We start from the raw sequence: 110,941 nt of genomic DNA, 5'->3' as shown, positions 1-110,941 counted from the left end.
CGCGGCTGCGGGCATCCCCTTTGACGGGTCCGTGCCTGCGGGCCATGCGCTGCGCATTCTGACCGGTGCTGCGTTGCCCGAAGGTGTTGATACCGTTGTTCTGGAAGAGGACGTGACCGTTCAGGACGGCTTTATCGCCTTTCACGGGCCCATAAAAAAGGGCGCAAACACCCGCCGCGCTGGCGAGGATGTTGCGCAGGGTGACACCGCCTTGCCCGCCGGGCGCAGGGTGACACCGGCGGATATGGCGCTGCTGTCCGCCGTCGGTATCGCCGAGGTTCCCGTTCGCAAACCCCTGCGCGTCGCGGTTCTGTCCACCGGTGATGAACTGGTCGAGCCGGGCGATGCTGTGGGTGCGGGTCAGATTTTCGATGCGAACCGCCCGATGTTGCTGTCCTTGTTGGAGCGGATGGGGTTTGAGCCCATCGATATGGGTCGCGTGGCAGACGACCGCGATGTGTTGCGCGCGCGGCTGGATGAGGCGGCAGAACAGGCGGATGCCATCCTGACCAGTGGCGGCGCATCGGCGGGGGATGAGGATCACGTCTCGGCCCTGTTGCGCGAAGCGGGCGCGATGCAGGAATGGCGGATTGCGCTGAAACCCGGACGCCCCCTGGCGCTGGGCATGTGGTCGGACACGCCGGTCTTTGGCTTGCCCGGCAACCCCGTGGCCGCGATGGTCTGCACGTTGATCTTCGCCCGCCCGGCTTTGTGCCTGATGTCGGGCGAGGGCTGGATCGATCCGCAAGGCTTCGACGTGCCCGCTGCGTTTGAGAAGCGCAAGAAACCCGGTCGTCGCGAATACCTGCGCGCGCGCCTGCGCGATGGCAGGGCCGAGGTCTTTCACTCGGAAGGGTCGGGCCGGATCAGCGGGCTCAGCTGGGCCGAGGGGCTGGTCGAAATCGAAGACGGCGCACGGCACATCCAGCCAGGCGATCCGGTTCGGTTCATTCCCTACGGCAGTTTCGGACTATGACCGTAACCGTCTCGCAAGGATTTACCGAGGCGGAACGATCCCAGGCCGCAGCCCTGTTCTGGCAGGCATTTGCAGCCAAACTGCACAAGGTCATGGGCCCCGACGACAAGGGGCTGGCCTTTTTCGAACGCGCGCTTGCTCCGGACTTTGCATTGGTCGCGCGGGATTCGTCTGGCCGGTTGCTGGGGCTTGCGGGGTTCAAGACGGCTGAGGGCGGGTTGGCGGGCGGCAGCCTGTCGGACCTCGCGCGCGTTTATGGCTGGTTCGGCGCGCTGTGGCGCGGCATGGTGCTGAGCGTGCTGGAGCGGGACCTGAAACCCGGCGTGTTTCAGATGGACGGCATCTTTGTTGCCGCCGAGGCGCGCGGGCAGGGCGTCGGGACGATGCTGTTGTCCGCGATCAAGGACGAGGCGCGTAGCCGGGGCATGGCCGAGGTGCAGTTGGACGTGATCGACACGAACCCGCGCGCGCAGGCCTTGTATGAACGCGAAGGTTTCAAGCCGGTAGGTTATGAGAAAACCGGCCCGTTCCGCCATCTGTTCGGGTTCAGCAGCGCCACCAAGATGAGCTGGGCGGTCACGCCTGCCTAGGGTCCTGACTCTAGTCGAAAGTCCCCGCAACGCGGCCCACCAGCATGAAGGCCCGTGCCGTTCTGGTGTCGCCAAGCGCGGTCAGTTCCGCATCGCTGGCATCAGGTTCAAACTCGACAATCATGTTGTCGAAGCGCCGCAGGAAGTGATGGGCGGCATCCCGAAAGATCGGGTCCTGTTTCATCCGCGCAGCGGTCAGCGCCAGCGAGGACCGGTCCCGGATCCCGCCCAGGGCCGCAACGGACCGCCCGCGCGCGCCTTGGGCAAATTGCCGCCAGATTTCGGGCCGCGCCATGTCGGGGCGCAGGTCGTCCATATAGATGCCCTCCTGGCTGAGCAGGGTCAGCACATCCTGCGAGGCTTGCACCAGTTGTGCGGTCTTGCGGTCTTTCAACGCCATTCGCAGGGCGTTGAACCCTTCGGTGTCTTTCTCGGTCTCGGGGAAATTCAGGGCGCGGATAAAGGTGTCGGTTGTCAGTGGCGGCGCGATATCTTCGGCGGTGGTGCCAAGCGCCAAAGATGTCTGATCGCCCGGAGCCAGCGTAGGCTGGCCGCCCGATGCAGGCTCTCGCCGTTTGGTCGAAAAGGTGGCCAGAGCATCCTCGGCTTTCTTCGTGGCAGCGGCGATTTCGTCCAGTTTCTTGGCAACCGCAGGCTCAACGGAACTGGCCGCCCGCTGCTGTTGCAGGACATAGGCTTGCCGGATCGCGTCAATCGCCGTCTGCAACCGCGCGCTTTCCTCGCGCATCACACGGCTGGCCCGCATCGCTGTGGCCGCAACCCAGATCATCGCCACCGGCATGAACACCGCAAGGAAGGTCACGATGAACCCGCTGCCTTGTGTCTGGTCGGGCAGCACCAGAAACAAAACTGATACCACCAGCCAGATGACGCTGAGCACACCTGCGGCGATTTCGATCGAGGTCACGCCTGTCCGCTCGGGGCGATCATAGATGCCCAGAGAGGTCGGCCGTTCGGTTTCCTGGTCAGGTTGGGTCCCCGACATATCAGACGCTCCGGTCAGGCGTATTCGATGCTCAGAACTTCGTAAGACCGCACACCACCGGGGGTGCGAACCTCGACACTATCGCCTTCGTCCTTGCCGATCAGGGCGCGGGCCATGGGCGATTTGATATTCAGCAGGCCGTTTTCGATATTGGCCTCATACTCTCCGACGATCTGCCAGGTCTTTTCTTCGTCGGTATCTTCATCGACCAGCGTGACTTTGGCGCCGAACTTGATCGCACCGGACAATTTGGCAGGGTCGATCACGTCGGCCAGCGACAGGATGCCTTCCAGTTCCTTGATGCGGCCTTCGATAAAGCCCTGCTTTTCGCGGGCCGAGTGGTATTCGGCGTTTTCCTTCAAATCACCCAGTTCCCGCGCCGAAGCGATGGCTTCGATGATCGCCGGACGCTCGACGGATTTGAGGTTTTTCAGCTCTGCTGCCAGCGCGGCATTGCCCGCAGGCGTCATTGGAATCTTTTCCATAGTCTTGTGGTCCACGCATAAATTGAGCCGCCCCGCCGCAGGGAAAGCGTCGGGGCGAATGATGGGTCGTTCAGTACCTGACCCAAATGGGGCGTGAATTGCAAGAGGCCAAGGGGCAGTCAGCGTTCGATTCGCGACTTAGCGCCGTTCAGGCGGGGACGGTTCGCGCCTGTGACGGTGATCCGGGGGCTTGTTGCGCCGCCAGCGGCGCGAAGGGGTGCAAAGACACAGCATATCAATCATATTGCACCACTTCGAACTCGATGCCGTTGTCATCGTCGAAATAGAACCGTCTGCCCGGTTCGTAATCGGCGTGGTTATGCGGTGTGAACCCGGCTTCGCGCACCTTGGCTTCGGTGGCGTCGATGTCTTCGACCAGAACGCCCACGTGATTGAGCCCGCCGACGATGTCATAGCTGCTTTCGCCCGCGGGTTTCGGGTTTCCGGGGGCATAAAGCGCCAGATAGGTGTGCTGGCTGCCGACATGCACCGTATAGCCGCCCGCAATGGCGGGGCCTTCCCAGCGGGTCTTCCAGCCAAAGACCTTTTGCATCCACGCAGCCGAAGCCTGCGGGTCGCGGACGGTGAAGTTGGTGTGTTCAAGCGTCGCCATCATGGTTTCTCCTTTGCGAATTTGTTGCTTGTCACGACTCAGCGTAATTTCTAAACCTAACTTTAGGTCAAGATATTTTTTGCGAGGGTTCTATGGCGGTTTCCGAAGGGCTGGCAATTGGCGCATTGGCCCGGCGCACGGGGCTGGCGGTGTCGGCCATCCGGTATTACGAGGCGCAGGGCCTGATCGCGCCCTGGCGAAATGCAGGCGGGCAGCGGCGCTATCAGCGGGCCGACATAAGACGGCTGAGCTTTGTGATGATTGCGCAGCAGTTCGGCCTGACCCTGCCGGAAATTCGCGAGGTTCTGTCCGGCCTGCCGGGCAACCGCACGCCCACGCCGCAGGACTGGAAGGACATCAGCATCACCCTGCGCGCCCGGCTGGATCAGCGAATCGATACTCTGATGCGGTTGCGCGACAATCTGGATGGGTGCATCGGCTGCGGCTGCCTCAGCCTGCCGAAATGCGCGCTTTACAATCCTGATGACCGGGCCAAGTCCCATGGTAGCGGTCCCAGATACCTGATGGGGGACGCTCCGGATACATAACTGCCGCATTGCAGCAATGTTACGCCGTGTTTTGATTGACCAAGGTCTTTCGGACCGGGTAATCACCCGTGAAACAAAATTGCGCAGACCACGCAGTGAAAGCGCCAATTCGGAAAGTTAGCTAAGGAGCCCGCGATGGCCGAGATTGAACGCGAAGCGATGGAATACGACGTAGTGATCGTGGGCGCTGGCCCTGCGGGTCTGTCTGCGGCCATCCGTCTGAAACAGCTTGATGCCGACCTGAACGTTGTTGTTCTGGAAAAGGGCTCGGAAGTGGGTGCGCATATCCTGTCGGGTGCGGTTCTTGACCCATGCGGGCTGGACGCGCTGATCCCGGACTGGAAGGAAAAAGGCGCGCCGCTGAACGTCCCGGTGCATGAAGATAACTTCTACATGCTGGGCGAAGCCGGTCAGATCCGCATCCCCAACTTCCCGATGCCGCCGCTGATGAACAACCACGGCAACTACATCGTATCGATGGGCAATGTCTGCCGCTGGATGGCTGAGCAGGCCGAGGAACTGGGCGTGGAAATCTTCCCCGGCATGGCCTGTTCCGAGCTGGTCTATGGCGACAATGGCGAAGTCAAAGGCGTGGTCGCCGGTGTCTTTGGTCTGGAAGCCGACGGCTCTTATGGCCCGAACACCGAGCCGGGCATGGAACTGCACGGCAAATATGTCTTCCTGTCGGAAGGTGTGCGCGGTTCGCTGTCCAAGGAAGTCATCGCCAAATACGACCTGCAGGCCGGTAAGGAAGTGCAAAAATACGGCGTCGGCATGAAAGAGATCTGGGAGATCGACCCGGCCAAGCACAAGGAAGGCAGCGTCACCCACACCATGGGCTGGCCTTTGGGCAGCAACGCAGGTGGCGGATCGTTCATCTATCATCTTGAAAACAATCAGGTCTATGTCGGTTTCGTGGTTCACCTGAACTACAAGAACCCGCACCTGTACCCGTATATGGAATTCCAGCGCTTCAAGCATCACCCGATGGTGGCCGAGCTGCTGAAAGGCGGCAAGCGCGTCGCTTACGGTGCCCGTGCGATCACCGAAGGTGGTTATCAGTCGATGCCCAAACTGGTCGCGCCGGGCGTGGCGCTGCTGGGCTGTTCGGCGGGCATGGTCAACGTGCCGCGCATCAAGGGCAACCACAACGCCATGCTGTCCGGCAAAGCCGCTGCCGAGGCTGCGTTCGACGCCATCAAGGCCGACCGTTCGGGGGATGAGCTGACCGCATATGAGACCGACGTGCGCGATGGTGCTATTGGCAGCGACCTGAAAAAGGTGCGCAACGTCAAGCCGATGTGGTCGAAATGGGGTCTGACCGCCTCGCTAATGCTGGGTGGTCTGGATATGTGGACCAACACGCTGGGCTTTTCGCTGTTCGGCACGCTGGGCCACGGCAAGAACGACGCGGACTCGACCGAGGATGCCAGCAAGCACAAGCCCATCGACTATCCCAAACCCGATGGCACGCTGTCCTTTGACCGCCTGACCAACGTGTCCTTTGCGGCCACCAACCACGAGGAAGCCCAGCCTTGCCACCTGCGCCTGGCCGACCCTGAGATTCCGGTCAAGGTCAACCTGCCCAAGTTCGACGAACCGGCGCAGCGCTACTGCCCCGCGGGCGTGTACGAGATGGTCGAGGATGAAAACGGTCCGCGATTCGTCATCAACTTCCAGAACTGCGTCCATTGCAAAACCTGCGACATCAAGGATCCCAGCCAGAACATCACCTGGACCACGCCGCAGGGTGGGGATGGCCCGAACTATCCCAACATGTAAGCAAAAACACGGGCACTGGCAGGGTCGTGAAGGCTCTGCCATTGCCTCTTGCTGGCCAAGGCCCTAGCTTATCGCCCAGTCAATGACAGCAAGGCAGGCTTTTGGTGATTTCCATTGTTCGTCGCACGGTATTGGCCGTGTTGCTCTCTTCTTCCGTTGCGGTTCCAGTGTCTGCGGATACAGGCGCAGGCTCTTATCTGGCCGGGCGTCAGGCGATCTATGAAAGCGATTATGCGGCGGCCGAGAAATACTATGCTCAGGCACTGAAATTCGACCCCCAGAACGCGCTGCTTCTGGAAAGCGTTGTCGTCGCACGGCTTGCGCTGGGTGAGATCGAGCGCGCCCTGCCCGTTGCGCAGTCAATTGAAGAGGCGAACCTGCCCAGTCAGGCTGCGCGGATGGTGGTCGCCGCCAACCTGATCGCCGATGATAACCTGGCCGAACTGTTGGCCCGCGATCCTGAAACTCAGGGTGTTGGGCCATTGGTCGATGGTTTGATGATGTCCTGGGCCTATCTGGGTCAGGGTGAGATGACCAAAGCGATGGAGCAGTTCGATACAGTCTCGACCCAAAACGGATTGCGCGAGTTTGCGTTTTACCACAAAGCCATGGCGCTGGCCTCAATCGGGGATTTCGAAGGCGCCGAGGCGATATTTGCGGAAAATGACGGGGCTATTGCGCAGTTTTCCCGTCGTGCTGCGATGGCGCGGGTCGAGGTCTTGTCACAACTGGACCGCAACGCCGACGCATTGGCGTTTCTGGATGACGTCTTTGCGGCGGGCAGCGATCCGTCCATCGAGGACTACATCAGCCGTCTCACAGCCGGTGAAACCTTGCCCTTCACCCATGTGCGATCGGCGCGTGATGGGATGGCCGAGGTGTTTTTCTCGGTCGGCGCGGCACTGAACGCCGAGGCCTCGCCCGATTACGTTTTGCTTTATGCGCGCTTGGCCAGCTTCCTGCGCCCGGATCATGTGGATGCTATTCTGCTGAGCGCCGAGTTGCTGGACGAGCTGAACCAATACGATCTGGCGGTGGATGCTTATCGTCAGGTGCCCGCAGAAAGCAATGACCATCACGCCGCTGAACTGGGTCGGGCCGAGGTTCTGGGCCGGTCGGGTAAAACGGATGCCGCCATCGAAGTGCTGCAGAATCTGGCCGCGCAAAAGCCAGACCTGCCGGGCGTTCATGTCGCGCTGGCGGATATTCAGCGCCGGGAAGAGAATTACGCGGCGGCGGTGGCCTCTTACGACACAGCCATTGACCTGACCGAGACGGAATCCAGCGGCAACTGGTTTCTGCATTACGCTCGCGGGATCTCGCACGAGCGTCTCAAGCGATGGGATCAGGCCGAGGCCGATTTCCGGCGCGCGTTGGAATTGAACCCCGATCAGCCGCAAGTGTTGAACTATCTCGGCTACTCGCTGGTCGAACGGCGCGAAAAGCTGGACGAGGCGCTGGACATGATCGAACGCGCCGTGGCTGCGCGCCCGGACAGCGGCTATATCGTCGACAGTCTGGGTTGGGTCCTGTTCCGTCTTGGCCGCTATGACGAAGCGGTCGAGCATATGGAGCGTGCCGTTGAACTGATGCCGGTCGATCCGGTGGTCAATGACCATCTGGGCGATGTCTACTGGGCCGTTGGCCGCGCCCGCGAGGCCGAGTTTCAGTGGAAACGGGCGCTGTCGTTCATCGACGCCGAAGATACCGACAGCGAGGCCGATCCCGAACGCATCCGCCGCAAGCTTGAGGTTGGGCTGGATGTGGTTCTGGCCGAGGAAGGCGCTGATCCATTGAAGGTCGCCAATGGCAACTGAGGCCTTCGCGCCCGCCAAAATCAATCTGACCCTGCATGTCACCGGCCAGCGCGCGGATGGCTATCATCTGCTCGATTCCCTTGTGGCTTTCGCGGATGTGGGGGATCAGTTGGAATTTGCGCCGGGGCCTGACCTGTCGATCTCGGTTGCCGGAGAGCACGCAACAGGCGTTCCCATCGACAATCGCAACCTGATCTGGAAAGCGGCCGAGGCTGTGGGGTGGACGGGCCATGTTTCGTTGAACAAGGTCCTGCCGCATGGCGGCGGGATCGGCGGTGGCTCATCTGACGCCGCGGCCATGCTGCGCCATGCGGCGGGTCAGGGCATCGAAATCCCTGCAGAGCTGCCGGTTGCGCTTGGTGCAGATATTCCGGTTTGCATGGTTGCCAAAGCGTCGCGGCTGCGTGGTATTGGCGAGCAGGTTGCGCCGATGGCCCTGCCTGTGTTGCCGGCACTGCTGGTGAATCCCGGCGTTGAAGTCCCTACGGGGTCTGTTTTCAAGGCCATGGAAACCCGCGTCAATCCGGGGATGCCGGATGATATTCCCGCGTTTGGCGACATTGGGGCGTGCGCCGATTGGTTGTCCGCCCAGCGAAACGATCTGCAAGGTCCCGCTGTGGCCATTGCCCCGCAAATCGGGCGGGTGCTGGAGGAACTGGCCGCTACTCGGGATGTTTTGCTGAACCGAATGTCCGGCTCCGGCTCGACCTGTTTTGCGCTCTATCCGTCGATGAAGGCGGCCCATTTCGCGGCCTATGAGATCGGCGCGGCCCATCCCGATTGGTGGTGCCGCGCGACCCGGCTTAGTTGAGCCGCGACACCACGTAATCGGCCAGATCACGCAGCAGGGTCCGAACCTCGTGATCCGGCAGCGATTCCAGCGAAGCCTTGGCCTTGTTGGCCCATCCCAACGCGTCCTGCCGGGTGGCCTCCAGCGTCTGGTACTTGTCCATCAGGCCAAGCGCGTGGTCCAGATCGCCGTCTTGCTGTCGACCCTTTTCAATGGTGCGCTCCCAGAAAGCGCGCTCATCCGCCGTGGCTTGCGCGACTGCCTTGATTACCGGCAGGGTCAGCTTCCGCTCGCGGAAATCGTCGCCGATATTCTTGCCGGTTGTTTTGCTGTCGCCCTGATAATCCAGCAGATCGTCGGCAATCTGGAAGGCGATGCCCAGCGCATCGCCATAGTCGAACAAGGCCTGCACCTGCGGGTCCGAGGCCCCGGCGATGACGCCACCTACCTCGGTCGCGGCTGAAAACAGCGCCGCTGTCTTGCCGCGCACGACCTGCAGGTAAACACCCTCATCGGTGCCCAGATCGGTGGCGGCGGTCATTTGCAGTACTTCACCTTCGGCAATCGTGGCCGAAGCGTTGGCCAGAATGTCCAGAACGCGCAGCGATCCGGTTTCGACCATCAACTGAAAGCTGCGAGAGAACAGATAATCGCCCACCAAAACGCTGGACTTATTATCCCAAAGCAGGTTGGCCGTGGGCCGCCCGCGTCGCTGGGCGCTTTCGTCGACCACATCGTCATGCAACAGGGTCGCGGTGTGAATGAACTCGACCGTCGCGGCCAAACGCACATGATGCTCGCCCGTGTACCCAAACAACCGCGCTGCCGCCAATGTCAGCATCGGGCGCAGACGTTTGCCGCCCGCTTCGACCAGATGCGCGGTGACCTCGGGGATGCGGGGCGCGTGCTCTGATGCCATCCGCGTCTGGATCAGCGTATTCACCGCCTCCATCTCAGCGCTCAGAATTTCGGCGAGCCGCTCATGCGGTTTCGAGATTGTGCTGATGTCCATCACACTCCTGATACAAGGCTCGACTTCTGTCCTGCCTTGCCCTTACATCCATCCCCATGAAAGAACTATTGCGCAGCACCGATCCGACAATCCTGGCCTTTGCATCCGCTCTTCTTGAAGGCGAGGATATAGACTGCTTTCAGATGGACGTAAATATGAGCATCCTCGAAGGCGGCATTGGAATCTTCCCCCGCCGCCTGATGGTGCGGGCCGATGACCTGACCCGCGCCGAACGGGTGATGCGCGACAATGAGATCCCGCTGGGGCGATGACAGGTTTCGCCGACCATGAACTAAGCCGGAACGATTTTCTGGGCGGTCGGGTGCGCCTTTGGCAGCCGACAAAAGGCTATCGCGCCGGTGTAGACCCTGTTTTGCTGGCCGCTTCGGTGCCTGCAACCAGTGGCCAATCGGTGTTGGAGCTTGGATGCGGGGCAGGGGCTGCGATCCTGTGTCTGGCCGCGCGGGTGCCTGGTTTGCAGATGTGCGGGGTCGAACTGCAACCGGCCTATGCGGATTTGGCCCGCCGTAATGCCGCCGATAACAATATCGTGCTGGATGTGATGACATCCGATCTGTCCGCACTTCCGGTGGATTTGAAACAACGCCATTTCGACCATGTGATCGCGAATCCACCCTATTACCGCGCCGGTGCCCATAGCCCGGCCACAGATACCGGGCGCAGCGTGGCCTTGGGCGAGGAAACGCCCCTGGCTGATTGGATCGACGTGGCAGCCAGACGGCTGGCTCCGCGTGGCTATCTGCACATGGTCCAAAAGGCCGACCGCCTGCCGGACATGCTGATGGCCTGTCAGGATCAGCTTGGGTCGGTCGAGGTGCTGCCGCTTGCGGCACGCGCGGGCCGCGAGGCTGAGTTGGTGATTTTGCGCGCCCGCAAAGGCGGCCGGGCCGCGTTTCGCCTGCATGCGCCGTTGATCTTGCATATGGGCGCGCGGCACGAAAAGGACGGGGAAAGCTACACCCCGGATGTTTCCGCGGCCCTTCGGGACGGGGCTGCGTTGGGTCCGTTTCACAGCCTTAGGCAATGACCAGCCGAGTTTGTCGGATTTATTACAGAATCTGTGCGTCTGCAGCGTGACAGGGTGGAAACGATGTGCTCAACTTCTTACGTGACATATACACTCGCAACCAAGGAGGATCGCCATGAGCGTGAGCGCACATCTGACGGAACTGAAGAAGAAGCACGAATCTCTCGGTCTCGAAGTGGAACAAGCCCAACGCTCGCCAGGCATCGATGATCTCCATATCGCCCAGCTCAAGAAGCAAAAACTAAAGCTCAAGGAAGAGATCGAGCGCCTGTCAACTTAACCTTTCAGGCTGGCGCGTGCCGCAATCAACGCACCGCCGGTGATCAGTAAAGCCGCGATCGCCAATGTCCATGTCGGCATGGCGATCCCGGCAAGTACCAAAACCATGGTGGACAACAAGGGCGCCGCGTATGAGCTGGTTCCCAGCATTTGTATGTCACCCTGTTTGACCCCGATATCCCACACGTAAAACGCCAGCCCCACCGGCCCCAGACCAAGGGCCAGGGTTGATGCCCAGCCAAGCGTCGTACCCGGCCAGACGGTTGTTTCCAGCGCAAAGTGCAGCGCCCATGACGCGATCGCCGTCAGCACGCAGAAGACCGCAACCGAGCTTGTCGGCGTTTCACCCAGTCTGCGGGACAGAACCGAATAACCCGACCAAGTCAGCGCGCAGAGGAAGGCCAGCGCGTATCCGGGCAGGTGGTCGACCTGAAAACCCGCGCTGCCGCCACCGGTGATGATCAGCGCGGCCCCGGCAAAGCCCAGACAGGCCCCGATCAGATGGCCGGCGCGCAAATGCTCGCCGGGAAGCAGCCCCGAGAACAGAACGATCAGCAAGGGCCAGAGATAGGCGATCAGCCCCGCCTCGGCCGCAGGGGCCATGCGCAGGGCCGAGAAATACAGCGCGTGATAGCCGAACAGGCCCACTGTGCCGAAAGCGTAGATCTTCCAACTGATGCTGCGCAATTTGGAAAAGCCGCCTGACCGCCATATCCATATCAACCCCAGGGACCCGCCGATGCTGAAGCATATGGCGTTCAGCAACAAAGGCGGCGTTGGGGCCGAGCCAACCGTGAACAGCGCCAGAAGGGCCCAAAGCAGGACGGCGATAAATCCGATGGCAGTGGCGCGATTTCTGGTCATTTCGGGGATACGTCTTCTACAGGAATGATCGTGAATTCATCCGAGATATGGGCGGTCTTTTCAATCTCGGCCGCGAACCAATCGCGGAATGCAGCGATCTGTGGCCGGTTTTCCGCACCGGGCAGGCACAGAAACCGGAACCGCCCCTTGGTTTCAATGGCGGTTTTGAACGGCGCGACCAGCCGGCCTTCGGTCATGTCCTTGATGATCATCGCGCGCCGACCCAAGGCAACACCGACCCCCGCCACCGCCGCATCAATCGCGTGATCCGCGTTCGAGAAATGCGCGCCATGGGTCGGCGTGAAATCAACACCAACCGCCCGAAACCAGGTGGGCCAGTCGGCGGGCGGCTTGAGAAACGCGATTGAATCGTCATGGATCAGCGGCGCATCGCGCAGGCTTTCAGGCGTCGTGAATTGCTCGGCCAGCTCCGGCGTCATGACCGGGGTCAGCCATTCCTTGCGCACGGGCAGGCAATACAAGCCGTCATCCTGGCCATAGCCAAAGCGGATTGCGACATCCACATCGTCCCGCTCAAGATCCATATTGCGCAAGGTGGCCGAGAATCTCAGGTCGATCTCCGGATGGGCGCGGGCAAAGTCATAAAGGCGTGGGGCCAGCCATTTCGCCGTCAGGGCAGGCCCAGCCGTGACCGTAAGCGTGGTGTTGTCCTGCAATCTGCGCGTCGCGGCCCATGCGGATTTGAGCGCGGCAAAGCCTTCGGCCGCGCCGGGGGCCAGCGCTTTGCCAGCTTCGGTCAGTTCCACCGCGCGGTTCAGACGTTTGAACAGGGGGTGGCCCAGATGCTCCTCCAGCGATTTGATCTGGAAGGACAGCGCGGCGGGGGTCACGTTCAACTCATCCGCTGCCTTGGCAAAAGACATATGGCGCGCGGCGGCGTCAAAGGCCCGCAAGGCGGTAAGAGGGGGAAGCCTGTCGCTCATGTCGCTTAAGAATTTCTTGTCCGAACCGTCGAAAACTCTCGTTTGTACGTTTTGAAATCAAACGCCATGTTGAAGGCAAGTCAAGTTCAGCTTTAGCCAAGGGGATATGCCATGATCGAGATGACGACAAACCCGTCTGTTCAGGATGCGATCCGTCGCGCGCATGAAGAACGCAGCAAGATGGTCCATCAGGCCTGGGGTTGGCTATTCGGTTCCCGCTGACCGCAGCGCGCGCGGGCTTACGGGATTAAGAAGGGCCGGCCCAAAAGGACCGGCCCGATTTTGTTGCACTGCTTCGGGTTTAGACGAAGAACTGCGCGCCGTTGGCCGAGATGGTCGAGCCGTTGATGAACTGCGACTCGTCCGAGGCCAGGAAGGCCACGCAACGGGCAATCTCTTCCGGCTCGCCCAGACGGCCAGCAGGGATCTGGCTGATGATCGATTCACGCACTTTTTCCGGCACCGCCATCACCATTTCGGTTGCGATATAACCGGGGCAGATCGCGTTGGCGGTGATGCCCGCGCGTGCACCTTCCTGCGCCAGCGATTTCACAATGCCCAGATCACCCGCTTTGGTCGCGGCATAGTTCACCTGCGCGAACTGGCCCTTCTGACCGTTGATCGAGCTGATGACGATCACGCGGCCAAACTTGCGCTCGCGCATGCCGGGCCAGACGGGGTGAACGGTGTTGAACACGCCGGTCAGGTTGGTGTCGATGACCTGGTGCCACTGCTCGGGCGTCATCTTGTGGAACGGTGCGTCCTTGGTGATACCTGCGTTGGCCACAACGATGTCGATCGGGCCAACCTCGGCCTCGACCTTTTCGATGCCTGCTTTGGACTCGTCATAGTCGGCGACGTTCCATTTATAGGTGGCGATGCCGGTTTCTTCGGTGAACTTTGCGGCGGCTTCATCGTTTCCTGCATAGGTGGCCGCAACATTGTACCCTTCGGCCTTGAGCGCCTTGGAAATTGCTGCGCCAATGCCGCGAGAGCCACCGGTTACGAGTGCTGTACGTGCCATTTAGGAATCCTCCAAATTTAGTCGTCTTGGTAATTCTGTTACTCTGAGGGAGATTGGTGCGCAATATCGTTTCGTGATCGTTTTCGACTTTCTGTTTGGCGATATTGTCGCATCTAACGGATATGCTTCGATTGTAACAAAAAAGGGCGCTGGTAGAGCGCCCTTTTCTATTTGGGTGTCAACGCACTTAGTCGCGCTCCACGCACAGGGCGACGCCCATGCCGCCGCCGATGCACAGGGTCGCCAGACCCTTTTTTGCGTCGCGGCGTTTCATTTCGAACAGCAGCGTGTTCAGGACACGGCAGCCGGATGCGCCGATCGGGTGGCCGATGGCAATCGCGCCGCCGTTGACGTTCACGATGGACGGGTCCCAGCCCATGTCCTTGTTCACGGCGCAGGCCTGTGCGGCGAACGCTTCGTTCGCCTCGACCAGATCCAGGTCGTCAACCGACCAGCCCGCTTTTTCCAGCGCTTTGCGCGAGGCGTAGATCGGGCCGACGCCCATGATCGACGGGTCCAGACCAGCGGTCGCGTAGGACGCGATACGGGCCAGAGGCTCGATACCGCGCTTTTCGGCGTTTTCAGCCGACATCAGCAGGGTTGCTGCCGCACCATCGTTCAGACCAGATGCGTTTGCCGCCGTGACCGAGCCGTCCTTGGTGAAGGCCGGGCGCAGCTTTGCCATGGCTTCCATGGTTGCGCCGTGGCGGATGTACTCGTCCTTGTCCATCACAATATCGCCCTTGCGGGTCTTGATAGTGAAGGGCACGATTTCATCCGCGAACTTGCCCGCTTTCTGAGCCGCTTCGGCCTTGTTCTGCGAGGCAACGGCGAATTCGTCCTGCTGATCGCGGCTGATCTGCCATTTCTCGGCGACGTTTTCGGCGGTCTGGCCCATGTGGTAGCCGTTGAAGGCGTCCCACAGACCGTCGCGGATCATCGTGTCGATATATTTCATGTCACCCATCTTGTGACCGGCGCGCAGGGCGGCGGCGTGGGGCGACAGGGTCATGTTTTCCTGACCACCGGCAGCAACGATGTCGGCATCGCCCAGCTGAATGTGCTGAGCCCCCAGCGCAACCGCGCGCAGGCCCGAGCCACAGACCTGGTTAATGCCCCAAGCCGCGCTTTCCTGCGGCAGGCCGGCATTGATATGCGCCTGACGGGCGGGGTTCTGGCCCTGAGCGGCGGTCAGCACCTGACCCATGATGGTTTCGCTTACTTCGCCCTTCTGTACTCCGGCGCGTTCTACGACTGCTTCCAGGACGGCAGCGCCCAGATCATGTGCAGGGGTGTTCGCAAACGAACCGCTAAAGCTGCCGACGCCTGTGCGTGCGGCGGATGCGATTACTACGTTGGTCATATAATCAGTCCTTTACCGTCATGGTCCAAAGGGAAATCTGACGGCGCAGGTGGCAGAGAGGCTCTCTGACAGTACAAGAGCGCCCCAAGTTCCCCGCTCCAGCACCTTTTGCAATACCGCAATGCTGCAATTGCAGCAACGGACAGCTTGTCTCAGCGTTGGACAGGATTTGTTGTCGCAAGCGGGTTTTTGCCTAAGAGCCTGTTTTGGATTTCTTTTCCTGCTTCCACGGGGGCGAAACCGCGGGCGCGCCAAACAGAAAACCCTGCAGGCAATCGACGCCGCTGGCGGTCAGGAACGCGGCATCCGCCTGGTTTTCGACCGATTCGGCGGTCACCAGGATCTCGAATTCCCGCGCGACAGCGATCAAAGCGCGGACCAGCGCCTGATTGTCAGGCTGCTCGCTGATCCCCCGAATGAACTGCCCGTCGATCTTGGCCGCGTCGAACAGAAACTCGCGAAAATGGCGAAAGCTGAAATCGCTGGCACCGAAATCGTCCAGCGCAAAGGCGATGCCGCGTTCCTGCAGGCGGTCCATCAGGTCGATCACAAGCTCGGGCACCTGCATGGCGGATTGTTCGGAAATCTCAAGGATCAGCCGTTCCCCCAAACCCGCGTCGCGTTTCAGAAAGCGGTCCAGCACCCGGGTCCAGCGCGAGAACCCGATCGACCGGGCCGACATGTTGATGGACAACCGGATCGAGGGGTTTCGGGCAAGCGTACGCAGCCCCAGTTCCAGTGCGATGCAATCCAGTTCTCGGCCTAAAGGCGTGTTTTCCAATTGCGGCATGAACTCGCGCGCCGGGATCACCCGCCCGGTTTCGTCCAGAACCCGGATGAAGCCTTCGTAGAATGCGACAGCATATGGCGGGTCGGCCTGCACAACCGGCTGGAACGCCAGCTTGCATTGTTTGTGCTTCACCGCTTCGGTCGCCATTTTCACAACGGATCTGTCCCGCGCCGAGATGGCCGAGTTCAACGGGCTTTCCGATCCTTCGGGTATATCCGCACGTTTCTTGTCCCGCATGAGCGCCGGTTCCCTGAGTGATTCCGAACAAAGGTCCGGCCCAGTGTCAGGTCAAACAGGTGAATCTGCGGTTAAGGTCGGGAAAGTTTCAGCGGGCAGATTGCCACGCGCGTGTCAGGGAGGCTGCGGCTCCGATCACGGCACCGGTGACACCCATGATCATCATGACAAAGCCCAGTGCGATCAGGCCAGTCAGCGCCGTCGCCAAAGCGGCGAACATGGCCAAAGTCAGACCCATCAGACCAACCACGGTCGAAACAGTTGTTAAACGGGTCATTTCGGGTCTCCGGCCACTCGTTACATTGCACCTGTCCCCTCATATGGCGTCGAAGGCTGGAATTTCAAGTTGAGACCCATGTTGCACTACGTGCGTCAGACCTGTTCCGCCTGACGATTGGGCACGTTCTTGTCCAGATGCTCGAATCCGGGCGTTCCGCGATCTTCGGGGTGGCGCGCCAGGTGCTTTTCTTTGATCTGCGTTGAGCTGTCCCGGCTGCCATCATGGCTGTAGCCGGGCGGGGCGAAGCAATAGCCGAGCCTCTGACGCAGGGTCAGGCCGGGCTGTGTGGCGTCGCGCCAGATGCCAACCCATTCGTGGAAGGCCACACGCAGCGGGTTGAAGGTGCCGATATTGTGGACCAGCCCGTAATCGACCCGCTCATCCTCTTGTTCCGGTACAAAGGTGCCGAACATCTTGTCCCAGATGATAAAAACACCTGCATAGTTGCAATCCAGATAGCGCGCGTTGCGGCCATGATGCACGCGGTGATGGCTGGGCGTGTTCATGATCGCCTCGAACCAGCGGGGCATTTTGCCGATGGCCTCGGTATGGATCCAGAACTGATAGATCAGGTTCAGCCCGCCAACGAACAGCACCATGGCGGGGTGAAAGCCCAGCAGGATCAGGGGCGCCCGGACGACCATCATGAAGGTGAACGTATAGGTCCATGTCTGCCGCAGCGCGGTTGTCAGGTTGTAGTGCTGCGAACTGTGGTGGTTCACATGGCTGGCCCAGACCCAGCGGATGCGGTGCCCGAAACGATGCACCCAATAGTACCGAAGGTCGTCCAGCACGAAACACAGGATGATAACTGGGATCGAGGTCCCAAGGTTCAGCGGTGTGACCTGCCACAACCACATGAAGAACCCATAGGCGATAAACCCCAGCAAGAAGCCCGAGGCGATATTGCCCGCCCCCATGATCAATGAGGTCACGGCATCGCGCGTCTCATACCGGCCGCCACGCCCTTTGACCGTGATCCACAGAAACTCGGCCAGGATGGCGGCGATAAAAAACGGGACAGCCCATTGGACGGCGTCGGGAAAGCTGATGTGATCGGTCATGAAAGGTCCATCAGGTTTTGCCAGTGCTGGCGTTCGATTTCGTCAAGGTGGATGACCACCCTGGGCGTGGTGAAGTCGTGAAACTGGAACTCGAACCCGACCGGCTGTTCGATCCAGTCGAAATCCAGCAGGTGCCGCGCCACCGTATCCGCGCCAAAGGACCACAGCAGACCCGGCCCTGTCTCTGTCCGAACCAGAGCGGCATGGGCGTCGTGCGAGACGGTGACATCGATCACCACATCGTCGGGAAAGTGGCGCTGCCAATCCGCCAGTGCGGTTTCCCGTGTCAGAACACGCCGCTGGGACCGCCCGCTCAGGTGCAACAGAAGCGTTATTGTGGCAATCCCCCCGACCACAAGTACAAGCAATATCTCAAGTGGCATAGTTCTCTCCCCGCTGGCAGAGTGCAAAGCGGGAAGATCGCTGTCAAAGGTGGCGTTGCGTCAGCCGTGTTCCAGACGGTCCAGGATTTCATGCTGCACCACGCGCTGCACAAAGGGCACCAGGCCTTCGGGGCCCGAGCTTCGGTCTTTCAGATGGATGCAGATATCGGGGCGGCGGGATGCAATGATGCCCACCAATTCACCGCGTATCATATCATCCAGCCCGGCCCCCATGATGGCACAGGCGATCCGGGGTTCAGCATCCAGTTGCCGCCGCACCTCATCGGGGTCATGTGCACCCAGCCATTGGATCGGAAGGTGATCCAGTTGCCGCGCAACATCTCCGATCACATTCGGTAAGCGTCCGATCAGCAGTACAACGGGTTTCATCGTTGCCTCCATTCCCAACACACAAACTGCCCCGCCCAAAACAGCGGGGCGAGGACAGTGTATCACGAGATCGAATTTGATGGGGGCCGACAGCGGTTGGAAGCCGTTTCCTTAGCCTGCTGCGCCGACCAGAGTCGATATGATCGCCTTGGCGCTGACGGAATTCCATTCGGCATCGCCGATCAGACGGGCAATTTCATTGCCGTCGGGGTCGATGATCACGGTGATTGGCAGGCCGATCACACCCATCTCGCGCGCAACGGCCTGTGAAGGGTCCTGATGGCGGGGCAGGTTGTCGATGCCGTTTTCTTCGAAGAACTTCTTGATCCCGGCAGGCGAATTGCGCCCGGTGGCCAGCGTCAGCACTTCGAACTTGTCGCCTCCGAACTCTGCCTGCAACTCGGCGATCTGGGGCATTTCCTTGCGGCACGGCGCGCACCATGTGGCCCAGAAGTTCAGCAGAACGTATTTGCCTTTGTAATCCTCCAGCGAGGCTGTGCCGCCGTCATCCTCAAGCTCGAAGTCCACCGGCGTCACCGGCTTGGGCTGTGAATGCAGGATCAGACGCTTCAGGCTGTCCTCGCGCAAGGGGGCGAGCGTCTCGGCATCGGCGGCTAAAGCGGCGTTTGCACCCAGCGCAAGGGCCATATAAAGGGGGATCAGACGAATAAGGCGCATATCAACTCCGGGTTTTCCAACATGACCGATCAATCCTCGAACCAGATGTGGGGCGGCCGCTTTGCCGCCGGACCAGACGCGATCATGGAGGCGATCAATGCCTCGATCGGGTTCGATCAGCGGATGGCAGCCCAGGACATCGCAGGCTCGCGCGCCCATGCCGCCATGCTGGCTGCCACAGGCGTTATTACTGATAGTGATGCGCAGGCCATTCGGGAAGGGCTGCTCACCGTTTTGTCAGAAATCCAGAACGGTGAGTTTCAGTTCTCGACCGCGTTGGAAGACATCCACATGAATGTGGAGGCGCGGCTGAAAGAGGTGATCGGAGAGCCTGCGGGCCGTCTGCATACCGGTCGTTCGCGGAATGACCAAGTTGCGACCGATTTTAAGCTATGGGTCCGCGATCAGCTGGACGCGGCGGAATCGGGTCTGCTGGCTCTGATCCGTGCGCTTCTGACGCAGGCCGAGGCTGGGGCCGATTGGGTCATGCCCGGTTTCACCCACCTGCAAACGGCGCAGCCGGTGACATGGGGCCATCACATGATGGCCTATGTCGAGATGTTCGGCCGCGACCTGTCCCGTGTCCGCGACGCCCGTGCCCGGATGAATGAATCCCCCTTGGGCGCTGCTGCATTGGCTGGAACATCCTTCCCCATCGACCGGGAAATGACAGCCAAAGCGCTGGGCTTTGATCGCCCCGCCGCGAACTCGCTGGATGCGGTCAGCGACCGCGATTTCGCGCTCGAGTTCCTGTCCACCGCGTCGATCTGCGCCGTGCACCTGTCGCGCTTTGCCGAGGAACTGGTGATCTGGTCTTCGGCCCAGTTCCGGTTTGTGACGCTGTCCGACCGGTTCTCGACCGGTTCGTCGATCATGCCGCAGAAGAAAAACCCCGATGCCGCCGAGTTGATCCGCGCCAAGGTGGGCCGGATCTATGGCGCAAACACCGCTTTGATGATGGTGATGAAAGGCCTGCCGCTGGCCTATTCCAAGGACATGCAGGAAGACAAGGAACAGGTCTTTGACGCCGCCGACAACTGGATGCTGGCGCTGGCGGCGATGGAAGGCATGGTCAAGGACATGACCGCCAACCGCGACAGCCTCGCCGCCGCTGCCGGGTCAGGGTTCTCGACCGCGACCGATCTGGCCGACTGGCTGGTGCGGGTGCTGGGCCTGCCCTTCCGCGACGCGCACCATGTCACCGGATCGCTGGTTGCGATGGCTGAACAGAAAGCCTGCGACCTGCCGGACCTGACGCTGGAGGATATGCAATCGGTCCATGCAGACATCACCGATGACGTCTATTCTGTCCTTACCGTGGAAAACTCGGTAAACTCGCGCCAGTCCTACGGCGGTACCGCCCCCGATCAGGTTCGTGCGCAGATCGAACGATGGAAGGCATTGATGTGATGTATATCTTCAGGGTCATTCTTCTGATTATGGCCGGGTTTGCCCTGGTCGCTTGCGGAGCGGATGGAGAGCCGGTGCAGCCCACCGCCAGCCTCGGGATCGGCGTCGGATCCAGCGGCACTCATGTCGGCGGCGGCGTTGGCTTCCGCCGCGGCGGCCTAGGTGTCTATCTGGGCGTCTGAGCCCTGCGCCATTGCAATGTTGCAAACAAGGCCCATGTCTGTCGGGCCGCATCATCTTGGGAAAACTGAATTTATGCGAACTCTTGGCCTGATCCTGACGCTTGCTGTTCTGGCGGCGTGCGAACCCACATCTGCACCGCGTCAGGAACCCAAGCCAGAACCCAGCGGATCCGGCGTTTCCGTGTCCGGCTATGCGCGGGTCGGTGTTTCGACCGGGTCCTGAGCGACCGATAGGCGCGTTGAGTGCCGGAATCCATTGATCCGTATCCCCCTTTTGGTCTAAGCGCGGCGTCATGGATCACTTTCTCTACCGCGACGGCGCGCTCTACGCCGAGGATGTCCCGATTTCCGAAATCGCAGCTGCGGTCGGAACCCCGTTCTATGTCTATTCGACGGCAACCCTGTTGCGGCATTTCAAGCTGTTCGACGACGCACTTGAGGGCACCGATCACCTTGTCTGCTACGCGATGAAAGCGGCCAGCAATCAGGCGATCCTGAAAACGCTGGCGCAGGCGGGCGCGGGGATGGATGTGGTTTCGGGAGGGGAATACCTGCGGGCCAAGGCTGCAGGCGTTCCGGGCGACAAGATCGTGTTTTCGGGCGTCGGCAAAACAGCGGATGAGATTCGCACGGCGCTGACCGGCGGCATCCGCCAGTTCAACGTTGAATCCGAACCTGAGATGGAGGTGATCAACGCCGTCGCTCTGGAACTGGGCGTGATCGCGCCGATCACCGTGCGCGTGAACCCGGATGTGGACGCCAAGACCCATGCGAAAATCGCGACCGGTAAGTCCGAGAACAAATTCGGCATCCCGATCTCACGCGCGTCCGAGGTTTATGCGCTGGCCGCCAGCCTTCCGGGGCTGGACGTGATTGGTATCGATGTCCATATCGGCTCGCAATTGACCGAACTGGAGCCGTTCGAGCTGGCCTATACCAAAGTCGCCGAGCTGACCGAACAACTGCGCGCCGAGGGGCACAATATCCGCAGGCTCGATCTGGGGGGCGGTTTGGGCATTCCCTATGCGCGGTCGAATGAAGCGCCGCCGCTGCCGATGGAATACGGCGCTTTGATCAAGAAAACGCTGGGCCATCTGGGCTGCGAGATCGAAATTGAACCGGGCCGCCTGATCGCGGGCAATGCGGGGCTGATGGTCAGCAAAGTGATCTATGTGAAATCGGGCGAAGGCCGCGATTTCCTGATCCTCGATGGTGCGATGAACGACCTGATCCGCCCGGCAATGTACGAGGCGCATCACGACATTATCGCGGTGCAGGAACCTGCCGCCGGGGTCGAACAGCAACCCTATGACATCGTTGGCCCGGTCTGCGAAAGTGGCGATACCTTTGCCAAGCAACGCACCATGCCGCCGCTTGCGCCCGGTGATCTGGTCGCCTTCCGAAGCGCCGGGGCCTATGGCGCGGTGATGGCCAGCGAATACAACACCCGCCCCCTGATCCCCGAGGTTCTGGTGCACGGGGATCAATTTGCAGTTATTCGTGAACGCCCAAGCTTTGACGAAATCATAAACCGCGATACCATACCTGAGTGGCTTTGACGCGATAAGCGTGCAGGCCCGATCAGGAGGCCCGCATTGCGCGACAGATTGAAACTGCCGATTCCAAGACTTTCGCTTTGGCTGACCCATGCGGGGCTGCTGGCCGAGCAGGTTATGCGCGCTTTTTGGCCGTTTTTCTCGATCCTGATGGGCATTTTGGCCGCATTGATGCTGGGCCTGCAGGATCAGGTCCGGGTCGAGCTTGTCTGGGGTATCGGCGCGCTTGGCCTGATTGCGCTGGGTGTGGCTGCGGTTCTTGGGGTCCGGCGATTCCATCTGCCATCGCGGATCGAGGCGCTGGCGCGTCTGGATGAAACCCTTCCGGGGCGGCCCATACAGGCCTTGATGGATGATCAGGCAATTGGGGCCACGGATGCGGATTCGGTTGCGCTGTGGCACGCGCACAAGGCGCGTATGGCGCAGCGAGCCTCGACAGCCAAGGCAGTCAAACCCGATCTGCGACTTGCGTCGCGCGATCCGTATGCTTTGCGCTACGCCGCGCTGCTGGCGCTGGTGGTGGCTGTGTTGTTCGGGTCCTTCTGGCGCATCGGTTCGGTCGCGGAGATGACGCCCGGCACGGCTGTCGCCGGGCAGGGACCCACCTGGGAAGGCTGGGTCGAGCCGCCGCGCTATACCGGCCTGCCGACCCTGTATCTGGCCGACCAGTCCGGGCCGACCCTGTCTGTGCCGCAGGGCAGCAACATTACGCTGCGCTTTTACGGTGAGGTTGGGGCGCATAGCCTGACCGAAACAAGCTCTGTTCTGGGTACAGAAGCCGCCACCGCGCCGGAACAGGAATTCGTGGTCGACCGCTCGGGCCAGTTGCGGATCGACGGACCCGCAGGCCGGGATTGGACGCTGGATGTGGTCGCGGATGCCGCACCCCGGATCAGCGTCGCAGGCGTGGCCGAGGCTGAAGCCGGTGGGCAGATGAAATTGCCCTTCCAGTCCAGCGATGATTACGGTGTCGTCTCGGGCTCAGCCCTGATCGAACTGGATCTGGCCGCCGTTGATCGCCGCTATGGCCTGACCACAGAGCCTGAGCCGCGCGAGGTGATTCAGATCGAGTTGCCCATGCCGATCACCGGCGACCGGGCCGATTTCACCGAAGATCTGATCGAAGATTTCTCGCAGCACCCGTGGGCGCATCTGCCGGTGCGCATCACGTTGATGGCGCGGGATGCCGCAGATCAGCAGTCCGAATCCGAACCGTATCTGACCGCCTTGCCAGCGCGTCGGTTCTTTGACCCGCTGGCAGCGGCGGTGATCGAACAGCGGCGTGATTTGCTGTGGTCGCGCGACAATGGCGCGCGGGTTGCGCAGGTATTGCGCGCGGTGTCCCATCGCCCCGAAGATCTGTTCCGCTCGGACACGGCCTATCTGCGGCTTCGCGTTCTGTTGCGGCGGTTGGAGACGTTCACGGAATATGGCCTGAAGCAGCCTCAGCAAGAGGAGATTGCGCAAGCGCTTTGGGACCTTGCGGTTCTGATCGAGGACGGCACGCTTGCGGATGCTTTGGAACGGATGCGCCGCGCGCAGGAACGTTTGACCGAGGCAATGCAAAACGGTGCCAGCGACGAGGAAATTGCCGAGCTGATGCAGGAATTGCGCGAGGCAACTCAGGACTATTTGCAACAGCTTCAGCGTCTGGCACAGCAGAATGGCGAAGACGGCGAGCGGCAGCAGGGCCAGAACGGCGAATCCATGCAGATGACGCAGGACGACCTGCAGGCCATGATGGACCGCATTCAGGAACTGATGGAACAGGGCCGCATGGCCGAGGCGCAGCAGGCGTTGGAAGAATTCCAGCAGATGATGGAGAATATGCGCGTCACCCAAGGGCAAGGTCAGGGCGGCCAGTCCGAAGGGCAACAGGCCATGGAAGGCCTGGCCGAGACGTTGCGCGAACAACAGGGCCTTAGCGATCAGGCCTTCCGCGACCTGCAGGAACAATTCAACCCCGGTGCCCAGTCTGGTGAGAGCCAGGGCAATGAAGGGCGTAGTGGCGGCATGGGCCGCGGACAAAGCCACGAGGGCCAGGGCGGTCAGGGGCAGGATTCGGATCAGGCCGGGGAAGGCCAGTCCGGACAGGGCAACCTTGCCGACCGTCAGCAGGCCCTGCGGGATGAGTTGCGGCGGCAGGAGCAGGGCCTGCCCGGTGCAGGAACGCCGGAAGGCGAGGCCGCGCGTGATGCGTTGGGCCGGGCGGGGCGCGCTATGGATGAGGCCGAACAGGCCCTGCGCGGCGATGATCTGGCCGAGGCAATAGACCGCCAGTCCGAGGCGATGGAAGCCCTGCGCGAGGGCATGCGATCGCTGGGTGAGGCCTTGGCCCAGAACCAGCAGAACCAGCCCGGTCAGGGCGCGCAGGAGGGTGAGGCGCAGGCCAACAACCGCGATCCGCTGGGCCGCAATCCGGGTGCTGCCGGGTCAATCTCGACCGAGGAAAACCTGTTGCAGGGCGAGGATGTGTATCGTCGCGCGCGTGAGTTGCTGGACGAAATCCGCCGCCGGACCGGCGAAAGCGACCGGCCCACAATTGAACTGGAATATCTGAAACGGCTGCTTGAACGGTTCTGACGACGTCAGGTCTAGGGCGCGCCGGATCCGGCTTGGCTCTCAAGCCAGACACGCGCCTGATCCACCAGTGAGACATAGGAATTCAGCACCGGATCCGCCTGCGGCACAGCTTCGCTGATCTGCTGGGCGTTGCCGTAGATCAGGTACAGAATCACGCCAATGATCAGCATCAGCGCAAACCCACGCACAAAGCCGCCGGATTTGCGCGCTGGCTGTTCGGCCTCGGGTTCTTCGCTGAGCATGCTGGAATTGATCGCCTCTACATCCGGCAGAGCGTCCTTCTGACCGGCATCCTCGGACGTTTCCGAGGCGGTAGGGCGCCGTGGTTCGACCTTGGGCGTCGGCGCGACATCCAGCGCCAGATCCGGTTGCGTTTCCAGGCTGCTGCCCTCTTGCGCCCGCAAGTCAGCCTCGCGCGCCGCCTCTTCCTGCAGAATATTGGCCACGGCAGGGTCCACGTTGCCGGTAGGTTTGGCATCTGCCGGTTCCGGCTCAGGCTCAGGCTCGGGTTCTGGCGCGATCTCGGCCACAACCGGCGCAGCCTCCTCAGGTTGCGGGTCTTCGGCGGCCTCAGGCTCGACCGCTTCGGGTTCCGGCGTGTCGGCTTCGGCCGGGGCGGGCTCTGGTGTTTCCGCTACAGGATGTTTGGCCTGAAACCATGTGTGATCGCAGGCCGAACATTGGACATCGCGGCCTTCCTCGGGGATGACCTCGTCCGGGACCTCATATTGGGCACTGCAATTCGGACATGTAAGACGCATGCTGCCTCCCCGGCCGTGCAATCCGGCCGATAATAGTTTTTTCAGGCATGATATTCCGTTAAGACCCAACAGCAAAGCGCGTTTTCGGTTTCACGGTCCAAGTGTCACCAATTGGACTCGGTACAGGCATTGAAACCACACCCGCACTGGGGCAAGAAGAGCGGCATAATAAATGGGGGCACGTGTGATCGAGCTGGAAAATGTCAGCTACACCTATGGTGACGGCGAATTGCTGAGCGATGTCTCGGTGCAATTGCAGCCGGGTTCGTTTCACTTTCTGACGGGGCCTTCGGGCGCGGGCAAGACCACGTTTCTGAAACTATGCTACGGCGCATTGTTGCCCACATCCGGGCGGTTGAGCGCCTTTGATCAGGACATAGCCACGCTGGATCGCGATCAGATGGCCCTGTTGCGCCGCCGGATCGGCGTGGTTCATCAGAATTGCGAGTTTCTGGACCATATGACCTTGGCCGAAAACGTCGCGCTGCCGTTGATGGTTTCAGGCCGGGTTGAAGCGGATGAGCAGGACAATCTAACCGAGTTGCTGGGCTGGGTCGGTCTGGGGTCCCGTCTTGAAGCGCATCCGCCAGAGCTGTCGGGCGGCGAACGGCAGCGCGCCGCGCTGGCCCGTGCGGTGATCCTGTCGCCTGACGTGGTGCTGGCCGATGAACCCACAGGCAACGTGGATTGGGAGATGTCGCAGCGCCTGCTGCGCCTGCTGGTCGAACTGAACCGGATGGGCAAAACCGTCCTGATCGCCACCCATGATCTAAGCCTGATCCGTGCCGCGAAAAGTCAGGTTCAGGCGCGTGTTCTGCGCATCTCGCAGCGTCGTCTGCACTTGGCGGGGGCGGATCTATGAGCCGGGGCGATATCCGAAACCTGCTGCGACGAGATTCTCGGGCCGACCGCGTGGTGCCCCCAACCGGGTATACCGCGCATTTGACCCTATTCGTTTCGGGCGCGATGGCGTTTCTGACCGTTTTTGCTTTGGCCCTGTCGCTGGCCTCGGGCCGGATTGCCGACCGATGGGCAACGGAACTGGCCGGGGCCGCCACCCTGCGCATCAACGCGCCGGCCGAGCAGCTGGCCGCCCAGGCCCAGGCCGCGCTGACCGTGCTGAGCCAAACGCCCGGCGTCGCTTCGGCCCGCGCCCTGACGACCGAGGAACAGGCGGCCCTGCTGTCGCCCTGGTTCGGGCCAGATCTGCCACTGGACACGCTGCCCATCCCGCAACTGATCGAGATTGTCGAAGGCGAACCGGGCCTTGACGCCGCCGGTCTGCGCCTGCGCCTTGGGGCCGAGGTACCGGGCGCGGTTCTGGATGACCACACCAGATGGCGCGAACCTTTGGTCGATGCCGCCATGTCCCTTAGGCGATTGGGCTGGATTTCGATCCTGCTGATCGGTGGGGCGACGGCGGCCATGATCACTCTGGCCGCGAATGCCTCACTGGCGGCGAATGCCAAGATCATCGAGGTGTTGCGTCAGGTTGGGGCCCGCGACCGGTTTATCGCAGGAGCCTTCGTGCGCCGCTTTACCTACCGCGCGCTGTTTGGCGCAGCCGTGGGCACGCTGTTGGGGATGACCGGCGTTTTGTTGTTGCCCGAAGCCTCGGATGCCGGGGGCTTCCTGTCTGGCGTCGGGTTTCAGGGCAGTGACTGGATTTTGCCCGTGGCCATTCCCATTCTGGGCGCGGCCGTCGCCTTTTTTGCCACCTGGGCCGCCGCGCGCCGCAAGTTGAAGGAGCTTTCGTGATGTCCATGGCCATTCAGTGGGTCCGCTCGGTGATCTTCATGTTTGTGATCTACCTTTGGATGCTGATCCTTGGCATTCTGTACCTGCCTTACGCGATCTTCACCAAACGCGGCGCGTTGCGGGCCTGCAAAGCCTATGCCAGCAGTACCATTTGGCTTGCGCGCTGGATGGTTGGCATTCGCTCTGAGGTGCGCGGCGCAGTGCCCACGGGCGAGGTTGTCATCGGGGCCAAGCACCAGTCGTTTCTTGATATTCTCTTGATCTTCAACGCGATCCCGCATGGCAAGTTCATCATGAAGCGAGAGCTTTTGTGGACCCCGGTCATTGGCCTATATGCGCGCCGATTGGGATGTATCCCGGTCAACCGGGGCAAGAAGGGTGCGGCGGTGGCCAAGATGGTCAAGGATGTCGCCAAGGAATTCACCGAACCCGGCCAGTTGGTCATCTACCCTCAGGGCACCCGCGTCGCACCGGGGGCCAAAAAGCCCTATAAGGTGGGCACGGCGGTTCTGTACGAAGGGCTTGGCGTGCCGTGCGTCCCTGTTGCCACAAATGCGGGGGTTTTCTGGCCGCGCACGGGCATCTTGCGCAAACCCGGCCTGGCAATCGTCGATTTCCTCGACCCGATCGAGCCGGGTGTCGCGCGCGATGCATTCCTTGGGCGGCTGGAAGAGGTGATCGAGACCCGCTCGACCGCGTTGATGAAAGAAGTGGGGTTTGACCCAGATGGAGTTCATTGAAGATACCGAGACGCTTACGGGGCTTTATGGCACCCCGGGCGCACCGTCCTTGCGCAAAGTGGCACACAGCCTGACGCCACTGTATCGGACATGGATCATGGCCTCGCGCCTGTGCATTCTCAGCACGGTCGGGCCGGAAGGTGTCGATGGCAGCCCGCGCGGTGACGATGGCCCGGTGGTGCTGGAGCTGGATCCAAAGACTCTGGCGATGCCGGATTGGCGGGGCAACAACCGCTTGGATTCGCTGCGCAACATCGTGCGCGATCCGCGTGTTTCGCTGATGTTCATCGTGCCCGGTTCCAACAACGTGGTGCGGGTGAACGGGACGGCGCGTCTGACTGCGGATGATGAATTGCGTACGCGGTTCGAAAAGCAGGGCAAGCGCCCGGCGACTGTGATCGTGATTGAACTTCACGAGATTTACACTCAATGCGCGCGGGCGCTGATGCGGGCAAGAACCTGGACTTGCGGTGATGAGTCCGCGCCTCTTCCAACCATCGGAGAAATTCTGGCCGAGGCGTCGGACGGGGACGAAGGCGGCGCACGCTATGATCGCGAATGGGGCGCGCGCGCCGCTAAAACCATGTGGTAGTCACGGCGGCTACACTGCCGCTGCGCCAATCCTGGCGACCTGGGAAATCCAGCGCTCGACATGACCGGGCTTGGGATAGCTGGCCCCTGCGAAATAGGTAAACCGTGTTGGTTTGAAGCCGACAAAGCCCAGGATCTGATCGCGTACTTGCCGGATCAGTGCCTGGCGATAGATCAGCCGCATGAACCAGCCCGGCGTGTCCGACGTCAGAATGACGCGCGCGGTGCGACCGGTCAGCATCGGGGCCGGGAAACCCATCTTGGTCGTGTGTCGCGTATCGAAAGTACGCCCCGGGATGAACATGCGGTCAATCAGACCCTTCAGTTTCGCAGGCAGACCGCCCCACCACATTGGCGCTGTCAGGACCAGATGATCGCTCCATTCAAAATCCTGCAGAACCTGTTCCAGCACGGGCTCTAGCGGCTTGAAGTCGTGGTAATTGCCCTGACCGAAATCGTGGTCGAACTGCAGATCGCTCAGGTGGATCAGGCGGACATCATGCCCGTTTTCGCGGGCTGCGTCGCCATAGGTTTGCGCAAAGGTGCGGGACAGGCTGCTTTCGGCAGGGTGTCCGTCAAGGATCAGAATTTTCTTCGGCTGCATCGGGGTTCTCCTAAAAATGACCGTGGTCAGTTTATAGAATCAAAAAATGACCGCGGTCAATAAAAAATTTGACCACGGTCAGAAAACGTGCAAATTAGCCTTATGCAGAAGACAGTTCAAAAACGTACACTGAAAACCCGCGCCCGCCTTATGGCGGCGTCCGAGGCGTTGATTCAGGACAGCGGGTATGAGGCGCTGAGGGTGGAAGATGTCGTCAAGGCCGCCGGTGTGGCCAAGGGGACGTTCTTTGCGCATTTCCACGACAAAGACGCGATGATGGAAATTCTGATCGCTGACAGGTTGAACGCGTGCCTGGATCAGGCCGAGTCCGGCCCGCCGCCCGGAACCGTCGCCGAAATCATCGCCGCGCTGGAGCCCGCCCACAGTTTCATGACGTCCGAACGGTATGTATTCGATCTGTTGATCAGGTATTCCGGCGCGGCGGCAATCGCCGAGGTGGGCCCGATCGCCTATTGCTTTGAGCGGTACTTCCGCGTCGTGATGATGTGGCTTGACGCTGCTCAGATGCGCAAGGATGTGCCGCCCGAGCTGTTGGCAGAAGGTGTGCAGGCCTTTGCGATTCAGGCGATGTCTCTAAGGTTCTGCGCGTTGCATTCCGCGACGACATTCACCGACAGGCTGGAAACCTATCTGGATGCATGGCTGACCCCGGCGCGCTGATTGCCGCCGGAGTCATTGGTCTTAGCTGTGGATCGGTCCGTCGCCGCAGGCCAAGGCAGCCTCGCGCACGGCTTCGGAATAGGTCGGGTGGGCGTGGCAGGTCAGGGCCAGATCTTCGGCTGAGGCTCCGAATTCCATGGCGACGCAGACCTCGTGGATCAGATCGCCAGCGCCGGGGCCGATGATGTGTGCGCCCAGAATACGGTCGGTTTCCTTGTCGGCCAGAATCTTCACGAACCCGTCGGCGGCAAAGTTGGCTTTGGCCCGACCGTTGCCCATGAACATGAACTTGCCGACCTTGTAGGCGCGGCCCTGTTCTTTCAGCGTCTCTTCGGTTTCGCCGACATTGGCAACCTCGGGCCAGGTGTAGATCACGCCAGGAATGACGCCGTAGTTCACGTGACCATGCTTGCCCGCGACCTGTTCGGCGGCAGCCATGCCCTCATCCTCGGCCTTATGCGCCAACATCGGGCCTTCGGTGACGTCGCCGATGGCGTAGATGCCAGGCACGTTGGTCTGCCAGTCGGCCCCGACCTTGATCTGACCACGCGGCGTCATCTCGACGCCCAAAGCGTCCAGCCCCAGGCCGTCCGAATACGGTTTGCGCCCGGTGGCGACCAGTACGGTATCCGCCTCGACCACATGCTCGCTGTCGTCCTTGCGCAGTTTGTACGTGACCTTGGCCTTAGTCTTGGTGGCTTCGGTCTTTTGCACCGCTGCGCCCATGACAAACTTCAAACCCTGTTTCTTGAGGATACGCTGGAAGGTTTTCTGCACCTCGGGGTCCATGCCCGGTGTGATCACGTCGAGGAATTCGATCACCGTGACCTCGGCACCCAGCCGCTGATAGACCGAACCCAGTTCAAGCCCGATCACACCTGCACCAATAACGACCATCTTCTTCGGGATCTTGCCCAGCGACAGCGCACCCGTCGAGGTGACGACAACCTTCTCATCAACTTCAACACCGGGCAGCGAGGCGGGCTCGGACCCCGAGGCGATGATGATGTTCTTCGCCTCGTGCACCTCATCACCAACCTTGACCTGACCTGCAGCGGGGATCGAGCCCCAGCCTTTCAGCCAGTCGATCTTGTTCTTCTTGAACAGGAACTCGATGCCCTTGGTATTGCCTTCGATCACCTCGTCCTTGTAGGTCTGCATCTGCTTCCAATCGACCGAAGGCGATTTACCCTTCAGGCCCATCTTGGCAAAGTTATGCTCGGCCTCGTGCAACTGATGGCTGGCGTGCAGCAGCGCCTTGGATGGGATGCAGCCCACATTCAGACAGGTGCCGCCCAATGTGTCCCGTCCTTCAACGCAGGCGGTTTTCAGGCCCAGCTGGGCACAACGGATGGCACACACATAGCCGCCGGGGCCTGAGCCGATTACGATGACGTCATAACTTGCCATTGAGGGTCTCCTTGAGAATTCGGGCTGTCACAGGGCGTAAACCTCTGAACAGGTTGTACATCAGCGGCGTCACAATAGCACCGCCAAAAGCATGAAGGTGGTAGTCAGGAACCCGGCGAACCAGATCAGGGTGCGCCAGGGCTTCCAACCGTAATAATAGGCGGGCACGTAAAGGACGCGCGCCACCAGATAGGTCCAGGCGCAGGTCGCAGTGAAGTCGTTGCCCGTCCCACTGAGGGTCACGACCACACAAGCGATGGAGAACAGGATCAGCCCTTCGAAGTGATTGTTCAGCGCCCGATACAGACGGGCCGTTTCATCGGACAGCTGATCTTCGAGTGCACCACCCAACCGGCTGCGGTCGCGCGCGGACATGGTCTTGCCCGGACCCAGTTCCAGATTGGCCGGGATCGCCATCAGAGCATATTGGATGATCTGCAACAGTGCGGCCAATGTCAGGGCAGTCAACTCGGGTGTCACAGGGGAACACCTTCATTTTTGCCGCCCACCCTATGATGGGTCGGGCGGCCAGTTGGGATTATGTCTGATCCGGGCAACACTGTTTAGACAGGGTTCAGAACTTTGACCTGGATATGCGCAACGCCCCCGCGTTCGTGGTGCATCGCCAGCTCTTCTGATTCCAGAAAACTCTGCGCGCGGTCCAGATCGGTAATTTCGAACAGGGCCACAGCGTGATCCTTCTGAGCTGGGTCCTGCCAGATATGGAGGTCGCGGATTCCCGCAGCCTCACGCATTTTCTGGTCTTCGCGGAACACGGTCAGCCAGGCATCGAAATCCGCCACATCGGCTTGCCAAAGGACATGAGTCGCCATGATTACAGATCCATCAACAGGCGGCGCGGATCTTCCAGCGCCTCTTTCACGCGGACAAGGAACGTCACCGCGCCTTTGCCGTCCACGATGCGGTGATCATAGGACAGGGCCAGATACATCATCGGACGAATCTTGATTTCGCCATTGATAACCATCGGACGGTCCTGGATCTTGTGCATTCCCAGAATACCCGACTGCGGCGGGTTCAGGATCGGTGAGGACATCAGCGAGCCGTAGACGCCACCGTTTGAGATGGTGAAGGTGCCGCCCTGCATCTCTTCCATGCTCAGCTTGCCGTCACGGGCGCGTCGGCCTTTTTCGGCAATCGCCTTCTCGATCGCGGCAAAGGACATGCTGTCGGCATCGCGGATCACCGGAACCACCAGACCCTGCGGCGTACCGGCGGCAACGCCCATATGCACGAAGTTCTTGTAGACGATATCGGTGCCGTCGATTTCCGCGTTCACCTCGGGCACTTCTTTCAGCGCATGACAGCAGGCCTTGGTGAAGAAGGACATAAAGCCCAGACGCACGCCGTGCTTCTTCTCGAACTGATCCTTGTACTGGTTGCGCAGGGCCATCACCTCGGTCATGTCCACCTCGTTATAGGTGGTCAGGATCGCTGCGGTGTTCTGCGCATCCTTCAGGCGCTTGGCGATGGTTTGGCGCAGACGGGTCATGCGTACCCGTTCTTCGCGCCCGGCATCTGCGGCAGCCACAGGCGCGCGCGGGGTTGGTGCCGGGGTAGGGGCCGCCGGGGCCGGTGCGGGGGCCGACGGTGCTGCAGCGGCGCGGGCCACATCTTCTTTCATGATCCGGCCATCGCGACCGGTTCCAGTGACCTGATCGGCCGACAGGCCAGCCTCGGCCATGGCTTTTTCGGCTGACGGCGCATTGGCGATATCCTTGCCTGTGCTGGCCGCTGCCGGGGCCGCCGCCGCGGCTGCTGCCGGAGCCGGAGCAGCCCCAGCCGCCGCGCCCGAGATCACCGCCAGCTTGGCCGAGGCATCCACGGTCGCGCCTTCGGGGGCCACGATTTCAGCCAGCACGCCCGCAGCGGGGGCCGGAACCTCGACCGAAACCTTGTCGGTTTCCAATTCGCACAGCATCTCATCCTGCGCGACGCTGTCGCCGACCTGTTTGAACCATGTCGAAACGGTTGCTTCGGTCACGGATTCGCCCAGCGTCGGCACCATGACGTCCACGCTGCCGCCCGACGCAGCCGGGGCGGCTGCCGGGGCCGGAGCGGCGGCAGGCGCAGGAGCCGCGCCTTCGCCCGCGGTGATTGTGGCCAGCAGGGCGTCAACGCCAACGGTTTCACCTTCGGCGGCGACGATTTCGCCCATCACACCGGCAGAGGGCGAGGGCACTTCGACCGTAACCTTGTCGGTCTCAAGCTCGCACAGCATTTCATCTACGGCGACCGCATCGCCGGGTTTCTTGAACCAGGTCGCAACCGTCGCTTCGGTTACCGATTCGCCAAGCGTGGGAACACGAACTTCAATCGTCATCGTTTACTTTCCTTCAATGCTCAGCGCTTCGTTCACCAGCGCTTGTTGTTGGGCTTTGTGTTGGCTGGCCAGACCCGTCGCGGGTGAGGCGGATGTTGCGCGACCGACATAGCGCGGCCGGGTATGCTTGGCCTTGATGCGGGTCAGCACCCATTCGATATTGGGCTCGATAAAGGTCCAGGCGCCCTGGTTCTTGGGCTCTTCCTGACACCAGATCATTTCCGCACCCTTAAAGCGCTCAAGCTCATTGATCAGCGAGTGCGCCGGGAACGGATAAAACTGTTCGATCCGCATCAGGTAGACATCGTCGATCCCACGCGTGTCGCGTTCCTCCAGCAGGTCGTAGTAAACCTTGCCGGAACACATCACGACCCGCTTGATCTTGTCGTCCTTGACCAGCTTGGTGTCCGAGTTTCCGTGCTGCGCATCGTCCCACAGAACCCGGTGGAAGCTGGAGCCTGTGGTGAATTCTTCTGCCTTGCTGACAGCCAGCTTGTGGCGCAGCAGCGATTTCGGCGTCACCAGGATCAGCGGCTTACGGAAGGTCCGGTGCAGCTGACGGCGCAGGATGTGGAAATAGTTTGCAGGCGTCGTGCAGTTCGCCACGATCCAGTTGTCCTGACCGCACATTTGCAGGAACCGTTCCAGACGGGCAGACGAGTGTTCCGGCCCTTGCCCTTCGAACCCGTGCGGCAGCAGGCAAACCAGACCGGACATCCGCAGCCACTTGCTTTCGCCCGAGCTGATGAACTGGTCGAACATGATCTGCGCCCCGTTGGCGAAATCGCCGAACTGCGCTTCCCACAGGGTCAGGGCGTTGGGTTCGGCCAGCGAGTAGCCGTATTCGAAACCCAGAACCGCATATTCGGACAGCATCGAGTCGATCACTTCGTACTGCGCCTGCCCGGAGCGAATATTGTTCAGCGGGTAATAGCGTTCTTCACTTTCCTGATGGACAAAGCCGGAATGGCGCTGACTGAAGGTCCCGCGTGTAGCGTCCTGCCCGGACAGGCGCACCGGGTAACCTTCGGTCAGCAATGAGCCAAAGGCCAGTGCTTCGCCCGTGGCCCAGTCAAACCCTGTGCCTGTTTCAAACATCTGCTTTTTGTGATCCAGCAGGCGACCCACTGTCTTGTGTAAGGCCACATTGTCGGGCGCATGGGTCAGTGCCTTGCCAACCTCAGCCAGCGTGTCAGGCGAGATTGCGGTCTCACCCCGCACATATTCTTCCTTGCTTTTGTCCATGTGCGACCAGCGCCCATCCAGCCAGTCGGCCTTGTTGGGTTTATAGTCTTTGCCAGCCTCGAACTCATCATTCAGATGGGCCTGGAAGGCGGCCTTCATGTCCTCGATTTCGCCCTCGGGGATCAGACCGTCCTTGACCAGACGCTCGGTGTACAGAGACAGCGTGGTCTTATGCGTCTTGATCTTCTTGTACATGATCGGGTTGGTGAACATGGGCTCATCGCCCTCGTTATGACCAAACCGGCGATAGCAGAATATGTCGATGACCACGTCTTTGTGGAACTTCTGGCGGAATTCGGTCGCCACCTTCGCCGCATGCACCACGGCCTCGGGGTCGTCCCCGTTGACGTGGAAGATCGGTGCTTCAACCATCAGCGCAATATCCGTGGGATAGGGGCTGGAGCGTGAGAAGTGCGGCGCGGTGGTGAAACCGATCTGGTTATTCACCACGATATGCATCGTTCCACCGGTCTTGTGCCCGCGCAGGCCGGACAGGCCGAACCCTTCGGCCACCACACCCTGACCGGCAAAGGCCGCATCGCCGTGCAGCAGGATGCCCATGACCTTGGTGCGGTCTTCGTCTTTCAACTGATCCTGCTTGGCGCGGACCTTGCCCAGCACAACCGGGTTCACGGCCTCAAGGTGGCTGGGGTTGGCGGTCAGCGACAGGTGCACGCTGTTGCCATCAAACTCGCGGTCGCTGGAGGCGCCAAGGTGATATTTCACGTCGCCCGAGCCATCCACGTCCTCGGGCTTGAAGCTGCCGCCCTGGAATTCGTTGAAAATCGCGCGGTAAGGCTTGCCCATCACGTTGGCGAGGATGTTCAGACGCCCGCGGTGCGGCATGCCGATCACGATGTCCTGAACGCCTAGGGCACCGCCGCGCTTGATGATCTGCTCCATCGCCGGGATCAGACTTTCGCCGCCGTCCAGACCGAACCGCTTGGTGCCCATGTATTTTACATGCAAGAATTTTTCGAAGCCTTCGGCCTCGACCATCTTGTTCAGGATCGCCTTGCGGCCTTCCTTGGTAAAGGCGATTTCCTTGCCGTAGCCTTCGATCCGTTCTTTCAGCCAGGCGGCCTGTTCGGGGTCCGAGATATGCATGTATTGCAGTGCGAAGGTGCCGCAATAGGTGCGTTTCACGATCTCGACGATCTGGCGCATGCTGGCCATCTGCAGGCCCAGCACGTTGTCGATGAAAATCTGACGGTCCATATCGGCTTCGGTAAAGCCGTAGGTCTTTGGATCCAGTTCCGGGTGCGTGCTGGCCGCGCGCATGCCCAGCGGATCCAGATCGGCAGCCAGATGGCCCCGGATCCGATAGGCCCGGATCAGCATCAGGGCGCGTAGGCTGTCCAGCACGGCGCGTTTGACCTGATCTTCACTGACCTTGACGCCCGTGTCAGCTGCCTTTTCCTTGATCTTTTTGCCTGCCGCTTTGGCGTCGATCTCGGCCCACTCGCCGGTCAGCGCGCCGGTCAGATCATCGGCCGGCATCGGCGGCCAGTCGGTCCGCGCCCAGGACGGCCCTTCTGCCTCTTTCTGAACGTCGGGCGTGGCGTCGCCCATCTGCCGGAAGAAATCGACCCAGGCCGCGTCTATCGCGTTCGGGTCCTTCGTGTACTGGGCATAAAGCTGTTCCAGATATTCGGCATTGTGCCCCTGCATAAAGCTTGAGGCATGAAAGGCAGAGTTGGGCGTATGTTCGGTCATTGGGCTACCTCATATGGGTTGGGACCGTATTGGTTGGCGCCGGGTTGGCTGGGGCGGGCCAGCCACCAGAGCACCAGAAGGGGCGACACAAACAGGACGATAAGTGTCGGAATGACGATCAGCAAAGTGGCACGTGTGAACAGAATGTCCAGAGTGCCACCGTGGAACTGGCTGGCAATGCCAATGCCAAATATCAGGACCGCAAAGGCCCCGAGGATCAGCAGGATCGGCAGCAGAGCATAAAGCCCGCTGCGCCCGCTATCATGCATCCGCCGCCACGCGACGGCCAGATGCGGGAAGAAGACAATCAGACTGACGATGCTTTGCACTGGTTGGCGGGATGTCGCGGCGGCGGCTTTGACCTCATCGCTTTCACTGACCAACACCTCAGTGAAGAACCGCGCATCGATGATCCCGGCCAGAATGCTCCAGATCACGATGAACAGGAAAAAGAACCAATATTCGGGGCGGGAGGCCCGACCCGAGAAGGTGAAGAACTTGGAGAAACAGGTGCGGATGGCGTCAGAGAAGGTCATTGTTTTTGCCTTATCGTACGACGTGTTATGTTCAGAGCTAAGGCAGTGTTAGGCGTTCTTCCGAAGGCCTCGTTGAATTCTGTTTCGTCAAAACTCCAAAACCAAATTTTGGCGGGTCCGGCACCCAAGTCGGGTTCTGGAAGTGGGCGATTTATCAATTCGACGGGTTTTCTGTCCAAACCCTGCGTTTCCAGATTAGTTTGGACTGGTGGGTATCCCCAAGTCGTCGCCGAAAGGTACCTAGAAGGACCGTACTTACGTTCGCGAGTTTCGCTTAGGTCCTCGATATTGAATGCCCAGATGGCATTTCTTATTTTTGTTGCGTCATGGGTCGAAGTGCTAAAATAGTTACAACCCAAACTATCGCTGGAAGCAGTTTCGTCTTTGCGATCAGATAGCAACAAGAATGCGCTGGGGTGTTGGTCCGTCCACAACACTTCATAGTGTCCTAATTCGGCCCCTTCAGAAGTTGTGTTTACATGATCGAGAAGGTTAGTGGACACACCAGTTTCCAGATCCAACTCGAGCGGGTTGTGATCCTTGTACGCAAAAGCAGGCAGTAAGTACCCATCTGCGACGAGCCCCAGCATCGAGTCAGTGAAGGGTGCTCGGAAGCGCTTCCACCCTCTATCAAGAAACTTTTGAGAAATAGCTACGGAATCCTCAGTCGACCAAGTACAAAGTTCGATTACGTCCTTTGTTGGCTTGGAGAAGTCGGGCGATGCGTTTGCACCAGTTGTTGATGCAGAGTACAGGCAGCCAAGAACAATAGCCAAAACATGCCGAAAGCGAGGGAACTTTTTCCCCCGCTTCGCAAAGCATATACTTTGGCGCTCCATCGCGCTTACCCAATCGCTTCCAGCACGGCCTCACCCAGCTGCGCCGGGCTTTCGGCCACGACGATACCGGCCGAGCGCATGGCTTCGATCTTGTCCTCGGCACCGCCTTTGCCACCGGCGACAATCGCGCCCGCGTGGCCCATGCGACGGCCCGGAGGGGCTGTGCGGCCTGCGATGAAACCGGCGGTCGGCTTTTTGCGGCCCTTCTTGGCCTCATCCGCCAGGAACTGCGCGGCTTCTTCCTCGGCCGAGCCACCGATCTCACCGATCATGATGATCGAGTGGGTTTCGTCATCGGCCAGGAACCATTCCAGCACGTCGATATGCTCGGTCCCTTTGATCGGGTCGCCGCCGATGCCGACGCAGGTGGACTGGCCCAGACCCACATCGGTGGTCTGCTTGACGGCCTCATAAGTCAGGGTGCCCGAACGGGACACAACGCCGACCGAGCCGCGCTTGTGGATGTGGCCGGGCATGATGCCGATCTTGCAGGCGTCGGGCGTAATCACACCGGGGCAGTTCGGGCCGATCAGGCGCGAGCTTGAGCCTTCCAGCGCGCGTTTTACCTTCATCATGTCCAGAACCGGGATGCCTTCGGTGATGCAGACGATCACCTCCATCTCGGCATCAATCGCTTCGAGGATCGAGTCAGCCGCGAAGGGCGGCGGCACATAGATGACAGAGGCGTTGGCTTCGGTCACATGCTTGGCTTCGTGGACCGAGTTGAACACGGGCAGGCCCAGATGCTCCATCCCGCCTTTGCCGGGGGTCACGCCGCCGACCATCTTGGTGCCATAGGCGATGGCCTGTTCAGAGTGGAATGTGCCCTGCGAGCCGGTAAAGCCCTGACAGATCACTTTGGTATTTTCGTCGATGAGGACTGCCATTTTTAGGAGTCTCCTTGATTAGATAAATTCGTGGTTTTGGCCGCTGGTCGATAGGCCGAATGCGCGTTGAAGACTGCACGATAGAGCTGATCGAAATTAGTCTTCAGAAGGGTCGCTTGGAACTTTATCTGGGTTCGGCATTCCCAGAATCTCCGTTGAGCCGAAGCTTCTGGTGACAGCTTGAGGGCAACATAGCTGTTTAATCCAAAAGTCTTGGAAGAAACGGAAACTATGTCTCTCCAGGGAATCTCAGTTGGGGAACTTGGAAAGAAAGTGATTCCCGTGTCCGAGATACAGCAAAGATTCTTGGGAAACCTAATCACATTAGTGATTTCTTTGATGCCTAACCAGCCAAAGACCAATATAGCAAACCAACCAGAGAGGTATGCCCGTGTCGGGTTGTTATAAGTATCGGACGTTTGAACCATCGAAATGCCGATAACAAAGAACAAGACGCATGCTCCGAGAACGAGCGCGGTTCTAAGCTTTGAGCGCTCAAACACGACCGAATGCTGATTGGTTCCGCTACTGGACAAAGCCTTAGCCCTTAACCGCCTTCACGATCTTCTCGGCACCGTCTTTCAGGTTGTCCGCCGCGATCACGTCCAGGCCAGAGGTGTTGATGATCTCTTTGCCTTTCTCGACATTCGTGCCTTCCAGACGCACGACCAGCGGAACCTGCAGGCCGACCTCTTTCACCGCGGCGACCACGCCCTCGGCGATGACGTCACAGCGCATGATGCCGCCGAAGATGTTGACCAGAATGCCTTTGACGTTCGGGTCCGAGGTGATGATCTTGAACGCCTCGGTCACTTTCTCTTTGGTCGCACCGCCGCCCACGTCGAGGAAGTTGGCAGGCTCGGCCCCGTACAGCTTGATGATATCCATGGTGGCCATCGCCAGACCGGCACCGTTCACCATGCACCCGATCTCACCATCCAGCGCGATGTAGTTCAGGTCGTATTTCGAGGCTTCCAGTTCCTTGGGGTCTTCCTCGGTCGTGTCGCGCAGTTCGGCGATGTCGGGGTGGCGGTAGACCGCGTTGCCGTCAAAGCTGACCTTGGCGTCCAGCACCTTGAGGTCGCCGCCATCGGTGATGATCAGCGGGTTGATCTCCAGCATCTCCATGTCCTTCTCGACGAAGGCCTGGTACAGCTGACCCATCAGCTTGACGCATTGCTTGACCTGTGCGCCTTGCAGACCCAGCGAGAACGCGATGCGGCGGCCGTGATAGGGCTGATAGCCGGTCGCGGGATCGACCGAGAACGACAGGATTTTCTCGGGCGTTTCAGCGGCCACTTCTTCGATGTCCATGCCACCTTCGGTCGAGCAGACAAACGAGATGCGGCTGGTCTGGCGGTCCACCAGCAGGGCCAGGTACATTTCGGTTTCGATACCGGAACCGGCTTCGATGTAGATGCGGTTGACCTGTTTGCCCGCCGGGCCGGTCTGATGCGTGACCAGCGTGCGGCCCAGCATCTTCTTGGCTTCTTCGGCGGCTTCCTCGACCGACTTGGTCAGGCGCACACCGCCTTTTTCACCGGCGTCTGCCTCTTTGAAAGAGCCCTTGCCGCGACCGCCTGCGTGGATCTGCGATTTGACCACCCAAAGCGGGCCGTCCAGTTCACCGGCTGCGGTTTTGGCTTCTTCGGCGCGCAGAACCGCGCGACCTTCAGAGACCGGAGCGCCATAGCTGCGAAGAAGCGCTTTGGCCTGATATTCGTGGATATTCATCGAAACTGTCCCGTTTGACTACGATTGAACCGTTATAGGCGTGTCTAGAGGGCAAGTTTAAAGGGTTTTTTGACGTGTCACGAGTTTTTGTGGAAGATTTTCAGTATTTGTGATCACAGGTTTTTGGGGTGTGATCACAAAATCCGGACAGGCTGGCGTTTGATTCGATCTTGCCGGTAGATCGATAAAATCACATTCAAAAAGCAGAGTTTGCGACGTTTGCGATAACAGGAGCGACCGGAAATCAGCCGGATCGAAAGCCACGAAAAAACCGGCCTCGCAAGAAGGCCGGTTTGGAATGCGTGTGCAGAGGCGCGGTTTACGCCAGCGAGCTGTCGATGCCCTTGCACGCCTCGATCAGGCCTTTCACGGCGTTGACCGAGTTGTCGAAACCGGCCTGTTCGTCCGCGTTCAGCTTGATGTCCACGATGCGCTCGACACCGCCTGCGCCGATCACGGTTGGGACGCCGACATACAGGCCATCGACGCCCAGTTCACCGCTGCAATAGGCGGCACAGGGCAGAACGCGCTTTTGGTCTTTCAGATAGGCTTCGGCCATTTCGATCGCCGAAGTCGCAGGCGCGTAATAGGCCGAGCCGGTTTTCAGCAGGCCAACAATCTCGGCACCGCCGTCGCGGGTACGCTGAACGATGGCGTCCAGTTTCTCTTGCGTGGTCCAGCCCATCTCGACCAGATCGGGCAGCGGGATACCGGCAACGGTCGAATAGCGGACCGAGGGAACCATGGTGTCGCCGTGGCCGCCCAGAACAAAGGCGGTGACGTCGCGCATCGAGACGTTGAACTCTTCCGACAGGAAATGCGCGAAACGCGCCGAGTCCAGCACGCCTGCCATGCCGCAGACCTTGTTGTGCGGCAGGCCCGAGAATTCGCGCAGGGCCCAGACCATTGCGTCCAGAGGGTTGGTGATGCAGATCACGAAGGCGTCGGGCGCGTGGGCAGCGATGCCTTCGCCAACGGACTTCATGACTTTCAGGTTGATGCCCAGCAGGTCATCACGGCTCATGCCCGGTTTGCGGGCGACGCCTGCGGTGACGATGCACACATCCGCGCCTGCGATGTCGGCGTAGTCGCTGGTGCCTTTCATCGAAGCGTCAAAGCCTTCCGAAGGGCCGGATTCTGCGATGTCGAGTGCCTTGCCCTGCGGCAGTCCGTCTGCGATGTCAAACAGGACAACGTCACCCAGTTCTTTGACAGCTGCCAGATGTGCAAGCGTGCCGCCGATGTTCCCCGCGCCGATCAGCGCAATCTTGGGTCTGGCCATTTGGAATTCTCCGGTCGGTTTTGAAATCGCGGTTGTGCTAGTCGCTAAATGGCAATTGCGCAAGGGTCCTGCGGCGCGGCATGCCACCGCATACCGTTTGCCTTGCCCGTGTTGATTGCGCTAAACGGCTTGTGAGACAAGCCAATTCGCAGGCCGCCGCATGTTCGAACTGAACCTGATGTTTTTTGCCGTGGCGATCCCTGCGGTGATCTTTGCCGGTATTTCAAAAGGCGGGTTCGGCTCGGGCGTGGCTTTTGCGTCCTCGTCGATTCTGGCGCTGATCCTGAGCCCGGCGCAGGCCGTGGCGCTGATGTTGCCGATCCTGATGATCATCGATGTGGCGACGCTTGGCCCCTATTGGAAACGTTGGAGCTGGCCGGATTGCCGCCTGTTGATACTGGGCGGCATACCCGGCGTGGTGCTGGGAATGGGCCTTTTCCACCTGACCAATGACGACGTGCTGCGGTTGCTGATCGGCGGCATCTCGGTCGCGTTTGTGGTTTGGCATATCGCACAGGTCCGAGGTTGGATTCGCGGCTTTTCAGACCGTTTGCCCCCATCCGCCGGGGTGTTTGCCGGTGTGGTGGCAGGCTTCACCAGCTTCGTCAGCCATGCCGGGGGACCGCCTGCCGCGGTTTATCTGCTGTCGCAGCGCCTGACGAAGACCGAATTTCAGGCGTCGACCGTGCTGGTCTTTTGGGTCATCAATATCGTGAAGTTCGTGCCCTATGCCTATCTGGGGCTTTTCACCCTGCAAACGGCCTGGGCCAATCTTCTGCTGGCTCCGTTTGCCGTCTTAGGGGCCTGGCTCGGCGTTCGGGCGCATTTTATGCTGTCCGAACGCGTGTTCTTTGGCATCACCTATGTTTTGCTGACCCTGACCGGATCAAAACTGATCTGGGACGCTTTGACTTAGGCATTGGGCGGCAGGGCTTCGGCAAGCGCCTCGAAAGACTGGCCCGAGGCCACAAGGCAGGTCATGCCGTCCGGCAGGGTGACGGTGATCGTCCAGCTTCCCGTCTCGTCCGAGGCAAACACCTCCATCACCGCGCCTTGACGGGCAATGCCGATCCCCTTGCGGGTTTCGCCATAGGTTCCGGCCAGACGCTCGATCACGTCCGCGCGCGGGGCGCAGTTGCGGTTCTGCGCCTGCACCTGTTGGGCCGCCAACACCATGATCCCAAGCCCGATGGTCATATTCGCAACTGTCTTTTTCATCTCCGACCCCTTTTGTCTGGTGTGCAAGTCAGCTTGCGGGCGGGGACCGGAAATCCGGTTAAACCAAAGTGCGTTGCGTCACGCGGCGGGTCGAATGCTGCATTGCGGCGATTTTGACCTTGAAGTTTCCCAAAAAAAATGGCCCATTCCGCGCAACTTTATTTCTTAGGGAGGCATCGATGGATCCGCGTCAACGCCCGTATCGTTCGGTTCTGTATATTCCCGGCTCGCGTGATCGGGCCCTGGACAAGGCACGCACTCTGCCTGTTGATGCGATCATCTTCGATCTGGAAGATGCAGTTGCAGCAGACGAGAAAGAGAATGCACGCGAGACGCTCAAGGCCGCCTTGGCCGCTGGCGGGTATGGTTCGCGGGTCAAGATTGTTCGAATCAACGGGCTGGACACCGAATGGGGCCGCGCCGATGCCGAGGCCGTGCGGGACATGGATGCCGATGTGGTTCTGCTGCCCAAGGTGAACTCGGCCGCTGATGTCGACGCTTTGGCCGCAATCACCGGGGATCTGCCGATCTGGGCGATGATGGAAACCCCGCGCGGGATGCTGAACGCCGCCGAGATTGCAGCCCATCCCCTGATGGCGGGCTTTGTCATGGGCACCAACGATCTGGCGAAAGAGCTTCAGACACGCTTCCGCCCGGATCGCCTGCCGCTGATGACGTCTTTGGGCCTGTGCCTGCTGGCCGCCAAGGCCGAAGGTCTGATCATTGTGGACGGCGTATATAATGCGTTCACAGACACCGAAGGTTTGGCCGCCGAATGCGCACAGGGTCGGGATATGGGCTTTGACGGTAAAACTCTGATCCACCCGGCGCAGGTCGAGGTCACGAATGAGGCCTTCGCACCATCGGATGCCGAGATCGATCTGGCCCGCCGCCAGATCGCCGCCTTTGAAGAGACCGAGGCGCAAGGGCAGGGCGTTGCTGTCGTGGACGGCAAGATTGTCGAAAACCTGCATGTTGTAACCGCACGTGAAATTCTGGCAAAAGCGGAGGTGATTACAGCTTTGCAAGCGGGGTAAGCCAGCAATGGGTTTTGTACTTCTGATCCTCGGGGTGGCGCTTTGGTGGGCCGCACATCTGTTCAAACGCGTCATGCCGGATCAACGCGCCGCGTTGGGCGATGCGGGCAAGGGCGCGGTGGCCTTGGCGTTGGTCGCGGCGATCCTGCTGATGATCTTCGGTTATCGCATGACCGATTTCATCCATGTCTGGGCCCCGCCGACCTTTCTGATCCACGTCAACAACCTGCTGGTGCTGATCGCGATCTATCTGATGAGCCCGGCCGGTGCGAAGGGCCGCCTGCTGAACAAGGTTCGCCACCCGATGCTGGGCGGGTTCAAGCTGTGGGCTTTTGCGCATCTGCTGGTCAATGGCGATCTGGCGTCCATTGTCCTGTTCGGTGGATTGCTGGCCTGGGCGGTGGTCGAAGTGATCGTGATCAACAAGTCCGAACCTGAATGGACCCCGGGCGAGCCTGGCACCTATGGCAAGGACGCGATGTTCTTTGTCGCCTCGATCGTCTTGCTGGGCATCATCGGCTATATCCACGGGCTGGTCGGCCCGTCCCCGTTCGGCGGATAAGGAATCGAAATAATGGCAAAGCTCTATCGTCTGTTGACGGAAGAAGACACATCCGCCTTCTGCCACAAAGTGTCGGACGCATTGGCCAAAGGGTGGGAGCTGTATGGCGACCCATCCTATGCCTATGACACGGCAAACAGCGTCATGCGCTGTGCGCAGGCCGTGACCAAAGAGGTCGAAGGCGACTACTCCCCTGAAATGAAACTGGGACAGCAATAATGGCAAAAACCAATCCGGGCCGCTTTTTTGAGGATTATTCCGTTGGGCAGGTGCTGACTCATGCAGTGCCCCGCACCGTAACGGATGGCGAACGGGCGTTGTATCATGCGCTGTATCCGGCGCGCCATGCGCTTTATTCCTCGGACGAATTTGCGCGCAGCTGCGGATTGTCGGAAAGCCCCCTTGATGATCTGGCGGCGTTTCATGTGGTCTTTGGCAAAACCGTGCCGGATGTGTCGCTGAACGCGGTCGCCAATCTGGGCTATGCGGAAGGGCGCTGGTTGAAACCGGTCTATCCCGGCGACACGCTGCGCTCGGTTTCCGAAGTGATCGGGGTCAAGCAGAACTCGAACGGCAAAACCGGCGTGGTCTGGGTGCGCACCCGTGGCCTGAACCAGCTGGATGAAGTTGTCATCGACTATGTGCGTTGGGTCATGGTTCGTAAGTCGAACCCGGATGCGCCAGCGCCGGAAACCGTTGTGCCCGAACTGAAAAAGGTGCTGGAGCCACAGGATCTGGTTGTGCCCGAGGGGCTGGATTTCTCGAACTACGATTTCATGCAGTCGGGCGAACCCCATCGCTGGGGCGATTATGAGATCGGAGAAAAGATCGACCACGTGGATGGCGTCACCGTCGAAGAAGCCGAGCATATGCTGGCAACCCGCCTGTGGCAGAACACCGCCAAGGTGCATTTCGACCTGACCTTCCGGCCCGAGGGGCGGCTGATCTATGGCGGCCATGTGATCTCGATGGCGCGAACCCTGTCCTTCAACGGTCTGGCCAATGCGCAGATGATCGTGGGTCTGAACGGTGGCGCGCATGCAAACCCGTGTTTTGCAGGTGACACGATCAAGGCCTGGTCCGAGGTTCTGGACAAAGCCGAAACCGATGTTCCGGGCGTCGGTGCCCTTCGCCTGCGGCTGGTCGCGACCAAAGGCGGCACGCCGTTTGAGTTGCGCAATGAAGACGGCAAGTATCACCCGGATGTGTTGCTGGACCTCGATTACTGGGCCCTGATCCCAATGTGATGTGACCCGGTCAGATCGCGCGGATCTGATGACGCTGATGTGAGTACAGCGTTGATTTTCCGTGCTAGGTTGGCGGCATGACCCTGCTTCGCACCCTTGCCGCCTGCCTTTGCCTAGCGCCCCCTGCGTGGTCATGTGATCTGGCGCTGGCGCTGGCGGTGGATGTCTCGGGGTCTGTGGACAGCAACGAGTTCCGCATTCAGATGGATGGTCTGGCGGCAGGCCTGCGCGATCCGATTGTATCCGAGGCATTGGTGCGTGGGCAGGCCCAGTTGATGCTGGTACAGTGGACCGGGGCATCGCGCCAAAGGGTAACAATCCCCTGGACCCGAATTGACAGCTTCGATGCGCTCGACCGGTTTGCCGATCAGGTGGCGCATGATCCACGCGTCTGGCGCAATTTCTCGACGGCGATTGGTGAGGCATTGGAGACGACGGTTTCCAGCTTTGATGCCGTGTCGGAATGCAAGCGGCTGCTGATAGATATCTCGGGCGACGGAATCTCGAACGAAGGGGTTGAACCCACGCAAATCCATGGGCTGTTGAAGGACCGCGGCGTGACAGTAAATGCCATCGCTATTGAAGAGAGTGAGCCTGATCTGACAGCCTATTTCTACGAAAACGTCATTGTCGGAGAAGGGGCGTTTGTCGTGTCCGCAGCCGGGTTTGCGGACTACCCCGAACGCATTCGCAAAAAGCTGCTGCGCGAAGTCACCCAGCAATCTGCCGCCCTGGAATAGGTGGGGAAGATTCGTGATCACATTGATTGATCAGTGAAAACGCTAACATTGAGATGGCTGCATGTGATTTGTGATCACAGTATTATTTAGTGTGATCACATATGGGGCAAAACGTCCATTTTGCACTAAAATTACCCGTTTTTGCGGGTGCAGCACGTGACAGCACAGGAAAAAAAGGTAAAACGACTGGTAGCCAAAGTAAGAGGAGCCGCCATGGCCGATGTCAATCGGGGCAATCGCCCGCTCTCGCCACATATTATGATCTACCGCCCGCAGATGACCTCGTTGTCGTCGATCATGGTTCGACTGTCGGGTCTTGCGGTATTTGCCATCGCAGCACTTGTGGTTTGGTGGCTGCTTGCCGCGGCCACGTCCGAGGCCGCATTTGCTGGCATCGACGGCTTCCTACTCAGCTGGTTCGGTCAGCTCATCCTGACGGGTGGGGTCTGGGCACTGTGGTACCACACGCTGGGGCGGTTGCGTCACGTGGTGTGGGACTTCGGCTATTGCCTCGACGTTGATGTGTCCGAGAAGATGGGCATTGGCATGTTTGTCGGGGCGACCGTTCTGACCATCATCACCATGCTGTTGGTGTAAGGAGAATGGCGATGCAATACCTCACCGACCGCAAACGCGCGCAAGGCCTGGGCGCGGGGAAATCCGGAACGCAAACACATTGGCGCACCATGGTCCGGGCGATGATCCTGGCCATTCTGGTGCCCCTGTTCATCTTCACTTTTGGCTATGGCATCGGCGGAACCTACGAAGAGGTTCTGGCCTATTTCGCCCGTCCCTTCCCGGCCATTGTCACCGGTCTGACTTTGGTCGTGGGTCTGCTGCAACTCATGTATGAGGCGCAGGAAACCATCGAGGATTACGTGCACGGGATCGCGGAAAAGATCACACTCGTTGCGATGTGGGCCTTTGGCTACACGCTGATGGCTGCGGGGCTGTTTGCCCTCGTCAAGCTGGCCCTGTGATGACGCGCTAAGGATCAGAGAAAATGACAGCAGCATATGAATATGAAACCCACGAATATGACGTCGTGGTTGTCGGGGCAGGCGGCGCCGGTCTGCGCGCAACGCTGGGTATGGCGGAACAGGGCCTGCGCACGGCCTGTGTGACCAAGGTTTTCCCGACCCGCTCGCACACGGTTGCAGCACAAGGCGGTATCGCGGCGTCTCTGTCGAACATGGGGCCGGACCACTGGCAGTGGCATATGTACGACACCGTCAAGGGCTCGGACTGGCTGGGTGACACGGACGCGATGGAATACCTTGCGCGTGAAGCCCCCAAGGCGGTTTACGAACTTGAGCACTACGGCGTGCCGTTCAGCCGGACCGAAGAAGGCAAGATCTACCAGCGCCCCTTCGGCGGCCACACCACCGAGTTTGGCGAAGGCCCCGCCGTGCAGCGCACCTGTGCCGCCGCCGACCGGACCGGCCACGCGATCCTGCACACGCTGTACGGGCAAAGCCTCAAGAACAATGCCGAGTTCTACATCGAATATTTCGCCATCGACCTGATCATGTCCGAAGACGGGCAGTGTCAGGGCGTTGTCTGCTGGAAGCTGGACGACGGCACCATGCATGTCTTCAACGCCAAGATGGTTGTGCTGGCGACCGGTGGCTATGGTCGGGCGTATTTCAGCGCCACCTCGGCCCATACCTGCACCGGCGACGGTGGTGGAATGGTGGCCCGCGCAGGCCTGGCGCTGCAGGATATGGAATTCGTTCAGTTCCACCCGACCGGCATCTACGGCTCGGGCTGCCTGATCACCGAAGGCGCACGGGGCGAAGGTGGTTACCTGACCAACTCGGAAGGCGAGCGGTTCATGGAGCGTTATGCGCCCCAGTACAAGGATTTGGCTCCGCGCGACTATGTCTCGCGTTCGATGACGATGGAAATTCGCGAAGGCCGTGGTGTTGGCGGCGAAGGGGATCACATCCACCTGAACCTCAGCCACCTGCCTGCCGAGGCGCTGGCAGAGCGTCTGCCGGGCATTTCGGAAAGTGCCAAGATCTTCGCCGGTGTCGATGTCACCAAAGAACCGATCCCGGTTCTGCCGACCGTGCACTATAACATGGGCGGTATCCCGACCAACTATTGGGGTGAGGTTCTGAACCCCACCGCCGATGACCCGACAGCTGTCGTTCCCGGCCTGATGGCTGTGGGTGAGGCCGGTTGTGCCTCGGTCCACGGCGCGAACCGTCTGGGGTCGAACTCGCTGATCGACCTTGTGGTCTTTGGCCGCGCGGCGGCGATCAAGGCGGGCAAGGTTGTCGATGCCGATGCTCCGAACCCGGTTCTGAACCAGGCGTCGGTTGATAAGGCGTTTGACCGCTTCGACACGGTCCGCAACGCCAGCGGTGCGATCCCAACCGCCGATCTGCGGCTTGAGATGCAGAAGACCATGCAGGCCGACGCCGCCGTGTTCCGTACCGCCAAGACTATGGCCGAGGGCGTCGAGAAGATGACCGCCATCGCCGCCAAGATGGACGACCTGAAAGTCACCGACCGCAGCCTTGTCTGGAACAGCGACCTGATGGAGACGCTGGAACTGACCAACCTGATGCCAAGCGCGCTGGCCACCATCGTCGGTGCCGAGGCGCGCAAGGAATCCCGCGGTGCCCACGCGCATGAGGATTTCAGCGAACGCGATGACGAAAACTGGCGCGTTCACACTGTCAGCCGGGTCGAGGGCAACAAGGTCGAGCTCAGCTATCGTCCGGTCATCGTCGATCCGCTGACCAACGAGGACGAAGGCGGCATCAGCCTCAAGAAAATCGCGCCCAAGGCGCGGACCTTCTAAGGAGCGTATTGACCAGGCAATGGTGTGCAAACGCCAAATACCCACGGACAACGCTGCGACCTATGGCCGTTGGACACTGTGCTGTGTCTGGGGGCTGGTATGACGGTTCAGGCGTTACGCTCTGCTCAGGCCGATCCGAAGATCATTCTGGTCGGTCTCAACCGCTGCGCAACGACCTCGTTCCACAGGTTGTTTCAGGACAGCGGCATCCCATCGGTGCATTGGGTGGATGAGCGGGGCGAAAATCTGGCGCATCGCATGGTGACAAATATATCCATGGGCCGCAAACCTCTGGACGGGTTTGGCGCTGTTCGGGCGTTTACCGACATTGCCTTTGTCAATGTCCGCTTCATGCTGGACGGTGCACGGTTCTTTCGCGAACTGCACGCGGGCTACCCGGATGCCTATTTCCTGCTGAACACGCGCAATCGGGACGACTGGATCACATCCCGCGCGCGCCACAATCAGGGCCGGTATCTGGATCGTTGCTGTCAGGCCAACGGTCAATCGGCGGACGAAGTGAAACAGGGCTGGGCGCATATGTACGACGTGCACCATGCCGAAGTGCAGGACTATTTCGCCGGAAACCCAAGGTTTCTGCGATTTGATATCGACCGGGACGAGCCGCAGGCCATTGCCGACTGGCTGTCTCCGGATTTTGACGTGAACATTGCCCATTGGGGGCACTATAATCGCGGCGCGTCCAAGCGCGCCCGGACAGGCTGAATGGAGAATTGACATGGTTCAACTGACCCTGCCCAAGAATTCCCGGATCACCACCGGCAAGACCTGGCCCAAACCGGAGGGTGCGAAAAACCTGCGCAAGTTCCAGATTTACCGCTGGAACCCGGATGACGGGCAAAACCCGCGCGTCGATACCTATTTTGTCGATATGGACAACTGCGGTCCGATGATCCTGGACGCGCTGATCAAGATCAAGAACGAGATCGACCCGACCCTGACCTTCCGCCGGTCCTGCCGGGAAGGGATCTGTGGCTCTTGCGCGATGAATATCGACGGGATCAACACGCTGGCCTGTATCTACGGCATGGACGAGATCAAGGGCGACGTGAAAATCTATCCGCTGCCGCATATGCCGGTGGTCAAGGACCTGATCCCCGATCTGACCCATTTCTACGCTCAGCACGCATCCATCATGCCGTGGCTGGAAACCAAGACCAACCGCCCGGCGAAAGAGTGGAAGCAATCCATCGAAGACCGCAAGAAACTGGATGGTCTGTATGAATGCGTCATGTGCGCCAGCTGCTCGACATCCTGTCCCAGCTACTGGTGGAACGGCGACCGCTACCTTGGCCCCGCCGCCCTGCTGCACGCCTATCGCTGGATCATTGACAGCCGGGATGAGGCCACGGGTGAGCGTCTGGACGAGTTGGAAGATCCCTTCAAGCTGTATCGCTGTCACACGATCATGAATTGCGCCAAGACCTGCCCCAAGGGTCTGAACCCGGCGGCTGCGATTGCGCAGATCAAGAAAATGATGATCGAACGCTCGGTTTAAGGCGTTTTTGAATCAGCGCTTGCCGGGTTGCGGCAAGCGCATGCCGCTATTGCAAAATCAGGCGATGCAGCCGGGCGCGACACGGTCTAGATTTGCAGTAGGGAGGAGTGATGGGATCAAATCAGGATCACTCCGATGACAACAAAACCACAAACCCCGAAAGTGACTGCCAAAGAAGCGCTGGACCTGCTTGAGCAGGCCTGGGCCTATTACACGCCGGAACCAGCACCGGCCCTAAAAGCGCGAGAGCCCGAGCTGTTTGAATACGCAAATGCGGCCTGACGGCTTGCCAATAGCCGACAGTATGGGCGAAACAGAACCATGCCCGTTCTCTTGATACTTCTGGCCGCCGGGGTCTTTGCCTATTTCTTCTGGCGGTCGCGCACGTCTTCACTGACGCGCGAGTGCCGATGGCGGCAACATCGCGATGAAGGTCGGTGGGTCTGCGCCTATTGCGGCGCAAAAACGGAAAGTTCTGACAGCCCAACCCAGTGTTTGCGCCAGTCTTCAGGCCGATAGAAACCGGGCAGAGGGGTCCTCTGCCCGTTCCAGTTTAGCCTGCGTCCGGAAAGGCGGCGTGCAGGGCAATCTCGACCATGTCACCAAAACTGCTTTCGCGGTCGGATGAGGGCAGTGCCTCACCGGTCAGCAGATGATCGGACACGGTCAACACGGCCAAAGCCCGGCATTTGTGACGGGCGGCGAGGATGTAAAGCTCGGCCGCTTCCATCTCGACGCCCAGAATGCCGTGACGCACCATCTGTTCGTTCAGATCAGGGCGTTCGTCATAGAACACATCCGAGGAATAGATGCCGCCGATATGGGTGGGCGTGCCTTTTGCCTTGGCCGCCACGGCGGCGGCCTGCAGCAAATCCCAATCTGCACAGGGAGCAAAATTCATCTCTTTCATGATGCCCCGCGAAGGGGTGCTGAGCGTTGTCGAAGTCATTGCCAGAATGACGTCGCGCAGATTCACGCTGTCCTGCATCCCACCGCAGGACCCGATGCGGATCAGCGTTTTCGCGCCATAGTCCCGGATCAGTTCATTCACGTAGATCGACAAAGACGGCATTCCCATACCGCTGCCCTGAATGGTGACAGGATTGCCCTTCCAGCTGCCGGTGAAGCCCAACATGCCCCGAACGTTGTTGACCTGCTTTACATCGTCCAGAAACGTCTCAGCGGCCCATTTCGCGCGATACGGATCGCCGGGCAAAAGAACGGTTTCGGCGATTTCACCTTTTTCCGCGCCAATATGAATCGTCATTTCGGCACCTGTCCTGATTAGATTTCCAGATCGGAAATATCCGCGCCGGATTTCAGCGCATCATGAACCCATTGCGGTTTCCGGCCACGACCTGTCCATGTCTGGTCCGGATTTGCAGGGTTGCGGTATTTGGCCTGTGCCTTGCTGCCTTTTACGGAACGCGGCGCGTCGCCCGACAATTCGGATAGCGAGAAGCCAAATTCAGCAGCTGCCTTTTCCGCCGCTTTCAGCGCTTCCTGACGTTCACGTTTCTCAGCGTTTACAAGGGCTTTTTCGACGTTTTCGCGCAGAGATACCAGCTCTTTTCGCGACATCGTTTCCAGGTTTATCCCCATAATCTTGTCTCCGTCCTGATAAGTGTTACCGCGTGCGCCAAGGCGCACCGCAATTGCAAACAACGCGATACTCTACTCCCAATGAATTGGGAATAGAAACGGGGAAATAATTGGTTAAAACGTCCGTTATTCAGCGGCCAGGTTTTTCGGGTCCACCAATTCCACAATATCGCCCATGATCGAATTGAGTTCGAAATTCTTGGGGGTGTAGACTTTTGCGACGCCCATGGCCTTCAATTGTTCCGCATCCTCATCCGGAATAATTCCGCCGACAACGACAGGGATGTGATCCAGACCCGCTTTGCGCAGCCGTGCAAGGACATCCTCGACCAGCGGCAGATGGCTGCCGGACAGGATCGACAGACCGATGACATGCGCGTCGTCATCTGCGGCGGCGGTCACGATCTCTTCGGGGGTCAGGCGAATACCTTCATAGCTGATGTCCATACCGCAATCCCGCGCACGGAATGCGATTTGTTCCGCACCGTTCGAATGGCCGTCCAGACCGGGCTTGCCGACCAGGAATTTCAGGCGGCGGCCCAGCTTGTCGCTGACGGCGTCCACCGCGGCGCGCAGGTCGTCCAGACCTTCGGTCTTGTTCGAAACCGAGCCCGACACACCTGTCGGGCCGCGATAGGTGCCGTAAACCTTGCGCATTTCCTCGGCCCATTCACCGGTGGTGACACCGGCCTTTGCGGCGGCAATCGACGGCTCCATCACATTTGTGCCGTTCTGCGCAGCCTCACGCAGCGCGGCCAGTGCGGCCGTAACGGCGGCATCATCCCGCTCGGCGCGCCAGTTGTTCAGGCGGTTAATCTGTTCCTGCTCGACAGCCGGATCAACAACCATGATCCCGCCATCTTCGGTTTGAAGGGGCGAGGGCTCACCCTCGATCCATTTGTTCACGCCGACCACAATGGTTTCATTGCGTTCGATCCGGTTCAGACGCTCGGCGTTGGAATCGACAAGGCGGGATTTCATGTACTCGATCGAGGCAACGGCACCCCCCATCGAATCGAGGTTGGCCAGTTCGGCGCGCGCGCCTTCCTTCAGTTCCTCGACCTTGGCGTCCACCGCCGGGTTGCCGTCGAACAGGTCACCATATTCCAGCAGGTCGGTCTCATAAGCCAGAATTTGCTGCATCCGCATCGACCATTGCTGATCCCATGGGCGGGGCAGGCCAAGCGCCTCGTTCCAAGCCGGCAACTGCACCGCACGGGCGCGGGCCTTTTTCGACAGGGTCACGGCCAGCATCTCGATCAGAATGCGGTAGACGTTGTTTTCCGGCTGCTGCTCGGTCAAGCCCAGCGAGTTCACCTGAACGCCATAGCGGAATCGGCGGAATTTTGGGTTCTCGACGCCGTAGCGGTCTTGCAGGATTTCGTCCCAAAGATCGACGAAGGCGCGCATTTTGCACATCTCGGTGACAAAGCGGATGCCCGCGTTCACAAAGAACGAAATCCGCCCGCACAGCGCCGGGAAATCCTCGGCCGGAACACGAGGGCGCAATTCATCCAGAACTGCGATGGCGGTGGCCAGCGCATAGGCCAGTTCCTGTTCCGGCGTCGCGCCTGCCTCTTGCAGGTGATAAGAACACACGTTCATCGGGTTCCATTTCGGCACGTGGGTATAGCAGTACTCGGCCACGTCCGCGATCATCTTCAGCGACGGTTTGGGCGGGCAGACATAGGTACCACGGCTCAGGTATTCCTTGATCAGGTCGTTCTGCACCGTGCCTTGCAGTTTCGAGACATCCGCGCCCTGTTCCTCGGCCACCGCGATATACAACGCCAACAGCCACGGGGCCGTGGCATTGATCGTCATCGAGGTGTTCATCTGCTCCAGCGGAATCTGGTCGAACAGAACCCGCATGTCACCCAGATGGCAGACCGGCACGCCCACTTTGCCAACCTCGCCACGGGCCAGAGTATGGTCACTGTCATAGCCGGTTTGCGTCGGCAGATCGAAGGCCACCGACAGGCCGGTCTGACCTTTTGCCAGGTTTCCACGATACAGCGCGTTCGAGGCTTCGGCGGTGGAATGACCGGCATAGGTCCGGATCAGCCAGGGGCGGTCTTTCTGCGTCTGCGTCATGGGCGGGCCTCGCATGTCGTTCGGTAACAAAATTACGTATGAGGGTTCTAAAGCGCAATTTTCAGGACATGTCAATTCGCTGCGTTGCGGCATTTCAAAATTGTGCAGATTGTGAGCGGTTTCGATTAGTGGCACTGTGCCGACATGATGCAAACCGTGGAACTTCCGCTCTGGCTTTTCCTGCTGATCGTGGTCTTTGCCATGGTCACGTTCGCGTCGCATTTCTTGTTCCCATCGGTGCGCTGGTTTTTTCGCCGCAGGCTGGAACGGGCGGTGTCGCGATTGAACAAACGTCTGCAACGCCCGATTCAGCCGTTCAAGCTGGCCCGGCGGCATGACATGATCCAACGGCTGATCTATGACCCGCAGGTCGGGCACGCCGTACAAAATCACGCGCGCGAGGAAGGCATCCCCGAGGCAGTGGCCTTTGAAAAGGCCCGCCGCTATGCGCGCGAAATCGTGCCCTCGTTCTCGGCCTTTGCTTATTTCAGCTTTGCCATTCGTTTGGCCCGGTTGCTGAGCAACACGTTCTACAACGTGCGCCTCAGCTATGAAGACGAAAGCGCCGTCAAGGACATCGACCCCGAGGCAACGGTTGTCTTTGTCATGAATCACCGCAGTAACATGGACTACGTGCTGGTCACCTATCTGGCGGCGCAGCAGTCGGCCCTGTCTTATGCTGTGGGGGAATGGGCGCGGGTCTGGCCGCTCAGCCGGTTGATCCGGGCAATGGGGGCGTATTTCATCCGACGGAAGTCCGGTAGTGAGCTGTATCGGCAGGTCCTGGCCAGCTATGTCCGCCACGCGACCGAGGCAGGCGTGACCCAGGCGATGTTCCCCGAAGGCGGGCTGAGCCTGACCGGCGCGCTGGGTCGGCCTAAGTTGGGATTGTTGAAATACATCATCGATGGCACCTCGCCGGACGGGCGGGATGTTGTGTTCGTGCCTGTGGCCCTGAACTATGACCGGGTGTTGGAAGACACCATTTTGACCCATGCCGCTTTGGGGACCGAGCGGCGCTTTCGTGCGCGGATCGGTGTCATCACCAGCTGGATCGTCAAGCAGCTCTGGCGTCGCCTGATCGGGCGGTACAAACGGTTCGGGGTGGCCTCGGTGCGGTATGGCCAGCCGATCTCGCTCAAGGAATTCTCGGCCAGGGCGGGCGATGACATCATGACCGATCTGGCCCGTGCGCTGATGGTGCGGATCGGGGCGGCGATACCGATGGTGCCCGGCCCGGCGGCCTGTTCGTTGTTGCGCGAAAACGGTCCGATACCCGAGCAGGACGTGAAGGCTCGGATCGTCGCGATGATGGAGCAGGATGGCGGCGAATCCGCCGAGACGGCGACAGCCGTGACAGACGCGCTGGATCAGTTTGTCGAGCGCCGCATTCTGAGCCGAGATGGGGACATGCTATGCCTGTCTGGCCAGCGCGGCGATCTTCTCGATTTCTACGCCAACTCACTGCCCAACCACATGAATTCCGATGATTCTGCGGATGCGAAAGAAATTTCTGCACCTGCGGGGTCATAAAATTACAAATTCGATCCAAAAACGGTTGCAATATTTCGCGTCGATCAATATTCCAGTCGATGAAGCGCGCGATTCTGCGTCGCGGCAAAGGTATTGAGAGAAGGAGGCCAGCATGGCTTTGGACACCGAAAGCGGTATCGCGTCGTACGAGGCACCCGAAAAGGACCTCTATGAGATGGGGGAAATCCCTCCGATGGGGTTTGTGCCCAAGCAGATGTATGCCTGGGCAATCCGGAAAGAACGTCATGGTGAGCCCAACACCGCCATGCAGCAGGAAGTGGTCGATGTGCCGACCCTGGACAGCAACGAAGTGCTGGTTCTGGTTATGGCTGCGGGCGTGAACTATAACGGCGTCTGGGCTGCACTGGGTCAGCCGATCAGCCCGTTTGACGGCCACAAGGCACCCTATCACATTGCGGGTTCCGATGCGTCGGGCATCGTCTGGGCCGTTGGCGACAAGGTCAAGCGCTGGAAAGTCGGCGACGAGGTTGTCATCCACTGCAACCAGGACGATGGCGATGACGAAGAATGCAACGGCGGCGATCCGATGTATTCGCCCAGCCAGCGCATATGGGGTTACGAGACACCCGACGGCTCGTTCAGCCAGTTCACCCGCGTGCAGGCACAGCAGCTGATGCCGCGCCCCAAGCACCTGACCTGGGAAGAGGCCGCCTGCTACACGCTGACGCTGGCCACCGCCTACCGGATGCTGTTCGGTCACGAGCCGCATGACCTGAAACCCGGTCAGAACGTTCTGGTCTGGGGTGCCTCGGGTGGTCTGGGGTCTTATGCGATCCAGCTGATCAACACAGCGGGCGCAAATGCGATCGGTGTGATCTCGGACGAAAGCAAGCGTGACTTTGTCATGGGTCTGGGCGCCAAGGGCGTTCTGAACCGCAAGGACTTCAATTGCTGGGGTCAATTGCCCACCGTGAACACCCCGGAATATGCCGAGTGGTTCAAAGAGGCTCGCAAATTCGGCAAGGCGATCTGGGACATCACCGGCAAAGGCAACAATGTCGACATGGTGTTCGAACATCCGGGCGAAAGCACCTTCCCGGTCTCGACCTTTGTGGTCAAGAAAGGCGGCATGGTTGTGATCTGCGCCGGCACCACCGGCTTCAACTGCACCTTCGACGTGCGCTATATGTGGATGCACCAGAAGCGCCTGCAGGGCTCGCACTTTGCGCATCTGAAACAGGCCGCAGCCGCGAACAAACTGATGGTCGAGCGTCGTCTGGATCCCTGCATGTCCGAAGTGTTCTCGTGGAATGATCTGCCCGAGGCGCATATGAAAATGCTGCGCAACGAGCATAAACCGGGCAACATGTCGGTTCTGGTTCAGGCCCCGCGGACCGGTATGCGCACCTTGGAAGAGGTGTTGGACGCGCGCCCCTAATCTGCCCGCAAAACAGACAAGAAACACCCGCGAATCGGCCTTTCGGTTCGCGGGTGTTTTGCGTTTTTCACCCGCCCTTCGGCCTTTCAACAGGTTGCAAAATCACCCCTCGCTGTTTTTGGGGAGTAGAAACCGGTGAATAGGCTGAAAAAGATCATACATGTTATGGTTGTGTTAACCCTTCGTTAACTGTTTCAGAGAGACCCTGATGGCGCAAAATGAGTGGATTTTGGACGTATTGTCGGACCTCAACGCGTTCGCCGTTGCGAATGGGTTAACCGCCTTGGCCGAGCAGCTGGATGATACACGGCTGATCGCTGCGGCCGAGATCGCGTCCATGAAGGATGAGGCACGGGCGCCCGCGGATGGGAACAGAACTCGATTTGGGTCAGATCCTGCAGGATTTGGAAAACACCAGCACGCTTGACGAGCTCAGCGCGGTTGCATTTCGATTACGTGACCGTCTGAAGGTCGCACATCTGACCTATCACTGGGTGGACGGGGCCGGGGATCAATACGGCTGTACCACCTATTCCGATGACTGGGACGAACGGTATCGGGAAAAGAACTACCACCGCATCGACCCTGTCATTCTGGGCTGTTTCCAGCGGTTCCACCCGGTCGACTGGAAGGCGTTGGACTGGTCGAGCAAAGTGGCCAAGGCCTTTCTTCAGGACGCACTGGCGCATGGGATCGGCAACCAGGGCTATTCGATTCCAATCCGGGGGCCCAACGGGCAATTCGCGCTGTTCACCGTGAACCACAGTTGCGACGACCAGACCTGGCAGGAATTCATCTCGACCTACGGGCAGCAGCTGATCCTGGTAGCGCATTACATCAATCGCAAAGCGCTGGAGTTTGAAAAAGACAGGCAGCCCGAGTCGACGCGTGGCCTGTCACCCAGAGAGATCGACGCGATTACCCTGCTGGCGCTTGGATATAGCCGCGCGCAGGTGGCCCATTCGCTGTCGATTTCCGAGCATACTTTGCGGGTTTATATCGAAAGCGCGCGGTCGAAACTGGGCGCGCAGAACACAACGCACGCCATAGCCACAGCACTCAGCCGCGGGTTAATAGTGGTTTAAGCAACGTACGGTCCTCGAACAGTTAATTAACCACGTCTCTGTACCCCTTTCGTTCTTAAAAGAACGACGAGGGGAACACGTCATGTTGCGTTATCTGTATGCTGACGAGCTGCACAAATTTCCGATTCTGGCCGAGGGGATGTTTCGCGATCGCGCAGATCAGTTCAAAACCCGTTTGGGTTGGGACGTGCACGTTAACGAAAAAGGGGAAGAGCGGGATCAATATGACGATCTCAATCCGCTCTATGTCATCTGGGAAGAACCCGATGGCAGCCATGGGGGATCGATGCGGGTGCTGCCCACAACCGGCCCTGTGATGGTGAACGAAGTCTTTGGCCATCTGAACGAGGGCGAGCCGATCTGCAGCCCCTTGATCTGGGAGGTGACGCGCTTTTGCCTGTCCCGAACCGCCAGCCCGCATACAGCCGGGGCCATCATGCTCAGCGGGGGCGAGATGATGGAAGGGTTCGGCCTGACCCATATCGCCGGGGTGTTCGATGCGCGGATGATACGCATCTATCGCATGATCGGCTCGTCCCCGATCGTTCTGGGGACAGAAGGCAAGGGGCGCGATCAGATCTCGGTCGGGCTGTGGCCCTATTCGGCAGATGACTGCAATCGCGTGGCAGCGCGGGCGGGCATCCCGCGCGACCTGTCGCGCCTGTGGTTCAAGACCGCTTTTGGCCCCGGCAGACGGCACCGGTTTGCCTTGTCTGCGTGACGGTGGCGAAAACGGCATTCCGCATCTGGTGGTGGCTGGCGCGGCCTTGTAGGGTCGCGCCATGTCTTTGCCCAATGTGATCTTCTCGGACGATCAGGCCGCCGCATATGACAGCATCGCCGAGATGCTGCGCTCAGCCGGTGTGGACCTGGAAGATGATGCGCTGCTCAAACTGCCGGGGGCCGGAAAATCCGGTGTGATGGCGGTGATCGGCAAGGCGGGGTCGGGCAAGACTCTGTTGCTGGCAGAGCTGTATAAGGCGCTGGCCGAAACCGGCGTTCAGATCGTGTCGGGCGACTATGAAAGCCGTAAATCCAGGGACAAGCGCACGCTTGCGATTCTGGCCCCCACGAACAAGGCCGCCAGCGTCCTGCGCCTGCGCGGTGTTCCGGCCACAACCATCCACCGCATCCTCTATACGCCGGTTTACGACCCCGAATATGAACGCATCGCCGAATGGCTGGCCGGAAATGACGACCGGCCCGAGATCGAGGGCCTGACAGATGAGGCGCTGGATCGCGCAGCGGCGTTTTATGAAAACAACAAATCAATTCCCGGCGCGTTGGCGGCTGCGGGGTTGCGTGGATCGGATTTCATCACCGGTTGGAAACGCCGGGATGAGCCGCTGGATATTGGCTTTGTCGACGAAGCCTCGATGCTGGATGACCGGCAGTTCGAAGACCTGAAAGAGATCTTCCCGACCCTGCTGATGTTCGGCGACCCCGCTCAGCTTGCCCCGGTCAACCAATCCGGCAGCATGGTGTTCGAGGCGCTGCCAGAGCCGCGCAAGCTGGTGCTGCACCGGGTCCACCGGCAGGACGCGGATAACCCGATCCTCGATCTGGCCCATGCGTTGGCCGATCCGTCCATGGGGTTCGAAGATTTCGAGCGTCTGGTCGAAGACACCGCCCGCCGCGATGATCGTGTGGTCTGGGGCCAGCGGGTCGAGGTTGATCTGATGGCCCGCAGCCCGGTTCTGGTCTGGCGCAATGCAACGCGCATCCGGCTGATCCAAGCGTTCCGGCAGGTCCATGGTGCGCCGGATACCGAGTTGCTGGAAGGCGAACCTCTGATCTGTGACGGGATCGAACTGCCTTTGAAACACCGCAAGAAGCGGCTGGATCTTGAGGCGCGCGGGCTGATCAAGGGCGCTCAGGTTGTCTATCTTGGGCCGGGGCGCAAGCCGGGGTTTTCGCGCTTGCATGTGATGGGGGCCGAGGACCCTCAGGTCAGTGCAGCGTCGATTGTGCAGATCGAAAAACCGGACGAAGAAGAACCGTTCATCCCTTATGCTGCCCGCATGGGGGCGACGTTTTTGCACGGCGCGGCGGTGACGATCCACAAGGCGCAAGGGTCCCAATGGGACACGGTACAAGTCTTTGCACCAGACATCTATGCAGCAGCCCGGATGGGCCGGACCGAGGCCGGGCAGCCATTGTGGAAACGGCTGGCCTATGTGGCCATCACACGGGCGCAGGAGCGGCTGATCTGGGTGGTGCGCAACCGACTGTCGAAACCCACCCATCCGCTGCGCGTGGACGACCTGCGCGCGGTCCCTGCGGCATCCCTGACATTGGAGGCGGAAGAGACATGAAAACCATCATCGTCACTGGCGCAAGCTCGGGCATCGGGCAGGCCACGGCCGAGCTGTTTCTGGCCGAGGGCTGGATGGTCGGCCTGTTGGCCCGCAGCGAAGACAAGCTGGCCGCGATGGCTGACGGTCAGCCGCGCGCTGTGCCATTGGTTGCGGATGTGACGGACCCCATCGCCGTGGCCCGAGCCTTTCGATCCTTTGCCAACCGGGCCGATCGGCTGGATGTCCTGTTCAACAACGCGGGCATCTTTGCCCCCGGTGGCACAATCGACGAAATCGCGCTGGAGGATTGGTACCAAAGCGTCAACGTGAACCTCAACGGGATGTTCCTGTGCGCGCGTGAGGCGTTTCGGCTCATGCGCAGCCAGGCGCCACAAGGGGGACGGATTATCAACAACGGCTCGATTGCGGCCTATGTTCCACGCCCCAACTCGGTGCATTACTCGGCCACGAAACATGCCATCACCGGCCTGACCCGCAGCCTGTCATTGGATGGGCGCGACTTTGGCATCGCTTGCGGTCAGATCGACATTGGAAACGCCCGCACGCAGATGGTTCAGGGGCTGGTCGATGCGGCCGTCGCGAACGGAGAAACGCCGGACCCGACAATGGACGTGCAGGACGCAGCGCGATCTGTCTTGCACATGGCCAATCTGCCGCCCGAGGCGAACGTGCAGTTCATGACCGTGATGGCTACCACGATGCCCTATATCGGGCGGGGCTAAGCGTTACTTTTCGCGCAGCAGACGGAAGGCGGTTGATGCGCCCCAACCCGCAGCAATGGCGATGACCAGCGACATCAGGCCGTAAAGAACAGGCTGCTGGCGGGACATGTTGTACAGAAACCGCTCCAGCCCCACCTTGCGCACGTCAATGGTGGTTTCGTATTGCGAGACAACCTCACCCCCCCGGGTCAGGTAAATCCGCGCCACATAATCGCCTTCGGTCAGGTCTGCGGGCATCGCGATCGAGGTGCGAAACAGGGTTTGTTCGTCCACCGCGACCGTGTTTTCCCGAATCGAATACAGGTCTTCGTTTTCGCGAATCCGCACCACCGCATCGGCAAATTCCTGAGCGCCCCGAATATGCATCGCCGCCCCGACCGAGCGGATCGCCCGTTCGATGGAAATGCGATAGCGCAGGTCTTCGGTGTCGGTGATGATCTCGTCAAACGGCGCGCTTGTGGCGACGGCATAGAAGCTGGGGGCAAGATCGACCAGAACGCTGTCGGTGTTGACCCAGATACCGAACCTGCGTTCCTTGCGCCGCACCGTGATCGGTTCGGACGGGCCTGCGACGGACACGATGACCTCAAGCGGGGGCCCTTCGGGGATCGGGGCCTCGCGCTTGATGGCGCCGAAGATCAGGATCTCGGAGCCGTCAAAATTGGCGGTGATGGCAACACGGTCCTGGCTGAGACCCAGAACAACCTGTTCCTCGGCTGCGGCGGCGGGCAGGCACAACAGGCACAAAGCGGCGATCAGAGGGCGCAACATTCTCAGTGCCCTCCGCTGTCGCCAAGCGAGAACAGCTCGGTCGGTTCCAGTAGCAGGTCCAGCGCCAGCTTGCCGCAGACGACCAGAACCAGCGCGGCCAGCAGAACACGCAGTTGCTCGGCCGGCATACGCGCGCCGATTACGGTGCCGATCTGCGCGCCGATGACGCCTCCGACCAGCAAAAGCACCGCCAATACCACGTCAACGGTGTAGTTGGTGGTGGCGTGCAGCATGGTGGTGAAGGCGGTGACAAAGATGATCTGGAACAGCGAGGTGCCGACCACGACCTTGGTCGGCATGCCCAGCAGGTAGATCATCGCGGGCACCATGATGAAACCGCCGCCGACGCCCATGATCGCTGACAGAACGCCCACGCACAGTCCGACCAGAACCGGCGGAATGACCGAGATATAAAGGCCCGAGGTCCGAAAGCGCATTTTGAACGGCAACGCATGCACCCAGCCGCGCTGTCTGCGCTTGGCAGGGGTGGCGTTGCCCTTTTTTACGCGCCGAAGCGCGCGCAGGCTTTCGACGAACATCAGGCTGCCGATAACGCCCAGAAACACGACGTAGCACAAGGTGACCAGCAGATCGACCTGACCCAGCCCCTTGAGGTAGTTGAAAATCACCACACCCAGGGCCGCGCCTATCAGGCCGCCCGTTAAAAGCACCGTGCCCATCTTCAGATCGACCGTCTTTCGTCGGAAATGCGCCAGCACGCCCGAGAAGGACGAGGCAACGATCTGGTTGGCTTCGGTCGCAACCGCGACGGCAGGCGGGATGCCGATGAAGAACAGCAGGGGCGTCATCAGAAAGCCGCCCCCAACACCGAACATTCCGGACAGGATGCCGACCATCCCGCCCAGCCCTAACAGAAGAAAGGCATTCACGGAGACTTCGGCGATGGGAAGATAGATCTGCATGTTGTCTTCTAGTCGGGCGAATGGGGCCAGTTCAATGCGACAAAGCCGCGATCAATTGGGATGGTTAAACACCGGAATTCGTACGTTTCCGTGACAGCCTGGCAGCGTATCGAGGTGATCTGTAGACCCCTGGTCACGCTGCTGTCTGGCAAAGGAAACACGCACATACCCTTTTAGAGCGGTTGCGGCATGCAAAATCAACTGTGCATGCCGCTCTGCAGCAAACAGGACCCAGAATTGTCTCGAAACTGGACTTATCAGCGTTCCTTTACATAGGGCTCACCACCCGCGCGGGGCGGTACCGCCTTGCCTACGAACCCGGCCAGAATGACGACGGTCAGGATATAGGGCAGGGCGTCCATCACCTGAACGGGAATCACCACGCCGCCCAGATCGATATTCTGGAACCGCAGCGCAACAGCTTGCAGCAGGCCGAACAGCAGACAGGCCCACATGGCATGCCACGGGCGCCATTTCGCGAAGATCAGTGCGGCCAGCGCAATGAAGCCCCGGCCGGCGGTCATCTCTTTGACGAACCCGGCCTGCAGCGCGGTCGCCAGATACGCCCCTGCAATACCGCAGAGCACGCCACAAATGGCCACAGCGGCAAAGCGCAGACCGACCACTGAGACGCCAGCCGTATCCACCGCCGCCGGGTTTTCACCCACCGCCCGCAGGCGCAAACCGAACCGGGTGCGATACAGGATCCACCAGGTCAGCGGTACCATCAGAAAGGCGATGTAAACCAGAATCGAATGGCCCGACAGCAGCTCGGAGTAAATCGGGCCGAGAATTGGCACACCGCTCAGCGCTTCGGCAAAGGGAAACTCGATAGGCTCGAACCGGCCTTGCCCAAACAGGGACGGGGTGCGTCCGCCCTGCTGGAACCAGCTTTGGGCGATCAGTACGGTCAGGCCCGAGGCCAGAAAGTTGATGGCAACGCCCGAGATCAGCTGATTGCCCCGGAAGGTGATCGAGGCCACCCCGTGCAGCGCCGACAAGACCAGCGACGCGCCGATCCCTGCCAAAAGGCCCAGCCAGACCGAACCGGTTACGGCAGCGACGGCGGCCGAGAAAAAGGCTGACATCAGCATCTTGCCCTCAAGCCCGATGTCGAAGATACCCGCGCGTTCCGAATAAAGCCCGGCCAGACAAGCCAGCAGCAGCGGCGTGGCCAGACGGATGGTCGAATCGAGGACCTGGATGAGGGTAACGAAGAATTCCATCACTCAGCCCCCTTCCGCAGACCCAGGAACAGCTTTTCAAGCGGCATGCGAACCATGTTGTCGAGCGCCCCGGTGAACAGGATGACCAGCGCCTGAATGACGACGATCAGTTCCCGCGGGATCGAGGTCCACAGCGCCAGTTCTGCGCCGCCCTGATACAGGAAGCCGAACAGCAGCGCCGCAAGGAACACGCCGAACGGGTGCGACCGGCCCATCAGGGCCACCGCGATGCCAATAAAGCCCGCGCCTTCGGTCGAGTTGAGAACCAGCCGTTCCGCCTCACCCATCACGTTGTTGATTGCCATCAGACCCGCCAGCGCGCCCGAGATCAGCATAGCGATGATGGTGATGCGCACAGGCGAGATACCGGCATAAACGGCCCCGGTTTCCGAATGGCCATAGGCGCGGATTTCATAGCCCAGCCTTGTGCGCCAGATCAGGGCCCAGACGATCACACAGGCCAGAATCGCCACGAAGAACGAGATATTGGCAGGCGCCCCCCGGAACATCACATTCTCGGCGGTTGAGAACATCGACTGGAAAGTCGGCAGGTGGACCGCCTCGGGGAAGCGCGCGGTCGCCGGGTCTTGCGAGCCCTGTGGGCGCATCACATTGACCAGCATGTAGTTCAGGAAGGCAGCGGCGATGAAGTTGAACATGATCGTTGTGATCACGATATGGCTGCCGCGCTTGGCTTGCAGATAGGCCGGGATCGCGGCCCATGCCGCGCCAAACAGCATCGAGGCGGCACAGGCGGCCAGCAGGGCAATGCTCCAATGCGGCCAGGGGACATAAAGGCAGACCATGGCAACGCCAAGCCCGCCCAGCATTGCCTGACCTTCGCCCCCGATATTGAACATCCGCGCGTGGAACGCGACGGCCACGGCCAATCCGGTGAACATGAAGTTGGTGGCGTAGTATAGCGTATAGCCCCAGCCATAGGTCGATCCCAGCGCGCCGGTGACCATCAGGTTCACGGCCTCGACCGGGTTTTCTCCGATGGCCAGAATGACCAGCGCCGAAAGGATTGCGGCCAGTAGAAGGCTGATCACCGGGATCAGCACGACATCGGCCCATTTGGGCATTTTATCCATGTTACGCGGCCTCTCCCGCAACACCGGCCATCAGCAGGCCCAGTTCTTTTTCATCCGTCTCGGCGGGCAGACGTTCGCCCATGATATGTCCGTCAAACATCACTGCGATCCGGTCGGACAGTGAGAAGATTTCCTCCAACTCGACCGAAACCAGCAGGATGGCCTTGCCCTGATCGCGCAGGGCGACGATCTGTTTGTGAATGAACTCGATCGCGCCAATATCGACACCTCGGGTCGGCTGGCCGACCAGCAGCAGGTCGGGATTGCGCTCAATCTCGCGCGCGACGACGATCTTTTGCTGGTTCCCCCCCGAAAAGCTTTTGGCCGTCAGCCAGCCATTCGGTGGGCGGACATCGAATTTCTCGATCTTCGCTTCGGTATCGGCGCGCAGGGCGGCGTTGTCCATGAAGATGCCACGCTTGTAAGCCGGGTCGCGGTGATAGCCGAAGGCCACGTTTTCCCACGCGTGGAAGTCCATGATCAGACCTTCGCGCTGCCGATCTTCGGGCACATGGGCAATGTGCTGCGCGCGCCGCGCCTGTCCATCCGACCCCGCCCCGCTGAGCGGCAGCGGCACGCCGTTCAGCTTGATCGAGCCCTGACCTGGGCGCATCCCGCCCAGAACCTCCAGCAGTTCAGACTGACCATTGCCCGCGACACCGGCAATGCCCACAATCTCGCCCGCCCGGACGGTCAGGTCGATCCCTTTGACCCGCTCAACACCGGCGCTGTCAAAGACTTGCAGGTTTTCGATCTCCAGAATCGGTTTGCCCGGCTTTGCAGGCACTTTATCGACCTGCAGCAGAACCTTGCGGCCCACCATCAGCTCGGCCAGTTCTTCGGGGCTGGTCTCGGACGTCTTGACGGTGGCCGTCATCTGCCCGCGCCGCATGACCGAAACGGTATCGGTGTTCTCCATGATCTCGCGCAGCTTATGGGTAATCACGATGATCGTTTTCCCCTCGGCCCGCAGCCGGTCGAGGATGCGGAACAGCTGGTCCGCCTCGGACGGCGTCAGAACGCCGGTGGGTTCGTCGAGAATCAGAATCTCGGCCCGGCGGTACAGCGCCTTGAGGATCTCGACCCGCTGTTGCATGCCCACACCGATCTCGTCGATGCGTTTGTCGGGGTCCACGAACAGCTCGTACTCTTCTTCTAGCGCTTTCAGTTCCTTACGCGCCTTGGCCAGCGACGGCGCCAGCATGCCGCCATCCTCGGCCCCCAGAACGATGTTTTCCAGAACGGTGAAGTTTTCGACCAGCTTGAAATGCTGGAACACCATCCCGATGCCCGAGGCAATCGCCGCCTGACTGTCCGGAATCTCGGTCTTGGTGCCGTTGATCCAGATCTCGCCTTTGTCGGCTTTGTAAAACCCGTAGAGGATGCTCATCAGCGTGGATTTGCCCGCACCGTTTTCACCGATAATCCCATGGATCGTACCGGGGGCGACGCTGATGGAAATGTCTTTGTTGGCCTGAACCGGCCCAAAGGCTTTGGAAATCCCTTTGAGCTCAATGGCGGGGACGGTCATGTCGTGTCCTCAATTGCCGAAGGGACCGCGCAACCGGCGCGGCAGAAGGAAAAAGCGAGGCGAAAGAGACCCTCCGCCCCGCATGGGTTTTAGAATTGCAGTGCCGGGCAGCTGTCGTTCTCGTAGTAGCTGACAACCGAGACATTGCCGTCGATAATGTCGCGCCGTGCGCTTTCGATGGCCGAGCTCATTTCTTCGGTGACCAGCTCTGCGTTGTTTTCGTCCATTGCGACGCCAACGCCTTCTTCGGCCAGACCCATCGAGAAGACACCGGTTTGCAGGTCTTCACCCGCCTTCATGGCGTCATAAACGGCAACATCCACGCGCTTGAGCATCGAGGTCAGCACTTTGCCCGGATGCAGGTGGTTCTGGTTGCTGTCCACGCCGATCGACAGGATGCCTTCGTCGGCTGCGGTTTGCAGAACACCAACGCCGGTGCCGCCTGCGGCCGCATAGATCACGTCAGCGCCCTGACTGATCTGCGCCTTGGTCAGTTCCGAACCCTTCACCGGGTCGTTCCATGCCGCGGGGGTGGTGCCGGTCATGTTGGCGACAACTTCGATATCCGGGTTCACGGCCTTGGCACCTTGGGCGTAACCGCAGCCAAAGTGGCGAATCAGCGGGATGTCCATGCCGCCGATAAAGCCAACGGTGCCCGACTGGGACGCCATCGCTGCCATCATGCCGACCAGATACGATCCTTCATGTTCCGCAAAACCGATCTGACGGATATTCGGAGCCTCCAGCCAGGTTACGTCAACCGCAACAAACTTGGTGTCCGGGTAATCACCGGCAACAGCGGCCAGCGGATCGGCCATGGCAAAGCCCATGGTGATGATCGGGTTGGCACCGGCTTCGGCAAAGCGGCGCAGGGCCTGTTCGCGCTGGGCTTCCGACTGAAGCTCGATCTCGCGGTAGGTTTTGCCGGTTTGATCTGCCCAACGCTGTGCGCCGTTATGTGCGGCTTCGTTGAACGACTTGTCAAACTTGCCACCCAGGTCAAAGATCAGCGCCGGTTCGGCCAGGGCTGCGCCAGCTGTCAGTGCGACCGCCGCAGCGGCACCCATCAGAGATTTCATGAGGGTCATTTCTTACTCCCGTTGTTTTTGTCGTTGGTCCAAGGCCAAGGATAGCCCCGATTACCCACTCAGAGCGAGCATAACTGTTGTGATGGCGGGAATTAAGGATGTTTGCAACAGGTGGGGTCAATAGATTTTTGACCGTTTGGTCCGAAAATTGCCACTTACCGTCAGGGCAGGGCGCATTCCATGACAATTGCGTCGCAGTTTGGCCCGTTTTCTCGGCGGTAGTAGCCCTTGCGCTGACCACACACCCGGTATCCGCAGCGATGGTATAGCGCGATTGCGGGCCGATTGTCGGCGGCTACGTCCAGAAACGCCCGTATCGCGCCCAGTTGCGCGGCCTTTGCGTGCCAGTCGTTCATGCATTGCAGGCCCAGCCCCTGCCGTTGATGGCTGGGGTGAGTCGCGATGGTCAGCAACTCCGCCTCATCCGCAATCACCTGAAACAGGGCGAAGGCTTTGGGCGTTCCGATGCAGTGGGTGAACGGGTTGGCCAGCAGGTCAGCGAACTCGGACGCCGTCCAAGGACGGGATTGGGTGAAAGCGGCGGCATGTGTTGCGGCCAGATCCCGAGGTGTCATTCGTCCAGCAAGACCGGAGGTGTGTCGCTGGACGGTGCCGCATCGGCGGGGCGGACGTATAAAGGCGCAGGCGGTAGGGTTTCGGTGTCCCATCGACGTGCTGCAACCCGCGCAATGGCTTGCGCCTGCGCTGCCGGGTCGGGGCAGAAGTAGAGCGGCCCCAATACCTTGGCCTCGTCCAGCGGTATCAGGCGTGCGGGTAAGACAGCCGTCTGCACATAGACCTGATCGCGCGGTGCCGGGATGGCGGGGATATGGGTGTCCGGGGCAATGTCGCGCAATGCGTCAAAGCCAGATACACCCACAGCAGGGACGTTCAGGCCCAAAGCCAGCCCCCGTGCCGCAGAAACCGAGATCCGAATGCCGGTGAATTTTCCCGGTCCGACGCCGACTCCGATGGCGTCCAAGTTGGCCCAGCTACAGCCAGCCTGTGCCAACACCTCTTCCAGCAGGGGCATCAGCCGTTCGGCCTGTCCGCGTGACATGGCCTCGGCCACGGATACGACGATCTGTCCGCCTCGCAGCAAAGCGGCCGCGCAATGCGCGGCCGATGTGTCAAATGCCAGTATTGTCGGGTCAGACGGCAACCGGACGAACCTCGGTCACTTCGGGGATGTAGTGGCGCAGCAGGTTCTCGATACCCATTTTCAGGGTCAGTGTGGACGAGGGGCACCCGGCGCAAGCGCCCTGCATATGCAGGTAAACCACGCCCCGGTCAAAGCCGTGGAAGGTGATGTCACCACCATCCTGTGCCACTGCGGGGCGCACACGGCTGTCCAGCAACTCTTTGATCTGGTTGACGACTTCCGCATCCTCACCGGTATGTTCCGCATGACCGGATGCCGTTGTTGCGTCCGCTCCCATTACGGGTTGACCGGACTGGTAATGTTCCATCACCGCGCCAAGGATGGCGGGCTTGATGTGGTCCCACTGCACGTCATCCGATTTGGTCACGGTGACAAAGTCGTTCCCAAAGAACACGCCGGTCACGCCGTCAACGCCGAAGATGCGCTTGGCCAGAGGGGATTTCTCACCCGCTTCAGCGGTTGGAAAATCGGCTGTTCCCGCCTCAAGCACCGTCTGGCCGGGCAAAAACTTCAATGTGGCCGGGTTAGGGGTGGATTCGGTCTGAATGAACATGGGACAGCTCCGTCTAAGGTGTCTTTGATATGCGCGTCGCAGTCGGGGAAGTCAAGATTTGGAACTATTCTAAATTGAGGCGGCGTAGTCCAGCGCCTGATCCAGCCGGTCATCGCCCCAGAACAGCTCATCCCCGACCAGAAAGCTGGGCGCTCCAAAGATACCTGCCGCCTTGGCCCGATCCGTTTGCTGAAACAGCGCGGCCTTGACGTCCGGGTCCGCCGTTCGCTGCAACAGATCAGACGGCAGACCCGCATCGCGCAGACAGTCCAGCAGAGTCCCTTGATCCGAAATGTCGCGTCCCTCACCAAACTGGGCGCTGTAGACGGCGCGGACAAAACGCGCCTTTTGATCCGTTCCGTCGATGGCCAGAACCAAACGTGCCGTATTCAGGCCGTTCTGCGGGAACGGGTCCGGGCGTTGAAACGGCAAGTCGCGCGCATCGCATAACCGCTCCATATCCCGCCACATATAGCGGCCTTTGGCGGCATAGAGGTTGAACGGCGACGTGGTCCAGCCCTGATCGGCAAAGATCGGCCCCAGCAAGAAAGGCTGCCAGTTCACGGTCACGCCCTTGGCGGTGGCGACCTGTTCGATGCGCATGGCGCTGAGATAGGAATAGGTCGAGGCGAATTCGAACCAGAACTCGACGCTCGCCCCCATATCAGGTGATTTCTTCCAGCTTTTCCTTGCTCAGATCGCCGGGCACGATTGTGATCGGGATCGGCAGGCTTCCCGAGTTCTTCGTCAACTGGGTAACCAGCGGGCCGGGCCCCTTTTTGTCGGTGCCTGCCCCCAGAACCAGCACGCCGATTTCGGGGTCGGACTGAACATGCTCGATGATCTGAGGCACCGGATCGCCTTCGCGGATCGCCAGTTCCGGCTCGACGTTTTGTTTGTCGCGCATCCACTTGGCGAACACTTCGTAATGCGCATGAATACGCTCGCGCGCTTCTTCGCGCATGACCTCGGCCACACCGATCCAGTGGTTAAACTCGTCGGGCGGGATGACCGACAGGATCGTGACGCCGCCGCCGGTGTGGGCCGCGCGCATTGCGGCAAAGCGCATAGCATTCAGGCATTCACGGCTGTCATCCAGTACGACCAGGAACTTGCGCATGGGTGTCCTCATTCTTTTTGGGGGATGATGCCCGACCGATTGCGCGCTGGCAACTCGGGCAATGTCCACATATTCAGCTAGCGTTCGCTGGCAGCCCAATCCCAATAAAGACCACGGGCGCGGCGGGCAATAGGGCCAATCTGAAATTGCGTGTCGTCCAGCGCGGTTACCGGCGTTACCTTGTTCATGTTCCCGGACATGAACACCTCATCCGCCTGATGGAAATCGTCAAAGCCCAGAATCGTTTCGTGCACGATAACTCCATCGGCGCGCAGGTTCTTGATGTGACGCGCGCGGGTGATCCCGGCCAAAAAGGTGCCGTTGGGGATCGGGGTAAAGACCTCTCCGTCCCGGACCATGAAGATATTGGCGGTTGCGGTCTCGGCCACATTGCCCATCGCGTCCGCAACCAGCGCGTTCGAGAACCCTTTGGAGCGCGCCTCCTGCAGCATGCGGGCGTTGTTGGGATAAAGGCATCCGGCCTTGGCATGCACAACGGCAGATTCCAGAACCGGCCTGCGAAAGCGCGTGGTTGTCAAGGTGGCCGAGGCCGTCTCGGGCGCCATCGGAATCTCTTCCAGGCAAATTGCGAAACCGGTGCTGTTTTCCTTTGGAACAATGGCAGTGGCGTCACCATCGATCCCCCAATACATCGGGCGAATATAGACGCCTGTGTCCGGGCCGTAGGCCTGCAGCCCGTCGCGCACCAGATCGACCATCTGTTCTGGCGTCACCGTTGGCGTCAGCATCAGCGCCTCAGCCGAGCGGTTCACGCGGGCGCAATGGGCCAGAAGATCCGGGGCCATGCCTTCGAAATACCGCGCCCCGTCAAACACTGACGAGCCCAGCCACGCGCCATGGTCGGCGGCACGCATGATCGGAGCGTCCCCATCGTGCCATTGGCCTTCGAAATAGGTGCGGATATTCTTGCCCGTTGCCATGACGCCCTCCCAAGCTTTGGGCAAACCTAGGAGGGCGTCAGGCGAAGGTCCAGTGTAATCAGCGCGATGCTGCGCCGACCATACCCACAATGTCGTAGGTCTGGCGCAGGATCGGCGCGGTGATTTCGCGCGCGCGTTCAGCGCCACGTGCCAGAATGCGGTCGATCTCGGCCTGATCGTTCATCAGCCGCGCCATCTCGGACGAGATCGGCGACAGTTTCTCGACCGCCAGTTCGGCCAGCATCGGTTTGAACTCACCGAACTGTTTGCCGCCCACCTCCGACAGCACCTGTTCCGCGCTTTGATCCGCAAGAGCGGCGTAGATGTTCACCAGATTGCGCGCCTCGGGGCGGTCTTCCAGACCATCGGGTTCTGACGGCAGCGCATCCGGGTCCGTCTTGGCCTTGCGGATTTTCTTGGCGATCGTGTCGGCATCGTCGGTCATGTTGATCCGGCTCATATCCGATGGATCGGATTTGGACATCTTCTTGGACCCGTCGCGCAGGCTCATGACCCGCGTGGCCGCGCCTTCGATCACCGGTTCGGTAATGGGGAAGAAATCCACGCCGAAATCGTTGTTGAACTTGATCGCAATGTCGCGTGTCAGTTCCAGATGCTGCTTCTGGTCCTCGCCCACCGGAACATGGGTCGCGTGATAGATCAGAATGTCGGCAGCCATCAGCGACGGGTAGGCGAACAGACCCAGCGAGGCATTCTGCTGGTTTTTGCCCGCCTTGTCCTTCCACTGAGTCATCCGCTGCATCCAACCCATCCGGGCGACACAGTTGAAGATCCAGCCAAGCTGCGCGTGCTCAGGCACCTGACTTTGGTTGAACAGGATCGACTGTTCCGGATCAATGCCCGCAGCGATGAACCCGGCGCATAGCTCGCGGGTGTTGTGGGACAGCGCAGCGGGGTCCTGCCATGTGGTGATCGCGTGCAGGTCGACCATGCAATAGATGGTTTCGAACTCTGGCCCCTGCATGTCCACAAAGCGCTTCATCGCGCCCAGATAATTGCCCAGGGTCAGCCCGCCCGAAGGCTGGATGCCGGAAAACACGCGCGGCGTGAATTGGGTCTGGGTCATCGAAGGGAACTCCCGTCTGGAAAAATCAGCCCTCGTCGCTTACCCATGAGGGTCAGGGACGTCAACAGCCGCGAAAGGCCCGCCCAATATGAGCAGTGAGCATTACACACCCGCCGTGAACCCCCTGCCGCCCGTCGTGGTGGCGCTGGTTCTGTTCATCATCGGGATCGAACTGGCCTTCACGCTGGGCGCGCGCGGGCTGGCCGGAGGGCCGGGTGCCGTAGGCTGGCGGTTGGATGCGCTGCAGAGTTACGCGTTCTCGGCGGATATTTTCGACTGGATGGTGCTGAACGGTCGCTGGCCGTTCGAGCATGTCATCCGTTTCGTGACCTATCCCTTTGTCTCGGCCAATTTCACCCAAGCGGTGTTTGTCTGCGTCTTCGTGCTGGCCATGGGCAAGTTGGTCGGAGAGGTTTTTGGCGGTTTTCCGATGCTGCTGATCTTTGTGCTGTCGGGCGTGGGTGGCGCGCTGGCCTATGCGTTGATCCTTGATCCTTCATATCCGCTGGTCGGAGGCTTCCCACCGGTTTACGGATTGATCGGGGCCTTTACATGGCTGTTGTGGCGCAAGCTGTCTCTGGTCGGCGAAAATCAGGCGCGGGCTTTCCAGTTGATCGCCGTGCTGATAGGTATTCAACTGCTCTTTGGGCTGCTGTTTGGCGGGACGTCCGATTGGGTGGCCGATCTGGGTGGGTTTGCCACCGGGTTCGGGCTGTCGTTCTTTCTGGCTCCGGGCGGTTGGGCCCGGATCAAGGGCCGCATCCGGCGCGATTGATCAGGACCGGCGCAGGGCGCGCTTGAACTCGGACAGTTTGAATGCGCCCAACGAATGGCCAAGCACGAAATACGCAACCGCCGCCACGACGATCAGCGCCAGTAACGCGAGATAGCGCCAGCCCGCCAGCGCAAAGGCCCAGCCGAACAGGTAAATGGCTGCACCCAGCACCACGCCCATTCCGACCGAGGCCGCAACGATCCGCCATGCGCGCAGCTTGAACCGGTCATCAAACCGCGCTTCGTCCCCCATGCGCCGCGCGCCGACTGCGAGCAGCGCGACCATCGCCCACCCGGCGGCTGAGGCCGCAATGGCGGGTGCGATCCATCCGACCACAGGATAAAGACCAAAGGCCAAAGCCGCATTGATGATCACGGCAACGACAGCATAGCGGAAGGGGGATTTCGTATCCTCGCGCGCGAAATACAGCGGTTGCAGCAGTTTCTGCAGCATGAAGGCCGGAAGCCCGACGCCGTAGATCGCCACGGCGAGCGCTGTGGCGGCGGTATCCTCGGCGCTGAACTGGCCGCGCTCGAACAGAACTGAAACCAAGGGTATCGGGATGATCAGAAACGCCACGGTCGAGGGCAGCGTGAGCAGCAACATGAACTCGCCCGCGCGCGAGAAGGCGTTGCGCGCACCTTCCTTGTCGTCGGCGCGCAGACGGCGGGACAGGTCGGGCAGCAAGACAATGCCGATGGCAATCCCGACAACGCCCAGAGGCAATTGATACAGACGATCCGCGGCAAATAGCCAACTGACGGCTTTCTCGGTCTTGGACGCCACCAATTGCCCCACAACCAGATTGACCTGTGTAACCCCCATAGCCAACGCAGCAGGGATCGCAATGCGGACCATGTTGCGCATTTCGGGTGTCAGGCACGGCAGGCCCACGCGTATACGGATACCCGCGCGCTCGGTCGCGACCCAGACCAGAGCCAGTTGAGCGACGCCGGCGACAGGGATCACGGTAATGAGCCAGCGAATGACCTCACCGCCGGATATCGCGCCAAAGATAAGCGCCGAGCACGCAAAGATGTTCAGCAAAACGGGCGCGGCAGCGGCAGCTGCAAAGCGGCCCGTCGCATTCAGCACGCCCGAAAACAAGGCCGCCAATGACATGAACAGGATGTAGGGAAAGACGACGTAGCCGTAATCGACGGCCAGATCGAACCTCTCATCGCCATAGAACCCTTCGGCCGTCAGCCACACAAGGCCCGGCATGAATACCATTGCCAGACCGACCAGAACCAGCACGGCTGCGCCAAGCAGGTTGAATGCATCCTGTGCGAACCCTTCGGCGTTTTCACCGCCTTCAAGACGTTTGGAAAACATCGGGACAAAGGCCGCGTTGAACGCCCCTTCGGCGAAAAACCGTCGGAACATATTGGGCAGGCGGAAGGCCGCCACAAAGGCGTCCATCACCGGCCCCGGGCCGATATAGGCGGTCAGCAGAATCTCTCGCAGAAAGCCCAGAATGCGGCTGGCCAGAGTCCAGAACCCAACCGTGAAAAAGCCCGAAAACAGCCGGATCTGCTTCATGAGGCCGCGCGCTCGGCGCCTTCGGTGATGGCGGTGCGCAGCTTGGCCTCAAGCCCGCGCTGCTTGCTTTCCGAGTGGTATTTCAGCCCGAACATATCCTTGACATAGAAGGTATCCACCACCTGTTCGCCATAGGTCGCGATCACGGCGTTGGCGATATAGACATTGGCCGCCGCTAGCGTCCGCGTCAGATCATAGAGCAAGCCGGGCCGGTCGCGGGTATCAACCTCGATGATCGTGTAAATCTCGGACCCGTCATTGTCGAAGGTGATATGGGTCGGCACGTTGAACGCGCGCTCGCGTTTCTTGATCTTGTCGCGGGATTTCAGCGCCTCGCGGGCGACAACCTCGCCCTTCAGGGTCTTGTGGATCATCTGCGTCAGACGCGGCAGGCGCGCGGCCTCGAATGGGTGGCCCTCGGCATCTTGTATCCAGAATGCGTCGGTGACGTAGCCGTCCTTGGTCGTATAGCTGCGCGCATCCACCACGTTGGCCCCGACCAGCGCCAGAGCGCCCGCAATCCGCGCAAAGATACCGGGGTGGTCGCCCATGGCAAAGCAGGCGCGGGTCGCGTCGCGATCCTCGTCCGGGTGCAGACGGATTTCGACTTCGCCCGGATCACCGCTGCGATCCAGCGCGCGCAGCATGTCCGCAAACTCCACATGGGTCGCCACGTTCAGACCCTGCCAATAGGGTGCGTAGTGCCGCCCGGTTTCGACCTTGAGGTCGGCCTTGGACCAATCCGCAAGCTGGGCGCGCAGCGCCTTTTTGGCCTCGGTCCCGCGATTGGCGCGGTTCAGGTCCTCCATCCCGGTCTCAAGCGCGCGTTTGGTTTCGGCATGCAGGGCCCGCAACAGGGTGGCTTTCCAGTTGTTCCAGGTGGTCGGGCCGACGCCGCGAATGTCGCAGACCGTAAGCACGGTCAGCAAATCCAGCCGCTTGACCGTCTGCACGGCTTTGGCAAAGTCCCTCACAGTGCGCGGATCTGAAATATCGCGTTTCTGCGCCATGTCGGACATCAGCAGGTGATAGCGCACCAGCCATTCGACCGTCTCGGAATCCCCCTTGTTCAACCCAAGCCGGGGGGCCACCTTGCGCGCGATCTGCGCCCCCAGGATCGAGTGATCCTCGGGCCGCCCCTTGGCGATATCGTGCAGCAGCAAGGCCACATACAGAACCTTGCGGTTGACGCCACCTTTCAGGATCGAAGAGGCCAGAGGCAAGGACTCCATCAACTCTTCGCGCTCGATCTGGGCCAGGTTCACGATGCACTGAATGGTATGCTCGTCCACCGTATAGCTGTGATACATGTTGAACTGCATCATCGCGACGATGGGCTCGAACTCGGGCAGGAAGGCCGATAGCACGCCCAGTTCGTTCATCCGCCGCAAGGCCCGTTCCGGGTTGCCGTGTTTCAGCATCAGGTCCAGGAAAATGCGCCGCGCTTCTTTGTCGTTGCGCATGTCCTCGTCGATCAGATGCAGGTTGGCTGTTACCAGCAGCATTGCGTCGGGATGGATCAACATGCCGGTCCGCAACCCTTCCTCGAACAGGCGCAGCAGGTTCACCTTGTCGGCCAGAAACGCCTCCGGATCGGCGATGTTCAGACGCCCGTGCACAACGCTGTAGCCCTGCTTGACCCTCGGACGACGCCGGAAGATCCGTTCAAGCAATGGGGCACCTTTCACATGCGCGGCTTCCAGCTTGGTCAGGAAGATCCGCGTCAGCTCGCCCACGCGCGTCGCCTCGCGGAAATAGCGCTGCATGAACACCTCGACACCGCGCCGACCGGCCCTGTCTTCGTAGCCCATTCGCGCCGCGACCTCGACCTGCATGTCAAAGGTCAGCTGTTCCGTCGCACGCCCCGTGACCAGATGCAGATGAGAGCGCACGGCCCACAGGAAATCCTCGGCCTCGACAAAGGTTTTGAACTCTTCGGGCGTGAACAGACCCAGCGGCACAAGCTCGGCCACATCCTGAACGCCGTAGATGTATTTGGCGATCCAATACAGCGATTGCAGGTCGCGCAGCCCGCCCTTGCCTTCTTTGACATTGGGTTCGACCATATAGCGCTGGCCCTGTTTCAGGTGGCGTTCGTCGCGTTCCTTTAGTTTGGCCTCGATGAACTCGCGCTCGGTCCCTTTGAACAGGTCGGATTTCAGCTTGTCGTCCAACTCCTCCGCCAGGGCCGTGTCACCGGCCAGATAGCGCTGCTCCAGCATCGCGGTGCGGATGGTGAAATCTTCGGCTCCCAACCGCAGGCAGTCTTTAATGGTGCGCGAGGAATGTCCCACCTTCAGCCGCAAATCCCACAGGATGTAGAGCATGGATTCAATCACGCTCTCGGCCCAGGCGGTGATCTTGTAAGGCGTCAGAAACAGCAGATCGACATCCGAGGCAGGGGCCATTTCGCCCCGCCCATATCCGCCAACGGCCAGAACGGCGATCCGCTCGCCTTGCGTCGGGTTGGCCAGCGGGTGCAGACGCTCGCTGGACACGCGCATCGCCGTGCCGACCAGTTGATCGGTCAGGTGGGTATAGGATCGGGTCAGGGGCCGCGCATCAAACGGGCGCGCCGCAAACGCATCCGCAATGGCCTTGCGACCGGTCTTCTGCGCATCCCGCAGGATTCGCACGGTTTCCGAACGGATCGCGGCATTGTCCGCGCAGGTTTCAAATGCAGACGCCAGTTGTTCAGTCACACTGGCGCTGTCGAAAATATCCTCGGCGGGGCAGATTAGCACGGTGTCGGGCGCGGCAACCAGACCGGGTCGATCAGAAACCGGCGCCAGAGAAGCTTTGTGGGGCAGGGTCAATCACAACCACCTGTTTGTTCTGGATCGTGGCGACGGCCAGACCGCGTTCGTTGGTGCCGTTCGGACGCAGACGGAAGATGCCGCCGACGCCCTGGAAACCGGCGTTCTGTGTCAGGGCCGCCCCGGTCAGCGCGTCGGATTTGCCTTGCGAGACCAGTGCGCCGATGGCCGCGATGCCGTCATAGGCCAACCCACTGATAGGATGCGGGGCCTCGCCGTAGGTCGCGTTATAGCGCTGGCGGTAGGCTTGTGCCTTGGACGGGTCCGGCAGGGCGAACCAACCGCCCTGAACGCCCGGCAGTTCCAGCGTTTGCGGCGGGATGTCCCAGCGGGTCAGGCCGATGAATTGCGTCGTGGCCGGCGAGACGCCTGCCTCTGGCAGAAGCTGGGTGAACAGGGGCAATGCTCCGGCCGTTGTTGCTGTCAGGAACACCGAGTCCGCGCCCGACGAATCCACAGTTGCCTTGACGGTGGGAACCGCGTTGATCACCCCTTGTTGCGAGCGGTCATAGCCCACAGTGCCCGCGTTGTTGACCGGGCTGGAGTTCAGCGCATTGGCAATGGCCGACTGGCCCAACTGGCCCGCCGCGTCATTGCTGTGCACAATTACGGTGCCGGTTTTACCTTGCGAGCCTGCATAGTTCACCAACCGGTTTGCAGTGTTCTGGAATGTGGGGCCAAGCACGTAGACATTACCGCCCGCGATGCTGGTGTTGTTCGAAAAGGACAGAACATTGACGTTGTTGTTCAGCACAGCCAGCCCGGCCGCGTTGGCCGCTTGTGCGTAGACCGGTCCGATGATGATCTTGGCCCCGTCCGACACGGCCTGCTGCGCAACAACGGATGCGGTGCCCGCGTTTCCGGCAGTGTCATAGACCCGCAGGTCGATCTGAACATTCGGAAGATCGTTCATCGCCAGCCGCGCGGCGTTCTCAAGGCTGCGCGCCAGTGCGGCGTCTCCCGCCTGACCTGACCCGCTTGGAACCAGCAGGGCGACCGGGACAGGTTTCGACGTGTTGATCGATGGCCCACCGCCCAAACCGCCGACGTCACAGGCAGCCAGAAACGCCACGGTGGCCAGGGCAGCAGCGGCCTTCGCCAGCTTGCTAACGGGCTTGCAAACGGTAAACATCTAAAAGAAAACTCCCTGATCCGGCGGCGACGGGCGCTGCTATTCTATCGAGCCGCGATAATAAACGTCATGCTGTGAGGGTCCAGCTTTGAATTTCCAAAAGATCAGATTGGCTGCGGGCCTGTATTTTGTTGCCACTCCGATCGGAACCGCGCGCGACATTACGCTCAGAGCACTGGATATTCTGGCATCGGCGGACGTGATCGCGGCGGAAGACACCCGCAGCCTGCGCCGATTGATGGAGATCCATGGCATCCCGCTGGATGGTCGCCGAGTCCACGCCTATCACGATCACAGCGGCGCGGGCGCGCGCGGCAAGATTATGGACGCGCTGGCACAGGGGCAGTCGGTTGCTTACGCGTCCGAAGCCGGAATGCCACTGATCGCCGATCCGGGCTATGATCTTGGGCGGCAAGCGGCCGAGGCCGGATATACAGTGACCTGTGCACCAGGGCCGTCTGCGGCTTTGGCGGCCCTTACGCTGGCGGGTTTGCCAACGGATGCGTTCTTTTTTGCAGGCTTTCTGCCGAATGCGTCCGGTGCTCGGCGCAGCCGAATCGAAGCCCTGCGTGATATTCCCGGAACGCTGGTGTTTTACGAATCGCCCAAACGCGTCGCCAGCAGCCTGTCCGATCTGTCCGACGTTCTGGGCGCAGATCGTCAGGCCGCTTTGTGCCGGGAACTGACGAAGAAATTCGAAGAAATCAAGCGCGGTACGCTGGGCGAACTGGCGCAGGCCTATCAGGGTCAGACCGTGAAGGGCGAGGTTGTCTTGCTGGTGGATCGCAGCCATTCGCAAAGTGTTAACGAGTCTGACGTAGAAGAGGCTTTGAAACAGGCCTTGCAGACGCATTCGGTTCGGGATGCCGCGGATCTGGTGTCGCAGATGTATGATCTGCCCCGGCGTCCGATCTACCAGAAGGCCCTGAAATTGGGAAAGGGATGACATGGCACAGCGTTCGGTTCGGGGATCAGTGTCCTATCACGCGGGTCAGGCGGCGGAACTGCGCGTCGCTACAGATTACGAACGCCGTGGCTTTTCCATCGCACATCGCCGTTGGCGCGGTGCCGGGGGTGAAATTGATCTGATTGCACGCGATAGCGATGGGCTGGTCTTCATCGAGGTAAAGAAAAGCGCCAGTTTTGACATGGCCGCGGCCCGTATCACACGGCGGCAAACGGAACGGATTTGCGCCTCGGCTGCGCAGTTTCTGGAAAACGAACCTGGCGGGCAGCTAACGAATGTGCGGTTCGACGCGGCATTGGTTGATCGCTCGGGTGCGGTCCAAATCATCGAAAACGCGTTTGGACAGGCCTAAGCCCCATTGAACCCCTCGGCCTGCTGCGCCATGTATCTGGCATGAAGTTGAGGGACATGCCATGAAAATCGCCTTTCAAATGGACCCGATCGGGGCCGTGGACATCAATGCCGACAGCTCTTTCCGCCTTGCGGAAGAGGCGCAGGCCCGCGGGCACCAGCTGTTCTTCTACGGCGCGGACCAATTGGCCTATCAGGAAGGCCGGATCACCGCGCGCGGTCAGGACATGACGGTGCAGCGTGTGCCCGGAGATCCGGCGGTGCTTGGACCGGAACGTGAGGTCGATCTGGCCGAGTTCGACGTCATCTGGCTGCGACAGGACCCGCCGTTCGACATGCATTACATCACGTCGACCCATCTGCTGGATCGCCTGAAAGGTCAGGTTCTGGTGGTCAATGACCCGTTTTGGGTTCGCAACTTCCCCGAAAAACTGCTGATCCTGGATTTCCCCGATCTGATGCCACCGACCACGATTGCGCGGGATCTGCGCACCATCAAGGCGTTCAAGGACAAGCATAAGGATGTCATCCTGAAACCCCTTTATGGCAATGGCGGAGCAGGCGTGTTCCGGCTTGATGCCAACGATCGCAATCTCACGTCCCTGCATGAGCTGTTCTCGGGCTTCTCGCGCGAGCCTCTGATCGTTCAGAAATTCCTGCCTGATGTCAAAAACGGCGACAAGCGCGTGATCCTGGTCGATGGGGAAGCGGTGGGCGCGATCAATCGTGTCCCGGCCGAAGGCGAGACGCGTTCGAACATGCATGTGGGTGGACGGCCCGAGAAGATCGGGTTGAGCGAACGCGATCTCGAGATTTGCGCCGCCATAGGTCCAATTCTGAAAGAAAAGGGCCAGATTTTTGTCGGGATCGACGTCATTGGCGACTACCTGACCGAGATCAATGTGACCTCGCCCACTGGTATTCAGGAGCTGGAGCGGTTTAACGGCGAGAACATCGCCGAAAAGATCTGGCAGGCGATTGAGGCCAAAATCTAGGCCATCACCCTGGCGCTGATGCGAAAACTCAGCGCCTCGGCCACATGGGGTCTGCGAATATCGGGCGCACCGTCCAGATCGGCGATGGTTCGCGCAACCCGCAGGATGCGGTGAAAGGCGCGGGCCGACAGGCCGAACCGGTCGGCGGCTTTCAGCAACAGGTCTTTGCCTTCGGGATCCGGGGCTGCGACCTCTTCCAACAATTTACCTTCAACATCCGCGTTCTGGCGGACGGATGGCGTATCTGCGTAGCGCGTGGCCTGAACCTGACGCGCCTGTTCCACACGTGTCGCGACGGTGGCCGAGCTATCGCCGGATGGCGGCAGATCAAGGTCGGTGAAGGCAACAGGCGGAACCTCAATCCGCAGATCAAACCTGTCCATCAACGGGCCGGAAATACGGTTCAGATAATCCTCGCCGCATCCGGGCGCACGGGAACACGCGCGGGACGGATCGGTCAGATAGCCGCATTTGCAGGGGTTGGCTGCGGCGACCAGCATGAAACGGCAGGGATATTTCACATGCGCATTGGCGCGCGCCACCATCACTTCGCCTGTTTCAATTGGTTGGCGCAGGGTTTCCAGTACCGTCCGGGGAAATTCGGGAAACTCGTCCATGAACAACACCCCGTTATGGGCCAGAGAAATCTCACCCGGTTTTGCGCCCTTGCCGCCGCCGACAATCGCCGCCATCGAGGCTGTGTGGTGCGGCTCGCGAAAGGGCCGCGCGCGGCTGATGCCGCCTTCGTCCAGCAACCCGCAGAGGGACTGGATCATCGACGTCTCCAGCGCTTCGACCGGTGTAAGGGGCGGCAGAATGCCGGGCAGGCGTGCTGCCAGCATTGATTTGCCCGAGCCGGGCGTTCCGATCATGATCAGGTGGTGCCGCCCGGCTGCGGCAATCTCAAGCGCACGTTTGGCACGTTCCTGCCCTTTCACGTCGCGCAGATCACGGGCGCTGGGCGACAGATTCACCTCACCCGGTTGCGCCGCGGCCAGAGGAGACTGGCCCGAGAAGTGGCGGACCACGTCGCCCAGAGACCCGGCTCCGATCACCTGAGTAGCATCGACCCATGCCGCCTCGGCGCTGGATGCGCGCGGGCAAAGCAGCGCGCGATCCTCGGAGGCGGCGGTCATGGCGGCGGGCAAAGCGCCGACCACGGGCACCAAAGACCCATCCAAGGACAACTCACCCAAGGCAACTGTGCCGTCGGCGGCATCTGCCGGAATGATCTCCAGCGCCGACAGCAGGGCGACGGCGATGGGCAGGTCGAAATGGCTGCCTTCTTTCGGCAGATCGGCGGGCGAGAGGTTGATGGTGATCCGCTTCGACGGCAGGGCAATGGCCATGGCGCTAAGCGCGCTACGGACCCGGTCGCGCGCCTCGGACACGGCCTTGTCCGGCAGGCCGACGATGGAGAACGCAGGCAAGCCCGGCGATACGGCGCATTGCACCTCGACCGGGCGGGCCTCGACCCCCTGAAAAGCAACGGTATGAGCGCGGGCAACCATGTTGATCCTGTTCTTGGTTAACAGGACGTTGCTGCCATGGTTGCGGTTTAGGAATCGTTAACGGCAGCACGCATGGCGGTGAATTTGGGCCATGCCTCGGGGTCAGCCACGGTTTTGTCGCGGCAGAACGAATTGCAAAAACCCCAGCGTTGTCCGTCCAACTCCAGAAAATCGGTCACCGGTTTGCCGGAATAGGGGCACATCGTGTTAACTGACGGGCCGGGTTCGGCGGCCATGGCCGTTGAAACACCGCCCACTGGCCATGGCTCAATGGGCAAATCCAAAGCGTAGGGAAATGGCTTATATTCAACCGTCAGCCCCATCGCGCGCCATTGGCGTACCGATGTATCGCTCAGCAGTTCGATGCAGTAGTCGCGATTGGCCTCGGATACAGGCAGGCCGTAGCCAATGATCCGTGCCGCCACCGGCGTGTAAAACACATCGGCCAGAGAATACGCGCCAAAAAGCGGTCCATCCTTGGCCCCCGAGATACGGCGCGCGTGGGCCCAGAGTGTTTCGATACGCGCCAGATCAGTCAGCGTGTCCTCAGATGGAGAGAACCCCTGCCAGACATGCTTCAACTGCATCGCGCATTGGCCGCGCAGGGCGGTGAAGCCGGCGACCATCTCGGCGCATAACCAACGCGCCGTGGCCCGTTCCGCCGGGTCACTGGGCCATAAACCGGCGTCCGGGTGACGTTCGGCCAGCGTTTCGGCCATGGCGAGGCTTTCGCCCACGACTGTTCCCTCGGGCAAGCGCATCGCGGGAACAAGCCGGGCCGGAGACAGTGGCTCCATATCCTGCGCCATGGTTCCGGAATAAAGGCCGATCATATGGGTTCGATAGGGCAGGCCGAACTTTTCCAGCATCAGCCAACCGCGCATGGACCAGCTGGAAAACAGCCTGTCGCCGATAAAAAGGTCATAGGTCATAAAGGGACGATGACGCAGCGCGTCGCGCAGGTAAATCAGTGATTTGTGCGCCGCCCGATCACGGAAGGTGATTGATTACACCAGCCGACCAGGCCTGACCGTCAAATACCAGATGGGTCACGGACAGGTTGTCGATGCGGTGCGCAAAGGTCTGTTGCGCGTCCAGATCCAGCGCGCGCTGAACCTGTGTCAGGATCACACCGAAATGGGCGACGATGACCAGATCGTGGCCCCGGTGATTGGCGATCAGGGTGTCAATCGCGCCATCGACCCGCGCGCGCACCTCGTTCCAGCTTTCGCCTTGTGGCGGGCGAACGTCGCCGGGGTTGTCCCAATAGGCGAAGGCCAGTTCGGGGTCTTCGGCCTCGATTTCGGCAAAGCCGCGCAATTCCCACGCGCCGAAATTGATCTCGCGCAGGTCCGGGTGATGGGGCAAACGGCGGCGTGTGCCTTGGATAGCTGTTGCCGTCTCTAAGGCGCGCGACAGGTCCGAGGACACGACTATTGCCGCGGGCGGCAGGTAGTCATGCAGGCGTTCCAGGGCGGCTGTGTCGCTCAGATCAGCCGGAAGATCGGACCAGCCAACCATGGTTTTGGCATGGGTCGGGCCATGGCGGACAAGGTGCAGCCGGGTCACGGCAATGTCCCCTTCAGAACCATCGGCAAGCCTGCCGTCACCTGTACCGCCAGATCGGCACGAGCGGCCAGGGCGATGTTCAAGCGACCCTGCGCCTCGCGAAAGCGGCGGGCCAGAGCGTTTTCGGGTACGATCCCATGACCTACCTCGTTGGACACAACGACGATCTGCGCCGCGCAATGCCCCAGCGCGTTCAGCAGGTCAGCCTGCGCCGTGGCCAGATCGGTTTCGGCCAGCAGGTGATTGGTCAGCCACATGGTGGCGCAGTCGATCAGGCAGATCTGATCCGCCTTCAATCCCGCCAAAACCGGGGCCAAATCCAAAGGTGCCTCGACCGTCAGCCAATCCGGGCCGCGTTGGGCGATATGCTGATCGACCTTTTGGCGCATTTCATCATCAAACACTTGTGATGTGGCCAGATAAACGCGGCTTTTCCCCGATGAAACAACCAGTTGTTCGGCAAAAGCCGATTTGCCCGAAGCAGCCCCGCCCAGCACAAAGGTTAAATCGGGCAGCACAATTCTTACCTTTCTAGTGATCCACCTGCTTGTGCTCTGCGTATCGACGACAGGTCGGCAAGGCAAGCCCGGCCATCGAATACGATAATTGGGAGAGTTTCATGGCACTTGACAACGCGACCGACTTTTCGATGTCCCGGCAGGCAATGAAGGCCGAATTGCTGGATGCAGAGACCGAGTTAAAGTTGGCATATGCCTGGCGCGATGATCGTGATGAAAAAGCTCTGCATCGACTGATCACCGCCTATATGCGGTTAGCTATTTCGATGGCGGCAAAATTCAAGCGCTATGGCGCGCCGATGAACGATTTGATCCAAGAGGCCGGTCTGGGCCTGATGAAAGCCGCTGACAAGTTTGACCCCGACCGGGGCGTGCGCTTTTCCACCTATGCCGTCTGGTGGATCAAGGCCAGCATTCAGGACTATGTGATGCGCAATTGGTCCATGGTGCGCACCGGCTCGACCTCATCCCAGAAATCGCTGTTCTTCAACATGCGTCGGGTTCAGGCACGGTTGGAACGCGAAGCGGCGACCGAGGGTCTGGAACTGGACCGGCACCAACTGCACCAGATGATCGCCACTGAAATCGGTGTGCCTCTGCGCGATGTCGAGATGATGGAAGGCCGCCTGTCAGGTTCGGATTTCTCGCTGAACGCGGTGCAATCGGTTGATGAGGACGGGCGCGAATGGATCGATGCGCTGGAAGACGACCGGGAACAGGCCGCAGAAACGGTTGCGCACAACCATGACACCGAACAACTGCGCGAGTGGTTGTTGACCGCCATGAACGCGCTGAATGACCGCGAGCGTTTCATCGTACGCGAACGCAAGCTGCGCGAACCCGCGCGGACGCTGGAAAGCCTGGGGGATGAGCTTGGGCTGTCCAAGGAACGTGTCCGCCAGCTTGAGGCCGCAGCATTTGTGAAGATGCGCAAGAACCTTGAAGCCCAGTCGCGAGAGGTGCAACACTTCATCGCATGACACGGCTTGCGATTCTGCTTTGTGCACTGATGGTTATGATGGTCTCGGCGCGTCCGGGCCAGGCGGATGCGTTGATCCCTCGCGACATGATTGCCGACATGCAGTCGGCGGATGTGGTAATATTGGGCGAAGTTCACGACAATCCCAGGCATCATCAGGTTCAGAGCCAGGCGATCCAGGCCATCTCGCCCTCGGCTGTTGTGTGGGAGATGGTGACCGAAGAAGGCGCACAAAGGCTGGCGCAAAAGGCCGTGTCTGATCCCGAAGAACTGGGCCGCATCCTGCGCTGGGCGGAAACAGGTTGGCCGCCGCTCAGCATGTATTACCCTGTTTTTCAGGCATCGGACGCGCCTGTTTATGGCGCCATGGTGCCGCGAACCGCTGCGCGGGCTGCGATGGAGCGCGGCGCGGCAACTGCGCTGGGCGCGGATGCGGCGCGATATGGTCTGACGGTTCCACTGCCACCTGCCGAACAGGCCGCGCGCGAAGCCGACCAGTTGGCCGCGCATTGTGACGAGCTTCCGGAAGAGGCCTTGCCGCAAATGGTCGCAATACAGCGCCTACGTGACGCCGTGCTGACACGCTCGACCCTGCAGGCGATCGAAGACACCGGCGGGCCGGTTGCGGTGATCACCGGCAACGGCCATGCCCGCAAGGACCGAGGCATTCCGACCTTCCTGTCGCGGATGCAGCCCGGGTTGAAGGTTTTTGTGCTGGGCCAATCCGAGGATGGCGCAATCGAAGGCACATTCGACGCGGTGATTGACAGCCCGACTGTTGATCGCGAAGACCCCTGCAAAGCGTTCGAGACCCAGAATTAACCGCTGGAACTACGCGGTGGCGTTGCCTAATGTCGGGGCCGACCGGGACGGGAAGGGCTGAACATGCTGTCATCCAAACGCATTTTGCTGATCATCGGCGGAGGGATAGCTGCCTACAAATCGCTGGACCTGATCCGGCGGCTGAAAGAGCGTGGCGCGGCCGTAACCCCCGTTGTGACCCGCGCGGCGGAAGAGTTTGTGACGCCCTTGTCCGTATCCGCGCTTGCAGGTGAAAAGGTCTATCGCGACCTCTTCGACCTGACCGATGAGGCCGAGATGGGCCATATACAGCTTTCGCGCTCGGCCGACTTGATCGTTGTTGCCCCGGCGACGGCGGATCTGATGGGCAAGATGGCCTCGGGTCTGGCGAATGATATGGCCTCGACCCTTCTGATGGCCACCGACACACCCGTTCTGTGTGCGCCTGCCATGAATGTACGGATGTGGGATCACCCCGCGACCCAGCGCAACCTTGCGCAATTGCAGGCGGATGGCGTGCGCTTTGTCGGCCCGAACGAAGGGGATATGGCCTGCGGCGAATACGGTCCCGGCCGCATGTCCGAACCGCTAGAGATTGTTGCCGCGATCGAGGCCCAATTGTCGGACGGCCCATTGCAGGGCAAGCGCATTCTGGTGACGTCCGGCCCCACGCATGAACCCATCGATCCCGTGCGCTATATCGCCAATCGGTCGTCGGGGGCGCAGGGCACCGCCGTGGCGCGGGCCTTGGCGGCGCTTGGGGCGGATGTGGTCTTTGTCACCGGCCCCGCCGATGTGCCCCCGCCCGAAGGCGTGCAGGTGGTGCGCGTTGAAACGGCGCAGGAAATGTCGGACGCGGTCGACGCCGCCCTGCCGGTGGATGCTGGTGTGTTTGCTGCCGCCGTGGCCGACTGGCGTGTCGCCAGCGCCTCGGTCCGGAAGCTGAAGAAAACCCGCGACGGCTTGCCTGCGCTGGAGTTTGCTGAAAACCCCGACATCCTGAAACGGGTTGCACATCTGGAGCAGGGACGGCCAGCGCTGGTCGTGGGTTTTGCGGCGGAAACAAATGACGTTCTGGACAATGCCACCGCGAAACGACTGCGTAAGCAATGTGACTGGATTGTCGCCAATGATGTCAGCCCCTCGACCGGTATCATGGGCGGGGCCGAGAACGCGGTGGTTCTGATCTCGGACACTGGTGCCGAGGAATGGCCTCGCATGGGCAAAGACGCGGTGGCCGCCCGTCTGGCCCAGAAGATTGCCGAGGCGTTGGGCGACTGACGCCTTGGACTATGAACAAAGAGGAACTGGAATGGTCGCAATTCGTGTGATCCGCGACGCGGGGTCCGATGCCTCGGTGGCATTGCCGTCTTATGAAACATCCGGTGCCGCCGGTGCAGATGTGCGCGCAAACCTTCCCGGCGGCAAGGCGATTACACTTGAGCCCGGGCAGCGCGCCTTGATCCCGACCGGCCTGCGGATCGAAATCCCCCAAGGGTACGAGGTTCAGGTCCGCCCGCGCTCGGGGCTGGCCCTGAAACACGGGATCACCCTGCCCAACACGCCGGGGACAATCGACAGCGACTATCGCGGACCCCTGGGCGTGATCCTGATGAATGCCGGGCAAGACCCCTTTGACGTGGCGCATGGTGAACGTATTGCGCAACTGGTCGTCGCCCCGGTCGTTCAGGCCGAGTTCCTAGTGGCGGACGACCTGAGCGATACCGAACGCGGGGCAGGTGGCTTCGGCTCCACCGGGCGCGGCTGATGTTGCTGGTTCTTCTGTTGGCCGCCGGGCTTTGGGGCGTCGGCTATGTCGCTGGTGTATCGCGCACGGCACGGCTGGTCTCGGTCGCGGTTCTTTTGTCGGGCGTCATCATTGCGCAGCTGATCCTGCCCGACGGCAACCCCTTGCGCGAAGCGACCGGTGGGTCCGCCGCGATGTGGTTGATTCTGGCCGGGTTTGCCGCTTTGGTTCTGGCCTATGGCAGGATGCTGAAAGCCCTGCGCAACCGGGCCACGCCCGCGACAGATCAGGAGGCCACCAAACCCACGGGTCGTTTTTCTGAAACCGAACTGGATCGCTATGCCCGTCACATCGTTTTGCGGGAACTGGGCGGGCCGGGGCAGAAGAAACTCAAAAAAGCGCGGGTGCTTGTCATCGGCGCGGGCGGTCTGGGCGCGCCCGCGTTGCAATATCTGGCGGCGGCGGGTGTCGGCACCATCGGCGTGATCGATGACGACGTGGTTGAAAACGCCAACCTGCAACGGCAGGTGATCCACCGCGACGCCGACATCGGAATGCCCAAGGTTTTCTCGGCGCAACAGGCGATGGAAGCGCAAAACCCGAACGTTGTGGTGCTGCCCTACAATCGCCGCCTGAGCGATGAGATTGCGGCGGACCTGTTCGCCGATTTCGATCTGATCCTGGACGGGACGGACAATTTCGACACCCGCTATCTGGCCAACCGAACGGCGGTTGCCTTGGGGAAACCTTTGATCTCCGGCGCGCTCTCGCAATGGGAAGGGCAGCTGAGCGTCTTTGACCCCGCCACCACAGGCCCGTGCTATCAGTGCATCTTTCCCGAAGCGCCTGCTGCCGGGCTGGCCCCTTCTTGCGCCGAAGCCGGAGTGATCGGGCCGCTGCCCGGCGTGGTGGGATCCATGATGGCGGTTGAGGCGATCAAGGTGATCACCGGTGCCGGGGCCGCCTTGCGGGGTGAAATGCTGATCTATGACGCGCTTTATGGCGAAAGCCGCAAGATCACCCTGTCCAAACGCGCCGATTGCCCGATCTGCGCGCAGGCAGCCGCCCAGGCGTAACCGCCGCGCGCGCCAGCGCGCGGCCCGGCCCAACCGCGCCAAGGCGCATCTGCGATGCGCGCTGCGCGGGCGGGAGAGCCCCGTTCACCCCAAAGCGCGATCCAGATCGGCGATCAGGTCCTCGGCATCTTCCAGCCCGACCGACAGACGGAAAATCCCGTCGCCTGCATAGGCGCGGTAATCCTCCAACTGCGCACCGCTCAGTTTGAACGACGTCTCCATTAGCCCATCGGTGCCCATCCAGAAGATCAGGCTGCGGTGATGCCCCAGCGAGACTGCATAGTGGATCACCTCAAGCCTCTCGATCATCTGTTGTGCGATGCGTTCGCCCTCAGCAGCGTTGCCCACCTGGAATGAGATCATGCCGGACATATTCGACATCTGTTGCTGCGCCAGTTCGGCCTGCGGATGCGACGCGAGGCCGGGATAGATCACCTTGGTGACCCGCGGGTCATTGTCCAGCCATTCGGCCACTGCCATGGCTCCGGCCTGATGGGCCTTCATGCGCAGGGGCAGGGTGGTGGCGCCGCGCGCGATCAGCCAGGCGTTGAACGGCGACAGAACGCCTCCGTGATGGATCGCGGCCTCGGCCCGCATCCGGGCGATCAGTTCCGCCGATCCGGCCACCGCGCCTCCCACCGCGTCGCCATGCCCGCCAATATATTTCGTGATCGAGTGCAGCGTCAGATCAACACCCAACGCCACCGTGTCCATGCCCAGTGGCGAGGCAAAGGTGGCATCACAGCTCAGCAACGCCCCGGCCTGACGCGCCAGCCGCGAGACTGCGGCCAGATCGGTCAGCCGCCCGATGGGATTTACCGGCGTTTCGGTATGGATCAGCCGCGTGTTGGGGCGCAGGGCCGCAGCCACGTTCGACGGATTAGACATGTTCACGGCTGAGACCTCAATGCCCATGCGCGGCAGTGTCTCGCGCGCCAGTTCGGCCACGCCAGCATAAGACACGTCGGAGACAATCAGATGATCGCCCGCCGACAGAAAGGTGAAAAAGATCGCCGAGGCCGCCGCCATCCCCGAGGCGGTCGCCAGACAGGCCTCAGTGCCCTGCAGCGCAGCGATCTTGGCCTCCAGCCCCGCCACGGTCGGGTTGGCCCAGCGGGAATACACATAGGGCGTCTCGGGCGTCAGATCATGGGCGGAAAACCCGGCCAGATCCTCGGTGATATAGGTCGAGCTCATGTGGATCGGCGGGGCCGATGCGTTGGTCGAGGCGTCTGGCGGATCCCCGGCATGGATCGCTGTCGTCATGATCCCGGCGGGGCGATTGGGTTTTGTCATGGGCGTCCTCCCTTTCGTGTCGAACCTGAGCGGGCTATCGCGACAAGGCAAGCAGATTTGCGACGAATTCTGCCGGTTCCGGTACCACCCCCTCTGGACCATTCCCCGCGCCCTACATAGCTTGAGGGTCAAAGGAGATCTGCATGACCAACCCGATCCTGTCCGACTGGACCACGCCCTTTGAAATCGCGCCCTTCGCTGCGATTTCAGATGAAGATTTTGCCCCGGCACTGGATAAGGCGATGGCTGCGCATAACGCTCAGATCGACGCGATTGCCGGAAACCCGGACGCGCCCACCTTTGCCAACACGATCGAAGCGCTTGAGGCCGCGGGGGAGCAATTGGATAAGGTCCTGTCGGTGTTTTTCACGGTGGCAGGGGCCGACAGCAACCCCAAACGGGAAGAGTTGCAGCGTGACTTTTCACCGAAACTGTCGGCGCATTTCTCGGGCATTTCATCGAACAAGGATCTGTTCCGCCGGGTGGCCGATCTTTGGCAGCGGCGCGATGATCTGGACCTGAGCGATGAACAGGCCCGAGTTCTGATGCTGACCCATCGCGGCTTTGTCCGCGCTGGTGCCGCGCTGCAGGGCGAGGCCGATGAAAGGATGCAAGGGATCAAATCGCGCCTTGCCTCGCTGGGCACCTCGTTCACCCAGAACCTGCTGGCGGATGAGCGCGATTGGTTCATGGTTCTGGCCGAGGATGATCTGGACGGCCTGCCCGATTTCGTCATCGCTGCGGCCCGCGCAGCGGGTGAGGAAAAGGGCGCGAACGGGCCGGTCGTGACCCTGTCCCGCTCGCTGATCGTGCCGTTTCTGCAGTTCTCATCCCGCCGCGACCTGCGGGAAACAGCCTATCGCGCCTGGGCTGCGCGGGGGGCAAATGGGAATGAGACCGACAACCGCGAGATTGCAGCCGAAATCCTGACCCTGCGGGAAGAGCGGGCCAAGCTGCTGGGCTATGACAGTTTCGCGGATTTCAAGCTGGAAACCGAGATGGCCCGCTCGCCCGACCGCGTGCGCGATCTGTTGATGCAGGTTTGGGACCCCGCCAAAGCCCGCGCCGATGCGGATGCCGAGATCCTGATCGGCATGATGCAAGAGGATGGCGTGAACGGCCCCTTGGAAGCCTGGGACTGGCGATACTATGCCGAGAAGCGCCGCAAGGCCGAGCATGACCTGGACGAGGCGGCGCTGAAACCGTACCTGCAACTCGACCGTATGATCGAGGCGTCGTTTGCCTGCGCCAACCGTCTTTTCGGGCTGGAGTTCGCGCCGCTGGACGTGCCGCTCTACCACCCCGATTGCCGGGCGTGGGAGGTGACGCGCAACGGGAGGCATGTGGCGGTTTTCATTGGCGATTATTTCGCCCGAGGCTCGAAACGGTCAGGGGCCTGGTGCAGCGCCATGCGGGCGCAGGCGAAGTTTCCCGAAGAACAGGCCCCCGTCGTGATTAACGTCTGCAACTTTGCCAAGGGCGATCCCGCGCTGTTGTCTTATGATGACGCGCGGACGTTGTTTCATGAATTTGGGCATGCGCTGCATCAGATGCTTTCGAACGTGACCTATGAAAGCATCTCGGGCACATCGGTCGCGCGGGATTTCGTCGAACTGCCCAGCCAGCTTTATGAACACTGGCTGGAAGTGCCCGAGGTTCTGGCCGAATACGCCATCCATGCCGAGACGGGTGAGCCGATGCCTCAGGCGATGTTGGAGAAGGTGCTGAAGGCAGCCAATTTCGATCAGGGGTTCCAGACGGTCGAATATGTGGCCTCGGCCTTGGTTGATCTGGCGTTTCACGAAGGCGCGGCCCCGGCGGATCCGATGGCTAAGCAGGTCGAGGTTCTGGCCAAAATCGGCATGCCAAAGGCCATCGGGATGCGCCACGCCACCCCGCATTTCGCCCATGTCTTTGCGGGCGACGGGTACAGCGCAGGCTACTACAGCTACATGTGGTCCGAGGTCATGGATGCCGACGCCTTCGCCGCATTCGAAGAGGCCGGAGGGGCCTTTGACCCCGAACGCGCCAAGGCGCTGGAAGACAATATCCTCTCCACCGGCGGCTCGCGTGAGGCCGAGGATCTGTATCTGGCCTTCCGGGGTCGCCTTCCGGGTGTCGAGGCCCTGCTGAAAGGGCGCGGGTTGATCGCCGCCTGATCGGATCGGGCCGTCAGTATCCCAACTGGCGGTCCACCAGATGCACAAACGGCTCACCGGCTTCGCCGCGTCGGATGTTTTCGCAGATCACCTGCGCCGCTGTGACAGGCCGGGTTTCCGATGCGATATGCGGCGTGACGGTCACGTTCGGATGTGTCCAATAGGGGTGTTCCGGCGGCAGGGGTTCGATGCGAAACACATCCAGCGTCGCGTGTCCGACCTGCCCGGTGTTCAGCGCCTCCAGCAGGGCGTTGTCATCGATCAGCGGGCCGCGCCCCGGATTGATGATCTTTGCCCCTTTCGGCAACAGCGCCAGCGTTTCGGCGTTCAGAGTGTTTTCCGTCGCTTGCGTGTCTGGCAACAGCAGCACGACGATTTCGGATTGGGACAAGGCGGTACGCAAACCGTCGGCCCCATGCAGACAGGTCACGCCCTGGATGTCCTTTTGGGAGCGGCTCCACCCCAAAACGCGAAAGTTCAGCGTGGCCAGCGCCTGCGCTGCCGCTTGACCCAACTCTCCCAGCCCCAGCACGCAGACCGTGCGCTCGGTCGCAAGCGGTGGCGCGATCGGGGTCCAAACACCGTCCTGCTGGGTGATATGAGTATCCATGCCCAGATGGTACCGCAGGACATGGCCCACGACCCATTCCGTCATGCCTTGTGTGAGGCCGTGATCGACCATACGGGCCAATGGAACGGTCAGGGTTTGGTTGTCGGCGATGCTTTCGACCCCGGCCCAAAGGCTCAGGACGGCTTTCAGTCGAGAATAGGGTTTGAAGTCCAGCAAGCCGCCATTTGGCGCATAGACGACGTAATCCACCTGATCCGGGTCCATGTCGGTGGCCAGATGCACGTCCAACCCGGCCTGGGCCAGACCCTTGGTCAACAGCGGCTCGTAGATCGGCCACAGGGCATGGCGCGCAGAGAACAGGACGTTGACGGGCATGAAGGGCCTTTCAGATCAGCGGGGGCGGTGGATGTGCGCGCTTTGGACAATGCCGAAGGCTGCCATCAGGACCAGCATGGCCGACCCGCCATAGCTGACCATTGGCAGCGGTACGCCCACAACCGGGGCCAACCCCATCACCATCGACATGTTGACCGCAAAGAACAGGAAGAAGTTCAGCGCAATCCCCAGCACCACCAGTGACGAGAACCGATCCTTGGTCGACAGCGCCGTGACCATGCAGAAGATCAGGATCAGAGCATAGAGTATCAACAGAGTGATGCCGCCAACAAAGCCGAATTCCTCGGCCAGTGTGGTGAAGATGAAATCGGTGTGCTTCTCGGGCAGGAAATTCAGGCGCGACTGGGTGCCTTGCATGAAGCCGCGCCCGTTCCAGCCACCCGATCCCAAAGCGATTTTCGATTGGGTGATATGGTATCCGTCGCCAAGTGGATCGGATGAAGGATCAAGAAATGTGTCGATGCGGCGAAACTGATAGTCTTTCAGCAACTGCCATTCGGTTCCCCGGCTGTTGAAGACAGCGGCAATCAGCCCCGCCACTGCCGCTATTACCGCCGCAAAATAGGCCCAATGCACACCTGCCAAAAACATCAACCCGCCACCGGCGGCCAGCAACAGGATCGAGGTGCCAAGGTCCGGTTGCCGTAAGACCATGAAGGTCGGGATAAGGATAAGGATCACCGGAATGATCACCCAGAGCGGGCGAGAAGTTTTGTGAGAAGGCAGCCAATCGTAATAAGCCGCCAGCACCATGACCAATGCGACTTTCATAACCTCGGACGGTTGCAGCCGCATGAAACCAAGATCTATCCAGCGCTGAGCGCCCATACCTATGGTTCCAAAAAGCTCGACAAAAACCAGCAGAGCGATGGAACCCAGATAAGCCAGCACCGACATATTTCGCCAGAACCAGATCGGTACAAGCGCGATGATAAACATCACAGTTAAGCCCAGACCAAACCGCTCCATCTGAGGTTCGGCCCAGGGCATCCACGACCCGCCTGCCACGGAATAGAGCATCAGGAACCCGGCACTGGCCGTGCTGATCAGCAACAGGGTCAAAGGCCAGTTCATGTACAGAAACTTGCGGAACCCCGATGGCGTGGATTTGACGTTATACTCTAAATAGCTCATGCGCGGTCCTTTTCGTCAGGACGCGCTTTGGGGCGACGGTCGCCCTCAAGCCTCTTTTGCTGCTCTTTAATACGGTCGCGATCCGCGACCGGGTACGCCTCAAGCGGCGGGGTGCCCTTGTAGAGTGCCTGTAGCATGATATCTCGTGCAACCGGGGCCGCTGCTTTCGATCCGCCACCGCCATGTTCCACCACCACTGCAATCGCGTATTTGGGATTGTCGTAGGGCGCAAAACTGACGAACAGGGCGTGATCTCGGCGTTCCCACGGCAAATCCTCATTGCGGATCACCCCAGCAGCCCGTTCGGCCTTGGTGATGTTGCGAACCTGGCTGGTGCCGGTCTTGCCCGCCATACGCAGATCATCCGCAATGATACGGCTGCGATAGGCCGTCCCGCGCCTGTCGTTCGACACCGACCACATTGCCTCGCGAATGTAGCGCAGGTTGGTGGGGCTGATCGCTAGCGCTTCACCCGCGCCCGAGGGCTGTTCGACCCCGTTGACCGACCGCACCAGTCGGGGCGCAACGGCGCGTCCAGTGGCGATCCTTGCAGTCATCACGGCCAGTTGCATGGGCGAGGCGAGCATGAAGCCCTGCCCGATGGACGCATTGGCGGTATCACCGATCAGCCATTCCTCGCCATGGACCCGCTGTTTCCATGCCTGATTGGGCGCCAGCCCGGCGCGCACAGCGGACATCGGAATGTCATGTTTTATTCCCAGGCCAAGGATGTTGGACATCTCAGAGATTTTGTCGATGCCGACCTTGATCGCCACGTCGTAGTAATACACGTCGCAACTGCGCTTCAGCGATGTATTCAAGTCCACCATGCCATGACCGCCACGCTTCCAGCAGTGGAAGCGGCGGCTGCCGACCTTCAGGTGGCCGGGGCAATAGACGGTATTGCCAGGACCGATGACACCAGCCTCAAGTGCTGCCAGAGCGGTGACCATCTTAAAGGTGGAGCCTGGCGGATAGGTGCCCTGCACCGTTTTGTTGGCCAATGGGCGGTACTTGTCCTGCGTCAGTATTTGGTAATCCGCGACCGAGATTCCGCGGACGAACAGGTTGGGGTCAAAGCTGGGGGCCGAGGCCATCGCGCGCAGATCGCCGGTTTCGCAGTCGATGACCACAGCGGCGGCGCTTTCCCCGGCCAGTCGGGCTTGCGCATATTGCTGCAGGTCCGCATCGACCGAGAGCTGAAGGTCGGCACCGGGCTGACCCTCCTGCCGGTCCAATTCACGCATCACTCGGCCCGAAGCGTTAACCTCGATCCGCTTGGAGCCGGCACGGCCTCGCAGCGAGATCTCCTGTTTGGCTTCCAATCCGACCTTGCCGATCTGGAAGCGCGGGATGCGTAGCACCGGTTCGGGATCTTCGATCTGGCTGAGATCATAATCGCTGACCGGGCCGACATATCCGACGATATGAGCGAAATCCTCATATCTGGGGTATTGCCGGGTTGAACCGACCTCTGGCGTAACGCCGGGCAGGGCCGGGGCGTTCACCGCAACTTTCGAGATGTCCTCCCACGTCACCTGATCGGCCAGCGTCACCGGCAGAAACGGGGCCGAGCGGCGCATCTCGGTCTTGGCGCGTTCGATCTCATCCTCGTTCAGGGGGATGATGCTGGACAGCTCGGCGATCACCTTGTCGACGTCGCCTGCATCCTCGCGCACGATGACGATACGGTAGGACGGCGTGTTTTGCCCGATGATCTGCCCGTTACGGTCATAGATCCGCCCGCGTGTGGGTGGGATCAGGCGGATATTGATGCGGTTTTCTTCGGCCAGAAGCCGATATTGATCAGCCTGATCGACCTGCATGAACCGCATCCGCGCCGCCAGCCCGCCGACAAAGGCCGCTTGCAGCCCGCCCAGTATCAAGGCCCGGCGCGGCAGGCGTTTATAGGCAAGGCCCTGGGTTTTGGTCTTGCGCGGCTTCATGCCCGTGCCCCCGCAACACTGACGTCTGCTGCCGACATCCGTCGCACGCCAAAGACGGACTGGCTGAGCAGAACAATTGTCGGATAGGCCACAATCGTCACGACCAGCTGAAATAGGACGGGCGCAAAGGCGGCCTGATCAACGGACAGGACGGCCAGAATAACGCGGTTTCCAAGAAATACGGCAGTTGTGACCATGCCGACCGACATCCATTCACCCACAAAGCCCGCATCCCGCATGCCAGGTGCTGCCGAGCGCAGGTAGGCCGCGCCCAAAACCACCAGCGCCGCCAGTAATCCGGGCGGGCGTTGCAACAGCAAGTCAGCCATCAGCAACACGGCGGCGATCAGCAAGGTCGGTACGTAATCCGGGCGGCGCAGCACCCATGCAAAGGTCAGCGCGATCATGACATCCGGAAAGGGCCAGCGATCCGGTTGCGCGTTCAGCGGCAGAAGGTGGAGGAACAGGACCAGAAACGCCAACACCACGTAAAGCCCCCGCATCGCCCAGTTATGTGAGGCAGGTTTATCCATCGCCGGCCTCATTGGGTGTCAGAGCGGCTTCGGGGCGCGCCGGGCCGACAATGCCACCGGGATCGCGGATCGAGGGCGCCGCGTTGAACCGCAGAACCCGCAGAAACTCCAGCCGCTCGAAGTCGGCGGACAGGCGCACGCGCAGGCGACCGCCGGGGTCTGCGGCAATCTGGCCGATCAGCAGTCCGGCGGGAAATACGCCCCCATCGCCCGAGGTAATCACCCGGTCGCCGGGGCGCACAAGTTCGCGGTTTTCAAGGAATTCGACGGCTGGGGCCGGGGTGTTGTCGCCGGCGATCAGGGCCGTTTGCCCCGATGGCTGGATGGTCGCGGGAATGGCGCTAGAGGCGTCGGTCAGCAGAATGACACGCGCCGTATCTGGCCCCACGCCCGAAATCCGCCCGACCAGCCCGATCCCGTCCATCGTGGCCCAGCCGTCGACGATCCCGTCACGCTCACCCACATTCAGCAGAACGGACTGCCGGAAGGGTGAGCCGCTATCTGCCATCACAACCCCAGTGATATAGGTCAGGCGCGGATCAAGGCGCACATTGTTCAAGTCCAGCAGGCGCGCGTTTTCCTGTTCGAGTTGCAGCGCGGCCTCTTTCCAGGCGCGCATCAGGCGCAGTTCGGACCGCAGCTCGCGGTTTTGTTCGCTCAGGCGCTGATAGCTTTGGAAGTCGCGCACCAGATTGACGGTCGCCGTCACCGGCACCATGGCCCATTCCATCGAGGGGACAACGGCGTCCACCACCTGAGCGCGGAAACGCTCAACCCGAGGGCTATCAATGCGCCAGACGACAAAGATGCCCAACAGGCACAGCACAACGATCCCCAGAAGCAGACGCCGCAGCGGGGTCGTGTAGTCATCGCGCTGTGATCGGTCTTTTGCCACAGGTTACCTTCCCGTGCTGCTCGTGCCGAATTTACCCTATGTGCGAAGGGTGCGCGCCTTAGCTTTCGTAGTCAATCGCGTGGCGCAGCTGTTTTTCGTATTCTAGCGCCTTGCCGGTGCCCAAAGCCACACAATTCAGGCTTTCATCGGCAATCGACACGGCCAGACCGGTCTGTTCGCGCAGGGCCAGATCCAGATCGCCTAGCAGCGCGCCGCCGCCGGTCAGCATCACGCCCCGGTCCACAATATCCGCCGCCAGATCGGGCGGCGTGGTTTCCAGCGCGGTCATCACCGCCTCGCAGATCTGCTGGACCGGTTCCGACAGAGCCTCGGCCACCTGGGCCTGGCTGATCTCGATTTCCTTGGGCACGCCGTTCAGCAGGTCGCGGCCGCGGATATGCATCGACTGGCCCCGGCCATCGTCGGGCATCCGGGCGGTGCCGATGGTGGTCTTGATCCGTTCAGCGGTGGATTCACCGACCAGCAGGTTCTGCTGACGCCGCAGGTACGAGATAATGGCCTCGTCCATTCGGTCGCCGCCAACGCGGACTGAGCGGGCATAGACGATGTCGCCCAGCGACAGAACCGCAACCTCGGTGGTGCCGCCGCCGATATCGACGACCATGTTGCCGGTCGGATCAGTGATCGGCATCCCTGCGCCAATGGCTGCCGCAATCGGTTCCGCAATCAAACCGGCGCGGCGGGCGCCTGCGGACAGAACCGACTGACGGATCGCGCGCTTTTCAACGGGTGTCGCGCCATGAGGGACGCAGACGATGATCTTGGGTTTTGAGAAGGTCGAGCGTTTGTGCACCTTGCGGATGAAATGCTTGATCATCTCTTCGGCGGTGTCGAAATCTGCAATCACGCCCTCGCGCATCGGGCGGATCGCCTCGATGGAACCGGGGGTCCGGCCCAGCATCAGCTTGGCGTCTTCTCCGACGGCCAGAACCTTTTTTACGCCGTCCTTGACGTGATAGGCCACAACCGAAGGTTCAGACAGGATCACACCGCGACCTTTGACATAAACCAGCGTGTTTGCTGTCCCAAGGTCGATAGCCATGTCCGCTGTGAACAGGCCGCCCAGATTGCCAAAGATCCCCATGTTTTCCCTGATCCTGTATGTCGGTTTTTCTACTGCCCGCGACTCGACGGTTCCGGGACGGATGACTTATAGGGTGCCAACTCGCCCGGTAAAAGGGCTGATTCCGCGACAATCAGCACCTTTTCGCCTCATTTGCAGGGACTTTAGAAGGCAACATGCTCTCATATCAACATATTTACCACGCCGGGAATCTGGCCGACGTGCAAAAGCACGCAATATTGGCATGGACGCTGTCTTATCTGACCCGCAAGGACAAGCCGTTGACCTATGTGGAAACCCATTCCGGGCGCGGGGTGTACCGGCTGGATTCAGACGAGGCGCGCAAGACGGGTGAAGCGGCGGCGGGGATTGAGCGGGTGCAGCGGGGCGAATGGTTCGAGGCATCGCATCCGCTGGCGCAGGCCATCGTGGCGACGCGGTCCAGATTTGGGTCGGCGTGTTATCCGGGATCACCCCTGATTGCGGCAAGTTTGCTCAGACAACAGGATAGTTTGCATTTTGCCGAACTGCATCCGCAGGAATATGCCGCGCTGTCGCAGGCCGTGCCAGGGGGCAATGTCAAAACCTACAAGCAGGACGGATACGATCTGGCGCAGTCCCTGCTGCCGCCCACACCGCGCCGGGGGATGCTGCTGATCGATCCGAGTTATGAGGTGAAAACGGAGTATGATCGCCTGCCGGGCATCATCGCCAAGCTGCATCGCAAATGGAATGTCGGGGTCATCGCGCTTTGGTATCCGATCTTGCGGGATAACCGCCAACAACAGATGGTCGATGCATTGGTTCGGCAGAACTTACCCAAAGCGATGCGGCACGAGGTGACCTTTCCGGCGGCGCGAAAGGATCATCGCATGATCGGATCCGGCATGTTCGTGATCAACGCGCCGTTTGGCCTGAGCGACGAAGCGCAGAGACTGACGGACTTGTTCAAAACCCTTTGAAAGCTGGTGCGGCAAAGGGGTCTCCCGCCTCGCTTGCCAGCATCAAAGATGCCGTCAACCGAGTTGGGCCCGGCAGCGCGCCGCAGGCGCGCTGCCGGGCCCAAAACCCAAGAAGGGTCGGCGAAGCCGGGCCGCCGCGGGTGCGGGAGCCTTTGGTCTGTTTAGGTCAGGTCCTTGTAACTGATCTCGCGCGTGTCCGCTCCGGGGCCTGCTTTCTCACGACGCATGATCAGACGGTTCAGCGCGTGGATATACGCCTTGGCCGAGGCTACGACGGTATCTGTGTTTGCAGATTGGCCGGTGGCGATCATGCCGTCTTCTTCCAGACGCACCGAGACGGTGGCTTGCGCGTCCGTGCCTTCGGTCACCGCGTGCACCTGATAGAGCTGCAAATGCGCTTTGTTGGGGTAAATCGCACGGATCGCCTTGAAGGTGGCATCGACCGGCCCATCCCCATGTTCGGTTGCGATGATGTCCTTGCCGTCCATCTCCAGCTCGACCGTCGACTCGGCCTGTCCGCCAGTGCCGCAGGTGACCTTCATCGACACCAGTTGCAGGTAGTCATCCGCCTCGTCCAGCGTCATCAGGGCGATCAGGTCGTCGTCAAAGACCTCTTTTTTGCGGTCGGCCAGGTCCTTGAAGCGGACAAAGATATCGCGAAGCTGGTTGTCCCCGACCTCAAAGCCAAGCGTCTCAAGTTTGTCGCGCAGGGCGGCGCGGCCCGAATGTTTGCCCAGCGGCAGGGATGTGCCGGTAAGGCCGACATCTTCGGGGCGCATGATCTCGAAATTGTCACGGTTCTTCAGCATCCCGTCCTGATGGATGCCGCTTTCGTGGGCAAATGCGTTCTTGCCGACGATGGCCTTGTTGAACTGCACGTTGAAGCCCGACACGGTGGCGACCCGGCGCGAGATATGCATGATCTTGGTGGTGTCGATACCGGTGTGGTAGGGCATGATATCGTTGCGCGTGCGCATGGCCATCACGACCTCTTCCAGCGCGGTGTTGCCCGCACGCTCACCCAGACCGTTGATGGTGCATTCGATCTGACGCGCGCCGCCGATGACGGCCGCCAGCGAGTTCGCCGTCGCCATGCCCAGATCGTTGTGGCAGTGGGTCGCAAACACGACCTCATCCGCGCCGGGGACGGTTGCGATCAGACGCTTGATCAAATCAGCCGATTCCAGCGGTGCCGTGTAGCCCACCGTGTCGGGAATGTTGATCGTGGTCGCACCCGCCTTGATCGCAATCTCGATCACACGGCACAGGTAGTCCCACTCGGTCCGCGTTGCATCCATCGGCGACCACTGCACGTTTTCGCACAGATTGCGGGCATGGGTGACGGTGTCGTGGATTTTCTCGGCCATCTCGTCCTGGGTCAGGTTCGGAATGGCCCGATGCAGCGGAGAGGTGCCGATAAATGTGTGAATGCGGCTTTTCTCGGCGTGTTTGATCGCCTCCCAGCACCGGTCGATATCGTTGAAATTGGCGCGGGCCAGACCACAGATGCGGCTGTTCTTGGCGCGCTGGGAAATTTCGGTGACGGCTTTGAAATCGCCTTCCGAGGCGATGGGAAAACCCGCCTCGATGATGTCGACGCCCATCTCGTCCAGCAGTTCGGCGATCTCCAGCTTTTCTTCATGGGTCATGGTGGCGCCGGGGCTCTGCTCGCCGTCGCGCAAAGTGGTATCGAAGATCAAGACGCGGTCTTGGTCGGTCACGTTGGTCATGGGATTTCTCTTTCTTCTTCTGTCCTAAAGCCTATGGCGCGCGGGCGTCCTCCTCTGAGCGGGCGCGCCGGATGGCACGCTCAGAGGCGGATTAGGATCAGTAGGCCACGCAGCGACGTACCGCCAAAGGCGGTGTCGGCAAAAGGGATATCTGCGCGGTTGATCATGGGCGAAACTTATACAGAGCAGAAGGGGAATGAAAAGAACCAATTTTCAGGCTTTGCGGATTTGGTCCGGTTTCTTTTGCTTTGCGTGTTGAACCCATCTGTGCTGCCGCTAGGTGGGGCGGTATGAAGACAGCTTTGATCATTGGTGCATCCGGGGGGATCGGTGGCGCGATCTGCGACCGGCTTGCGGCACAGCGCGTGGCGGTGACCGGCCTGTCCCGGTCGCAAGACGGGTTCGATCTGACCCGGCCCGAGGTGGCGTTGGCGCGTCTGGATGACTTGCAAGGGCCGTTCGATCTGGTTCTGGTCGCCTCAGGCGCATTGGAGATCAATGGCGCGCAGCCCGAGAAAACCATGCGCGCTGTGACGTCGCGGGCCATGATGGATCAGTATGCTCTGAATACGGTCGGTCCGGCGCTGATCCTTGGCCGGGCGCATCGGTTGCTGCCACGCGACAGACGATCCGTGATTGCGGTTTTGTCAGCGCGGGTCGGATCAATTGGCGACAATCGAATGGGCGGATGGGTCAGCTATCGCGCGGCCAAGGCTGCGGTTAATCAGGTGGTTCACACGGCGTCTATCGAGTTGGCCCGGACGCACAAACAGGCGATTTGCGTCGCCTTGCATCCCGGAACGGTCAAAACCGAGTTCACGCGGAAATATCTGGGCCGACATCCCGCTGTCGCGCCGGAGGAGGCTGCCGAAAACCTGCTGCATGTAATGGGGGCACTGACCCAAGATGACACGGGCGGGTTCTTCGACTGGGCCGGGAAGCGGGTGCCCTGGTAGCAGGTCAGTTCTCTGCGGGGGCCTCGGTTTCCGGTTCCCCGGCGCTTGGCGCATCCGGCTCTGCGTCTGGTGTGCCCTCGGTGGGTGCCGCATCTTCTGACGACAGGGCGTCGTTTTCCCAGAGGCCCGATTGCTCTTGCCCGTTGGCATAGCGCATGGTGCCCTGTCCCTGACGTTTGTTTTCGAAAAAGCCGCCCTCATACACATCGCCCGAAGCATAGGTTGCCACGCCTACACCGGTTATTTTGCCGTCAAACCATTCGCCGGTGTAGGTAAAGCCGCTGGGGGCCGTGATCGTTCCCTTTCCATGGCGTGCGCCATCGATGAAATCGCCCTCGTACACCGTGCCGTCGGCAAAGGTTGATTTTCCTTTGCCTTGCCGCACACCGTCAATCCATTCGCCTTCATAGCGATACCCATTGGCAAAGGTGACCGTGCCGGTGCCATGGCTCAGGGCGTTGCGGAACTGGCCTGAATAGACCGTGCCATTGGGATAGGTCGCCGTGCCACGCCCCTCAAAAACCCCGGCAATCCAGTCGCCGTCATAGACGGTACCGTCGGCATAGGTGCTTTGTCCCTTGCCATGCGGCAGGTCTGAGCTGAGCTCGCCGATATAGGCCGAGCCGTCGGGATAGGTGATCTCGCCAAACCCTTCGATCTGGCCTTGCGACCAGTCACCGGAATAGCGGTAGCCATCGGTGCCAACGAAGGTGCCCTTGCCATGTCGGCGGTCGTCTTCATAATCGCCCTCGTAGGCGCTGCCATTGGCGTAGGTTTCTTTGCCCTTGCCTTGACGGCGGCCTTTCGCAACTTCGCCTTCGTAGACATCGCCATTGGCCAGCGTCATTCGCCCGGTGCCGGTCATCAGGTTCTCGACCCACTGGCCGTCATATTCCAGACCGTCCGACTGGATCCAAAGACCCTGCCCATGGCGTTGGCCCTGCTGCACGTCGCCGTCGTAAACCGACCCGTCCGGGTAGGTGATCCTGGCCTTGCCCTGCATTTGGCCATCAACCCAATCGCCGTCGTAGACATAGCCGCTGGGGTCCGTGCGCTTGCCCGTGCCATGGTGGCGCGAGTCCTTAAACTCACCCTCGTAACGCACGCCGCTGGCGTATTCCGCGACACCGGTGCCGTTGATGCCGCCACCTTGCCATTCGCCTTCGTAGGAACCGCCATCGGCATAGCTGATCTTGCCCTGACCCTCGGGTTTGCCTTCGGCGAATTGCCCGACATAAACCGATCCGTCGGCAAAACGCGCCGTGCCCTGGCCCTGAATGACGCCTTCGACCCATTCGCCAGTATATTCAAACCCGTTGGGCAGGCGGTAGGTTCCGGTGCCATGGCGCAGCCCGTTTTCGAACGTGCCCTCATAGACGCCGCCGACCTCGTCATCCTTGGTGATCACCGTCCCGTCCTGGGCAAATGCGGCTGTCATCGTCAGGGACAGAATCCCGACCGTGAAAGAGTTGCGGATCAGCTTCATGTATCGTCCTGCCTGCCCGATGATCGTTTTCGCTTTGGTTGGCGCAAAAATAAGGGACCGCACAGGTCAGAGCAACGGCTTTTGCGGCATTGGTCTTTCACTCGCGCAACGATCTGCTAAATGCAGTAGGACTGACGAGGGCAAGAGGGCAGCATGGCCGACCGTTTCCGCATCACTCTGGCACAGCTTAACCCCACCGTGGGCGATATCGAGGGCAACGCAGCCAAAGCCTTGGCCGTGTGGGAGCAAGCCCGCGAGGCCGGGGCCGATCTTGTGGCCTTTCCCGAGATGTTCATCACCGGGTACAACACGCAGGACCTGATCCTGAAGTCGGTCTTTCATCGTGCGGCAATGGCGGCGGTCGAAGAACTGGCCGCGCAATGCGCGGATGGCCCGGCTGTGGCGATTGGTGGACCTTGGGCCGAGAATGACAGCCTGTTCAACGCCTATCTGATCCTCAAGGGCGGGCGGATCACCAGCAAAGTGCTGAAACACCATCTGCCGAACGAGACGGTTTTTGACGAGGTGCGCCTGTATGATTCCGGCCCTCTGGGCGGGCCGTATTCGGTCGGGAACTCGCGCATCGGCAGCCCGATCTGCGAGGATAGCTGGCACCCGGATGTTGCCGAAACGCTGGAAGAAACCGGGGCCGAGTTTCTGCTGATCCCCAATGGCTCGCCCTATTTCCGGGACAAATACGATGTGCGTCTGAACCATATGGTCGCGCGCGTAGTCGAGACCGGCCTGCCGCTGATCTACCTGAATATGGTAGGCGGGCAGGATGATCAGGTGTTCGACGGTGCCACGTTCGGCCTGAACCCGGGCGGAGAGCTGGCCTTCCGCATGCCGGTTTTTGACGAAACCGTCACCCATGTGGACCTTGAGCGGGGCGATGACGGCTGGCGGATCATCCCCGCCGAGATTGTGCCTCAACCCGATGCGTGGGAACAGGATTACCGCGCCATGGTGGAATCCTTACGCGATTATATGGGGAAGACCGGTTTCAAAAAGGCGTTGCTGGGTCTGTCGGGCGGTGTAGATTCCGCTCTGGTTGCGGCCATTGCTGTGGATGCTATCGGGGCAGAGAATGTGCGCTGCGTGATGCTGCCGTCGGAATACACCAGCCAGGCCTCGCTGGACGATGCCGAGGCGGTCGCCAAGGCGCTGGGCGTGCATTACGACTTTGTTCCGATTTCGGACAGCCGGGCTGCGGTAACGGATACGCTGGCCCCGCTGTTTGAAGGGCGCGACGCGGACCTGACCGAAGAGAACATCCAGTCCCGCCTGCGCGGTGTGCTGCTGATGGCGATCTCGAACAAATTTGGCGAGATGTTGCTGACCACGGGCAACAAATCCGAGGTGGCGGTGGGCTATGCCACGATCTACGGGGACATGAACGGCGGCTACAACCCGATCAAGGACCTCTACAAGACCCGCGTGTTCGAGACCTGTCGCTGGCGCAATGCCAATCACCGTGCGTGGATGATGGGCCCGGAGGGTGAGGTCGTTCGCCCCTCGGTCATCGACAAACCCCCAAGCGCGGAGCTGCGTGAGGATCAGAAAGACAGCGACAGCCTGCCGGATTATCCGGTGCTGGACGGTATTCTGAACATTCTGGTGGATCAGGACGGCTCCATCGCCGATTGCGTCGCCGCCGGTTATGACGAACAGGACGCCCGCAAGGTCGAGCATCTGGTCTATATCAGCGAATACAAGCGGTTCCAGTCTGCCCCCGGCACCCGTCTGACCAGCCGTGCGTTCTGGCTGGACAGACGCTATCCCATCGTGAATCGCTGGCGGGATCGGGGCTGAGGCCGATACGCGGCCCTGTTTCTAAAAACAGTTCCGCACCATGACCTTGTAATGTTTCCACATCGAGATCATTGATGCTGAAATCATGGCCCCAAAGGGGTTCTTAACCTTGTTCGGCTGACATTTTTCTGCCACATTTATGCTTGGAAGTTGCCCAATGTGGGGCGGATGTGACGCATTGCTGTTGAGTTCGCAGTTTTTCGACAAGTGATTTTTGTCTCGTGCGGCGCATCCGGGGTTGGATGTCTGAGTTAATAGTGTGGTGTTAACATGTACGAGGAATACGATAAGTCTCTGCACGCGCCGTGGCAGTACAGAACGATGGAATCTCCGGCGCAGGAACTGGATGAAGAAAAGCTGGACGCGGCCATTGCTGACCTGCTTGGCGAACAAGCAGCGGAAGACAAGGCCGAACCATCGCAGCGGCTGGAGTTTCCCGATCTGAAATCGCAAAAAGAGGTTTCGGCGCAGGCCGACGCAAAAGAGGCCGGATTGTCTGCGTCACTGCGTCAGAAATGGGCTGAACTGTCCGGCGCCGCCTAACTCTGAGTCAGAACCTGAAGTGACCTGCCGGGCGCATGCTTTGGCGCGGCTGCCACACGTCCGCACATTTGATAGGGCTGTGCTGAAAACCTGTTGTCAGGACCGGCAAGTTCAGCATCCTTGTACTCTGATAAATTGAGTATGAGCGGTAAATGCCCGGTCCCAAACCGACCCCATTTGAATCCGATCTTTCCCTGCCAAAATCCGTAAACACCGTCGTGATCGGCGGCGGTATCATTGGCGTTTCAACCGCGCTGGAACTGGCCGAACGGGGCGTGTCCGTCCTGTTGTGTGAAAAGGGGCAGATCGCGGGGGAACAAAGTTCGCGCAATTGGGGTTGGGTGCGTCTGGGGATGCGCGACCCGCGCGAAATTCCGTTGATGCAGGAAGCCACCCGGATCTGGCAAAACCTGGACAATCGTCTTGGACGGCAAACCGGATACGTGCAATCGGGCATCCTGTTCGGTGCATCAGGGGCGCGGGAGGCCGGCAATCTGCAATGCTGGTTGCGCCATTTGGACGGATTGCAAACCGGGGCGCGGATTGTGCCAGCGTCTGAACTGGCGGAAATGTTGCCCGGCTATACCGGCACACTCGATTGCGCGCTGCACATGCCGCAGGACGGGCGCGCCGAGCCTCAGCTTGCGGCACCTGCGATTGCCGAAGGGGCCCGCGACCGGGGGGCGGCGATCATGACCAATTGCGCCGTGCGCAGCCTTGACGTGCAGGGCGGACGCGTTGCCGGCGTGTTCACGGAACGCGGGCGCGTGGCCTGCGACAGGGTGGTGCTGGCAGGCGGCGCGTGGTCGCGCTTGTTTGCGGGCAATGCAGGCATTGATCTGCCGCAGCTGAAAGTGCTGAACACCGTCCTGCGAAGCTCACCTGTCGAGGATGGGCCGGACACAGCGCTGTGGTCCGATGACTTTGCAATCCGAAAACGCGCGGATGGAGGGTATTCCATCGCCTCGGCCCATCAAAACACCTATGACATCGTACCCGACAGCTTTCGCCTTGCATGGCAATTCCTGCCTGCGTTTTTTCAGGAATGGAAATCCCTGCGCTTTCGGCTCTCTGGTCGTTGGAAGGCCGAGGTGGCGCAGGACCGGTCGTGGGTGCCTACCGACGTGACCCCGTTCGAGCATTGCCGCGTTCTGGACCCCGAACCATCGCCGAAGACCCTGCGCACATCCTGGGCCAACGCGATAAAGGCCTTTCCGGCGCTACAGCAGGCCGAAGTGGTGCAAAGCTGGGCCGGGCTGATCGATGTGACGCCCGACGCGATCCCGGTGATCTCGGGCGTTGAGGATATCCCCGGCATGTTCATCGCCACCGGGTTTTCGGGCCATGGCTTCGGTATCGGGCCCGGTGCAGGTCGCCTGATGGCCGATCTGGTGATGCAGTCCACGCCCTGTGTGGATCCGGCCGCCTTCCGCCTGTCGCGTTTCACGGATGGCTCAAGGGTGCGGCCGGACCCCGGGTATTGAGGCGTCAGCCCATCATCTGATAGCTGACCGGGACAAAACGGAACCCTTCGCCGCGGGTCTCGACATACCCGGCAGCCGGGAACGGCATGTGATAGCCGATCATCGGCACCTTGTCGGCGGCCAGCAGACCCAGGATTTTGCGGCGGGAGTCAGTGGCTGCAGCCTTGTCCATGTCAAAACGAACCTCCCATTCGGGGTGCGCGAAGGACCAGACATAGTGATTGGCAAGGTCTGCCGTCAGGATCAGCCGCTGGCCATTGCTTTCCAGGTGATAAACCATATGGCCAGGCGTATGGCCGAACGTCGCCATTGCCGTCACACCAGAGACAACGTCGCCGCCATCTTCGATGAACGTCATTTTCTCGGCCAAAGGTGTGACTTTTGCCGCGACCAGATCACCGACCCGGTTGCCAGCCTCCTGCGCGGACCAGAAATCATATTCCTGCGCGGCGGTGACATAGCGCGCATTGGGGAATGTCTCAGCGTCATTGGTGGTCATACCGCCAATGTGGTCGGGATGCATATGGGTGATGACAACGACGTCGATCTGATCCGGTGTCACCCCGGCATCTGCAAGGGCCGCCTGAATGCCGCCCTGACCAAGCCCGGTGTCGAACAGAACCAGCTCGGCCCCCGTATTCACCAGCGTCGGCGTAAAGAAGAACTGCGCAACGTCGGGCGAAATGAAGTTTTCCGCCGAGACGCGTGCAAAGTCTTCGTCTGATGCACCGCCGCCAAAGATCTCTTGCGCACCATCGCGCGGCAGACTGCCGTCCAGCAGCGTTGTGACGGTGAAGTCGCCCAACTGGAACGATCTTGCAATGGTCGAGTTCGCCTTGGTCTCGGCCCCGGCTGCCAAAAGCGGGGTTGTTGCGGATGCAAATGGAAGGGCTGCGGCGGCGCCCAGGGCCGCTCTGCGTGTTAAGTTGATGGCCATGTCTTCGTCTCCCTGTCAGAACGCCAGATAATAAGTTAGTTCGTTGCGGGTCGTGCGCCAGTGTATAGCCCGGTTTGGCGCGCAATTGGATGAACATTACGTGTTCCATGGTTTTCGCCCCGCGATCTTGAAGCTGGGTATGGTGCGAACGATCCGAAACCCCTGCTGGACAAAATCGCGCCTTTGTGACAAGAGCCGCGCCAACAGGAGACACCCATGACAACCACCCGTTTCGCCCCGTCGCCCACCGGTTACATCCATGTGGGCAACCTGCGCACCGCCCTGATGAACTATCTGATCGCCCGCAAGGCAGGCGGTACGTTCATCCTGCGCATCGACGACACAGACCCCGAGCGGTCGAAGGAAGAATATGTCGACGCGATCAAGCAGGATCTGGAATGGCTGGGGCTGCATTGGGACAAGGTCGAGCGTCAGTCGGACCGTCTGGACCGCTATGCCGAAGCCGCCGACAAGCTGCGCGAGATGGGCCGGTTTTACGAGGCGTTCGAGACGCCGACCGAGCTGGATCTGAAGCGCAAGAAGCAACTGAACATGGGCAAGCCGCCGGTCTATGACCGCGCCGCGCTGAACCTGTCGGACACTGAAAAAGAGGCGCTGCGGGCCGAGCGGGGCAACGGCGTCTGGCGGTTCAAGCTGGATCATGAGCGGATCGAATGGACCGATGGCATTCTGGGCGACATTTCCATTGATGCGGCGTCCGTTTCGGACCCGGTGCTGATCCGTGGCGACGGTCAGGTTCTTTATACGATTGCGTCTGTGGTCGACGATACCGAGATGGGCGTGACCGACGTGGTACGCGGTTCGGACCATGTGACCAACACGGCGACGCAAATTCAGATCATCGAGGCGCTGGGCGGAACTTGTCCGCGTTTCGCGCATCATTCGCTGCTGACCGGCCCGCAGGGTGAGGCGCTGTCGAAACGTCTGGGCACGCTGGCCCTGCGCGATCTGCGCGAGCAGGGCGTGCAGCCTATGGCGCTGCTGAGCCTGATGGCGCGGCTGGGGTCGTCT

The 110,941-nt window shown here is 60.6% G+C and carries 114 protein-coding genes (2 of these 114 only partly in view); 53 read left to right on the top strand and 61 right to left on the bottom strand.

The window, feature by feature from the left end:
- Both ACR0KX_RS15710 and ACR0KX_RS15705 read left to right on the top strand, forming a co-directional pair.
- Positions 1 to 976: the final stretch of a molybdopterin-binding protein gene (locus ACR0KX_RS15710; protein ID WP_480708571.1), read on the top strand. 1,094 nt of this gene lie to the left of the window's left edge; the window shows 976 of its 2,070 coding nt (coding positions 1,095-2,070); its start codon lies beyond the left edge, outside the window; its stop codon occupies positions 974 to 976.
- Positions 973 to 1,566 carry a GNAT family N-acetyltransferase gene (locus tag ACR0KX_RS15705; protein ID WP_170624066.1) on the top strand — a complete coding sequence of 198 codons (594 nt, stop codon included), beginning with the start codon at positions 973 to 975 and terminating at the stop codon, positions 1,564 to 1,566. The genes ACR0KX_RS15710 and ACR0KX_RS15705 overlap by 4 nt, the downstream gene beginning before the upstream one ends.
- 10 nt (positions 1,567 to 1,576) lie before the next feature.
- Here ACR0KX_RS15705 and ACR0KX_RS15700 read toward each other — a convergent pair whose 3' ends face one another.
- The 3 genes from ACR0KX_RS15700 to ACR0KX_RS15690 form a co-directional block, all read right to left on the bottom strand.
- Positions 1,577 to 2,572, bottom strand: a complete 996-nt coding sequence (locus ACR0KX_RS15700) for a hypothetical protein (RefSeq protein WP_170624064.1) — start codon at positions 2,570 to 2,572, stop codon at positions 1,577 to 1,579.
- 14 nt (positions 2,573 to 2,586) lie between these two features.
- Complete coding sequence (greA, locus tag ACR0KX_RS15695; protein ID WP_170453169.1) at positions 2,587 to 3,057, bottom strand: transcription elongation factor GreA; 471 nt, start codon at positions 3,055 to 3,057, stop codon at positions 2,587 to 2,589.
- 235 nt (positions 3,058 to 3,292) lie between these two features.
- Positions 3,293 to 3,673 carry a VOC family protein gene (locus tag ACR0KX_RS15690; protein ID WP_170522176.1) on the bottom strand — a complete coding sequence of 127 codons (381 nt, stop codon included), beginning with the start codon at positions 3,671 to 3,673 and terminating at the stop codon, positions 3,293 to 3,295.
- A gap of 89 nt (positions 3,674 to 3,762) precedes the next feature.
- On the opposite strand from ACR0KX_RS15690, the gene soxR reads away from it, so the two are divergent.
- From soxR to ACR0KX_RS15670, 4 genes are all read left to right on the top strand, one after another.
- Positions 3,763 to 4,218, top strand: coding sequence for a redox-sensitive transcriptional activator SoxR (gene soxR, locus ACR0KX_RS15685; RefSeq protein ID WP_170453167.1), 456 nt, complete (start codon positions 3,763 to 3,765; stop codon positions 4,216 to 4,218).
- A gap of 135 nt (positions 4,219 to 4,353) precedes the next feature.
- Positions 4,354 to 6,000: an electron transfer flavoprotein-ubiquinone oxidoreductase gene (locus tag ACR0KX_RS15680; protein WP_170522180.1), complete on the top strand. Its 1,647-nt coding sequence runs from the start codon at positions 4,354 to 4,356 to the stop codon at positions 5,998 to 6,000.
- Between the two features lie 101 nt (positions 6,001 to 6,101).
- The gene (locus tag ACR0KX_RS15675; RefSeq protein ID WP_480708570.1) at positions 6,102 to 7,817 is read left to right on the top strand and encodes a tetratricopeptide repeat protein; all 1,716 of its coding nucleotides are present in this window, start codon (positions 6,102 to 6,104) and stop codon (positions 7,815 to 7,817) included.
- Positions 7,807 to 8,628, top strand: coding sequence for a 4-(cytidine 5'-diphospho)-2-C-methyl-D-erythritol kinase (locus tag ACR0KX_RS15670; RefSeq protein ID WP_170624060.1), 822 nt, complete (start codon positions 7,807 to 7,809; stop codon positions 8,626 to 8,628). Before ACR0KX_RS15675 ends, ACR0KX_RS15670 begins: the two co-directional genes overlap by 11 nt.
- Here the strand turns inward: ACR0KX_RS15670 and ACR0KX_RS15665 are convergent.
- Positions 8,621 to 9,619, bottom strand: coding sequence for a polyprenyl synthetase family protein (locus tag ACR0KX_RS15665; RefSeq protein ID WP_170624058.1), 999 nt, complete (start codon positions 9,617 to 9,619; stop codon positions 8,621 to 8,623). The genes ACR0KX_RS15670 and ACR0KX_RS15665 overlap by 8 nt on opposite strands.
- A 56-nt stretch (positions 9,620 to 9,675) precedes the next feature.
- On the opposite strand from ACR0KX_RS15665, the gene ACR0KX_RS15660 reads away from it, so the two are divergent.
- The 3 genes from ACR0KX_RS15660 to ACR0KX_RS15650 all read left to right on the top strand — a co-directional run bounded on the left by ACR0KX_RS15660 (position 9,676) and on the right by ACR0KX_RS15650 (position 10,947).
- Positions 9,676 to 9,891, top strand: a complete 216-nt coding sequence (locus tag ACR0KX_RS15660) for a putative signal transducing protein (RefSeq protein WP_037316655.1) — start codon at positions 9,676 to 9,678, stop codon at positions 9,889 to 9,891.
- On the top strand, positions 9,888 to 10,667 hold the full coding sequence (locus ACR0KX_RS15655; protein ID WP_170624056.1) for a methyltransferase: 780 nt from the start codon (positions 9,888 to 9,890) through the stop codon (positions 10,665 to 10,667). The genes ACR0KX_RS15660 and ACR0KX_RS15655 overlap by 4 nt, the downstream gene beginning before the upstream one ends.
- A 115-nt stretch (positions 10,668 to 10,782) precedes the next feature.
- Positions 10,783 to 10,947 (top strand): DUF465 domain-containing protein, encoded by a 165-nt coding sequence (locus tag ACR0KX_RS15650; protein WP_170453161.1) that lies wholly within the window; start codon positions 10,783 to 10,785, stop codon positions 10,945 to 10,947.
- On the opposite strand, the gene yddG is transcribed toward ACR0KX_RS15650, so the two are convergent.
- The 10 genes from yddG to ACR0KX_RS15600 form a co-directional block, all read right to left on the bottom strand.
- Positions 10,944 to 11,810 carry an aromatic amino acid exporter YddG gene (gene yddG / locus ACR0KX_RS15645; RefSeq protein ID WP_480708569.1) on the bottom strand — a complete coding sequence of 289 codons (867 nt, stop codon included), beginning with the start codon at positions 11,808 to 11,810 and terminating at the stop codon, positions 10,944 to 10,946. The two genes, ACR0KX_RS15650 and yddG, sit on opposite strands and share 4 nt — an antisense overlap.
- Positions 11,807 to 12,754: a transcriptional regulator GcvA gene (locus ACR0KX_RS15640; protein ID WP_170453159.1), complete on the bottom strand. Its 948-nt coding sequence runs from the start codon at positions 12,752 to 12,754 to the stop codon at positions 11,807 to 11,809. The genes yddG and ACR0KX_RS15640 overlap by 4 nt, the downstream gene beginning before the upstream one ends.
- A 301-nt stretch (positions 12,755 to 13,055) precedes the next feature.
- Complete coding sequence (phbB, locus tag ACR0KX_RS15635) at positions 13,056 to 13,778, bottom strand: acetoacetyl-CoA reductase (RefSeq protein WP_170453158.1); 723 nt, start codon at positions 13,776 to 13,778, stop codon at positions 13,056 to 13,058.
- 187 nt (positions 13,779 to 13,965) lie between these two features.
- On the bottom strand, positions 13,966 to 15,141 hold the full coding sequence (locus tag ACR0KX_RS15630) for an acetyl-CoA C-acetyltransferase (protein ID WP_170624050.1): 1,176 nt from the start codon (positions 15,139 to 15,141) through the stop codon (positions 13,966 to 13,968).
- Positions 15,142 to 15,334: 193 nt separating this feature from the next.
- A complete protein-coding gene (locus tag ACR0KX_RS15625; RefSeq protein WP_170522196.1) occupies positions 15,335 to 16,168 on the bottom strand; it encodes an EAL domain-containing protein in 834 nt (277 codons plus the stop codon).
- Positions 16,169 to 16,256: 88 nt separating this feature from the next.
- Positions 16,257 to 16,445, bottom strand: a complete 189-nt coding sequence (locus ACR0KX_RS15620) for a hypothetical protein (protein ID WP_170624048.1) — start codon at positions 16,443 to 16,445, stop codon at positions 16,257 to 16,259.
- A 95-nt stretch (positions 16,446 to 16,540) separates the two neighbouring features.
- Positions 16,541 to 17,512: a sterol desaturase family protein gene (locus tag ACR0KX_RS15615; protein WP_170453154.1), complete on the bottom strand. Its 972-nt coding sequence runs from the start codon at positions 17,510 to 17,512 to the stop codon at positions 16,541 to 16,543.
- A complete protein-coding gene (locus ACR0KX_RS15610; RefSeq protein WP_170624046.1) occupies positions 17,509 to 17,895 on the bottom strand; it encodes a hypothetical protein in 387 nt (128 codons plus the stop codon). Before ACR0KX_RS15610 ends, ACR0KX_RS15615 begins: the two co-directional genes overlap by 4 nt.
- Positions 17,896 to 17,955: 60 nt before the next feature.
- Entirely contained in the window at positions 17,956 to 18,285 is a 330-nt protein-coding gene (locus ACR0KX_RS15605; protein WP_170522204.1) for a hypothetical protein, read from the bottom strand.
- 111 nt (positions 18,286 to 18,396) lie between these two features.
- Complete coding sequence (locus ACR0KX_RS15600; protein ID WP_170624044.1) at positions 18,397 to 18,963, bottom strand: TlpA disulfide reductase family protein; 567 nt, start codon at positions 18,961 to 18,963, stop codon at positions 18,397 to 18,399.
- Positions 18,964 to 18,984: 21 nt separating this feature from the next.
- On the opposite strand from ACR0KX_RS15600, the gene argH reads away from it, so the two are divergent.
- From argH to ACR0KX_RS15575, 5 genes are all read left to right on the top strand, one after another.
- Positions 18,985 to 20,373 (top strand): argininosuccinate lyase, encoded by a 1,389-nt coding sequence (gene argH / locus ACR0KX_RS15595; protein WP_170624042.1) that lies wholly within the window; start codon positions 18,985 to 18,987, stop codon positions 20,371 to 20,373.
- Positions 20,373 to 20,555 carry an argininosuccinate lyase gene (locus tag ACR0KX_RS15590; protein ID WP_170455689.1) on the top strand — a complete coding sequence of 61 codons (183 nt, stop codon included), beginning with the start codon at positions 20,373 to 20,375 and terminating at the stop codon, positions 20,553 to 20,555. The genes argH and ACR0KX_RS15590 overlap by 1 nt, the downstream gene beginning before the upstream one ends.
- Positions 20,556 to 20,628: 73 nt before the next feature.
- Positions 20,629 to 20,778, top strand: a complete 150-nt coding sequence (locus ACR0KX_RS15585; RefSeq protein WP_170455687.1) for a hypothetical protein — start codon at positions 20,629 to 20,631, stop codon at positions 20,776 to 20,778.
- Between the two features lie 70 nt (positions 20,779 to 20,848).
- Entirely contained in the window at positions 20,849 to 22,114 is a 1,266-nt protein-coding gene (lysA, locus tag ACR0KX_RS15580; protein ID WP_170624041.1) for a diaminopimelate decarboxylase, read from the top strand.
- A gap of 36 nt (positions 22,115 to 22,150) precedes the next feature.
- Positions 22,151 to 24,694: a TIGR02302 family protein gene (locus ACR0KX_RS15575; protein ID WP_170624039.1), complete on the top strand. Its 2,544-nt coding sequence runs from the start codon at positions 22,151 to 22,153 to the stop codon at positions 24,692 to 24,694.
- Positions 24,695 to 24,705: 11 nt separating this feature from the next.
- Here the strand turns inward: ACR0KX_RS15575 and ACR0KX_RS15570 are convergent, their stop codons facing one another.
- Positions 24,706 to 25,455, bottom strand: a complete 750-nt coding sequence (locus ACR0KX_RS15570; RefSeq protein ID WP_170624037.1) for a zinc-ribbon domain-containing protein — start codon at positions 25,453 to 25,455, stop codon at positions 24,706 to 24,708.
- Positions 25,456 to 25,639: 184 nt separating this feature from the next.
- Between ACR0KX_RS15570 and ACR0KX_RS15565 the strand changes: the two genes are divergently transcribed.
- Genes ACR0KX_RS15565 through ACR0KX_RS15550 form a run of 4 tightly spaced genes read left to right on the top strand, consistent with a single transcriptional unit; the run spans position 25,640 to position 28,545 of the window.
- On the top strand, positions 25,640 to 26,317 hold the full coding sequence (locus ACR0KX_RS15565; RefSeq protein WP_170624208.1) for an ATP-binding cassette domain-containing protein: 678 nt from the start codon (positions 25,640 to 25,642) through the stop codon (positions 26,315 to 26,317).
- Positions 26,314 to 27,213 carry an FtsX-like permease family protein gene (locus tag ACR0KX_RS15560; protein ID WP_170624035.1) on the top strand — a complete coding sequence of 300 codons (900 nt, stop codon included), beginning with the start codon at positions 26,314 to 26,316 and terminating at the stop codon, positions 27,211 to 27,213. Before ACR0KX_RS15565 ends, ACR0KX_RS15560 begins: the two co-directional genes overlap by 4 nt.
- Positions 27,213 to 27,953 (top strand): lysophospholipid acyltransferase family protein, encoded by a 741-nt coding sequence (locus ACR0KX_RS15555; protein WP_170624034.1) that lies wholly within the window; start codon positions 27,213 to 27,215, stop codon positions 27,951 to 27,953. Before ACR0KX_RS15560 ends, ACR0KX_RS15555 begins: the two co-directional genes overlap by 1 nt.
- Entirely contained in the window at positions 27,940 to 28,545 is a 606-nt protein-coding gene (locus ACR0KX_RS15550; protein WP_170624206.1) for a pyridoxamine 5'-phosphate oxidase family protein, read from the top strand. The genes ACR0KX_RS15555 and ACR0KX_RS15550 overlap by 14 nt, the downstream gene beginning before the upstream one ends.
- Before the next feature lie 9 nt (positions 28,546 to 28,554).
- Here ACR0KX_RS15550 and ACR0KX_RS15545 read toward each other — a convergent pair whose 3' ends face one another.
- Complete coding sequence (locus ACR0KX_RS15545; protein WP_170624033.1) at positions 28,555 to 29,148, bottom strand: NAD(P)H-dependent oxidoreductase; 594 nt, start codon at positions 29,146 to 29,148, stop codon at positions 28,555 to 28,557.
- A gap of 102 nt (positions 29,149 to 29,250) precedes the next feature.
- Here ACR0KX_RS15545 and ACR0KX_RS15540 point away from each other — a divergent pair, with 102 nt between their 5' ends.
- Positions 29,251 to 29,829: a TetR/AcrR family transcriptional regulator gene (locus ACR0KX_RS15540; protein WP_170624031.1), complete on the top strand. Its 579-nt coding sequence runs from the start codon at positions 29,251 to 29,253 to the stop codon at positions 29,827 to 29,829.
- 21 nt (positions 29,830 to 29,850) lie between these two features.
- Here ACR0KX_RS15540 and lpdA read toward each other — a convergent pair whose 3' ends face one another.
- The 11 genes from lpdA to mdh form a co-directional block, all read right to left on the bottom strand.
- Positions 29,851 to 31,239: a dihydrolipoyl dehydrogenase gene (gene lpdA / locus ACR0KX_RS15535; RefSeq protein ID WP_170455669.1), complete on the bottom strand. Its 1,389-nt coding sequence runs from the start codon at positions 31,237 to 31,239 to the stop codon at positions 29,851 to 29,853.
- Positions 31,240 to 31,308: 69 nt separating this feature from the next.
- Complete coding sequence (locus ACR0KX_RS15530) at positions 31,309 to 31,719, bottom strand: MAPEG family protein (protein WP_170455667.1); 411 nt, start codon at positions 31,717 to 31,719, stop codon at positions 31,309 to 31,311.
- 83 nt (positions 31,720 to 31,802) lie between these two features.
- Positions 31,803 to 32,072 (bottom strand): hypothetical protein, encoded by a 270-nt coding sequence (locus tag ACR0KX_RS15525; RefSeq protein WP_170455665.1) that lies wholly within the window; start codon positions 32,070 to 32,072, stop codon positions 31,803 to 31,805.
- A gap of 2 nt (positions 32,073 to 32,074) precedes the next feature.
- Positions 32,075 to 33,583, bottom strand: a complete 1,509-nt coding sequence (odhB, locus tag ACR0KX_RS15520) for a 2-oxoglutarate dehydrogenase complex dihydrolipoyllysine-residue succinyltransferase (RefSeq protein ID WP_170455663.1) — start codon at positions 33,581 to 33,583, stop codon at positions 32,075 to 32,077.
- Between the two features lie 3 nt (positions 33,584 to 33,586).
- Positions 33,587 to 36,544, bottom strand: coding sequence for a 2-oxoglutarate dehydrogenase E1 component (locus tag ACR0KX_RS15515; protein WP_170455661.1), 2,958 nt, complete (start codon positions 36,542 to 36,544; stop codon positions 33,587 to 33,589).
- Positions 36,541 to 37,080, bottom strand: coding sequence for a DUF805 domain-containing protein (locus ACR0KX_RS15510; protein ID WP_170624029.1), 540 nt, complete (start codon positions 37,078 to 37,080; stop codon positions 36,541 to 36,543). Before ACR0KX_RS15510 ends, ACR0KX_RS15515 begins: the two co-directional genes overlap by 4 nt.
- Positions 37,077 to 37,919 (bottom strand): hypothetical protein, encoded by an 843-nt coding sequence (locus ACR0KX_RS15505; protein ID WP_170624027.1) that lies wholly within the window; start codon positions 37,917 to 37,919, stop codon positions 37,077 to 37,079. The genes ACR0KX_RS15510 and ACR0KX_RS15505 overlap by 4 nt, the downstream gene beginning before the upstream one ends.
- A 5-nt stretch (positions 37,920 to 37,924) precedes the next feature.
- The gene (sucD, locus tag ACR0KX_RS15500) at positions 37,925 to 38,806 is read right to left on the bottom strand and encodes a succinate--CoA ligase subunit alpha (RefSeq protein WP_170749906.1); all 882 of its coding nucleotides are present in this window, start codon (positions 38,804 to 38,806) and stop codon (positions 37,925 to 37,927) included.
- A gap of 2 nt (positions 38,807 to 38,808) precedes the next feature.
- Positions 38,809 to 39,309, bottom strand: coding sequence for an STM3941 family protein (locus ACR0KX_RS15495; protein WP_480708599.1), 501 nt, complete (start codon positions 39,307 to 39,309; stop codon positions 38,809 to 38,811).
- Between the two features lie 37 nt (positions 39,310 to 39,346).
- Positions 39,347 to 40,540, bottom strand: a complete 1,194-nt coding sequence (gene sucC / locus ACR0KX_RS15490) for an ADP-forming succinate--CoA ligase subunit beta (RefSeq protein WP_170522250.1) — start codon at positions 40,538 to 40,540, stop codon at positions 39,347 to 39,349.
- Between the two features lie 319 nt (positions 40,541 to 40,859).
- Complete coding sequence (gene mdh, locus ACR0KX_RS15485; RefSeq protein ID WP_170522252.1) at positions 40,860 to 41,822, bottom strand: malate dehydrogenase; 963 nt, start codon at positions 41,820 to 41,822, stop codon at positions 40,860 to 40,862.
- A gap of 160 nt (positions 41,823 to 41,982) precedes the next feature.
- On the opposite strand from mdh, the gene ACR0KX_RS15480 reads away from it, so the two are divergent.
- A complete protein-coding gene (locus ACR0KX_RS15480; RefSeq protein WP_170455649.1) occupies positions 41,983 to 42,738 on the top strand; it encodes a sulfite exporter TauE/SafE family protein in 756 nt (251 codons plus the stop codon).
- On the opposite strand, the gene ACR0KX_RS15475 is transcribed toward ACR0KX_RS15480, so the two are convergent.
- Positions 42,735 to 43,040 (bottom strand): hypothetical protein, encoded by a 306-nt coding sequence (locus tag ACR0KX_RS15475; RefSeq protein WP_170624019.1) that lies wholly within the window; start codon positions 43,038 to 43,040, stop codon positions 42,735 to 42,737. The two genes, ACR0KX_RS15480 and ACR0KX_RS15475, sit on opposite strands and share 4 nt — an antisense overlap.
- Before the next feature lie 179 nt (positions 43,041 to 43,219).
- Between ACR0KX_RS15475 and ACR0KX_RS15470 the strand changes: the two genes are divergently transcribed.
- The 11 genes from ACR0KX_RS15470 to ACR0KX_RS15420 all read left to right on the top strand — a co-directional run bounded on the left by ACR0KX_RS15470 (position 43,220) and on the right by ACR0KX_RS15420 (position 51,239).
- Complete coding sequence (locus ACR0KX_RS15470; protein ID WP_480708568.1) at positions 43,220 to 44,077, top strand: HpcH/HpaI aldolase/citrate lyase family protein; 858 nt, start codon at positions 43,220 to 43,222, stop codon at positions 44,075 to 44,077.
- Between the two features lie 7 nt (positions 44,078 to 44,084).
- Complete coding sequence (locus ACR0KX_RS15465) at positions 44,085 to 44,639, top strand: NnrU family protein (protein ID WP_170455642.1); 555 nt, start codon at positions 44,085 to 44,087, stop codon at positions 44,637 to 44,639.
- Positions 44,640 to 44,651: 12 nt separating this feature from the next.
- A complete protein-coding gene (locus ACR0KX_RS15460) occupies positions 44,652 to 44,858 on the top strand; it encodes a DUF1737 domain-containing protein (protein WP_170455640.1) in 207 nt (68 codons plus the stop codon).
- On the top strand, positions 44,858 to 45,886 hold the full coding sequence (locus ACR0KX_RS15455) for a MaoC family dehydratase (RefSeq protein ID WP_170624015.1): 1,029 nt from the start codon (positions 44,858 to 44,860) through the stop codon (positions 45,884 to 45,886). Before ACR0KX_RS15460 ends, ACR0KX_RS15455 begins: the two co-directional genes overlap by 1 nt.
- A 77-nt stretch (positions 45,887 to 45,963) precedes the next feature.
- Positions 45,964 to 46,626 carry a DUF1194 domain-containing protein gene (locus ACR0KX_RS15450; protein WP_170624013.1) on the top strand — a complete coding sequence of 221 codons (663 nt, stop codon included), beginning with the start codon at positions 45,964 to 45,966 and terminating at the stop codon, positions 46,624 to 46,626.
- 213 nt (positions 46,627 to 46,839) lie between these two features.
- Complete coding sequence (gene sdhC, locus ACR0KX_RS15445; protein ID WP_170624011.1) at positions 46,840 to 47,223, top strand: succinate dehydrogenase, cytochrome b556 subunit; 384 nt, start codon at positions 46,840 to 46,842, stop codon at positions 47,221 to 47,223.
- 11 nt (positions 47,224 to 47,234) lie between these two features.
- On the top strand, positions 47,235 to 47,606 hold the full coding sequence (locus ACR0KX_RS15440) for a succinate dehydrogenase, hydrophobic membrane anchor protein (protein WP_170455634.1): 372 nt from the start codon (positions 47,235 to 47,237) through the stop codon (positions 47,604 to 47,606).
- Between the two features lie 23 nt (positions 47,607 to 47,629).
- Entirely contained in the window at positions 47,630 to 49,438 is a 1,809-nt protein-coding gene (gene sdhA / locus ACR0KX_RS15435) for a succinate dehydrogenase flavoprotein subunit (RefSeq protein WP_170624009.1), read from the top strand.
- Positions 49,439 to 49,537: 99 nt separating this feature from the next.
- Positions 49,538 to 50,164: a sulfotransferase gene (locus ACR0KX_RS15430; RefSeq protein WP_170624007.1), complete on the top strand. Its 627-nt coding sequence runs from the start codon at positions 49,538 to 49,540 to the stop codon at positions 50,162 to 50,164.
- A 13-nt stretch (positions 50,165 to 50,177) separates the two neighbouring features.
- On the top strand, positions 50,178 to 50,957 hold the full coding sequence (locus ACR0KX_RS15425; RefSeq protein WP_170455629.1) for a succinate dehydrogenase iron-sulfur subunit: 780 nt from the start codon (positions 50,178 to 50,180) through the stop codon (positions 50,955 to 50,957).
- 135 nt (positions 50,958 to 51,092) lie between these two features.
- Positions 51,093 to 51,239 (top strand): hypothetical protein, encoded by a 147-nt coding sequence (locus ACR0KX_RS15420; protein ID WP_170455628.1) that lies wholly within the window; start codon positions 51,093 to 51,095, stop codon positions 51,237 to 51,239.
- A gap of 271 nt (positions 51,240 to 51,510) precedes the next feature.
- Here the strand turns inward: ACR0KX_RS15420 and deoD are convergent, their stop codons facing one another.
- The 3 genes from deoD to ACR0KX_RS15405 all read right to left on the bottom strand — a co-directional run bounded on the left by deoD (position 51,511) and on the right by ACR0KX_RS15405 (position 54,653).
- On the bottom strand, positions 51,511 to 52,224 hold the full coding sequence (deoD, locus tag ACR0KX_RS15415; protein ID WP_170455627.1) for a purine-nucleoside phosphorylase: 714 nt from the start codon (positions 52,222 to 52,224) through the stop codon (positions 51,511 to 51,513).
- A 17-nt stretch (positions 52,225 to 52,241) separates the two neighbouring features.
- Positions 52,242 to 52,559, bottom strand: coding sequence for an H-NS histone family protein (locus tag ACR0KX_RS15410; RefSeq protein WP_170455626.1), 318 nt, complete (start codon positions 52,557 to 52,559; stop codon positions 52,242 to 52,244).
- A 126-nt stretch (positions 52,560 to 52,685) separates the two neighbouring features.
- The gene (locus ACR0KX_RS15405) at positions 52,686 to 54,653 is read right to left on the bottom strand and encodes a protein meaA (protein ID WP_170624005.1); all 1,968 of its coding nucleotides are present in this window, start codon (positions 54,651 to 54,653) and stop codon (positions 52,686 to 52,688) included.
- Positions 54,654 to 54,797: 144 nt separating this feature from the next.
- Between ACR0KX_RS15405 and ACR0KX_RS15400 the strand changes: the two genes are divergently transcribed.
- The 6 genes from ACR0KX_RS15400 (at position 54,798) to ACR0KX_RS15375 (ending at position 61,710) form a co-directional block, all read left to right on the top strand.
- Entirely contained in the window at positions 54,798 to 56,186 is a 1,389-nt protein-coding gene (locus tag ACR0KX_RS15400; protein WP_170455624.1) for a 1-acyl-sn-glycerol-3-phosphate acyltransferase, read from the top strand.
- A 112-nt stretch (positions 56,187 to 56,298) separates the two neighbouring features.
- Entirely contained in the window at positions 56,299 to 57,585 is a 1,287-nt protein-coding gene (ccrA, locus tag ACR0KX_RS15395) for a crotonyl-CoA carboxylase/reductase (RefSeq protein WP_170455623.1), read from the top strand.
- 365 nt (positions 57,586 to 57,950) lie between these two features.
- Positions 57,951 to 58,670 carry a LuxR family transcriptional regulator gene (locus ACR0KX_RS15390; protein ID WP_170624001.1) on the top strand — a complete coding sequence of 240 codons (720 nt, stop codon included), beginning with the start codon at positions 57,951 to 57,953 and terminating at the stop codon, positions 58,668 to 58,670.
- 82 nt (positions 58,671 to 58,752) lie between these two features.
- A complete protein-coding gene (locus ACR0KX_RS15385) occupies positions 58,753 to 59,391 on the top strand; it encodes an acyl-homoserine-lactone synthase (protein WP_170522279.1) in 639 nt (212 codons plus the stop codon).
- Between the two features lie 61 nt (positions 59,392 to 59,452).
- The gene (locus ACR0KX_RS15380) at positions 59,453 to 60,985 is read left to right on the top strand and encodes an AAA family ATPase (RefSeq protein WP_170623999.1); all 1,533 of its coding nucleotides are present in this window, start codon (positions 59,453 to 59,455) and stop codon (positions 60,983 to 60,985) included.
- Complete coding sequence (locus ACR0KX_RS15375; protein ID WP_480626997.1) at positions 60,982 to 61,710, top strand: SDR family oxidoreductase; 729 nt, start codon at positions 60,982 to 60,984, stop codon at positions 61,708 to 61,710. The genes ACR0KX_RS15380 and ACR0KX_RS15375 overlap by 4 nt, the downstream gene beginning before the upstream one ends.
- Before the next feature lie 3 nt (positions 61,711 to 61,713).
- Here ACR0KX_RS15375 and ACR0KX_RS15370 read toward each other — a convergent pair whose 3' ends face one another.
- From ACR0KX_RS15370 to trpS, 13 genes are all read right to left on the bottom strand, one after another.
- Positions 61,714 to 62,481, bottom strand: coding sequence for a TIGR02186 family protein (locus tag ACR0KX_RS15370; protein ID WP_170455614.1), 768 nt, complete (start codon positions 62,479 to 62,481; stop codon positions 61,714 to 61,716).
- Positions 62,482 to 62,483: 2 nt separating this feature from the next.
- A complete protein-coding gene (locus ACR0KX_RS15365) occupies positions 62,484 to 63,404 on the bottom strand; it encodes a sulfite exporter TauE/SafE family protein (protein WP_170455612.1) in 921 nt (306 codons plus the stop codon).
- 257 nt (positions 63,405 to 63,661) lie between these two features.
- Positions 63,662 to 64,630, bottom strand: coding sequence for an ABC transporter permease (locus ACR0KX_RS15360; RefSeq protein WP_170522285.1), 969 nt, complete (start codon positions 64,628 to 64,630; stop codon positions 63,662 to 63,664).
- On the bottom strand, positions 64,630 to 65,724 hold the full coding sequence (locus tag ACR0KX_RS15355; protein WP_170455607.1) for an ABC transporter permease: 1,095 nt from the start codon (positions 65,722 to 65,724) through the stop codon (positions 64,630 to 64,632). Before ACR0KX_RS15355 ends, ACR0KX_RS15360 begins: the two co-directional genes overlap by 1 nt.
- Position 65,725: 1 nt before the next feature.
- A complete protein-coding gene (locus tag ACR0KX_RS15350; protein ID WP_170623996.1) occupies positions 65,726 to 67,255 on the bottom strand; it encodes an ABC transporter ATP-binding protein in 1,530 nt (509 codons plus the stop codon).
- Positions 67,256 to 67,344: 89 nt separating this feature from the next.
- On the bottom strand, positions 67,345 to 68,343 hold the full coding sequence (locus tag ACR0KX_RS15345; protein WP_170455603.1) for a BMP family ABC transporter substrate-binding protein: 999 nt from the start codon (positions 68,341 to 68,343) through the stop codon (positions 67,345 to 67,347).
- A gap of 161 nt (positions 68,344 to 68,504) precedes the next feature.
- Positions 68,505 to 68,918 carry a GNAT family N-acetyltransferase gene (locus tag ACR0KX_RS15340; protein WP_170623994.1) on the bottom strand — a complete coding sequence of 138 codons (414 nt, stop codon included), beginning with the start codon at positions 68,916 to 68,918 and terminating at the stop codon, positions 68,505 to 68,507.
- The gene (tsaB, locus tag ACR0KX_RS15335; RefSeq protein WP_480708567.1) at positions 68,915 to 69,505 is read right to left on the bottom strand and encodes a tRNA (adenosine(37)-N6)-threonylcarbamoyltransferase complex dimerization subunit type 1 TsaB; all 591 of its coding nucleotides are present in this window, start codon (positions 69,503 to 69,505) and stop codon (positions 68,915 to 68,917) included. The genes ACR0KX_RS15340 and tsaB overlap by 4 nt, the downstream gene beginning before the upstream one ends.
- The gene (locus ACR0KX_RS15330) at positions 69,495 to 70,058 is read right to left on the bottom strand and encodes a NifU family protein (protein ID WP_170455597.1); all 564 of its coding nucleotides are present in this window, start codon (positions 70,056 to 70,058) and stop codon (positions 69,495 to 69,497) included. Before ACR0KX_RS15330 ends, tsaB begins: the two co-directional genes overlap by 11 nt.
- Before the next feature lie 69 nt (positions 70,059 to 70,127).
- Positions 70,128 to 70,721 carry a 2-hydroxychromene-2-carboxylate isomerase gene (locus ACR0KX_RS15325; RefSeq protein ID WP_170623990.1) on the bottom strand — a complete coding sequence of 198 codons (594 nt, stop codon included), beginning with the start codon at positions 70,719 to 70,721 and terminating at the stop codon, positions 70,128 to 70,130.
- A gap of 1 nt (position 70,722) precedes the next feature.
- Entirely contained in the window at positions 70,723 to 71,178 is a 456-nt protein-coding gene (locus ACR0KX_RS15320) for a universal stress protein (RefSeq protein ID WP_170455593.1), read from the bottom strand.
- Positions 71,179 to 71,255: 77 nt separating this feature from the next.
- Positions 71,256 to 72,119: a branched-chain amino acid aminotransferase gene (locus ACR0KX_RS15315; RefSeq protein WP_170623988.1), complete on the bottom strand. Its 864-nt coding sequence runs from the start codon at positions 72,117 to 72,119 to the stop codon at positions 71,256 to 71,258.
- Positions 72,120 to 72,177: 58 nt separating this feature from the next.
- The gene (trpS, locus tag ACR0KX_RS15310; RefSeq protein WP_170623986.1) at positions 72,178 to 73,206 is read right to left on the bottom strand and encodes a tryptophan--tRNA ligase; all 1,029 of its coding nucleotides are present in this window, start codon (positions 73,204 to 73,206) and stop codon (positions 72,178 to 72,180) included.
- Positions 73,207 to 73,294: 88 nt separating this feature from the next.
- Here trpS and ACR0KX_RS15305 point away from each other — a divergent pair, with 88 nt between their 5' ends.
- Positions 73,295 to 73,981, top strand: coding sequence for a rhomboid family intramembrane serine protease (locus tag ACR0KX_RS15305; RefSeq protein WP_480708566.1), 687 nt, complete (start codon positions 73,295 to 73,297; stop codon positions 73,979 to 73,981).
- Here ACR0KX_RS15305 and murJ read toward each other — a convergent pair whose 3' ends face one another.
- From murJ to ACR0KX_RS15290, 3 genes are read right to left on the bottom strand one after another with little or no spacing between them, the layout of a single operon-like run.
- Complete coding sequence (murJ, locus tag ACR0KX_RS15300; RefSeq protein WP_480708565.1) at positions 73,982 to 75,523, bottom strand: murein biosynthesis integral membrane protein MurJ; 1,542 nt, start codon at positions 75,521 to 75,523, stop codon at positions 73,982 to 73,984.
- Positions 75,520 to 78,339: a [protein-PII] uridylyltransferase gene (locus ACR0KX_RS15295; protein ID WP_170623982.1), complete on the bottom strand. Its 2,820-nt coding sequence runs from the start codon at positions 78,337 to 78,339 to the stop codon at positions 75,520 to 75,522. The genes murJ and ACR0KX_RS15295 overlap by 4 nt, the downstream gene beginning before the upstream one ends.
- Positions 78,299 to 79,471 (bottom strand): penicillin-binding protein activator, encoded by a 1,173-nt coding sequence (locus ACR0KX_RS15290; protein WP_170522305.1) that lies wholly within the window; start codon positions 79,469 to 79,471, stop codon positions 78,299 to 78,301. Before ACR0KX_RS15290 ends, ACR0KX_RS15295 begins: the two co-directional genes overlap by 41 nt.
- Positions 79,472 to 79,559: 88 nt before the next feature.
- On the opposite strand from ACR0KX_RS15290, the gene rsmI reads away from it, so the two are divergent.
- From rsmI to gshB, 3 genes are all read left to right on the top strand, one after another.
- The gene (gene rsmI / locus ACR0KX_RS15285; RefSeq protein ID WP_170623980.1) at positions 79,560 to 80,417 is read left to right on the top strand and encodes a 16S rRNA (cytidine(1402)-2'-O)-methyltransferase; all 858 of its coding nucleotides are present in this window, start codon (positions 79,560 to 79,562) and stop codon (positions 80,415 to 80,417) included.
- A gap of 1 nt (position 80,418) precedes the next feature.
- Positions 80,419 to 80,790: a YraN family protein gene (locus ACR0KX_RS15280; RefSeq protein ID WP_170455578.1), complete on the top strand. Its 372-nt coding sequence runs from the start codon at positions 80,419 to 80,421 to the stop codon at positions 80,788 to 80,790.
- A 61-nt stretch (positions 80,791 to 80,851) separates the two neighbouring features.
- On the top strand, positions 80,852 to 81,784 hold the full coding sequence (gene gshB / locus ACR0KX_RS15275) for a glutathione synthase (protein ID WP_170623978.1): 933 nt from the start codon (positions 80,852 to 80,854) through the stop codon (positions 81,782 to 81,784).
- Here the strand turns inward: gshB and ACR0KX_RS15270 are convergent.
- The 4 genes from ACR0KX_RS15270 to cobU are packed head-to-tail and all read right to left on the bottom strand — an operon-like array spanning position 81,781 to position 85,382.
- A complete protein-coding gene (locus tag ACR0KX_RS15270; RefSeq protein ID WP_170623976.1) occupies positions 81,781 to 83,295 on the bottom strand; it encodes a YifB family Mg chelatase-like AAA ATPase in 1,515 nt (504 codons plus the stop codon). The two genes, gshB and ACR0KX_RS15270, sit on opposite strands and share 4 nt — an antisense overlap.
- Positions 83,296 to 83,342: 47 nt before the next feature.
- On the bottom strand, positions 83,343 to 84,227 hold the full coding sequence (locus ACR0KX_RS15265) for a glutathione S-transferase N-terminal domain-containing protein (RefSeq protein WP_480708564.1): 885 nt from the start codon (positions 84,225 to 84,227) through the stop codon (positions 83,343 to 83,345).
- A gap of 58 nt (positions 84,228 to 84,285) precedes the next feature.
- On the bottom strand, positions 84,286 to 84,864 hold the full coding sequence (locus tag ACR0KX_RS15260; protein WP_170455569.1) for a histidine phosphatase family protein: 579 nt from the start codon (positions 84,862 to 84,864) through the stop codon (positions 84,286 to 84,288).
- Positions 84,861 to 85,382 (bottom strand): bifunctional adenosylcobinamide kinase/adenosylcobinamide-phosphate guanylyltransferase, encoded by a 522-nt coding sequence (cobU, locus tag ACR0KX_RS15255; protein ID WP_170455567.1) that lies wholly within the window; start codon positions 85,380 to 85,382, stop codon positions 84,861 to 84,863. The genes ACR0KX_RS15260 and cobU overlap by 4 nt, the downstream gene beginning before the upstream one ends.
- A 101-nt stretch (positions 85,383 to 85,483) precedes the next feature.
- Between cobU and ACR0KX_RS15250 the strand changes: the two genes are divergently transcribed.
- The 5 genes from ACR0KX_RS15250 (at position 85,484) to ACR0KX_RS15230 (ending at position 89,985) form a co-directional block, all read left to right on the top strand.
- Positions 85,484 to 86,362 carry an RNA polymerase factor sigma-32 gene (locus tag ACR0KX_RS15250; protein ID WP_170455565.1) on the top strand — a complete coding sequence of 293 codons (879 nt, stop codon included), beginning with the start codon at positions 85,484 to 85,486 and terminating at the stop codon, positions 86,360 to 86,362.
- Positions 86,359 to 87,183: a ChaN family lipoprotein gene (locus tag ACR0KX_RS15245; protein WP_480708563.1), complete on the top strand. Its 825-nt coding sequence runs from the start codon at positions 86,359 to 86,361 to the stop codon at positions 87,181 to 87,183. Before ACR0KX_RS15250 ends, ACR0KX_RS15245 begins: the two co-directional genes overlap by 4 nt.
- Before the next feature lie 63 nt (positions 87,184 to 87,246).
- On the top strand, positions 87,247 to 88,443 hold the full coding sequence (coaBC, locus tag ACR0KX_RS15240; protein WP_480708562.1) for a bifunctional phosphopantothenoylcysteine decarboxylase/phosphopantothenate--cysteine ligase CoaBC: 1,197 nt from the start codon (positions 87,247 to 87,249) through the stop codon (positions 88,441 to 88,443).
- Positions 88,444 to 88,474: 31 nt separating this feature from the next.
- Positions 88,475 to 88,930 carry a dUTP diphosphatase gene (dut, locus tag ACR0KX_RS15235; RefSeq protein WP_170455559.1) on the top strand — a complete coding sequence of 152 codons (456 nt, stop codon included), beginning with the start codon at positions 88,475 to 88,477 and terminating at the stop codon, positions 88,928 to 88,930.
- Positions 88,930 to 89,985 (top strand): molybdopterin-synthase adenylyltransferase MoeB, encoded by a 1,056-nt coding sequence (locus ACR0KX_RS15230; RefSeq protein WP_170623965.1) that lies wholly within the window; start codon positions 88,930 to 88,932, stop codon positions 89,983 to 89,985. The genes dut and ACR0KX_RS15230 overlap by 1 nt, the downstream gene beginning before the upstream one ends.
- A gap of 84 nt (positions 89,986 to 90,069) precedes the next feature.
- Here the strand turns inward: ACR0KX_RS15230 and ACR0KX_RS15225 are convergent, their stop codons facing one another.
- Positions 90,070 to 91,281, bottom strand: coding sequence for an aminotransferase class I/II-fold pyridoxal phosphate-dependent enzyme (locus ACR0KX_RS15225; protein WP_170623962.1), 1,212 nt, complete (start codon positions 91,279 to 91,281; stop codon positions 90,070 to 90,072).
- A 143-nt stretch (positions 91,282 to 91,424) separates the two neighbouring features.
- Between ACR0KX_RS15225 and ACR0KX_RS15220 the strand changes: the two genes are divergently transcribed.
- Positions 91,425 to 93,440, top strand: a complete 2,016-nt coding sequence (locus ACR0KX_RS15220; protein WP_170623960.1) for a M3 family metallopeptidase — start codon at positions 91,425 to 91,427, stop codon at positions 93,438 to 93,440.
- 13 nt (positions 93,441 to 93,453) lie between these two features.
- Here ACR0KX_RS15220 and ACR0KX_RS15215 read toward each other — a convergent pair whose 3' ends face one another.
- Genes ACR0KX_RS15215 through ACR0KX_RS15190 form a run of 6 tightly spaced genes read right to left on the bottom strand, consistent with a single transcriptional unit; the run spans position 93,454 to position 100,020 of the window.
- Positions 93,454 to 94,386, bottom strand: a complete 933-nt coding sequence (locus ACR0KX_RS15215) for a 2-hydroxyacid dehydrogenase (RefSeq protein ID WP_170623958.1) — start codon at positions 94,384 to 94,386, stop codon at positions 93,454 to 93,456.
- A gap of 15 nt (positions 94,387 to 94,401) precedes the next feature.
- The gene (gene rodA / locus ACR0KX_RS15210; protein ID WP_170455550.1) at positions 94,402 to 95,541 is read right to left on the bottom strand and encodes a rod shape-determining protein RodA; all 1,140 of its coding nucleotides are present in this window, start codon (positions 95,539 to 95,541) and stop codon (positions 94,402 to 94,404) included.
- Positions 95,538 to 97,487 (bottom strand): penicillin-binding protein 2, encoded by a 1,950-nt coding sequence (gene mrdA, locus ACR0KX_RS15205; RefSeq protein WP_170455548.1) that lies wholly within the window; start codon positions 97,485 to 97,487, stop codon positions 95,538 to 95,540. Before mrdA ends, rodA begins: the two co-directional genes overlap by 4 nt.
- The gene (locus ACR0KX_RS15200; RefSeq protein ID WP_170455547.1) at positions 97,484 to 98,020 is read right to left on the bottom strand and encodes a rod shape-determining protein MreD; all 537 of its coding nucleotides are present in this window, start codon (positions 98,018 to 98,020) and stop codon (positions 97,484 to 97,486) included. Before ACR0KX_RS15200 ends, mrdA begins: the two co-directional genes overlap by 4 nt.
- Complete coding sequence (gene mreC / locus ACR0KX_RS15195) at positions 98,013 to 98,915, bottom strand: rod shape-determining protein MreC (protein ID WP_170455545.1); 903 nt, start codon at positions 98,913 to 98,915, stop codon at positions 98,013 to 98,015. Before mreC ends, ACR0KX_RS15200 begins: the two co-directional genes overlap by 8 nt.
- A 58-nt stretch (positions 98,916 to 98,973) precedes the next feature.
- Positions 98,974 to 100,020, bottom strand: coding sequence for a rod shape-determining protein (locus tag ACR0KX_RS15190; RefSeq protein ID WP_039523195.1), 1,047 nt, complete (start codon positions 100,018 to 100,020; stop codon positions 98,974 to 98,976).
- 155 nt (positions 100,021 to 100,175) lie between these two features.
- Between ACR0KX_RS15190 and ACR0KX_RS15185 the strand changes: the two genes are divergently transcribed.
- Positions 100,176 to 100,961 (top strand): 23S rRNA (adenine(2030)-N(6))-methyltransferase RlmJ, encoded by a 786-nt coding sequence (locus ACR0KX_RS15185; protein ID WP_170623956.1) that lies wholly within the window; start codon positions 100,176 to 100,178, stop codon positions 100,959 to 100,961.
- A gap of 161 nt (positions 100,962 to 101,122) precedes the next feature.
- On the opposite strand, the gene ACR0KX_RS15180 is transcribed toward ACR0KX_RS15185, so the two are convergent.
- Entirely contained in the window at positions 101,123 to 102,691 is a 1,569-nt protein-coding gene (locus ACR0KX_RS15180; protein ID WP_170455540.1) for a 2-isopropylmalate synthase, read from the bottom strand.
- Between the two features lie 290 nt (positions 102,692 to 102,981).
- Here ACR0KX_RS15180 and ACR0KX_RS15175 point away from each other — a divergent pair, with 290 nt between their 5' ends.
- Positions 102,982 to 103,647 carry an SDR family NAD(P)-dependent oxidoreductase gene (locus ACR0KX_RS15175; RefSeq protein WP_170522345.1) on the top strand — a complete coding sequence of 222 codons (666 nt, stop codon included), beginning with the start codon at positions 102,982 to 102,984 and terminating at the stop codon, positions 103,645 to 103,647.
- A gap of 4 nt (positions 103,648 to 103,651) precedes the next feature.
- On the opposite strand, the gene ACR0KX_RS15170 is transcribed toward ACR0KX_RS15175, so the two are convergent.
- Positions 103,652 to 105,133, bottom strand: a complete 1,482-nt coding sequence (locus ACR0KX_RS15170; RefSeq protein WP_170623954.1) for an MORN repeat-containing protein — start codon at positions 105,131 to 105,133, stop codon at positions 103,652 to 103,654.
- A 153-nt stretch (positions 105,134 to 105,286) separates the two neighbouring features.
- Here ACR0KX_RS15170 and ACR0KX_RS15165 point away from each other — a divergent pair, with 153 nt between their 5' ends.
- The 3 genes from ACR0KX_RS15165 to ACR0KX_RS15155 all read left to right on the top strand — a co-directional run bounded on the left by ACR0KX_RS15165 (position 105,287) and on the right by ACR0KX_RS15155 (position 108,972).
- Positions 105,287 to 106,945 (top strand): NAD+ synthase, encoded by a 1,659-nt coding sequence (locus ACR0KX_RS15165; RefSeq protein ID WP_480708561.1) that lies wholly within the window; start codon positions 105,287 to 105,289, stop codon positions 106,943 to 106,945.
- A 270-nt stretch (positions 106,946 to 107,215) separates the two neighbouring features.
- The gene (locus tag ACR0KX_RS15160; RefSeq protein ID WP_170455532.1) at positions 107,216 to 107,488 is read left to right on the top strand and encodes a hypothetical protein; all 273 of its coding nucleotides are present in this window, start codon (positions 107,216 to 107,218) and stop codon (positions 107,486 to 107,488) included.
- Between the two features lie 152 nt (positions 107,489 to 107,640).
- The gene (locus ACR0KX_RS15155) at positions 107,641 to 108,972 is read left to right on the top strand and encodes an NAD(P)/FAD-dependent oxidoreductase (RefSeq protein ID WP_170623950.1); all 1,332 of its coding nucleotides are present in this window, start codon (positions 107,641 to 107,643) and stop codon (positions 108,970 to 108,972) included.
- Positions 108,973 to 108,976: 4 nt separating this feature from the next.
- On the opposite strand, the gene ACR0KX_RS15150 is transcribed toward ACR0KX_RS15155, so the two are convergent.
- Positions 108,977 to 109,909, bottom strand: a complete 933-nt coding sequence (locus ACR0KX_RS15150; protein ID WP_170455528.1) for an MBL fold metallo-hydrolase — start codon at positions 109,907 to 109,909, stop codon at positions 108,977 to 108,979.
- Positions 109,910 to 110,125: 216 nt separating this feature from the next.
- Here ACR0KX_RS15150 and gltX point away from each other — a divergent pair, with 216 nt between their 5' ends.
- Positions 110,126 to 110,941, top strand: partial view of a glutamate--tRNA ligase gene (gene gltX, locus ACR0KX_RS15145; RefSeq protein ID WP_480708560.1) — the 5' portion only. Its footprint extends 510 nt past the window's final position; the window shows 816 of its 1,326 coding nt (coding positions 1-816); its start codon is at positions 110,126 to 110,128; its stop codon lies beyond the right edge, outside the window.

It is taken from the genome of Ruegeria sp. BG5, from assembly GCF_056538425.1.
Note: the sequence above shows the minus strand (reverse complement) of the source record. Positions and strands in the feature narration are given on the sequence as shown.

Bases quoted from the DNA above. Each gene is read 5' to 3' on its own strand.
- ACR0KX_RS15160 (WP_170455532.1), top strand. From the start codon at position 107,216: ATGTACGAGGAATACGATAAGTCTCTGCACGCGCCGTGGCAGTACAGA.
- ACR0KX_RS15150 (WP_170455528.1), bottom strand. From the start codon at position 109,909: ATGGCCATCAACTTAACACGCAGAGCGGCCCTGGGCGCCGCCGCAGCC.
- ACR0KX_RS15585 (WP_170455687.1), top strand. From the start codon at position 20,629: ATGCGAACTCTTGGCCTGATCCTGACGCTTGCTGTTCTGGCGGCGTGC.
- ACR0KX_RS15475 (WP_170624019.1), bottom strand. From the start codon at position 43,040: ATGAAAAAGACAGTTGCGAATATGACCATCGGGCTTGGGATCATGGTG.
- ACR0KX_RS15545 (WP_170624033.1), bottom strand. From the start codon at position 29,148: ATGCAGCCGAAGAAAATTCTGATCCTTGACGGACACCCTGCCGAAAGC.
- ACR0KX_RS15630 (WP_170624050.1), bottom strand. From the start codon at position 15,141: ATGACCAACGTAGTAATCGCATCCGCCGCACGCACAGGCGTCGGCAGC.
- sdhA (WP_170624009.1), top strand. From the start codon at position 47,630: ATGACAGCAGCATATGAATATGAAACCCACGAATATGACGTCGTGGTT.
- ACR0KX_RS15320 (WP_170455593.1), bottom strand. From the start codon at position 71,178: ATGCGCAAGTTCCTGGTCGTACTGGATGACAGCCGTGAATGCCTGAAT.
- ACR0KX_RS15410 (WP_170455626.1), bottom strand. From the start codon at position 52,559: ATGGGGATAAACCTGGAAACGATGTCGCGAAAAGAGCTGGTATCTCTG.
- ACR0KX_RS15220 (WP_170623960.1), top strand. From the start codon at position 91,425: ATGACCAACCCGATCCTGTCCGACTGGACCACGCCCTTTGAAATCGCG.
- odhB (WP_170455663.1), bottom strand. From the start codon at position 33,583: ATGACGATTGAAGTTCGTGTTCCCACGCTTGGCGAATCGGTAACCGAA.
- dut (WP_170455559.1), top strand. From the start codon at position 88,475: ATGGTCGCAATTCGTGTGATCCGCGACGCGGGGTCCGATGCCTCGGTG.
- ACR0KX_RS15515 (WP_170455661.1), bottom strand. From the start codon at position 36,544: ATGACCGAACATACGCCCAACTCTGCCTTTCATGCCTCAAGCTTTATG.
- ACR0KX_RS15390 (WP_170624001.1), top strand. From the start codon at position 57,951: ATGGGAACAGAACTCGATTTGGGTCAGATCCTGCAGGATTTGGAAAAC.
- ACR0KX_RS15315 (WP_170623988.1), bottom strand. From the start codon at position 72,119: ATGGCAACGGGCAAGAATATCCGCACCTATTTCGAAGGCCAATGGCAC.
- murJ (WP_480708565.1), bottom strand. From the start codon at position 75,523: ATGAAGCAGATCCGGCTGTTTTCGGGCTTTTTCACGGTTGGGTTCTGG.
- ACR0KX_RS15690 (WP_170522176.1), bottom strand. From the start codon at position 3,673: ATGATGGCGACGCTTGAACACACCAACTTCACCGTCCGCGACCCGCAG.
- ACR0KX_RS15640 (WP_170453159.1), bottom strand. From the start codon at position 12,754: ATGAGCGACAGGCTTCCCCCTCTTACCGCCTTGCGGGCCTTTGACGCC.
- lysA (WP_170624041.1), top strand. From the start codon at position 20,849: ATGGATCACTTTCTCTACCGCGACGGCGCGCTCTACGCCGAGGATGTC.
- trpS (WP_170623986.1), bottom strand. From the start codon at position 73,206: ATGACCCAGACCCAATTCACGCCGCGCGTGTTTTCCGGCATCCAGCCT.
- soxR (WP_170453167.1), top strand. From the start codon at position 3,763: ATGGCGGTTTCCGAAGGGCTGGCAATTGGCGCATTGGCCCGGCGCACG.
- ACR0KX_RS15465 (WP_170455642.1), top strand. From the start codon at position 44,085: ATGGGTTTTGTACTTCTGATCCTCGGGGTGGCGCTTTGGTGGGCCGCA.
- ACR0KX_RS15155 (WP_170623950.1), top strand. From the start codon at position 107,641: ATGCCCGGTCCCAAACCGACCCCATTTGAATCCGATCTTTCCCTGCCA.
- ACR0KX_RS15365 (WP_170455612.1), bottom strand. From the start codon at position 63,404: ATGCAGATCTATCTTCCCATCGCCGAAGTCTCCGTGAATGCCTTTCTT.
- mdh (WP_170522252.1), bottom strand. From the start codon at position 41,822: ATGGCCAGACCCAAGATTGCGCTGATCGGCGCGGGGAACATCGGCGGC.
- argH (WP_170624042.1), top strand. From the start codon at position 18,985: ATGACCGATCAATCCTCGAACCAGATGTGGGGCGGCCGCTTTGCCGCC.
- ACR0KX_RS15560 (WP_170624035.1), top strand. From the start codon at position 26,314: ATGAGCCGGGGCGATATCCGAAACCTGCTGCGACGAGATTCTCGGGCC.
- ACR0KX_RS15270 (WP_170623976.1), bottom strand. From the start codon at position 83,295: ATGGTTGCCCGCGCTCATACCGTTGCTTTTCAGGGGGTCGAGGCCCGC.
- ACR0KX_RS15615 (WP_170453154.1), bottom strand. From the start codon at position 17,512: ATGACCGATCACATCAGCTTTCCCGACGCCGTCCAATGGGCTGTCCCG.
- ACR0KX_RS15650 (WP_170453161.1), top strand. From the start codon at position 10,783: ATGAGCGTGAGCGCACATCTGACGGAACTGAAGAAGAAGCACGAATCT.
- ACR0KX_RS15600 (WP_170624044.1), bottom strand. From the start codon at position 18,963: ATGCGCCTTATTCGTCTGATCCCCCTTTATATGGCCCTTGCGCTGGGT.
- greA (WP_170453169.1), bottom strand. From the start codon at position 3,057: ATGGAAAAGATTCCAATGACGCCTGCGGGCAATGCCGCGCTGGCAGCA.
- ACR0KX_RS15680 (WP_170522180.1), top strand. From the start codon at position 4,354: ATGGCCGAGATTGAACGCGAAGCGATGGAATACGACGTAGTGATCGTG.
- ACR0KX_RS15170 (WP_170623954.1), bottom strand. From the start codon at position 105,133: ATGAAGCTGATCCGCAACTCTTTCACGGTCGGGATTCTGTCCCTGACG.
- ACR0KX_RS15450 (WP_170624013.1), top strand. From the start codon at position 45,964: ATGACCCTGCTTCGCACCCTTGCCGCCTGCCTTTGCCTAGCGCCCCCT.
- ACR0KX_RS15340 (WP_170623994.1), bottom strand. From the start codon at position 68,918: ATGACACCTCGGGATCTGGCCGCAACACATGCCGCCGCTTTCACCCAA.
- ACR0KX_RS15325 (WP_170623990.1), bottom strand. From the start codon at position 70,721: ATGGGGGCGAGCGTCGAGTTCTGGTTCGAATTCGCCTCGACCTATTCC.
- ACR0KX_RS15345 (WP_170455603.1), bottom strand. From the start codon at position 68,343: ATGACCCTCATGAAATCTCTGATGGGTGCCGCTGCGGCGGTCGCACTG.
- ACR0KX_RS15400 (WP_170455624.1), top strand. From the start codon at position 54,798: ATGATGCAAACCGTGGAACTTCCGCTCTGGCTTTTCCTGCTGATCGTG.
- lpdA (WP_170455669.1), bottom strand. From the start codon at position 31,239: ATGGCAAGTTATGACGTCATCGTAATCGGCTCAGGCCCCGGCGGCTAT.
- ACR0KX_RS15705 (WP_170624066.1), top strand. From the start codon at position 973: ATGACCGTAACCGTCTCGCAAGGATTTACCGAGGCGGAACGATCCCAG.
- sucD (WP_170749906.1), bottom strand. From the start codon at position 38,806: ATGGCAGTCCTCATCGACGAAAATACCAAAGTGATCTGTCAGGGCTTT.
- ACR0KX_RS15355 (WP_170455607.1), bottom strand. From the start codon at position 65,724: ATGGATAAAATGCCCAAATGGGCCGATGTCGTGCTGATCCCGGTGATC.
- ACR0KX_RS15455 (WP_170624015.1), top strand. From the start codon at position 44,858: ATGGCAAAAACCAATCCGGGCCGCTTTTTTGAGGATTATTCCGTTGGG.
- ACR0KX_RS15245 (WP_480708563.1), top strand. From the start codon at position 86,359: ATGACACGGCTTGCGATTCTGCTTTGTGCACTGATGGTTATGATGGTC.
- ACR0KX_RS15230 (WP_170623965.1), top strand. From the start codon at position 88,930: ATGTTGCTGGTTCTTCTGTTGGCCGCCGGGCTTTGGGGCGTCGGCTAT.
- sdhC (WP_170624011.1), top strand. From the start codon at position 46,840: ATGGCCGATGTCAATCGGGGCAATCGCCCGCTCTCGCCACATATTATG.
- ccrA (WP_170455623.1), top strand. From the start codon at position 56,299: ATGGCTTTGGACACCGAAAGCGGTATCGCGTCGTACGAGGCACCCGAA.
- ACR0KX_RS15605 (WP_170522204.1), bottom strand. From the start codon at position 18,285: ATGAAACCCGTTGTACTGCTGATCGGACGCTTACCGAATGTGATCGGA.
- ACR0KX_RS15330 (WP_170455597.1), bottom strand. From the start codon at position 70,058: ATGTTCATTCAGACCGAATCCACCCCTAACCCGGCCACATTGAAGTTT.
- coaBC (WP_480708562.1), top strand. From the start codon at position 87,247: ATGCTGTCATCCAAACGCATTTTGCTGATCATCGGCGGAGGGATAGCT.
- ACR0KX_RS15420 (WP_170455628.1), top strand. From the start codon at position 51,093: ATGACAACAAAACCACAAACCCCGAAAGTGACTGCCAAAGAAGCGCTG.
- ACR0KX_RS15510 (WP_170624029.1), bottom strand. From the start codon at position 37,080: ATGACCTTCTCTGACGCCATCCGCACCTGTTTCTCCAAGTTCTTCACC.
- ACR0KX_RS15360 (WP_170522285.1), bottom strand. From the start codon at position 64,630: ATGGAATTCTTCGTTACCCTCATCCAGGTCCTCGATTCGACCATCCGT.
- ACR0KX_RS15185 (WP_170623956.1), top strand. From the start codon at position 100,176: ATGCTCTCATATCAACATATTTACCACGCCGGGAATCTGGCCGACGTG.
- ACR0KX_RS15180 (WP_170455540.1), bottom strand. From the start codon at position 102,691: ATGACCAACGTGACCGACCAAGACCGCGTCTTGATCTTCGATACCACT.
- sucC (WP_170522250.1), bottom strand. From the start codon at position 40,540: ATGAATATCCACGAATATCAGGCCAAAGCGCTTCTTCGCAGCTATGGC.
- ACR0KX_RS15225 (WP_170623962.1), bottom strand. From the start codon at position 91,281: ATGACAAAACCCAATCGCCCCGCCGGGATCATGACGACAGCGATCCAT.
- ACR0KX_RS15525 (WP_170455665.1), bottom strand. From the start codon at position 32,072: ATGGCGACTCATGTCCTTTGGCAAGCCGATGTGGCGGATTTCGATGCC.
- ACR0KX_RS15570 (WP_170624037.1), bottom strand. From the start codon at position 25,455: ATGCGTCTTACATGTCCGAATTGCAGTGCCCAATATGAGGTCCCGGAC.
- ACR0KX_RS15380 (WP_170623999.1), top strand. From the start codon at position 59,453: ATGTCTTTGCCCAATGTGATCTTCTCGGACGATCAGGCCGCCGCATAT.
- ACR0KX_RS15590 (WP_170455689.1), top strand. From the start codon at position 20,373: ATGTATATCTTCAGGGTCATTCTTCTGATTATGGCCGGGTTTGCCCTG.
- ACR0KX_RS15460 (WP_170455640.1), top strand. From the start codon at position 44,652: ATGGCAAAGCTCTATCGTCTGTTGACGGAAGAAGACACATCCGCCTTC.
- ACR0KX_RS15540 (WP_170624031.1), top strand. From the start codon at position 29,251: ATGCAGAAGACAGTTCAAAAACGTACACTGAAAACCCGCGCCCGCCTT.
- ACR0KX_RS15425 (WP_170455629.1), top strand. From the start codon at position 50,178: ATGGTTCAACTGACCCTGCCCAAGAATTCCCGGATCACCACCGGCAAG.
- rodA (WP_170455550.1), bottom strand. From the start codon at position 95,541: ATGAGCTATTTAGAGTATAACGTCAAATCCACGCCATCGGGGTTCCGC.
- ACR0KX_RS15550 (WP_170624206.1), top strand. From the start codon at position 27,940: ATGGAGTTCATTGAAGATACCGAGACGCTTACGGGGCTTTATGGCACC.
- ACR0KX_RS15375 (WP_480626997.1), top strand. From the start codon at position 60,982: ATGAAAACCATCATCGTCACTGGCGCAAGCTCGGGCATCGGGCAGGCC.
- ACR0KX_RS15265 (WP_480708564.1), bottom strand. From the start codon at position 84,227: ATGACCTATGACCTTTTTATCGGCGACAGGCTGTTTTCCAGCTGGTCC.
- ACR0KX_RS15405 (WP_170624005.1), bottom strand. From the start codon at position 54,653: ATGACGCAGACGCAGAAAGACCGCCCCTGGCTGATCCGGACCTATGCC.
- gshB (WP_170623978.1), top strand. From the start codon at position 80,852: ATGAAAATCGCCTTTCAAATGGACCCGATCGGGGCCGTGGACATCAAT.
- ACR0KX_RS15670 (WP_170624060.1), top strand. From the start codon at position 7,807: ATGGCAACTGAGGCCTTCGCGCCCGCCAAAATCAATCTGACCCTGCAT.
- ACR0KX_RS15480 (WP_170455649.1), top strand. From the start codon at position 41,983: ATGTTCGAACTGAACCTGATGTTTTTTGCCGTGGCGATCCCTGCGGTG.
- ACR0KX_RS15350 (WP_170623996.1), bottom strand. From the start codon at position 67,255: ATGACCGTCCCCGCCATTGAGCTCAAAGGGATTTCCAAAGCCTTTGGG.
- deoD (WP_170455627.1), bottom strand. From the start codon at position 52,224: ATGACGATTCATATTGGCGCGGAAAAAGGTGAAATCGCCGAAACCGTT.
- ACR0KX_RS15280 (WP_170455578.1), top strand. From the start codon at position 80,419: ATGGCACAGCGTTCGGTTCGGGGATCAGTGTCCTATCACGCGGGTCAG.
- ACR0KX_RS15175 (WP_170522345.1), top strand. From the start codon at position 102,982: ATGAAGACAGCTTTGATCATTGGTGCATCCGGGGGGATCGGTGGCGCG.
- ACR0KX_RS15200 (WP_170455547.1), bottom strand. From the start codon at position 98,020: ATGGATAAACCTGCCTCACATAACTGGGCGATGCGGGGGCTTTACGTG.
- ACR0KX_RS15215 (WP_170623958.1), bottom strand. From the start codon at position 94,386: ATGCCCGTCAACGTCCTGTTCTCTGCGCGCCATGCCCTGTGGCCGATC.
- ACR0KX_RS15305 (WP_480708566.1), top strand. From the start codon at position 73,295: ATGAGCAGTGAGCATTACACACCCGCCGTGAACCCCCTGCCGCCCGTC.
- ACR0KX_RS15190 (WP_039523195.1), bottom strand. From the start codon at position 100,020: ATGGGGATCTTTGGCAATCTGGGCGGCCTGTTCACAGCGGACATGGCT.
- yddG (WP_480708569.1), bottom strand. From the start codon at position 11,810: ATGACCAGAAATCGCGCCACTGCCATCGGATTTATCGCCGTCCTGCTT.
- ACR0KX_RS15470 (WP_480708568.1), top strand. From the start codon at position 43,220: ATGGATCCGCGTCAACGCCCGTATCGTTCGGTTCTGTATATTCCCGGC.
- ACR0KX_RS15430 (WP_170624007.1), top strand. From the start codon at position 49,538: ATGACGGTTCAGGCGTTACGCTCTGCTCAGGCCGATCCGAAGATCATT.
- ACR0KX_RS15385 (WP_170522279.1), top strand. From the start codon at position 58,753: ATGTTGCGTTATCTGTATGCTGACGAGCTGCACAAATTTCCGATTCTG.
- ACR0KX_RS15625 (WP_170522196.1), bottom strand. From the start codon at position 16,168: ATGCGGGACAAGAAACGTGCGGATATACCCGAAGGATCGGAAAGCCCG.
- ACR0KX_RS15440 (WP_170455634.1), top strand. From the start codon at position 47,235: ATGCAATACCTCACCGACCGCAAACGCGCGCAAGGCCTGGGCGCGGGG.
- ACR0KX_RS15370 (WP_170455614.1), bottom strand. From the start codon at position 62,481: ATGTTGCGCCCTCTGATCGCCGCTTTGTGCCTGTTGTGCCTGCCCGCC.
- ACR0KX_RS15665 (WP_170624058.1), bottom strand. From the start codon at position 9,619: ATGGACATCAGCACAATCTCGAAACCGCATGAGCGGCTCGCCGAAATT.
- ACR0KX_RS15250 (WP_170455565.1), top strand. From the start codon at position 85,484: ATGGCACTTGACAACGCGACCGACTTTTCGATGTCCCGGCAGGCAATG.
- ACR0KX_RS15290 (WP_170522305.1), bottom strand. From the start codon at position 79,471: ATGTTTACCGTTTGCAAGCCCGTTAGCAAGCTGGCGAAGGCCGCTGCT.
- phbB (WP_170453158.1), bottom strand. From the start codon at position 13,778: ATGGCACGTACAGCACTCGTAACCGGTGGCTCTCGCGGCATTGGCGCA.
- ACR0KX_RS15610 (WP_170624046.1), bottom strand. From the start codon at position 17,895: ATGCCACTTGAGATATTGCTTGTACTTGTGGTCGGGGGGATTGCCACA.
- ACR0KX_RS15620 (WP_170624048.1), bottom strand. From the start codon at position 16,445: ATGACCCGTTTAACAACTGTTTCGACCGTGGTTGGTCTGATGGGTCTG.
- mrdA (WP_170455548.1), bottom strand. From the start codon at position 97,487: ATGAAGCCGCGCAAGACCAAAACCCAGGGCCTTGCCTATAAACGCCTG.
- ACR0KX_RS15165 (WP_480708561.1), top strand. From the start codon at position 105,287: ATGGCCGACCGTTTCCGCATCACTCTGGCACAGCTTAACCCCACCGTG.
- ACR0KX_RS15700 (WP_170624064.1), bottom strand. From the start codon at position 2,572: ATGTCGGGGACCCAACCTGACCAGGAAACCGAACGGCCGACCTCTCTG.
- ACR0KX_RS15655 (WP_170624056.1), top strand. From the start codon at position 9,888: ATGACAGGTTTCGCCGACCATGAACTAAGCCGGAACGATTTTCTGGGC.
- ACR0KX_RS15555 (WP_170624034.1), top strand. From the start codon at position 27,213: ATGTCCATGGCCATTCAGTGGGTCCGCTCGGTGATCTTCATGTTTGTG.
- ACR0KX_RS15660 (WP_037316655.1), top strand. From the start codon at position 9,676: ATGAAAGAACTATTGCGCAGCACCGATCCGACAATCCTGGCCTTTGCA.
- ACR0KX_RS15505 (WP_170624027.1), bottom strand. From the start codon at position 37,919: ATGGAGCGCCAAAGTATATGCTTTGCGAAGCGGGGGAAAAAGTTCCCT.